Below are 115,343 nucleotides of genomic sequence, written 5' to 3'. Positions count from 1 at the left end.
GGCCCGGCCGGACGGGCAGGTCGTACCGGACCGGCAGTCCAGCACTGAACAGAACGGCGTCGCCCTGATGCGCGTCGTCGTGCCCGGTCAGGCCGAACTCGACCGGCTCAACGACCTGGGCGTCGACCTCGCCGAATATAAGAAGCCGGTGGAGGACGGGCTGGAGGTGCACGCCGTACTCAGCCCGGAGGAGACCCAGCAGCTTCGGGACCTGGGCTTCGACGTACGCGACACCATCTCCGACCAGACCGACTACGCGGAGAACAAGGCCGAGCGGCAGGCGGCGATCTCCTCCGCCACGCTCGACGCCGCCGAGGTCGACAAGCTCACCCTGCTGCGCTCGGAGTGGTTCACCAGCCTCGACGACCAGCGGTTCATCTCGGTCGAGGTGAAGTCGAGCGCGACCGACGCGCAGACGATCCTCACCGTCACCTGGGACAAGGGCAAGGGTACCGCGCCGGACTCCGGCGGCACCGCGACCATGTCCCGGTTCACCGACGCCGGTCAGTACATGTACCACCGGTTCAACACCCCGATTCCGATCACCGACACCCCGGCCACCGCGACCATCACCAGCAACCGCGGCGGTACCGTCACGGTGCCGGTGAAGAAGTGGCTCGGCGCGAAGGTCAAGGCCCCGAGCAAGCACTACATCTCGGACTTCGTCGACCACTACATGGACCCGACGGAGATCAACAACCGGATCACCACGCTGGGCCGGGAGTTCCCGAAGATCGCCGAAGTGATCAACCTGCCGAACCTGACCAACGGCTACCGCAGGGCGGCACAGGCGCAGTTCGGCACCGACCCGGCGAGCACGCTCTACGTCAGCTCGAAGGCGTACGGCTCCGAGGGCGGCAACGGGCTGACCGTCGCGCTGGTGAAGCCGGCGGCCGCCTCGGCACCGCTGGGCGTCACCGTCACCGGCCGCAACATCGTGGTCAACCTGGCCACCGACGCCTCGGGTGCGGTCGGCAGCACCGCCAAGCAGGTGGTCGACGCGCTGAACGCGGACACCGCCGTGGCCGCCGTGCTCACCGCCGCCACCTACCGGGGCAACGCCGGGGCCGGGCTGGTCGCGGCCGCGCCGGTCGCGACGCTCACCGACGGGCTCAAGGCGCCGGCGTACGTCTCGCGTGACCCGTTCCAGACGAAGGCGCTACGGATCGGCAAGAAGCGGGACGGCTCGAAGGTGGGTGTCTTCCTCTACTGCCAGGAGCACGCCCGCGAGTGGGTCACCCCGATCACCTGCGTGGAGACCGCCGAGCGGCTGCTGCGCAACTACGCCACCAACGAGCAGACCCGCAAGCTGGTCGACGGCCTGGACATCTTCATCATGCCGGTGGCCAACCCGGACGGCGCGCACTACAGCTTCTACGACTTCAACTCGCAGCGCCGGAACATGACCAACCACTGTACGGAGACCAACTCCGACCCGGGCCGACGCAACTCCTGGGGCGTGGACCTGAACCGGAACTTCTCCGTCGGTTCGGTGTTCGACGGCTACTCCGGCGCCTCGACCTCCTGCACCAGTGACACGTTCGCCGGACCGGCCGAGCTGTCCGAGCCGGAGGCCCGTAACGAGGTGTGGCTGACCAACCAGTTCCCGAACATCAAGTTCGCCATGAACACCCACTCGTACGGCGGGTACTTCATGTGGCCGCCGGGGGCGTACAAGACCGCCGGTCGGGAACTGCTGCCGTCGCCGGACTTCGGCACCGAGAACTACTTCTGGGACGCCTCGACGCACGTGCTCAAGGCGGTCCAGTCCTACCGGGGTACGGCCGTGTGGCCGGGCCGCACCGGTCCGGTGCCGGACGTGCTGTACTCGGCGGCCGGCAACAGCGCCGACGAGCACTGGTTCAACCGGGGCATCATCGGCTGGGACTTCGAGGTCGGCTCCGACATCTACGACCCGGCCACCGGTCGGTTCAACGCGGTCGGCTTCCAGCCGCCGTTCGCCGAGGGCCACGAGGAGGCGATGGAGTTCGCCGCCGGGCAGATCGCGATCCTTGAGGTGGCGCAGGCGTACGCGGCGGACAAGACCGACCCGGTCTCGACGCTGAGCGTACGGGACAAGGGTGTCGGCTCGAAGGTGTTCAGCTTCAAGATCGACGAGCCGGCGAACATCTACTACACCCTGGACGGCAGCCGGCCGACCCTGAACTCGACCCGGCTCACCTCGGCCGGGATGCGTGAGGGCGCCCAGGAGATCACCATCAACGCCAAGACGACGGTGAACTGGTTCGCGGTCGACATCGCGGGCAACATCGAGAACAACTACCAGCCCACCGGAACCCGCAACAACTACAAGACCCAGACGCTCTACGTACCCAAGCAGTAGCTTTTCGCACGACGTGGCCGCCGATCCCCCGGGTCGGCGGCCACGTCGCGTTCCGCCGTCCCCGGCCGGCTCAGGCGCTCGGCGCGGGTTGGTCGAGGATCGCGCTGAACCGCTCCTCGGCCAGGTCGAGCTGCTGGAAGATGTGCTGCTTGACCCGGCGGGACAGGGGGGTGTCGGCCCGCCCGATCAGCTCCCGGAACACCGGCACCAGCGGCCGGTACTTGGTCGCCGACGAGGTCACCTTCGGGCCGACGGTGTGGATGACGCCGACGCCGTTGTCGGTGAAGTCCGACATCTTGATCACCCGCGCCCAGGGCTCCCGGTCCAGACTCGCCGCGACATGCTCGCGGTACTGGACGTACCGGTCCCGGTCCGGGTCGTACGCCGGGTTGGTCACCGCCGCGACCAGGCACGCGACCCGGTCACCGAAGCGGCGGGCCAGTTCGGCGAGGGCGGCCGAGGTCGGGTCGCCGGTCGGACCGGTCGTGCCGCCGGCCAACTCCGCCGGATGGTCCTCCACCGAGTCGTGCAGCAGACCGGCGACGACCACGTCGACGTCCCGTACGTCGTAGTGGTGCAGCAGCCGGATGCTCACCCGCAGCAGGTGGTTCAGGTACGGCTCGCGGACCCGTCGATCGGCCCGGTGCAGCTCGCTGGCGAGATCGAGGGCGGCGGTCAACCGGTCCCGGTCGGCCTGGTCGAACCGTTGGATCTCCAGCCGGAACCGCTCCCGCAGTCCGGCCTCACCGTGGATCTCGGTGATCGCGTGCATCGGCATGGTCGCGAGGTACGCGGGAAACTCCATCCGCTACTTATATCGGACCCGTACCAGATCAGCCATGGCCGGCACGCGCCCGGACCGTGGCCAGGAAGTCCCGGATCAGGCCCGGATCCTTCACCCCGCGAGACACCTCGACCCCGCTGGAGACGTCCACGCCCCAGGGGCGCAGCGCGTCGATCGCGGCGCCGACGTTGCCAGCGTGCAGGCCGCCGGCGAGCAGCCAGTGCCCGGCCAGGGCGTCCCGGTCGAGCGTGTCCCAGTCCCAGGCGGCACCCGAACCGGGCTGCGGCGAGTCCACGATCAGCAGGTCCTCGCCGAGCGCGCCGCAGCGCACTCCGTCCGGGCCGTCGGGGGAGGTGGCCCGGATCAGCGGCAGGCCCAGGTCCCGCAGCGCCGCGTAGTGGCCGGCCGGCTCGTCGCCGTGCAGCTGGATGGCCCGTACCCCGGATCCGGCCACCGCGGCCCGGACGGTCTCGACCGGCTCGCCCCGGAACACCCCGACCGTCAGTACCCCCGCCGGGACCGGTTGTGCCAGTTCGCGGGCCTGCTCCGGGGTCACCCGCCGGGGGCTCGCGGTGAGCACGAAGCCGATGGCGTCCGCGCCGGCCCCGACCGCCGCCTCGACATCGCGGGCGGTGCTCAGCCCACACACCTTGACGAACATCCGGTCCCGCCCCTCCGCCTGCCGACAGCCGCAACGGCGCCATTGTCGCGGGCGCGGCCGGAGCGCGTCGCCCCGGGACCGGTCCGGCGCGTCGGGCCGTCCCACGCGGTGCCGCGTACGTCGCAGGGGTGAGGCGAAAGTCATCCATCTTCCGGTTCGTCCCGATGGTGGTCAACTGTGGGCGCGGGTTCCCGCGAATGTGACGACCGCGATATCCGGAACCGCCGTGCAACGCGTTTCCGCCTCGGTCACGTCATCGTCGTGCGCTGGCCGAAGGTCGGTGGTGCGATAGGGGAGATCGATGGACGCTGGAACACGCCGGCCACGGCGGGACGGCCTGTCGCGGCGACAGGCGATCACCTCGGTCGGGTTGGCCGCGGCGGGTCTGGGCGCGCTCGGCACCGGGCTCGTCCTGCGCCTCCCGCAGGCCGCCGGTGGGGCCGATCCGGCCGAAGGCGGCACGCCCAGCCCCACCCCGAGTCCCACCCCGGACCTGTTCGCCGCGGCGCAGACCCGGATCGAGGCGTACCTGGCCGACCTCGGCGACCGGATCACCCTGGCCGTACGCGACCAGGTGTCCGGGGTCGAGCTGACCGTCGGCACCCGCCCGTTCCAGACCGCCAGCATCGTCAAGGTCGACATCCTGGCCGCCCTCCTGCTGCGCGCCCAGCAGCAGGGCCAACAACTGACCGCCACGGACCGGCAGCGGGCCCGCCCGATGATCGTGAGCAGCGACAACGCCGCCGCGTCCGCGCTGTACCAGAGGATCGGCAGGGTGAACGGCCTCACCGCCGCCAACCGGACGCTCGGCCTGAGCGAGACCACCCCCAACGTGCACTGGGGCATGACCAAAACCACCGCCGCGGACCAGGTACGACTGCTCGCGGCGATCACCGCCGCCGACGGCCCGCTCGCCCCGGCCAGCCGCGAGCTGATCCTCGACCTGATGGGTCAGGTCGACAAGGCGCAGCGGTGGGGCGTGCCCGCCGCCGCGACGCCGCAGACGACCGACAGCTACGTGAAGAACGGCTGGGTACCGGACGACTCGAACGGCAGCCGCTGGGAGGTCAACACCATCGGCCGGCTGGTCGAGCCCGGACACGACTGGCTGGTCGCCATCCTCTCCGACAACCACGTCAAGCTCTCCGACGGGATCACCATGGTGGAGAAGCTGGCCAAGTACGCCCTCGGCGAGCTGCGCGAACTGCCCGCGGTCACGATTCCCTGACCCCCGACGCCGCCGCCCCGGCCGGCGCCGCTGGTTCGACTCCCGCCCCGGCTCCCGTCGCGCCGCCCCGCTCCGACTCCGGTTCAGAAGTCGTCGTGGAACGCGGCTCCGGCGCGGAGTTCGGGTCGGCGTGCGGCCTCGTCGGGTCCACCGTCGGTGGATCGGCGGCCCGTCGGCGGTACAGCAGGACGAACAGGCCGCCGGCCAGCAGGCCCCAGAACGCGGCGCCGAGGCCGAGCACGGTGATCCCGGACGCGGTCACCAGGAAGGTCACCACGGCGGCGGGGCGGCCGTCGGGTTCGGCGACCGCCGAGGCGATCGACGCACCCAGGGCGCCGAGCAGGGCCAGCCCGGCAACCGCCTCGACCAGCACCGGCGGCGAGAGCAGCACCAGAGCGGTGGCCAGACCGGACCCGAGACCGAGGACGAGATAGCCGGCTCCGGCGGTGACCGAGGCGATCCACCGCCGTCGCGGATCCGGGTGCGCGTCCGGCCCGGCGGCGAGGGCGGCGGTGATCGCCGCCAGGTTGACCGCGTGCCCGCCCAGCGGTGCGGCGAGGGTGCTGGCCAGTCCGGTGCCGACCAGTACGGCGCGCAGCGGTGGCCGGTAACCGAAACCGGCCAGCACCGCCATGCCGGGCACGTTCTGGCTGGCCATGGTGACCAGGAACAGCGGCAGGGCCAGGCTGACCGCGGCCGCCCAGGTCCACTCGGGCACGGTCAACGCGATGGTGGGGCGCAGGTCCGCACCGGCCAGCCCGCCGGCCGGTGCGGTCCACACGATCGCCACCACCGCCACCGCCAGGGCCGCCGGTACCGCCCACTGCCGGGCGAAGCGACTCAGCACGGCCCAGGTGACGACGATCGGTACGGCCATCAGCGGCACCTCCACCAGGGCGCGTACCGGGGCGACGCAGAGGTCGTAGAGCACCCCGGCCAGCATCGCGCTGGCCACCGGGGCGGGGATGGCCGCGATCGCCCGGCCCAGCACCGGAACCAGACCCGCCGCGACGATGAGCAGGCCGCAGAGGACGAACGCGCCGACCGCGGCCTCGAACCCGCCCGCCACGGCACCGGTCGAGATCAGCAGGGCGGCACCGGGTGTCGACCAGGCGACGCTGATCGGGGTGCGCTGGCGTACCCCGAGCCAGATCGCGGCCACGCCCATGGCCAGGCAGAGGGCGAGCAGGCCGGAGGCGGCCTGGCGCTGGTCGGCACCGACCGCTCGCAGGCCGGCGAGCACCACCGCGAAGGTGCTGGCGAAGCCCACCAGTGCGGTCAGGACACCGGCCAGGACCGGTTGCAGCAGGCGGTTCATCGGTGCCTCCCACCGTCGATCTCGATGCCGGTGGTGTCGCGCGTCACCCGCGGCGCCCACCGATCGTTCCGTAAACGGAACGCTTTCGGGATCTGGAGAATAGCGCCATGGACTCAACCGTGGTCGAGCCGGGCGGTACCGGCGTGGGGCGCCGGCTGCGCGAGCTGCGTGAGGCGCAGGGTCTCTCGCTGTCCGCCCTGGCCAAACGGGCCGGCATCGGCAAGGCGACGCTCTCCGGACTGGAGACGGGAACCCGCAACCCGACCCTGGAGACGCTCTACGCGGTGACCGCGCAGCTGCGCGTACCGCTGGCGGCGGTGCTCGCCGTCGGGACCGACGCCGAGGACGGGACACCACCTGTCGTACGCGGGCGGGCCGTGGTCGCCACCCTGCTACAGGTCTTCGAGGACGACTCGGTCACGTACGAGCTGTTCCGGCTGCGGGTCCTGCCCGGCCCGGTGCAGACCTCACCCGCGCACCAGGACGGGGTGACCGAGCACATCACCGTCTTCGCCGGCGTACTGCGTGCCGGGCCCCTGGACGCCCCGCTGGTCGCCGGCCCCGGTGAGCACATCTCGTGGCGGTCGGACGTGCCGCACGGCTACGCCGCCGCCGGTCCGGACGAGGTGCAGGCCAGCCTGCTGATCCGCTACCCGCGCCGACCCGGACCGTCCTGACGTCGTCCGGGCCCGCGTAGAGTTCCGGCATCATCGGCGAAAAATCCCAAAGTACGGAGCGGTAGCGCGGCATGACGGTAAGTGAGCAGATCGGGTCCGGCGCGGCACCGGCGGGCATCGACCCAGCGGGCATCGACCCAGCGGAGCTGGAGACCTGCCTGCGCGTACTCGCCGAGGTGGACACCCTGCCGGTGGACCACCCGGACGCGCTGCGGGTGCGGCTGGCCACCGCGAGGATCTTCAAGAGCGTGAAGGAACGCCGCCGCAAGGAGCGCCAGCTCGCGGTTACCGAGGCTGACCGGGCGGTCACCGCCGCGACCGCCACCGGTGCACCCGGACGCATCGACGACGAGACCAAGGGCCTGCCGCTGGTGTCGGCGACCACCGACGCGCCGCTGGCCGGCACCCTGCGCCGGCCCAGGGCCTGCTACATCTGCAAAGAGCGCTATGTAGAAGTCGACGCGTTCTACCACCAGCTCTGCCCGCCCTGCGCCGCGATCAACCGCAGCCGGCGCGACGCGCGGACCGACCTGACCGGTCGGCGGGCCCTGCTCACCGGCGGCCGGGCCAAGATCGGTATGTACATCGCGCTGCGGTTGCTCCGCGACGGCGCGCACACCACCATCACCACCCGTTTCCCGAACGACGCGGTCCGCCGGTTCGCCGCGATGCCGGACAGCGACCAGTGGCTGCACCGACTCCGGATCGTCGGGATCGACCTGCGGGACCCCGCGCAGGTGGTCGCGCTGGCCGACTCGGTGGCCGCCCAGGGCACCCTGGACATCCTGATCAACAACGCCGCGCAGACGGTCCGCCGCTCACCCGGCTCGTACGCCCACCTGGTCGCCGCCGAGTCGGCGCCGCTGCCCTCCGGACCCCTGCCGGAGCTGGTCACCTTCGGTCACCACGGCATCGGTGCGGCCGCGCTGACCGCCGCCCTGCCGCAGCAGCGTCACGCGCTCGCCCCGCACGAGTTGACCGCCCTCGCGCTGACCAGTGGTTCCGCCTCCCTGGACCGGGTTGCCGCCTCGACCGCCATCGACGCCGGTGGCCTCGCCCCCGACCTCGACGCGGAGAACAGCTGGTCGCGGCGGGTGCACGAGGTCGACGCGGTCGAGCTGCTCGAAGTGCAGCTCTGCAACGTCACGGCGCCGTTCGTGCTGGTCAGCCGGCTGCGCCCGGTGCTCGCCGCGGCACCCGCGCGGCGCAAGTACGTGGTGAACGTGTCGGCGATGGAGGGTCAGTTCGGCCGGGGCTACAAGGGTGCCGGTCACCCACACACCAACATGGCCAAGGCCGCACTGAACATGCTGACCCGCACCAGCGCCGCCGACATGCTGACCGAGGGCATCCTGATGACCAGCGTGGACACCGGCTGGATCACCGACGAACGCCCACACCCGGTCAAGGCCCGCCTGCACGACGAGGGCTTCCACGCCCCCCTCGACCTGGTCGACGGCGCCGCCCGGGTCTACGACCCGATCGTCCGCGGCGAACTCGGCGAAGACCTCCACGGCTGCTTCCTGAAGGACTACGCCCCCTCACCCTGGTAAACCCCACCCCACCCCATCGGCCCGCACTAATGTGGAAAAGAGTGGCTATCCGGCGTGGGATAGCCACTCTTTCAGTGAAAGTGTGGTCCTGGACTCGGGGTTTAGGGGAGGGGGCGTTTGAGGTGGTAGCGGTGTACCTCGAACGTGCTCTCCTGGTTGTTGATGTCCTCGGCTGCCGAGACCAGCTCCCAGCCCTGCGCGCCGACCCGGTTCAGGTGCGAGATCGCGGTGTCCCCGAACTGGGACACGTCCTGTCTGGAGCCGTCCGGGCCGTACCAGATATAGGTCAGATCCAACCTCCGGCCCTCGCCCACCCGACGCCGGACCAGCAACGCGTACTCCCATTTGACCATCCGTCCATTATGGCCGGTATCCGGTCGGTGATCGCCAGCCCCGTACCGCTGCTTGTGGACGCGGCGGGATCGCCGGTGGCGGCACATCACCAGAAGAGGCGTGTATTTGGACGAACCGGTCAGGAGAAGTGGGTCTTCGGTCGGGGTAGCCGTTGGCCGTCGACGACCACGTCCACCTTCTCGTTGTAGAAGGCGATCAGCCCGGCGATCGGGATCAGCTGTCGGGTCGGGAAATCGTACGTCCAGGCCAGGTCGGTGTGGACCCGGTCGCCCACCCGCACCGACCAGTAACCGCTGGTCCGGCCCTTGTAGGGACACTGGGTGACGGTGTCGCTCGGCTCCAGGTGATCGAAGTCCACCTCGGTCCGGTTGAGGTAGTAGCGGGTCGGCAGCCCGGTCTCGAAGACCAGCACCGGCGACGACGACTCGGCCAGCACCACACCGTCGAGTTCGATCCGTACGGTACGCGTCGACCGCAGCGCGTCGACCCTGGTGTACGGGTTGCGCGGGTGGACGAAAACCTCCTCGTCCTCCTCGAACCAGGAGTCGAGGGCGGCCCAGTCGAACCGGACCGTCCCGTCCAGCCCGGCGAGTACGTCACCGCTGTAGACCCAGGCCGAATCCGGACGGGAGATGTCGCCCGCGCGCAGCCCGTGCCGGTGCGCCGTGCCCTGGCGCAGCTGCTGGGAGCGCCGCTCGTCGACGAGCAGTCCCGGCTGTACGTCCGCCACCGGCAGGTAGAACTGCGGATAGTTCGGCCACTCCCAGACGTACCGGGCGTGGGTGGTGTCCAGGACGACCCGGCCGCCGATCATCGCCCGTACCCGTCGGGGCACCGGCTCGATGTGGTCGACCGGGACGATCATCTGCGGGTAGTCAGCCACGGGCACGGCCAGCCGTTCTGTGGGAGCCGGAAATGTCCTGCTCACGATACCGGCGTGGGTCGGCCGGGGGTGGCCACTTGGCGTACGGCCGATTGTTGCGCAGGCTCGGCGGGCGCCGGCGGCGGCGCCGACCACCGTGACCCCGGCGGACCGCACCGGTACGCCCGCCGACGGGCGTACCGGTGCGACCGGTCAGGGGGCGGTGATCCGGTACGTGGCGCCCGCCTGGGTGGCGAACGTGATCACGTTCCCGCTGACCGTGTGGCTCACGGTGCCGCCACCCACCTGGTTGACCACGATGGTCTGACCCGGCCACGGGTGTTGCAGCCGTACGGTCCGGCCGGCGTCGCTGGTGATGTCGACGTAGCCGACCCGGCCGGCCCGGAACTCGCTCGACACCACGAACGCGTCCTTCTCCCGCAGCCGCACGAAGCTGGCGTCCCGGTTCGTCGGCCAGACCGGGAACAGCCGGATGATCCCGTCGTCGCTCTGCAACAGCAGGTTGTTGATCGCCTCGGTGGCGCCGGCCTTCTCCAGGCCGTGTACCCCGTCGCGGATCCGCAGGTTCGCCGCCGACTTGGTGTTGATCTGGTTCTTGAGCTGGTCGATCAGGCTCTGCGCCGGGTAGCCGACCCGGGCGGCCTGGGTGAAGACCTTCGGGAAGCTGTTGTCCTGGCCCCAGGAGTTCATCGCGTTCAACGTGTTGACCGCGATCTGCCGGTCGGCGGCCGGCGAATTGATTCCCAGTACCTCGCCGGGGTGGATGAACTCCAGGTTCACCGTGTTGTCGCCCGGCCGGATGTTGCGGGTGTCCGGCCCGGTGATCGTGCCCGGATCGGCGAGCGCGAACACCGTCTGGCCGTTGTGCGTCGTCGTCGGTGTGGCCGGCAGGCGGTCCCGGATCTGGGTCCAGGTGGCCCGGTCACCGGCGTCCAGGCCGAGCGTCACGCTCGCGTCGACCAGGGCCGAGAAGAGGTATTTCAGCAGCCCGATGTCGGGACTCGGATTACGTGACCAGGTGCCCTCGTGCGGTCCGGCGTACAGGCGGTAGCGCTGGGTGGCCGCGTCGTACTCCAGGTAGTGGGTGAAGAAGGCGGCGACCTCCTTCAGGAACGGGTACGCCTTCCCGGACAGGAAGTTCCGGTCCCGGGTGTAGTCGTAGTAGGCGATGAACTGCGACGCGGCGAACAGCGAGTTCGCCACCTGCTGGTGGTAGTTGTCGTCGGCGGTGGCGCCGAACGGGGCGATGCCGACCGGGAAGAGCAGCCCGCTGGGCACGCCACCGCTGGGGAAGCGGCTGTTGACGTACGTCGGGTTGACCCGCCGCAGGTCCTGCTGGGCCCTTCGGCGGGCCTCCGGCACGTACGCCAGCAGCAGGTCGTGGTACGGCAGCGCGAGATCGGCCCGGTTGCTCGAATAGGTGCCGTAGAAGTTCGCCATGAAGTTGTAGTTGAGGTGCATGTCGCCGTTGAACATCGGATAGTCGGTGGTGGCCCAGATGCCGTACAGGCCGGGTGCGGTCTTGCCGGCCTGGCTGGACGAGCCGAGTAGGTACTGCGAGCCGTAGTAGAACCGCTCCAGTACGTCGTCGTCGAGGTCGACGTAGGACCGCAGCCAGTACTGCTTCCACCAGTCCAGGTGCTGGTTGTAGAGGGTGCCCAGGCTGGTGCTGGTCTGTCCGTCCACGATCGACCGGGCGGCCGGGGTCGGGTCGGCCGGGTTCTGGCCGCCGCCGGCCACCCCGGTCACGAGCTGGATCGTCTGGCCCGGTTGCAGGTTGAACACCTGGGTCGCGGTGGCACCGCCGGCCGTCGGCGGGGCGATCGGGGCGGTGCCGAGCAGGCGGGTGGCCAGCGCGGCCCGGGACACCCAGCGGGAGCCGGTCGGGGTGCTCCGGTTGGCCCAGGTGGTGTTGCCGGTGACCCCGGCGGTGTTGGTGAAGCCGGGCTTGGCGTCCTGCGATCCGGACCAGGTCTGCGCCCGGAGCTGGGTGGCGGTCGAGCCGAGCGACTGGATCTGGGTCACCACCATGTTGTCGTTCGCGGCGGTCCAGGTCCTCATCGCCACCGGCACCCCGCCGAGGGTCATCGACGTGGTGATCTCCCCGGTGAGGGTGTTCTGTTCCTCCAGGAACGGCCCGGACGGTCCGGGCGGCGCCGAGCCCGGCGCGTACAGCTCGAACTGGCCGATCCGGGCGCGTGGGTTGTTGAGCGAGTCGGGCGTCGTACCCTGGGTTGGTTCACTCAGGGTGACTCGGACGTAGCGGGCGCTGACCGCGGCGATGGTCCGGTCGGTGACGCTCGCCGTGTTGTTGGTGACGGTGTCCACCGTGGTCCAGGTCGAGCCGTTGCCGACCTGGACGACGAAGTTCTTCGCGTTGTTCGCGGTCTCGTTCGGCCGGGCCGCGCCGTCGTGCCGGAGCAGGTAGCGGCCGATGTTCCTGGCCGAGCCGAGATCGAGGGTGAGCGTCTGCGGCTTGCCGACCTCGGACACCCAGCCTTCGTAGCCGGCGGCCCACTGGCCGTTGACCGCCCGGCCCGGCGGGAAGCTCGGGTGGCTGGTGGTCGCGGTCGCGGTGGCGCCCAGGGCGAGGTTGCCCGACGGGGTGCTCGCCACCGGTGCGATGGTCACCCCGCCGAGCGCCACCAGCGACGGGTTCGGGTTGCCGGCCCAGAAGTTGCCCTTGGACAGGTAGAAGGTCTTGAACCCGTCGCCGCCACCGGAGGTGACGCCGATGTCGCCGTTGCCGAGCAGCGCGGTGTTCGGCAACGTCCGCGACACCGACTCGCTGTACGCCTGGTTTGTCCAACGTCCCTTGACGTCGGCGAGCAACTGCTGGACCTGTGCCCACTGCTGTTCGGGGGTGGGTGGTGCCGCCTGGGCCGGGGCGGGCGCCACCACGAGGGTGCCGACGACGGTGCCGAGCAGGGCCGTGGAGAGGGCCCTGCGGTACCGCTGTTGTCGTTTGCTGGTCACGGAATGTCCTTTCTGGGACGGGCGGGGTTCTTCCGTGTCCACCGGTGCCGCGTGCGGAACAGCGCCGGACTGGTGAGGTCTAGCGCGACGTGTCCGCGGGCGATCGGACCGGCGCGACGTTGAGGTGACACAGCACGCCGACACCGGGCCGGTGGATGGCGGCCGGTGCGGTGGCGGCGGTGTCGGGGTGGGTGGGGTCGAGGTCGGTGAAGGTGGGGTCGAAGTCGAACAGGGCGGCCAGGATCGCCTCGGCGGTGGCGGCGCCGGCGATCGAGTCGCGGTTGGACACCCCGCGTTCGGCCACCCGGACCCGGATGTCGGCCGGGTCGTCGTCGAGGATCTCCATCGCCTGCCCCCACAGCGCGCCGGAGGCGGACTCCGGGGTCAGCCGGAGCAGACCGACGGCGAGGTCGGGGCGGCCCAGCCGGGCGAGCCCGTGCGCGGTCACCCCCGGCCACGCCCCGAACGCCCCGCCGGCCCCGTGGTCGGGCCGGTCCGAACTCCCGGCGACCGGGTCGTCCTGCGCCAGCGCCCGCATCCAGGTGCCGGTGAGCAGGTGCCCGGTGACGAAGTCGACCATCTCCCGACGCTGGGTCGGGCTGAGGTCGTCGTGCAGCGCGGCGGCGACCAGACCGAAGTCGAGGACGTGACCGATGGTGTCGGTCCGGTCCGGGTGACGGATCGACCACCGGCCGCCGTCGACGTACAGCCGCAGTACGGCCGAGGCGAGGGTGTCCGCCTCGGCCCGTGCCCGTGCCGCCTCGTCGAGCCGACCCCGCAGCCGGAACAGGCCGGCGAGGGAACGCATCATCGCCACGTAACCGGCGTTGAGGGAGGCGACCACGTTCAGATAGTTCGGTACGCATTCGAGTACCCGCCACGCGTCGTCGCCGAAGTCGGCGAGTTCACCGCCGGTGGCCGGACGGCGCCGGTCCCGCCAGCCGTAGGCGAGCCGTTCCAGGTGCCCGGCGACCGTCGCGCAACCCGCCTGCTCGTCCAGGAACGCCAGGTCACCGGTGATACAGACATAGTGTTCGACCAGCCGGAACAGGGACAGGTGGGTGGAGGCGTACTCGTTGCCCAGCGGCCCGCCCCGTCGGGTGTCGAAGCCGAACGAGTCGTCGTACGGCCCGCTCAGCGCCCGGTGCAGCCAGGCCCGGAGCCCGACCGGTTCGAGGAGCGCGTACATCCGGCTCCACTCGCTGTGGTCCCAGTAGAACGTGGTGGTCGGGCCGAGCCGGGGCCCGCCGGTGAGGAAGATCGGCTCGGTCGGGCTGGCATTCAGGTTGCGCAGGTAGAGCACCAGCAGCGCGCCCATGTAGTAGGCGCGGCCGAGCCGTGGGTCGTCCGCCCGGAAGGTGGGCAGGTGGCCGCTGAAGTCGTCGTTGCCCGGGGTGAACATGGAACGCCAGTGCCGGCGCATCCCCGCCTCGGACTCGGACAGCGTCTCGTCGAAGGTGTCCGCCGTGCGGCGGGCCACCTCGGCCACCTCGTCCCGGTCGGTGCCGTAGGCGCAGACCACGCCGAGGGTGCGGGTCTCGCCGGGTGCGAGGGCCAGCGACCAGGTCGCCCGCGCCCCGGCCCCGGTCACGGCCAGGTCGGTGGGCGCGGTCGAGAAGGCGTACGCCGCCCGCGCGGCCGAGTCCCGGTCGGCGGTGACCGCCAGCCCGTCGGCGACGGTGGTGCGCCAGCGCCGCGACCGCGACCAGTGACCGGTTGCCGCCACCGGCTGGCCGTCGAGCAGCAGGGTCACCCGGTCGTCGGTGAGCAGCACCGCCACCCGGTGCCACGCGCCGGCGACCAGCGGCGTGTCGGCGTGTTCTACCTCGCCGGAGATGCCGAACCAGAGGCCGTCCGCGTCGACGCCGAGCTGGAGCGAGTCCGGGTGGTTGCCGTGGGTGAGGATGACACCGGGTTCGGTCGGCGTGTCCGGGCGGAACTCGAAGCTCAGCACCAGCCCGTCGCGCAGTTCGAAGGCGTCGAGGTCGACCCGACTGGTCGGGTCCAGCTCGATCGGGCCGGCGGACTCGAAGACCGTACCGCCGTCGACGGGGCCGCAGTGCAGGTTGCGGATGCCGCCGCGGGCGGCGGTCCGGTGCGGGTAGACGGTGTCCAGGCTGACGTGTCGGGGCAGCTCGTACCGCATCAGCATCGGCGACCGGTCCTCGTCGCGCTGGATGCCGGGCAGGCGGGGCCGGCCGAGGCGTACCCGCCGGGGGCCGGGGCCGAGCAGGAACGGTGCCCCGTCCCGGGCCGGGCGGGTGTTGTCCCGGATCCGTTCCAGGGTGATGAAGTCGTGGTGGTCGCCGTTGGTCCAGGGCACGTCGTAGAGCCAGCCCCAGCCCACCTCGGTCGCGGTGAGCAGGGCGAACAGGTCCTGGCTGACCTCGTACGTCGCGGGCACCGCCTGCTCGTTGGTGACCTCGACCCGCCACAGCAGCAGGTTGCGTGACAGCGCCATCCGGGTGTCGGTCCGTACGGACACGCCCGCGCCCCGGTGCTCCCGCTGCACGCCCCACGGCTTCCAGCGGAACCGCTGGGCGTCCGGCACGACGCCGTCCAGGCGCAGCACCCCGGTGTGGTAGCCGAACGAGTACGGCGGCGCGGCCAGCCAGGACAGCGAGGTCAGGTCGTGGTTGACGTGGCCCTGCCCGTGTTGGTTGCGCAGCGAGGGCAGGTGGGCGAGTTCGTGGGCGTCGACCCACTCACCGGCCACCTCGTTCAGGTCCGGTACGCCCGGCGGTCGGTCGTCGTCGTCCAGCGTGCGGCAGGTGGGGTCGGCGGTGGTGGTCACTTGGTCGACCCCGCGGTGAGTCCGGCGATGAACTGCCGCTGTACGGCCAGGTAACCCAGCACCGGCACGATCGCGGCGAGGAACATGATCCCGAACAGCTGGCCGTAGTCGACGGAGTACTGACCGATCGTCAGGTACAGGCCGGTGGTGATGGTCTGGCCCTGCAACGGGCCGAGGATGAACAGCGGGTTCAGGAAGTCGTTCCAGATCCAGAGCGACGAGAAGATCGCCACCGTGGCGGTCGCCGGCCGGACCAGTGGCATCACGATCCGCCACCAGATCCGTACCCCGCCGGCCCCGTCGAGGCGGGCCGCCTGGACCACCTCCTCCGGTACCGAGCGCATGAAGCCGACGTAGACGAAGACGGCGAAGGAGAGGTAGCCGCCGCCCAGGTTGGACAGGATCAGGCCGGGGTAGCTGTGGTCGAGGCCGACCCAGGTCAGGATCCTGATGGTGGGCAGCAGGATCACCTGCGGCGGGACCATCAGACCGGCGGCGAGCACGGCGAGTACGGCCGCCCGCGCCCTGGTCCGGCGGCGGGAGAGGTAGAAGCTGAAGGCGGCGCTGAGCGGGATCAGCAGCGCCACCGAGCAGGCGACCGTGATCAGCGAGTTGCGCAGGCCCAGTTGGATCAGGTTGTCCGGCCGGCCGAGCGCGGTGCCCAGGTTGTCCAGTGTCGGCGGGATCGGCAGCGACACCGGGCTGCGCAGGATCTCCGGCTGGGTCTTGAACGCGTTCACGATCATCAGGTAGATCGGTGCGACGAAGAGCAGGATGACGGCGGCGGCGAGCAGGACGCGTACCCGGGGTCGCAGCCGGCGGATGGCGGTCACAGGTTCACCTCTCGGCGGCGCAGCACGTTGGTCACCGACAGCGCGATCACCGCGGAGAGTCCGAGCAGGACCATCGCGACCGAGGAGGCGTAGCCGAACCGGTCGGAGGTGAAGGCGAGCTGCACTATGTAGAGCGCGGTGGACTGGGTGGAGTCGGCCGGACCGCCACCGGTCAGTACGGCGATCACGTCGTAGAGCTTCAGCACGGTGATCAGCGAGATGGTGACGCTGATGGTGGTTCCGGGGGCGAGCATCGGCCAGGTGACGCGGGTGAACCGCTGCCGGCGGTTGACCCCGTCCAGGGCGGCCATGTCGTTGAGCTCCAGCGGGATGTTCTGTAGTGCGGCGAGGTACACCACGGTGGTGAAGCCGGTGAGGATCCACGCCACCACGACGCCGATCGAGACCAGTGCCAGGTTCGGGCTGCCCAGCCAGGCGACCGGTTCGTCGGTCAGCCCGACCCGTTGCAGCACGCTGTTCAGCAGGCCGTCGCGGGTGAGGATGGTCTGCCACACGAAGCCGACGATCACGCCGGAGAGCACCTGGGGCAGGAAGGCGACCGTACGCATCACCCGGTAGCTCAGCGTGGTCCGGTTGAGCATCATGGCGAACAGCACGCCGACCACGTTCGCCGCCACGGTCACGCCGACGGCCAGGATGAGCGTGAAGACCAGGCTGGCCCGCAGTTGCTCGTCCCCGACCGCCTCGCGGTAGTTGTCCAGGCCGACGAAGCTGCTGGTGGCCCGCAGCGGGTTCTCGTTGGTGAAACTGCTGCGCAGGCTGAGCAGGAGGGGCAGTACGAGAAAGCACCCATACAGTCCGAACGCGACCGCCGCGAACCCGAACAGGCCGCGGTTCTCCCCGCCCGCCCGGTTCTTCCTGCCTGCTCGACTCGTCCGAGTCAAGATGTCACTTCCTTAACCCGGGTCGGGGTCCGCGTGGACCCCGACCCGGTTGGTTCGGTTGCCGGTGAGAGGTGGTGGGGTTGGTCGGGGGTGGGTTACCTGGTGACGGTGTCCCAGGCCTTGTCGAGCTTGCCGAGTTCGCCCCTGACGTCGGAGCTGGTGAACAGCGCCTGGCTGGCGGCGTAGAAGTCGTTGTTGACCCCGGGCGGCAGCGCGTCGTCGTTGGTGGCCCAGCTGATCGAGCTGACCTTGGTGTTCTGGTCGGTGACGTATTGGTACGAGTCCTTGAAGACCTGGGTCACGGTCACCCCGTAGTCGTCCAGCGTCTTGTCCTTGAGCATCGGGAAGGCGCCGTCACCCTCGATCAGGGCCTTGAGGTTCTTCGGATCCAGCGACCACGCCTGCGCGAACCTGGTCGCGCCGGGGATGTCCGCGCTCTTCGCGCTGATCGCCATCGACCCGCCGACGGTGAACGGGATGACCAGCGACCCGTCGTCGGTCGGCCAGGGGAAGACACCGAAGTTGTCCGCCGTCTCCTTCGGCACCGCGCCGAGGAACCAGCTTCCCATCGGGTACATGGCGGACTTGCCGCCGGTGAAGCGGGTGATCGAGTCGGCGTACTTGACGCCGAGCGCGCCCTTGTCGAAATAGCCGTTGCCGACCAGGGTGCGGTACTTCTCGACGGCGGTGACGACGTTGTCGTCGGTGAACCTGACCTTGCCCGCGTACCGGTCCCGGAGCCAGTTGGGGTTCTTGCCCAGCACGTCGGCGCTGATGATGCCGACCAGCGGCATGCCGGCGGCGAACGGGTCGGCACCGCCGAGTTCGATCGGGTTGATGCCGGCGGCCTTGAGTTTGTCGCAGACGGTCAGGAACTCGGCCCAGTTCTTCGGCGGCGCCACGTTCGCCTTGGCGAAAAGTTCCCTGTTGTAGAAGACCTGGGGGATGACCTGCGAGTTGGTCGGTGGGATGTAGACCTTGCCCTTGAGGGCGTTGCCCTCGGGCAGCAGGAAGTTGGCGTTCACCCAGGTCTGGTCGTACGGCTGGAGCAGGCCGGCGCCGACGAAGTTCGCCGGGGTGATCGACTGCAACAGGTCCGGGAACTGCCCGGCGGCCTGGAGTTGCTTGGCGTACGCGTCCCGGTCGGTGTTCGGTGAGGTGATCCTGTTGATCTTCACGCCGGGGGCCTGCTGCTGGGCGGAGGCGATCGAGTCGTTCCAGAAGGTGGACGTGAGGGCGGGCGTCTCGAACGTCAGGTATGTCAGGGTGCTCTCGCCACCACCGCTGCTGCCGCTGTCGGAGCAGGCGGTGGTGAGAGCGAGCGCGCTGGCGAGGCACGCCGCCAACAGGGGCTTGCGGATCAAGGGGGTCCTCCTGGCGATTCATGGTGGGGGTGCTGGAGTACCGGGCCGGTTCGCCGGGGAGAGACCCCGGGAGGGTTCCAGGGTGGGGGAGTGGGATAACGTTATCCCGAGGATAGGAAGTTTCCGGGGCGTGTCAAGACTGTTGCTCTGATCGAAACTGATCGGGCGCGGGCGCCACGGCCCGCAGGGTGAGAGGGAGAATCACGGCGATGACTGAGCGTATGGCGCAGGACACCGCCGGGCACCGCCGCCGCAAGCGACCGACCATGCGGGACGTGGCCCGGGAGGCCGGGGTGGCGCTGCGTACCGTCTCCCGGGTGGTCAACGGTGACCCGACCGTCGGTGAGCACCTGGTCAGCCGGGTCCGCGCGGCGATCGCGGCGCTGGACTACGAGCCCGACGAACGGGCCCAGCAGCTCCGCCGGGGGGTCAGCGGGACCATCGGCGCGGCGGTGCGCAACCTCGCCGACGCCCACCCGGTGCTCAGCGCGGTCGACCGGGCCGCCCGTGCCGCCGGGCTCACCGTGCTGGCGATGTCGACCGAGGACGAGGAGCAGCGGGAACGCGAGGCGGTGATGTCCATGTGCCGCCGGCGGGTGGACGGCATCATCCTTGAACCGATCAGCGTCAGTCACCAGTACCTGGCCGCCGAGGTGGCGGCCGGGATGCCGCTGGTGGCGGTGGACCGGCCGACCGGTGGCCTGGCCGCCGACACCGTACTGTCGGACAACGCGGGCGGCGTCGGCCTGGCCTTCCGCCACCTGGTCCAGCACGGCCACCAGCGGATCGCCTACCTCGGCGACGACGAACGGATCTTTACCGGCCGGGAACGGGCCGCCGCCTTCCGGGCCTGCGTCACCGCGCACGGCGGGCCGCTCGACGGCATGGTGCACCCCGGCGCGCTCAACCCGGCCCGGATCGCCGCCGCGCTGGAGACCGCCCTCGGTGGTCCGGCGCCGGCGACCGCGCTGATCACCGGCAACGCCTCCGCCACCGTGGAGGTGCTCCGGCGGCTCGGTGCCGACGCCGCCCGGCTGGCCCTGGTCGGCTTCGACGACTTCCTCCTGGCCGACCTGCTCCGCCCGGCCCTCACCGTGGTCGCCCAGGACAGCGCCGCGATCGGGCGGACGGCGATCGAGCTGCTCCTGGCCCGGTCCGCCGATCCCGCCCGGCCGGTGCAGAGCGTGACCGTGCCGGTGGAACTGGTGCCGCGCGGCTCGGGCGAACTGCGCCCGTAGCCCGCGCCGCGACCCGGCCGGGTCCACCGGCCCCGGTGACCTGCGCCGGTGTCCGGTCCGGGCCGCTGCCGGCGGGCGGAACGGGGTCGTAGGCTGGCCCACGTGCCCCGCCCCGGACGACGTAGCGCCGCCTTCGCGGAAACTGGTTCGAGTCGGTCCCGAGCAGGGTCGGGCGACCGGCCGAGCGGACGTTCCGAGGGCCATTCCAGATAACGTTATTCCCCCGGTTCGGACGCGCGGTTGCCGCCCGCTCCGGACCCGTACCCCCGCAAAGGACGGTTCCATGGAAGACGTGCGGATCGAGTTCGACGTACCCGCCGAGATGCGCGACGGCACCATCCTGCGCGCCGACGTCTTCCGGCCCGGACACGGTGGGCCCTGGCCGGTGCTGCTCGTCCGGTCGCCGTACAACAAGCAGGATCCGGGCATCCTCGCCACCCTCGACCCGCTTGCCGCCGTCCGTCGCGGTTACCTGGTCGTCATCCAGGACACCCGTGGCCGGTACCGGTCCGAGGGGGAGTGGGAGCCGCTGCGGCACGAGCAGGCCGACGGGTACGACTCCGTACGCTGGGCGGCGACCCTGCCCGGCGCCAACGGACGCGTCGGCATGTACGGACCCAGCTACCTGGGCAACGCCCAGTGGATGGCGGCGGCCGGCAAGCCCCCCGAGCTGGCCGCGATCGCCCCCGCTTTCACCTGGTCGGATCCCTTCGACGGGCTGTTCGCCCGGGGTGGGGCGATCGAGCTCGGTCTCGGCGGCAACTGGTCACTGCAACAGGGGGCGAACCAGCTCGGCCGGCGGTTCCACGACGTCCCCGAGGAACGGCACCGTCGGCTGGTCGCACTGGTCTCCGAACTCGACACGCTGGCCGACGGCGGCTACTGGGAACTGCCCGCCGACGCGTTCCCGGCCTTCGTCCGGCACGAGGTCCCCGACCTGGGCTACCAGCGGGCACTGGCCGACCCGGAGGTGGTCGCCGCCTGCCGGGTCTCCGACAAGCACGACCGGATCGACCTGCCCACCCTCAACATCGGCGGCTGGTACGACGTGTTCCTCCAGGGCACCCTGGACAACTACCGGGCGATGAGCGCCGCCGGTCGACCGGCCCGGTTGCTGGTCGGACCCTGGTCGCACCGCAGCCAGGGCGGCCACCAGCAGGGCGAGGTCAACTTCGGCCTGGCCGCCAACGAGCGCAGCCTCGACCTGCGAACCACCCGGACCGACCTCGAACTCGACTGGTTCGACGAGTGGCTGCGGCCGGAGCGCGCGGCCGAGAACGCCGATCCGACCCGACCGGTGCGGCTGTTCGTCACCGGGGTCAACCGGTGGCGGGATGAGCCCGACTGGCCGCTGGCCCGCGCCGTGGACACCGCGCTGTACCTCGGTCCGGACGGCACCCTCGTCTTCGACCCGCCCGGCCCCGACGCCGAGCCGGACACCTTCCGGTACGACCCGGCCGACCCGGTCCGCACCCACGGTGGCCAGATCCTGCTGGCCGGCGAGTATCCGCCCGGCCCGTTCGACCAGCACCGGGTCGAGCGGCGGTCGGACGTGCTGGTCTACACCGGGGCGCCGCTCGCCGACGACCTGGAGGTGACCGGGCGGATCCGGGTGGTGCTGGTCGCCGGATCGAGCGCACCGGGCACCGACTGGGTGGCCCGGCTCTGCGACGTCGACCCGGACGGTATCTCCCGCAACCTCACCGACGGGATCGTCCGGGTGAGCCTTGTGCCGGGGGAGCCGGTGGAGCACGAGATAGACCTGTGGTCGATCGGACACGTGTTCCGTCGCGGTCACCGGCTGCGGGTCCAGGTCACGTCGAGCAACTTCCCCCGCTGGGACCGCAACCTGAACAACGGCGGGACCGGTACGGCGATGGTGGTCGCCGAGCAGACGGTGTACCACGACGCGACCCGACCGTCCCGGATCATCCTGCCGGTCGTACCGGGCGGGGAGCCGGGCTGAGCCGCCCGTGCCCGAGTCGGATGCGGCCGACTCGGGCACGGTGAGCTGGCGGCGGCGCGATGGCCGACCTCCGCACGAGCCGGGTGCCGCTACACCGGGCGGGAGGTGACGACGAGGCCGAGGCACATCTCGTCGCTGGTGCCCTCGCCCCAGACGACGTAGCGCGGCGGCAGCGGTTGCAACTGGGGTAGCTGCCGCCGCAGGCCGGCGTCGTGGGTACAGGTGACCCGGTAGGTGTCGCCCGCCTTCACCGCGACCGGGGTGGTCAGCGGCCGGATGGCCTGCGAGTCGAAGTCGTACGCGGGAATGTCGAGCAACGTACGCGCCTGCGCGGTGTCCGGGTTGAGTTCCACCTTGATTGAGCGCCCCAGCAGGTGCATGTGCCCGGCGAGGGCGTACAGGGTGGCCGGCTCCTCGACCCGCTGGTCGCAGTGCTGGGTGGTCCCGGCGGCCGGAGCCCGACCGCCGTTGCAGTACTGGTTGAGCACGTCGATGTTCGTCCCGGCGGCGAGGCCGAACCGTGCCGTCACGTCGGCGATGGCGGCCTGCCGGTCGCAGAGCGGCCCGGACTCGCCATCGGCGCACGGCAGCTCGACCGGTGCCGTGACCAGGGTGGTGTCCAGCGGTACGAAGTCGGCCCCGGCGTCGGCGAGGCGCAGCCGAATCCCGGACCGGTCGGCGCCGACCGCCCCGGCCGGCGCGCCCAGCAGGTTGTAGTGCACCTGCATGACGAGTTGGCTGCCGGGCGCCATCGGGTAACCGAGGTTCGGGGCGAGCAGGGTCTCGTTCGCGCCGGGGGCCCAGTGCGCGACCCAGGCCGAGTCCTCGCCGATGCCGCTGTTGCCGAAACAGGTCCAGCCCTCGCCCGGCGTACGGGTGTCCAGGTCGCGGGCGGCCGTCGCGCCCGCCGGATCCAGCCGGAAGAAGATCGCGTGATGGACGAGGTCGGTGTTCTGCGGCAGGAACTGGCTGCCGGTCAGGAAGGCCGGTTTGGTCAGCGCCGGGTCGACCAGGAAGCAGCGGTACTCGTCGCTGCCGCCGCTCGGCGCCGACGGCGTGTACGGGTCCGACATGGACAGGTTCACGAACCGCTCCCCGTCGCGCAACGGCGCGGGTGCCGGTGGGTCGAAGCGGCTGTCGTGGCCCCCGTGTCCGGCGCCGCTGGGCGACGGGGCCGCGGGTCCGGACTCACCGGGGTCCGGACTCAGCGAACAGGACGCGAGCAGCAGGAGCACGGCACCGGACAGGGCGGCTGTGCCGAGGGAGCGCTGGACGGATCGCTGGATTTCCATGCTGCCTCCGGTCGGGCTGGGGAATCCGTTCGGGAGTCCCAAACGGATCGAGCACCACCCGCTGTGAGCGGGCGATATCGCTCTGTGACCGGGCGCCAGCGTACCGGGCGGACATCGGGGGAATCTCCGGCGACACTTCGATGTCGTACATCAGACAATATGCGGGATAAAAGCGAACTTTTCCCGCGTTCCGGCCGGGGCTATTGGTCCGCCGGGAACAGCCGCCGCGTCAGTTCGTTGTGGAACTTGCCCGAGGGGTCGTACCGGTCGCGCAGGCGGCGGAAGTCGTCCCACCGGTCGTAGCGCTCCCGCAGCACCTCGACCCCGGTGCCGAACAGCTTGCCCCAGTGCGGCCGTGCCGCGTACGGCGCCAACGCCCGCTCGATCGCGGCCAGCACCGGGGTCACCGCCTCGGTGTCCCGGACCCAGGTGAAGTGGAACGCCACGGCATCGCGCCGGTAACTCGGGCTCAGCCAGAGGTCGTCGGCGGCGATCGTACGGATCTCCGAGATCTGGAGCACCGGTGCGATCAGGTGCGCGATGGTGGCCAGGGCGTCCAGCGCGGCGCGGGCGTCGGACCGGGGCACCAGATACTCCGACTGGAGCTCCTCCCCGCTGCTCGGGGTGAACTCCAGCCGGAAGTGCGGCAACCGCGTATGCCACGGGCCCGGTACGCCCAGCTGCTCGGTGCAGTTCACCGGGGACATTCCCGGGACCGGGTGCAGGGGTTCGTCGGCCAGGGTCGCGCCGTACCAGTCCCGTGGCGCGGGCCGCGCGCCGTCGGGTCCGTCGACCCGGAGCTTGCGCCAGACCTGGTTGATCCGCTCACCGGTCCAGTCGGTGAACAGGCTGACGCTGTAGCCGCCGCCGAGGATCTCGTCGAGGTGCGCGCGGAGCCGATCGCCGGGCAGGTCCCGGTACACGTACTGGCGCAGGTCGTAGGTCGGCTCGACGGTCAGGGTCAGTGCGGTGACGATGCCGAGCGCGCCCAGCCCGACCACCATGCCGGGAAAGTCGGCGCCGTCGCCGATCCGGCTCACCGTGACGAGTTCACCGTCGGCGGTGACCAGTTCCACCGAGGTCACGGCGGTGGCCAGGCCGCCGTTGTGCTCACCGGAGCCGTGGGTCCCGGTGGCGCAGGCGCCGGCCACCGAGATGTGCGGTAGCGAACCGAGGTTGTGCAGCGCCCAGCCCGAGGCGTACAGGCGGGTGGCCAGCTCCCCGTAGCGCATCCCGGCGCCGACGGTGACGGTGCGACGCCCCGGATCGATCTCCAGCCGCTCCGGCAGACCGGCGACCGAGACGAGGTCGCCGGAGGTGTCCGCTATCCGGTTGAACGAGTGGGCGGTGCCGAGCGCCCGTACCCGGTCGCTGCCGGCGACGAGACGCCGAAGTTCGGTGACCGAGGAGGGGCGGTGGAACCGCCGGGCGCCGAACGAGACGTTGCCGGCCCAGTTGGTCCGGGGGCCGTCCGTGGCCGGTGTCGGTCCGGCGGTCGGTAGGGACGTCATCGGCGGTCCTGTCTACCCGAGGTGGACCGGCCCCGCCGAGGTGGAGCCGGCGCGTGCCCCACGGGACGCGGCGGCACACCGTACCAAGATTGCTCCCGGCGCAGGTGCGCGCCAGGGTTGTCGGTGACACGATCACCGGGCGGATCGGATGACCGGGTCCACACCGGGGCATCCGGGCCGGCCCGGATGACCGCCGATGCCGCCGACCGCGTACCAACCCTGATCGAAACCCCTGATCGAAACCCCTGGAAGAAGGCGACGATGACCACACCCTCGACCCCCGCAGCCGGCGACCTGCCACCGGGACCCGCCGGCAAGCCCGTACTGCCCGCGGCCGGCGGTGCCGTACCCGAACTGGCGCCGCCGACGGTGACCGTGGCCACCTACCCGGACTACCCGTCGGCCCAGCGCGCGGTCGACTACCTGTCCGACAGCGGCTTCCCGGTCCAGCACACCGCGATCGTCGGCACCGGACTGCGTCTGGTGGAGAACGTCATCGGACGGTTGACCACCGGGCGCGCGGCGTCGGCCGGGGCGGCGAGCGGGGCCTGGTTCGGACTCTTCATCGGGCTGCTGTTCGGCATCTTCAGCAGCTCGGGCTGGTTCGGTGTGCTGATTGCGTCGGTGGCGATCGGCGCGGTCTGGGGCGCGATCTTCGGGGCGAGCGCGCACGCGATGACGCGCGGCCGGCGTGACTTCACCTCGCGCAGCTCCTTGCAGGCCGAGCAGTACGGCATCGCGGTCGACGCGGAACACGCCGAGGAGGCCCGCCAGCTCATCGTCCGGCTGAACTGGCGGACCAGCGAGTCCGGTGCCGCCGGCTGAGCGCACGCCCGTACGCCCGAGCGCACCAGGGGCCGCACGACCGTTCCGGTCGTGCGGCCCCTTTCGCGTTCCGGCCGGGCCGCGACGGCGAATGCCCGGCCTGTGACCCACGGGGTTGCCGTGACACCTGGTAACCCCTGAAACAGATTTAGTCCATCCCTAATCGCCGTGTTGCGCGCTTTTATGCGTGTCGGGTGCTTCATAGTGATTCAGGAAATACCGAGCGTTTAGTACATGATTGTGCTTCAGATTCGTATTTCGGGTAATGAGGGGTTTGGGGTGTTGAGAAAGGTCTCGGTCCGGCCGGTCAGCTTCGAGACCGGAGCGGCGCAACTCAGCGACGCTGCGCACGGACTACTCGCCCCGCCCGCGGGTCAGCGGGACGATCTGGTGGCGGTCATCCGCAGCCTCGCGGAGACCGGTGAACCGCAGGTCACGACGCCCACCGACGCACCCGCCGGGCGCCCGTCCCGGGGCCTGGTACGGGCGGTCGTGGTCGAGTCCACCGCCGAGCCCATCCCGGCCGACCGGCTCGGCGACGAGTTCGACGTCATGGTGCGGTTGCCCCTGGCCCAGGCGGTGGACCTGCTGGACGCGGTACTCACCCGGTACCGCCCGAAGCTGCTGCTGCTGAAACACTCCCTCGACAGCGTCGACGAGCGGCTGATGGCCGCCTGCCTGGCACACGACGTCGAGATCTGGGTACTGGCCCGACCGGTCTACGGCCTGCTGCGTCCGGCCCGGCTGCGCCGGTTCGGCGGACTGCCGTGGCTCCGTCTGCAATGGAGCACCCGGTGGCCCGGCAAGGAGCCGGCCAAACGCTGCGTCGACCTCGCCCTGGCCCTGCTCACCGCCCCACTCTCGATCCCGCTGATGACGCTGATCATGGCGGCGGTGAGCTGTAGCGGGCCCCCGCTGTACTTCCAGACCCGGGTGGGCGCCGGTGGCCGACCTTTCCGGATGGTCAAGTTCCGGACCATGCGGGTCGACGCCGAGCGGGACACCGGCCCGGTACTGGTCGCCGTCGACGACAGCCGGATCACCCGGGTCGGTCGGCTGCTGCGCCGGTCCCGCCTGGACGAACTGCCGCAACTGTGGAACGTCCTGCGCGGCGAGATGAGCCTGGTCGGACCCCGACCGGAACGACCCGAGTTCGTCGCCGACTTCCGCCGCCTACCGCACTACGACCTGCGCCACCGGATCCGTCCCGGCATGACCGGCATCGCCCAACTGACCGGCGGGTACGCCGCCACGGTCGAGGAGAAGCTCCGCTGCGACCTGCTCTACCTCAACTGCCGCTCGGTCCGGCTCGACCTGACCCTGCTCACGCTGACCGTCATCGACCTTTTCCGCGGGTTCCCCCGTGGCTAGCGCGACAGCGGCCAGCCGCCGGGTCACCCGCAACACCCTCAGCCTGCTCGGCGCGCGGGCCATCACGGCAGTCGCCGGCCTGGTGTCGCTGCCGATCGTCTACGAGCGGCTCGGCGCCCGCGAGTTCGGTGTCTGGGTCCTGCTCAGCGGCCTGGTCGCGATGATCGCCCTGGTCGACCTCGGGCTAGGTTCCGCGCTCGTGCGCGAGGTCGCCGCGGTCGGGCCCGGTACCGACCAACGGCGCACCCGAGCCGTGCTCGGCCTCGGCCTCGGCTGGTCGGTCTGCCTCGGTGTCACCGCGCTCGCCGCGACGGTCGCCTGCTGGCCCTGGCTGGTCCGGCTGCTGCACTTCGGCGACCTGGCCGTCGAGGCCCGGCGGGCGGCGATGGCACTGCTGGTCGGGCTCCTGCTCGACGGGGTGGCACTGCCCTGGCGGGCGGTGCTCGAAGGCTCACAGCGGTACGCGCCCATCGCCTGGACCACCGGTGGATCCGCCCTGGTCGGCGCCGCGCTCGCCGTCGCCGTCGTACGCCTCGGCGGTGGGCTCGCCGCGCTGGCCGGCTCGGCGGCGGTCACCAGCGCGCTGCGTACGGTGCTGCTCGTGGCGGCGGCCCGGCGCTGCCAACCGGCGATGTCACCCCGCCCGTGGGAACTGCGCCGGGCCGACCTGCGGGTGGTCAGCGGCTACGGGCTGCGGGTGCAGGTCACCAGCGCCGCCGGTGCGATCAACACCGACCTGGACCGGTTCGTGCTCGGCGGCTTCTTCGGCCCGACCGTCGCCGGTGGCTTCGACATCGGCGGGCGGCTGCTCAACCTGCTCCGGCTGGTACCCGGATTCGTGCTGACCGCCCTCTTCCCGATGGCGGTCACCCGGGCCGCGCAGGAGGGACCGGGCTGGCTGGACCGCTTCAACCTGACCACCACCCGGTACCTGGCCCTCTTCGTCGTACCCGGCGCGGCGGCACTGATGGTCTGCGCCGATCCGCTGGTCCGGCTCTGGCTCGGGCAACCCGTCGCCTGGGCCGCCCTCAACATCGTCATCCTGGCACCCTGCTACGCGATCACCCTGGCGCTCGGCGCGACCGCGATCGTCACCCGGGTCGAGGGCCGCCCCGGACTGGAAACCGGGTACGCGGTCATCTCCGTCGTACTCAACCTCGCCCTCACCGTCCCGCTGCTGTACCTGCTCGGCCCGGCCGGGGTGCCGACCGCCACCGCGCTGGCGGTGCTGCTGGCCACCCCCTACTTCCTGGTGCACTTCCACCGCCGTACCGGCCGGGCGATCGCCCCGCTGCTGCGGATCATCTGGCCACCGGTCGCGGTGGCGGTCGCCGCCGGGCTGGTCGGCGCGCTCGCCTCCGGGCACCTGCCGGACGGTCCGGGACGGCTCGACGCGGCCCTGGCCGTACTCAGCCGGGGCGGGCTCACCCTGCTGGTCGCGGCCGTACTGCTCGCCGCCGTCGGGGCGGTGGGCACCGGTGACCGGGTCCGGCTGCGCGCACTGCTGCGCCGGGTCGATCCGCCGGTGGCGCCGGACCGGGTGGGTGCCCGATGAATGTTCCCGAACCGTCGTACCCGGTCGTGGCGTCGCCGCCGAGTAGTTCACCGGATCAGCCGACCTGTTTGTTGTGTGGGCGTGGTGGTGGGCATCGGAGTGTGCTCGGTGGGTTGTTGTGGCGGTGTGAGTCGTGTGCGTTTTCGTGGACGGCTGCTGGTTCGCCGCCGCCGGAGGAGTTGTACGACGAGTCGTATTTCCGGGGTGAGGGTTATGAGGACTATTTCCTGATGGGGCCGCGTCGGTTCGAGTCGGGTCGGCGGTTGCGGTGGTTGTTGTCGGTTGCTCGGCCGTCTTCGTTGGTGGAGGCGGGTTCGGCGGGTGGGTTTTTTGTGGAGGCGGCTCGGCGGGCGGGGATCGCGGCGCAGGGGGTGGAGGTTTCGGAGTCGGCGGCTCGGTTCGCGGTGGAGCGGTTGGGTGTGCCGGTGCGGGTGGGGTGTTTCGAGGAGGTGGCGCCGGTTCGGTCGGTGGAGGCGGTTTGTGCTTTTCATGTGTTGGAGCATGTGGAGGAGCCTCGGGAGTTTCTGCGGGCGGCGCGGGATGCGTTGGTGCCGGGGGGTTGGTTGGCGTTGGAGGTGCCGAACATCGGTTCGGCCGCCGCCCGCCGCCTCGGCGTCGAATGGTCCGGGTTGCAGCCCCGTTTCCACCGCTGGCACTTCACCCCGGAGTCGTTGACCCGGCTGGTCACCGACTCCGGCTTCGAGATCGTCCGGCGTGACACCACGGTCTTCCGCTATTACATGCCGCTGCGCTACCGGTGGCGGCACGTGCATCACCTGCTTCCCGCCGACCTGGCGGGCACCCGTTCCCCCCGACTCACCCACCCCCGTCTTGGCGACCTGTTGCGGATCGTCGCCCAGTTGCCCACCGGAACCCGGAGGAGAAAACGATGATCGGTCAGCTCGGGCAGGTCGAACTCGCCCGCTGTTTGTTGTGTGGGCGTGGTGGTGGGCATCGGAGTGTGCTCGGTGGGTTGTTGTGGCGGTGTGAGTCGTGTGCGTTTTCGTGGACGGCTGCTGGTTCGCCGCCGCCGGAGGAGTTGTACGACGAGTCGTATTTCCGGGGTGAGGGTTATGAGGACTATTTCCTGATGGGGCCGCGTCGGTTCGAGTCGGGTCGGCGGTTGCGGTGGTTGTTGTCGGTTGCTCGGCCGTCTTCGTTGGTGGAGGCGGGTTCGGCGGGTGGGTTTTTTGTGGAGGCGGCTCGGCGGGCGGGGATCGCGGCGCAGGGGGTGGAGGTTTCGGAGTCGGCGGCTCGGTTCGCGGTGGAGCGGTTGGGTGTGCCGGTGCGGGTGGGGTGTTTCGAGGAGGTGGCGCCGGTTCGGTCGGTGGAGGCGGTTTGTGCTTTTCATGTGTTGGAGCATGTGGAGGAGCCTCGGGAGTTTCTGCGGGCGGCGCGGGATGCGTTGGTGCCGGGGGGTTGGTTGGCGTTGGAGGTGCCGAACATCGGTTCGGCCGCCGCCCGCCGCCTCGGCGACGCCTGGCCACACCTGCAACCCCGCTACCATCGCTGGCACTTCACCCCGGAGTCGTTGACCCGGCTGGTCACCGACTCCGGCTTCGAGATCGTCCGCCAGGACACCGTGTTCTCCCGGTTCTACTGGCAACGCTGGGGCCGGCTGGCCAACGCGCGCGTCCTGCTGGTCGCCGACTGGGTGGCCAGCGGCTCACCCCGGGTCAGCCATCCCCGCCTCGGTGACGCGATCCGGCTCGTCGCCCGGTACGACGAAGCGGGGGCGGTCGCGTGAACCCGCCACTGGTCTCCGTACTGCTGGTCAGTTGGAACACCCGGGACGAGACCCGGCGCTGCCTGGATTCCCTGCGGGCGACAACCGGCGCCGGACTGCGCTACGAGGTGGTGGCGGTCGACAACGGCTCCCGTGACGGGTCGGCCGAGATGCTGGCCGCCGACCCCGACGTACGACTCACCCGCAACCGGCACAACGTGGGCTTCGCCGCCGCGGTCAACCAGGCGTACCGGCAGTCGTCCGGCGAGTTGGTCCTGCTGCTCAACAGCGACGTCGTCGCCCATCCGGGCGCGCTGGAGACGATGGTCGGATTCCTCCGCGAACGACCGGACGCGGCCGGGGTCAGCCCGCTCTACCTCAACCCGGACGGCACCTTCCAGCAGCACTACGTCCAGTTGCCGAGCTTCACCGCCACCATCGCCCTGGTCACCGCGCTGCGCCGGATCCCGGTGTTCCGCCGGGCCCTGCACACGTTCCAGATGCGCGGCCAGGACTTCTCCCGGCCCCGGCAACTGGCCTCGGGCAGCTGCATGCTGCTGCGCCGGGCGGTGCTGCCGGCCGACCGTGTCTTCGACGAACGGTTCCCGCTCTACTGGAACGACGCGATGCTCGCCCGTACGCTCCAGGCGGCCGGGCACCGGCTCTGGATGATCCCGGACGCGGTCGTCACCCACACCCGCGGCGCCTCCTGCCGACTGCTGGGACCGGCCGTCCGGTTCCGGCACCTGCTCGGCAGCCTGGTCTGCTACCTGCGGCTGACCGAACCGCGACACCGGCTGATCCTGTTCCGGGCCGTGCTGATCGTCGACCACGTCGTCAAGCGGATCTTCGGCCGGCACGTCACCCTCGGCTGGGGTGACCTGCGGGCCGCCCTGCGCGGCGACGTCGGACCGCTGCCGGACGGCGACATCCGCGACTGGCTGGTGCTCTCCAGCGCGGACGCGTGGGCGAACACCGGCCGGCACAGCACCGCGCTGGTCGGGGCACTGGCCGCCGACCGCCGGGTGCTGTTCGTCGATCCGCCGGCCCGCTTCTCCCGCTGGCGGTCGACCATCCGGCAGGTCGGCGACTCGGTGTGGCTGGCGAGCGTCCCGACCGTGCTGCCGTTGGGCCGGCTGCTGCCCCCGGTGGACTGGCTCAACCGCCGGGTCGCCGCGGCGGTGCTGCGCCGGTGGCTGGACCAGCGCCCCGGCGCCCGGGTGCTCCGGGTCGACGAGGGGGGACTGCGCCTCGGCGGTCGGCTCGGCGAGGACGCGACCGTAGCCGCGACGCCGGAGGCGCCGACGTTGGAGCCGTCCCGTGGCTGACCGTACCGAGCCGGACTGGGTGCTGATGTTCAGCGGGAGCCCGTGGCGGGTCGCCGCCCACCGGCAGCACGCGCTGGCCCGGCAACTCGCCGTCGACTTCCGGGTGATCTTCGTCGACCCGCCGGACAACCACCCGTGCCCGCGACCCACCGTACGGCGGGTCGGCGACTCCCTGTGGCACGCGGTCGGGCCGAGCCCGCTGCCGTACGGCCGGCAGTTTCCGCCGGTCAACCTGCTCACCCGCCGGCTCACCGCGGCCTGGCTGCGGTCCTGGCTCGACCGGCACCCCGGCGCCCGGCTGCTCTGGCTCGACGAGGACCTCGCCGCGCCGGTCGCCGGCCGGCTCGGCGAGAGCGCGGTCGTCTACGACGCGACCGACCTCGACTGGACCTTCACCCGCCGGTGGAACCGTTGGCACCTGCGCCGGGGCCTGCGGGCCGCCGTCGGTGCCGCCGACCTGGTCCTGGCCTCGTCCTCGGCGCTGCCCGAGCGGTTGCCGGCGGCCCGCCGGCCACCGGTGGTGCTGCCCAACGGCTGCGACCCGGACCGGTTCACCCCGGACGGGCCGAGCGCGTCCTGGCTGGACCCGCTGCCCCGACCCCGGCTCGGTTACCTCGGCGCGGTGGACACCCGGGCATTCGACGCCGACCTGGTCGCGGCGGTCGCCCGGTCCCGGCCGGAGTGGACGTTCGTCCTGGTCGGCCCGGCCACCCCGGCGGGCCGCGCGCCGTTGGCCGGGTTGCCCAACGTACGCCTGCACGACGCCGTCCCGTACGCCGAGGCGCCGGCCGTGCTGCGCGGTTGCGACGTCGGCGTGATCCCTTACCGGGTGGGTGGGCTGATCGACTACGTGCACCCGAAGAAGTGCTACGAATACCTGGCCCTCGGCCTGCCGGTGGTCGCCACCCCGCTGCCGGCGCTGCGTCCGCTCGCCGGTCCGGTCCGGCTGGCCGGGGACGCGCCCGCCTTCGTCGCCGAGGTCGAGGCGGCCCTGTCCGACGCGACCCACCCGGAGCAGGTGGCCCGGCGCCGCGCGACGGCGGTCGCCAACAGCTGGTCGGTACGCGGTGACCGGCTCCGCGAACTGCTCGCCGAACTGCCCGTCCGATCGCGCACCGCCCCGGCCGGGGTCGCCGGACCGGCCGGACGTACGGAACGGGTGCCGCGATGACGTTGCGCGCCCTGCCGACCACCGCCGTGCTGGCCGCCGCCCTGGTCGGCACCGTCATCGCCACGCTGCTCGTACGCCTGCCCGGCAGTCTCGGCCTCACCGTCGTACTCGGCATCCTGTGCTGGATCGGCTTCACGCTGTGGCCGTGGGCGGTGCTCCCGTTCGGCATCATCGGCGGCACGATCGCCGGTGTGCTGCTCGGCGACGGCGGCATCCGCTCGATCATCATCATGCACACGCTGATCCTGCTGACCGGTTGCGCGGCGGTGGTCACCCGCCGGCTGCTGCCCGAAACGGGCGAGCGGTCCCGCCGGACCAGCACCGACGCGGCGATGCTGGCCCTGGCCGGGCTGACCGCGCTGGCCGCGATCTACGGCCTGGTACGGGGAAACGTGCCGATGTACGTCATCGTCGCCGCGTACCAGATCTCGATCATCCCCGGTTACTTCTTCCTCGCCACGCACACCCTGGCCGACTCCCGGTCGCTGCGCGCCGCCGGGCTGCTCTACCTGGGCGCGGCGACGGTGCTGACCGCCGCCGAACTGGCCACGCCCGGCCGGCACGGGGGACTGCTGTCCTCGCTGGCGCTGCCGCCGCTGATGGTGCTGATCGGCCGGACCCGCGGCTGGCGCCGGATAGTGCTGGTGCTGGTGGCCGCCGGGTTCACCGCGGACGTCGTGCTCGCCTCGTACCGGGCGATCTGGCTCGCCGCCGGGCTGGCGATCCTGATCATGGTGGTCCGGGGCGGGCCGGTGATCCGGCGCGGCGTGGCGTGGACCGTCACCGGCGGCATCCTGCTGCTGGCCGGGCTCAGCCTCTCCGCCGGCGTACGGGAACGCTCGTCGGTGATGATGACGGCGTTCGGCCGGTCCGCCGGGCACCGGGCGCCCGAGGCCGCGGTCGGGGTGGACGTGTTCGCCACCCAGCCGATCGCCGGCGCCGGACTCGGCCAGTCCAGCCGGGACATCTACCTGCCCGGCATGGGCATGACCGACGTGGGACCGGTCTACCACGCGTTCTACGTACTGGTGCTGGCCAACTTCGGGTTGATCGGGCTCTGCGCGGTGCTCTGGCCGGTGCTGCGTACGCTCCGGGTCGGTTTCGCCGACCGGGACGGGATGCCGCTCGCGTTCACGGCACTGACCTGCGGATTCCTCGTCGGCGCGTTCTTCGCCGGACCGACCGAGGGGCACTGGGAACTCGGTCTGCTGCCGGCGCTGACCCTGTTGACCGCGCGGGCCGGCGGGCTCGTCCGTACCCCGGGTGTCGCCCCACCCCGCGCCCTCGCCGTCGTCGCGCCCGGCCGACCGGTCGGACCGGGCCGAGGCCGGTTGTTCAGGTCCGGGGCCGCCGGACCGGGCCGCTCCGGCCCCACCGGAGCAGCCACCGCCGGACCGGCGACACGAACCGGTACGCCGATCGGCCGAACCCCGGCGGTGCTGCGATGAACCAGCCACCGGCGACCGCCGTCATCGTCACCCACAACTCGGCCGGGGAGATCGCCCGCGCGGTGCGACCGCTGCATCGGGCCGGACTGGCCGTCCGGGTGGTCGACAACGCGTCCGACGACAACACGGTCGCCCTGCTGCGCCGGGACTTCCCGACGGTCGAGCTGATCGAGAACAAATCGAACGTCGGCTTCGCGCGGGCCGTCAACCAGGGACTGTCCGGTGTCACCTCGGACATCGTGCTGCTGGTCAACCCGGACTGCGTGGTGCCGGACGGCACCAGCCGGGAGCTGATCCACTACCTCCGGCAACGGCCCGAGGTGGGGATCGCCGGGCCACGACTGGTCGACGGCACCGGCCGGGTGGCGATCAGCGCCCACCCGTTCGAGTCCCTGACCAGCGTGTTGGCCTCCCGGTTCGGCGGCAGCCTGATACCGGTGCCGGTGCGCCGGATGCTCGGCGGACGCCGACGCCGACGCGCGTACGACGCCTGCCGGCGGCCGTCCGAGCCGGTCAGCGTCGACTGGCTCTCCGGCGCCTGCCTGGCCGTACGCACCAGTGTGCTGCGCGGCATCGGTGGCCTCGACGAGGGCTACTTCCTCTACTACGAGGACGAGGAACTGTGCCTCCAGGCGTGGCGCCGGGGCGCCCGGGTCGTCTACCTGCCCGGCGTGCAGGCCACCCACGTCGGCGGTGCGAGCAGCGCCGACCCGAGCTGGATCTGGCCCCACCTCTACCGCAGCATGCTGCTGTTCTTCGCCCGCCACCGCCGCTCCAGCTTCACCGCCGTACGGACCGCCGTCCTGCTTCGCGCCCTGCTCGGCATCGGACTCGGCGGGATCCGGCTCACCGTGGCGCCCCGCGCCGGAGCGGCCCGGATCCGGGCGTGGAGCGGCGTGACCCGGATCGCCCTGACCGCCACCCCCGAGCACCTTGAGAGGCAACCCAGATGCACGTCCTGATCACGGCGGCGGGCAAACGTACCGAGCACTGGACCGAACTGTTCGCCGCGCTCTGCGACCGGCCCGAGACGACCCTCACGGTGCTCGCCGCGGACGTCTCGGCGCCGACCCACCGGGGACTGGACCGGTTGGCCCGGCAACGACCGAACCTGCGCTACCACCTGGTCCCGCACCTGCTCGGCGAGGATCGCACCGGGCACATGGCGTCGGTGCTGTTCCGACCCGGCGCCGGCCGGCTGCTCGGCGGCCGGCAACCGGACGTCGTACACGTCATCGGCGAGGCCGCCTACCTGACCACCTGGCAGGCCATCCGGATGCGACAGCGGCACTGGCCCGGCACGCCGATCACGCTGTACGCGGCACAGAACATCGTGATGCGCTTCCCGGTCCCGTTCCCGCGCCTCGAACGGCAGGCGTACGACACCGTCGACCACGCCTTCCCGATCACCCCGGCGGCACTCGGGGTGCTGCGCGCCAAGGGGTACCGGGGGCCGGCGACGATCATCCCGCTCGGGGTGGACACCGCCCTGTTCCGACCCCGTCCGACGCCGCGACCGCAGGCCCGACGCTTCACCGTCGGCTTCGTCGGCCGGCTGGAACCGCACAAGGGCGTACGCGACCTGCTCCGGGCGGTGGAACTGCTCGACTGCGACCTGCTCGCGGTGGGCGGCGGCAGCCTGCATCCGGAGATCGAGCGGCTCGCCGCCCGCCGCCCGGGTCGGGTCACCCTCGCCGGCTGGACCGACCACGCCGACCTGCCCAGGCTGCTGTCCCGGATGGACGTGCTGGTCCTGCCCTCGATCGAGGTGATCCAGCGCAACCTGGTGCGGTGGATCGGCATCCCGTTGCGGGAGCAGTTCGGCCGGGTGCTGGTCGAGGCGATGGCGTGCGGCGTACCGGTCGTGGGCAGCGACGTGGGCGAGATCCCGTACGTCATCGGTGCGGCCGGGCTGACCTATCCGGCCGGCGACGTGGTGGCCCTGGCCGACCGGCTGGCGGGGCTGCGCGACAACCCCGACCTCGCCCGGCGGCTGGCCGCCGAGGGCGTCAGCCGGGCGACCAGTGAGTTCAGCTGGGCGGGTACGGCCGAACGGATGTGCCGCGTCTGGCAGGAGTTGACCGGAGCCGGGCGGCACCCCGCCGATGCTCGGGGACCCGACGGGCAGAAGGCGAGAACCTCATGATCCGACCAACATTTTCCTGGGCCTTCCTCCGGGCCGCCCGCCGGCGCGTCGGCCTACCACTGCTGGGACTCTGCGCCGGGCTCGCCGGTGCCTACGCGGTGACCACGTTCACCCCGCCGACGTACCGCGCGAGCGCGACGGTGATGGTCGTCGCCGGCACCCGGGACGACTCCGGCGGGGTGGCGCAGGCCGACATCGTGCTCGCCCAGAACCTCGCCCCGACGATCGCCCGACTGGCCGAGTCGGGCGAGGTCGCCCGGGCCACCGCCGCCGCCCTCGGGCTTCCCGAGCGGTCCGTCGACGGGCAGATCAGCAGCAGCTTCGAACTCGGCATGCAGATCGTCACGATCACCGCGAGCGCCCGTACCGGCAGCCGGGCCGCGTCGGTCGCGAACGCCGCGGTCGACGCGGTGACCGGCCAGATCGCCCGACTGCGCATCGCCGGGGAGTCGGCGGTGACCGCCCAGCCCCTCGACCTGGCCGGCGCGCCGTCGCAGCCGACCTCACCGAAGCCATCCCTCAACAGCGCCCTCGGCGCGCTGGCCGGGCTGCTCGTCGGGCTCGGGCTGGCGTCGCTGCGGGACCGGCTGGACGGGCGGCTGCGCGGGCTCACCCGGATCGAGGCCCAACTCGGACTGCCGATCCTCGGGGTCTTCCCGCGCCTGCCCCGCCGGTTCCTCCGGGGGCGCGCGCGGGTCGCGTACGCCCGACCGGGTGTCCGCGCCGCGACCGACGCCGCGGTGGCCGCGGTGACCGTGCTGACCACGCCGCTGCCCCGGCGGCGGCTGCTGGTCACCAGCGTGCACGACGACGACCGCACGGCGCTGGTCACCGGCATACTCGCGCTCGGCCTGGCCGGGCAGGCCGAGCGGGTGACGCTGGTCGAGGGCCAGCTGAACAAGCCGGTGATCGCCGGATACTTCCCGGACTCGCCCGGCCACACCCTCCAGGAGGCGGTCGCCGAGGGGGACCCGGCACAACCCGGCGAGAGCACCGGGCTGAGTGTGCTCCCGGCCGACCCGGTCGGCCTGCACCTCAACGCCGGGTCGGTCCGGATCGAACAGATCGGCGCCCTGATCGACATGTTCGCCGCCCGTGGCGACATCGTCATCTCCAACGCGCCACCGGTGCTGGCCGGCAGGGAACTGGCCGAACTCGCCCAGCACGCCGACGGGGTGCTCCTGGTGGTGTACCCGGACTCGACCGGTCACAGCGATGCCAGCCGGGCGTCCTTGCTGGTCCAGCGACTCGGCGTGCCGCTGGTCGGCGTACTGGTCGTCGGAGCGGCCGGCGAACGGGCGGACGCGCTGCCCTCGGCCTGGCCGGCGATCACCCCGCGCCGGGAGGCGGTCCGCGGCCAGGCCGCCCTCCCCACCGCGAACCGGCGCGACGACCTCACGGTCACCGCGACCTGGGGGGACGGGAACACCACCGTCCTGCCGGCGATCAGGGCCGGCGAGACCGGCGGCTACCGGTTCGGCGAGTTCGACCCGGACCCGCTCCGATCCGACCTCGGCCGCCCCTCGATCGGTGGCGGACACCACGCCCTACCCGACCGCCAGTACGGCGAATGACCACCGTCGAGCAGCACCGGCGGCGTGCCCAGCGTGGTGACGCCCCGGCACGACCAGCGCCCGGCGCGACCAGTGCAGAAGAAGACACCTCAACGAAGGAACGAACGAACATGACCGATTTCCTGTCCCCGGCGCAGGTTGCCGAGCCGACCACCGACGACCCCCGTCAGCTCTACACCGACCTGCTGAAGAAAACCCTGACCCGGTACGCCTTCGGGGAGACCTGGACCCCGTTCCAGCCCCGCCGCCGGTCATTGCGGGGTGCGGTGTACCGCCGGGGTCAGCGGCTGCTGCACCAGCGCGGCATGGAGTTGGTGCTCCGCTTCCCGTTCAGCGCGGAGGCACGCGAGGACGGCCGGGACTGGCCGCCGGAGGCGGAGACCATGATCGGCCTGCGTCGGTTGGACAACCTGGAACATTGCGTACGGGACGTGCTCGAACGCGGCGTACCCGGTGACCTGATCGAGACCGGGGTGTGGCGGGGCGGCGCCTGCATCTTCATGCGCGCCATGCTCAAGGCGTACGGCGACCACGACCGTACGGTCTGGGTGGCCGACTCGTTCCGTGGCCTGCCCAAGCCCGACCCGCGCCGGGTCGAGGACGTCGAGGACGCACTGTGGAGTGTGCCGTTCCTGGCCGTGTCGATGGACCAGGTCAAGGGCAACTTCCGCCGGTACGGCCTGCTCGACGACCAGGTCAGCTTCCTGCCCGGCTGGTTCCAGGACACCCTGCCGCAGGCACCGGTGGAGCAGATCGCGGTGATGCGCCTCGACGGCGACCTCTACGACTCCACCGACGTGGCGTTGCGGTCGCTCTACCCGAAGCTCTCCATCGGCGGCTACGTCATCATCGACGACTACCACGCCGTACGCGGCTGCCGCCAGGCCGTCGACAACTTCCGCACCGAATTCGGCATAACCGACCCCCTCCACCAGGTCGACTGGACCTGCCGCTACTGGCAACGCACCCACTAACCCCCCGCCCTGCCCTCTCCCTCCCCCCCCGTGCCCCCGCCCCTCTCCCCGTCGATCTAGGGCATATACGTGCTAGTTGATCTCTGATCACACGTATATGCCCTAGATCGACGAGCTTGGGGGTGGGGGGGAGGGGGGAGGGAGGGGAGGGGTTAGGGGGTTAGGGCGGTGGTTAGGTCTTCTAGGGTGTTGAGGGTTCGGCCGGTGGCGGAGAGGTTGAGTTCTACGTCGTACTCGGCCTCGATGGCGTCGATCAGGCGGAGCAGGCCCAGCGAGTCCAGCCCCAGGGCAACCAGGGAGGCGCCGCCGACCAGTACGTCCTCCGTGGCGACCGCGCCGTCCGTGACCTCGTTGATCAGCTCGGCCAGTCGCAGCCGCAGCGTGTCGTCCCCGCTCATCGTCCACCTTCCGAACGTCGTACGAACTCGGCGATCTCCCCGATTGTCGGGGTGTCGAAGAAGACGTCCAGCGGCACCTCCACGCCCAGGCGCTGGTGGATCCGGCCGCTGATCCGGGTGATGGTGAGCGAGTGACCGCCCAGGTCGAACAGATCCTCGTCCAGACCGATCTCGTCGATCTGGAGTACGTCCTGCCAGATCGCGCGGATCTGCGTGACCACCTCGTCGTCACCGACGCCGGTCGCCGCCTCCGATGGATCGGTCTGCGGGGCGGTGGCGCGGTCACGCGCCGGCTCGGGTAGGGCGGGCCGGTCCAGTTTCCCGTTCGGGGTGAGCGGCAACCGGTCCAGGAACACCCACGCGTTGGGCAGCATGGCGGCGGGCAGCGTCCGCGCCAGGTGCGTACGCAACGCGGCCGGTTCGGGCGGGGCGCCGCGCGGCACCACGTACCCGACCAGCGTCGCCTCGGCCTGCTCGGTCCCGCCGTCGCGCAGCAGTACGGCCGCCGCGACCACCTCCGGATGTGCCGACAGCCCCGCCTCGATCTCGCCCAGCTCGACCCGGTGACCCCGGATCTTCACCTGCTGGTCGGCCCGGCCGACGAAGTCGAGTCGCCCGTCCGGCAGCCGGATCACCAGGTCACCGGTCCGATAGAGCCGCCCCGACGCCGACGCCGACGCCGAGGCAGCGGCACCCGTGTCGGCGGGGAACGGACTGAGGAGGAAGCGCTCGTCGGTGAGGTCGGGCTGGCGCAGGTAGCCGTTGGCGACGCCGCGGCCGCCGAGGTACAGCTCACCCGGCACGCCCACCGGCACCGGCCGCAGGTGGTCGTCCAGGACGTACGCGCGGACGTTGGGCAGCGGGCGACCGATGGTCACCCGGTCCGGGTTCTCGGGCAGTTCGGCGGCGGTGGCGTAGATCGTCGCCTCGGTCGGCCCGTACCCGTTGACCAGGCGGGCCACCCGTTGCCGCAGGTCGCGGGCGAGCGACAGTGGCAGCGCCTCGCCCCCGGCGAGCGCGACGGCCGGCAGCCCCGGTTGTTCCCGGCCGAGCCCGGCTTCGAGCAGGATCCGCCAGCCCGACGGGGTCGCCTGTACGTGGCTGATCCGCTGGTCGCGGATCAGTCGGCAGACGGCCGCCCCGTCGGCGGCGTGGGTGTTCGAGGCGACCACCACACGGGCCCCGGTGACCAGGGGCAGGAACACCTCGACGGCGGAGATGTCGAACGACAGGGAGGTGAGCCCGAGCCAGCGGTCGGTCGGTTGGCTGCCCAGTAGGTCACCCATGCCGAGCAGCAGGTTGGTGAGCGCGTCGTGGCGTACCGCGACGCCCTTCGGTCGGCCGGTCGAGCCGGAGGTGTAGAGAACGTAGGCGAGGTCGTCCGGCGCCGGAACAGGGGTAGGAGCAGGGGCGGATCCGTCGAGGTCCAGGTCGTCGAGGGTGAGGACCGGGTGGCGCGGGTCGAGCGCGGCGGCGGTCGAGACGGTGGCGATGACCAGCGCGGGGTCGGCGTCGGCGAGGATCAGCTCCTGTCGGGGCAGCGGGTAGCCGGGGTCCACCGGCACGTAGCCGGCGCCGGCGCGCAGCACCGCGAGCAGTGCCGCGACCGCCTGCCAGGACCGGTCCAGGCAGACCGCGACGAGCGCGCCGGCGCCGATGCCCCGGCGGCGCAGGACCGCGGCGAGCCGGCCGCTGCGCGCGTCGAGTTCGGCGTACGTCAGCAGCCGGTCCCCGTCGACCACCGCGACCTCGTCCGGTCGTTGCCGAACCTGGGCGGCGAACAGAGCGGGGACGGAGGCGTCGGTCGGGTGCTCGCGGTCGGTGGCGTTCCACCCGTGTACCAGGTCGGACAGCTCACCCGGTGGCAGCAGCGGCAGCGTCGGCATCGGCCGATCGGGCTCGTCGACCACCGCCGCCAGTACGGTGCGCAGGTGCGCCCCGATCCGGTTGACCGACTCCCGGTCGATCGCGGTGGGGCTGTGCTGGAGGCTGACCGTGACCGCGTCCGGCCCGTCGACGATCTGTACGTGCAGCGCGTTGCGGGCCGTGCCGTTGAACATCGTCCATTCGACGGTGGTGTCGAGCCCGGCGAAGTCCGGGGCGGCGCCGCGTCGCCGGTAGCCGACCGATACCGGGGTGAGCGCGGGGGCCGGTCGCAGTCCGCCGACCGCCTGGGCGAGCGGGACGTGCCGGAACCGGTACAGCTCGCGTACCCCGGCCCGGACCGACCGGGCGTGGGCCCGGAAGGTGTCGGCCGGCGCGGGCGGGTGCACCGGCAGTTCGTTGACGAAGAGTCCGACCTGCCCGGCGGTCGCGGCGGTACGGGTGGACAGGGCGACGCCGACCGGCAGGTCCCGGTTGCCGTACCGGTCCAGCAGGGTGTGCACCGCGGCGAGCAGCAGTTCGAAGCGGGTCACCCCGATCTCCCGGGCGACCCGGTCGACGCCGGTGACCAGGTCCGGGTCGAGGGTGAACTCGACGCTCGCTCCGGGTTCGGCCGCCGTCGGCACCCGGTGCAGTCCGGGCAGCCGCACGTCGCCGGGAGCCGACCAGCGGGCGGCCCAGTGTTCCCGGGCCGACGGCAGGTCGGCGGCGACCCGGTCGTGTTCGGCTGTCGCGTGTCCCGCATACGGGTCGGGAGCCGGCCCGAGGTCGACCGGCCGACCGGCGACCGCCGCCCGGTACGCGGCCGCCAGCTCGTCGAGCAGTACGTCCTTGGACATGCCGTCGAAGACCAGGTGGTGGGCGGCGACCAGGAGCAGGTGCCGGTCGGCCGGGCCGGTCAGCAGGGTGAACCGGGCCAGCGGTCCCCGGCCGAGGTCGAACGGCCGGGTGAGTTCCGCGCGGACCCGCTCGTCGGTCAGGTCGCCGGTGGTGAGCGTCAGTTTCTCCGCGGCGGGGACCAGTCGTGGTGCCCCGTCGGGATCGGGTTCGATCGCCGTGCTCAGCACCTCGTGCCGGCTGATGACCGTGGCGCACGCCTCGGCCAGCGCCGGCCGGTCGAGGCCCGCGTCGAACCGGACGCCGAGCGCCAGGTGGTACGCCGTGCCGGCCACTCCGGCCTGCTCGGTGAACCAGACGGCGTGTTGGGCGTACGTCGTCGGTGCGGTGTTCACGGGCCCTCCGGGGAATGGTTGTGCGTGACCTGGGTCGGTGCGGACGGGGGTTGTTCGAACTGGCCGACGAGTTGGCGTTTGAGCACCTTGCCGCCCTCGTTGCGGGGCAGCCGGTCGACCACCAGCAACCGGGTCGGGAGTTGGTAGTCGGCGAGCCGGGCGGCGAGGAAGGCGCGCAGCGCGGGCAGGGTGAGCTCGTCACCCGGTGCCTGCGGGTGCGGTACGACCACGGCCGCCACGCTGCTGCCCAGCACCGGGTGCGGCACCCCGACGACGGCAGTCTCGGCGATGCCGGGGTGCTCGTACAGGGCCGCCTCGATCTCCAGGGTGGAGATCTTGAACGCGCCGGACTTGACCACGTCCTCGTGTCGGTCGGCCAGGTAGAGGTAGCCCTCGGCGTCCATCCGTCCGACGTCGCCCATCCGTACCCACTCGCCGTGGAAGGTCGCGCGGCTGGCCTGCTCGTCCCGGAAGTACGCGCGCGGGTGGCGGCAGCGCAGCCAGACCTGTCCGGTGGCGCCGTCGGGCAGCGCCCGCCCCTGCTCGTCGGCGATCATGAGCGCGCCCGCGCTGGCCCGGCCGACGGCGTCCGGGCGGGCCGGGTTGAAGATCATCGTGGTCTGCGCGGGCGCGGCCTCGGTCGAGGTGTAGTAGTTGACGATGACGGCGTTCGGGAACGCGGTGGCGAGCCGGGCGGCGACCGCCGGCGCCAACGGTGCCGCCGTCGAACCGATCAACTGCACCCCGGCGGTGTTCCGCCCGTCCAGCACGCCCGCGTTCAGCAGTTCGATCGCCATCGACGGGACGACAAAGGCCGTGCCGGTGCCGGCGGTCTCGATCAGCCGGGCGAACCGGGCCGGGGTGAACTGGGGCAGGGTCAGCGCGGTCGGTTTGGCGGTGAGCGCGTTGAACAGCATCGTCTGGGCGGCGTTGGTGCCGATCGCGAACGCGTGCAGGAACCGCTCGGAGTGGCCCAGCGCCAGCCGGCGGGGGTGGGTGGGTGCGGTGACGGTCAGGTTCGCGTGGGTCGCGCCGACACCCTTCGGGCGGCCGGTGGTGCCGGAGGTGTAAAGGATCTGGGCCAGGTCCTCGGGACGCACGGTGACCTCGGCCGACGGTAACGGCGCGGCGCTACCGGCCGCCACCAGTTCGGCCACGGTCGCGCCCGGCACCGCCGTGCGGATCGGGTCGGCATCCGTGCCGTGGATCAACATGGTGGCGGCGCAGTGTTCCAGGGCCTGCCGTACCTGGGTGGCGGCGAGCCGGTCGGACAGCGGCACGGCCACCCCGCCGGCCCGCTGCACCCCGCAGTACGCCACCGCGAAGTCGGTCCAGTCCGGTGCGCCGAAGCGCAGGCCGACCCGGTCACCGACGGCCAGCCCGCGCCGACGCAGGGCGGCGGCCACCGAGGTCGCACCCGTCTCCCACTCGGCGAAGGTGAGGGTGGCGACCCGGTGCACCTCGATCGCCACCCGGTCCGGGTGCACGGCCGCCCGCCAGCTCAACACCTCGGGTACGGTCCGGCCGGCGAGTGCGCGTTCGCTCACCGTACGGGTCATGTCAGCTCCCATTCGTCCGGGTCACCGGGTGGTCGATGGTGGCGGGATCGGCCGCGCCGGCCCTGGCCCGCCGGGCCTCGATGCCGAGCAGGTCGTCCGGCGGGGCGTCGGGCACCTCGTCGTCGAAGCGGGCCAACACCCGGGTACGCAGCGACACCACCGCGGTCAGCCCGATGCAGAGCCCGAGCACGACGTAGAGCAGGCCGATGCCCCGACCGGGTCCCACCCCGATCACCGCGCCCACGGTCGGGGCCAGCGCCCCACCGGGCTGCAACAGCGGCTCCACCCACCTGGTCGCCAGCGGGGCGATCACGCCCCAGCCCAGTGGCAGCGTGGACCAGGCCACCATCTGGTTGAGGGCGAACACCCGGCCGTGGAACTGTTGCGGCACCTTGGTCTGCACGATCGTGGCGTAGATGCCGTTGACGATGCCGAGCGCGAGGTACATCCCGAACGCCCCGGCGGCGACCACCGTCACGTCGGCCCGGATCCCGGTGACCGCACAGGCGACCGCCAGGACCGTGGTGCCGATCAGCACGGCCCGCATCCGGTGGTGCCGGGGCCCGCCCCAGATCAGCATCGTCAGCCCGCCGGCCGCCCCGCCGAGCCCGCCGACCAGGGCGATCCGGGCCACCTCGGGCAGTTCGGCGAAGCCCAGCACCAGCGGGGAGAGCAGGAACAGCGCCGGGAAGAGGAAGAGGTTGAGCAGGGCGAAGAAGACCAGCATCGCCCGGAACTCGCGCCGCTGCCACGAGTAGCGCAGCCCGTTGGCGATCTCGGCGCCGATGCCCTCCCGGCGGCGCAGGGCCATCGTGTCCGGGAACCGGATGGCGAGCACCACCACTATCGCGAAGGCGTACGCGACCACGTCGATGACCAGGATGCCGCGCAGCCCGACCGCCTCCAGCAGGGCCACCGCGATCAGCGGCACCATGAACTGGGTGAGCCCGGTGGCGGTCTGGGCCACCCCGTTGGCGTGCCCGAGGTAGCGCTTCGGCACCAGCTGCGGTACGGCGGAGACGAACGCCAGCCGTTGGAACGCCAGTGCCACCGAGAGCCAGCCGACCAGCGCGTAGAAGTGCCACCCCTGCGCCCGGTCGGTGAAGAGCAGGGCGGCGACCACCAGCTTGGCCCCACCGGCGGCGCAGCAGGCCAGCAGGATGATTCGGCGTCGGCTGGTGCGGTCGATGAGCGCTCCGGCGAGCGGGGCGACGAGCAGGCCCGGCACCAGGCCCAGCACCGCGAAGAGGGCGAACCGGACCAGCGACCCGGTGTCGAGGTAGATCCACAGTGGCAGCGCGAAGTTGGTCAGCGCGGTTCCGGTGATGGTCGCGATCTGGCCGACCGCGACCAGGGCGAACCGGCGGATGCTGGGCTCGGGGATCCGAGCCGGTCGACCGTCCCCGACCGCCGCCGACACCCCGTGTTCCGGTGTCGCCCCTGGTGGCGGGGTCGTGGCCGGGGCGGCGAACCGGCCGCGCCGGGAGACGGCGCCGAGCTGCCAGCCCGGATCCACCCCGGGCGGTACGGCACCGGTCGGCGGCGGCTCGTCCAGCCGTCGGTCGACCGTGGTGACGATCTCGGCCAGCTCGGCGGCCCGGTACTTCAGGAAGTAGTGGCCACCCTCGTCGATCACCGCGAGTGCGGTCCGGTCGCTGAGGAAGTGCCACTCCCGGAACCGTTCCTCGGCGTACTCGGTGCCCCGGTCGCGGTCGCCGACCACCGAGACGATCGGTGCCCGCAGTGGGGCGACGCGCCGGTGAACCAGGGCGGTGAAGTAGTCCTCGGAGACCCGCGCGTCGTGCCGCATCGCCCGGATCAGGAAGGCGGCCTGGTCCGGATCGAGCGCCCCGATGTCGGCGCCCTGGGCCTGTAGCCAGGTGCGGTAGATCCGGTCGCTGCGGATCCGTTCGGCCAGCCGCAGGCGCAGCAGGGGCCCGAGCACGCCGCCGACCGGCCGGGCGAACGGGAACACCCCGCCGAGGTAGAGCGCGTCGAGGTCACGCCCGGCGGCTTCCAGCAGCCGGGCGATCTCGACGGCCAGCGCGCCGCCCGGACCGCAGTGGCCGTACAGGGCCAGTGGTCCTTCCACGGTGGACATGATCTCGTCCGCGACCGCGCGGGCCACCTCCGGGATCGGCCTCGGGTCGTCGTCGAGACCGATGTCGTGCCCCGGCAGGGCGACCGCGTACAGGCGGTGCCCGGCCGGCAGCGCGTCGGCCAGCGGTTGGTAGACCACCGCGCTGCCGCCGCCGTACGGCACGCAGACCAGGGACCGGACCCGTGCACCGGCCGGCACCGGCGGGGTCAGCTCGTGCAGCAGCCCACCGGGGTCGCGGGTGCCGCCGGTGACCAGTTCGGCCAGCTCGCGTACGGTCCGGTGCTTGAACAGGTCCATCACGGTGATCGCCGGGACCGGGCCGGCGGCGGTGTGTTCCGGCAACTCGCGGCGCAGTCGGGCCACCACCCGGGTGGCGAGCAGCGAGTGTCCACCGAGGTCGAAGAAGTCGTCGGTGGCGCCGATCCGGTCGAGCCCGAGCACCTCCTGCCAGACCGCCGCGATGGTGGTCTCGACCGGGCCGTCCGGCGCGGTGTGCGTACCGGTTGATTGGTCTTGGCCGGGTGCGGGCAGGGCGTTGCGGTCCACCTTGCCGTGGTCCTGCAACGGCAGCCGGTCCAACCAGATGTAGCGGTTCGGGATCATGTACTCGGGCACCCGGTCGGCCAGCGCCCGCCGGATCGTCGCGGGGTCGCTGTCGTCGCCGCCCGGCCGCCGTTCCAGGTAGGCCACCAGCCGGTCGTCGCGGAGCAGCACGGCCGCCTGCACCGCGTCCGTCCGCTCCCGCAGGGCGGCCTCGACCTCGCCCAGCTCCACCCGGTAGCCGCGCAGTTTCACCTGGTGGTCGCCCCGCCCGAGGAAGACCAACTCGCCGTCGGCCCGCCACCGGCCGAGGTCACCGGTGCGGTACAACCGGCCGCCGGGCGGCCCGAACGGGTCGGCGACGAAGCGTTCGGCGGTGCGCGCCGGCTGGTTCAGGTAGCCCCGGGCGAGCCGGTCGCCGCCGAGGTAGATCTCCCCGGTGGTGCCGACCGGCACCGGACGCAACCGGTGGTCGAGCAGGTAGACCCCGGCGTACGGCAGCGGGCGCCCGATCGGCGCCGGCCCCGGTCCCGTGTCGGTCGACGTGATCCGGTACGTGGTCACCCCGACGGTCGCCTCGGTCGGACCGTAGTGGTTGACCACCGTGGCCGGGCCGGTGGCGAGCCCGGCCGCCCAGGCCAGTTCGGACGACTCCCCGCCGAGCAGCAGCGCGCGCCGGGGCAGCAGCGCGCCGGTGGGCACGTCGGCGGCGAGCGCGGCCAGGTGCGACGGGGTCATCTTCAGGTAGTCGATCCGGTGCTCGCGCAACTCGTCGGCGAGTTCGGCCCCGGTGCACCGACGCGGCACCAGGTGTACGCACCCACCGGTGGCCAGGGCCAGGTAGAACACGGTCACGCTGAAGTCGAACGACATCGACTGGAGCAGTGCGTACCGGGCGCCGGGCGCGACGTCCAGCCGGGCGGCGATGCCGTCGAGGTAGTGCCGTACCTGGCGGTGGGCGACCGCCACCCCCTTCGGGGTGCCGGTGGAGCCGGAGGTGTAGATGACGTAGGCGAGGTTGTCCGGACCCGGCCCGCCGGGCGGCGCGTCGTCGGGTTCGGCGGCGATCTCGGCCCGGAGCAGGTCCAGACAGGCCAGCGGGGCGTCGGTGACCGGGGTCAGCCGGGGCCGCAGGGCGGTGTCGGTGAGGATGATCGACGGGCGGGCGTCGGCGAGCATGGTGGCCAGCCGGGCCGCCGGTTGCTCGGGGTCGAGCGGCACGTACGCCCCACCGGCCCGGAGCACGGCGAGCAGTGCCACGGCCAGGTCGACCGACTGTTCGAGGCAGACGCCGACCAGGGACTCCGGACCGACGCCGTGTTGGCGCAGGAACCGGGCCAGCCGGTTGGCCCGCCGGTCCAGGTCCCGGTAGCTCACCGAGTCGGCGCCGCAGACCACCGCTGTCGCGTCCGGTGTGTCGGTCGCGTGCGGGGTGACCAGGTCGGCGAGGGTCGCCGGACCGGCCGGTGCCGAGCCGGGCGGCGGCGGTGCGGCGCCGAGGGCCAGCACCCGGTCGCGTCCGGCCGGGCCGAGCAGGTCGAGGTCGACCAGCGGTACGTCGGGCCGGGCGACCGCCGCGCGGAGCAGGTTGCGGTACTGGTCGGCGAACCGGGCGACGGTCTCCTGGTCGAACAGCGCGGTGCTGTAGAGGATGCTGCCGCGTATCCCGTCGGCGGCTTCGGACAGGTAGACCGCCAGGTCGAACCGGGCGGCGCTGATCCCGGTGCCGAAGCTCTCGCTGACCAGGCCGGTCGGCCAGCCCTGGCCGCCGCGGGCGTAGTTCTGCAACGCGAACAGCACCTGGAAGACCGGTGCCCGACTGACGTCACGCGGAACGTGCAGCTCCTGCACCAGCCGCTCGAACGGAATCTCCTGGCGGGTCAGGGCTCGGATGGCGGTGCCCCGGGTGCGTCCGAGCAGGGTGGCGAAGCTCGGTTCGTCGACCGCGTCGCCGTCGGTGCCGGGTTGCGGCGAGAGGTCGGCGCGCAGCGCGAGCGTGTTGACGAAGAGTCCGATCAGGCGTTCCAGCTCGGGGACCACCCGGCCGGCGACCGGTGAGCCGATCGCGAAGTCGCGCTGCCCGGACTGGCGGAACAACAGCGCCTGGAGCCCGGCGAGCAGCGTCATGTAGAGCGTCGCCCGCCCCGACCGGCCCAGCCGGCGCAGTCCGCCGGTCAGCTCGGCGTCGAGGGTGAACCGGTACGTCGCCCCGGCGTGGTCCTGTTCGGCCGGTCGGGGACGGTCGGTGGGCAGCTCCAGCGGTGGTACGCCGGCCAGCGCCTCGCGCCAGTGGTCGAGTTGGCCGCGTACGGTCGGGCCGTCGACGCGTTCGCGCTGCCAGGCCGCGTAGTCGCCGTACCGGACGGTGGGGGCGGGCGGCAGCGGTCGGCCGTCGACGTGGTGGGCGTAGTGCGCGGACAGTTCGCCGAGCAGCAGGTCGAACGACCAGCCGTCGGTGACGATGTGGTGGGTGGCGAGGTGCAGGACGTGGTCGTCGTCGTCCAGCCGGATCAGCAGCGCCCGGAACAGGGGCGCGGTGCCGAGGTCGAACGGCTGCCGGGCCGCCTCGGCCACCAGCGTACGGGCGTGCTCCTCGCTCACCGCGTCCGTGTTCAGCAGCGGCACGGTGACCGACACGGCCACTTCGACCGCCGGGCTGCCGTCGGCGGTCTGGGTGAACCGCATCCGCAGGCTGTCGTGTCGGGCCGCGACCGCGTCGAGACAGCGGCCGAGCAGACCGGGGTCGAGCGGCCCACGCAGACGCACCGTGCTCGGGATGACGTAGGCGGCGCTGCCGGGGCGCAGCTGCTCCATGAACCAGAGCCGTTCCTGCCCCAGGGAGAGCGGGGCGGTGCCGCCGGCCAGACGAGGGATCACCGGCGGCGGGGCCGCCACCGGCCGTACGGATAGGTCGACCTCGGTCACGCGGTGTGCCTCACTTCGCCGAAGACGCCAGAGGGCCTCCCCGTGTCGTGGCCGCATCCTCGGTCTGTTGTGGTCGGTCTGTGGTTCGCCGTGCCGTTGCTCAGTGTTAGGTCGGCGTTCCGATTCGCAGTGTGCCCGGTGTGGCCGGTGGCGGGGATCGGCCGAACGGAGCAGCGGATTGGGACCGAAACACCGATGCCCTCCACATAGGACGAACTCACCCAGGAATGCGCTTTCCTTGTGACCCGTGCCCGAGCAGGCGATCGACGACCGTCGGGCGGGCCCGGCCGCTGGCGCTACCATCTGGGACCGGATGATCTGGAGGAGCGCATGAGGCGGATGGCGGTGCCGGTCGGCTCCGAAACGGAGCACCGGGTGGACGCCGAGTTCCACGGCGGGGCGGCGCGGACCGCGCCGGTGACCTGGGGACAGCGCGCCATGTGGTGGACCATGGACGACTTCCGGTCGCGCAACAGCTTCCTCAACCTCTGCCGGGTGGTCACCGTACCGCGCCGGTCGCCGGGGGATGTGCCGGCCGTGGCCGCGGCGATCGGCACCCTGGTCGGGCGGCACGAGTCACTGCGGACCCGGGTACGGCTGCACGACGGCGACCTGTGCCAGGAGTCGTCCGGTTCGGGGCGGCTCCCGCTGCTCGTGGTCGACGCGGACGACGCCGCCGAGCGGGCCGGGGACCCCGCCGGGCGTACCGACGACGACGGTGCCGGCCTTGCCGCGCAACTGGGCAAGCGGCTGGGCGACGCCCCGTTCGACCACACGGGGGAGTGGCCGCTGCGGGTGGCCCTGGTCGTGGTCGACGGCCGGGTACGCCGGATCGTGCTGGTGTTCAGCCACTCCACGGTCGACTTCTACGCCACCGAGACCGTGCTGAAGGACCTGCGGCTGCTGCTCGTACGCGGAGGTGTCGACGCCGCACCGGGCTTGCAGTCGATCGACATCGCCCGGCGGGAGGCCCGGTCGCAGCAGACCCGATCCGACCGGGCGATCTCCTACTGGACGAAACAGTTCGCCCGGCTGCCGGCGGGCGGGTTCGCGTCGACCGGCCCGGCGCATACCCCCCGCTACCGGGTGCTGTCGATGGTCTCCGAGGCGGTCGACCTGGCCAGCCGGATGATCGCCGCCCGGCACCGGGTCAGCACCTCCACCGTCCTGCTGGCGGCCACCGCCGCGCTCACCGTCGGCGGGGACGACGATCCCCGGTGCGGACTGGTCAGCATGGCGAACAACCGCTACCAGGCCGGACACGGCGACGCGATAGCCAAACTCAACCAGCTCGCCCTCATCGCCGTCGACCTGGCCGACCGGCCGACCTTCGCCGAGCTGCTGCCCCGGGTCGGGCAGGCCGCGCTGGACGGCTACCGGCACGCGTACTACGACCCACCGGCCAACCGGCGGGCGTTTGCCGACCTGGGGCTGGACTACCTCACCATGCTCGGCCCGTACTGCCTGGTCAACGACGTCCGACTGCCCGGCGACCCCGGTGCGGCCGGGCCGGACCTGGACGAGCGGGCGCTGCGCTCGACCCTCGCCCGGACCGCGCTCACCTGGTCCGAACCGGCCCACAAGTTCGTCTGGCGATGCCGGTTGCAGCTGGTCGACGCGCCCCGCGCGGTGGGCCTCGTGCTGACCCTCGACACCTGTTACCTGCCGCCGGACCGGGCCGCAGCGCTGCTGCGCGGCATCGAGGAACTGCTGGTCCGGGCGGCGGTCGGGGAGGTGCCCTGGCCCTGGCGCCCCGATGGTCGAGCCGACCAACCCTGAACCGGCCCGCTCACTCCAGGAACCGGTCCGCCACCACCGCCGGATAGGTTGAACCGATGCATGATCGTTTCGGGACGGGCTCCGGTCGGTCGGGTGGGCCGGCGGTGGCGGGGCCCGAACCGGTGCCGACGACGCCCCGGCCGCCGGTGACGATCCGGTCCCTCGGACCGACCGTCTACCTGCCGACCGTCATCTACAGCGTCGGGCAGGGCGCGGTCGCCCCGGTGATCGTGCTCTCCGGCACCGCCCTCGGCGCCTCGGCCAGTGCCGCCAGCGTCCTGGTCGGCCTGATCGGCGTCGGGCAGATCGTCGGCGCCGTACCGGCGGGCGCGCTGATCGCCCGGATCGGTGAGCGGCCGGCGATGCTCTGGTCCACGGCGCTCGTCATCCCGGCCCTGCTGGCCTGCGTCTTCGCCACCTCGGTGTGGACGCTCGGGATCGCGGTGGCCGGAATCGGGCTGGTCGGCGCCGTCTGGGGGGTGGCCCGCCAGGCGTACGTCACCGAGGTGGTGCCGTACGAGTTGCGGGCCCGTGCCCTGTCTACCCTCGGCGGCGCGGCCCGGATCGGGGCGTTCGTCGGTCCGTTCGTCGGGGCGGCGGCGATGACGCTGGTCGGCACCGACGGCGCGTACTGGGTACACGTGGTCGCCGCGACCGTCGCGGTGATGGTGCTGCTGGTCCTGCCCGCCCTGTCGGTCGACCGGGCACCCGGAACCGCCCCGACCAGGGTCCGTACGCTCGCCGTGGTCCGCGACAACCTCGCGGTGCTGCGGACCCTGGGCCTCGGGGTCCTGCTGGTCGGCGCCATGCGCGCGTCGCGGCAGACGGTGATCCCGCTGTGGGGCGCGCACCTCGATCTGGACCCGGCCACGCTCAGCCTCGTCTTCGGCGTCTCCGGCGCCGTCGACATGCTGCTGTTCTATCCGGCGGGCCGGATCATGGACCGGTGGGGGCGGCGGGTGGTCGCCGTACCGTCGATGTTCCTGCTCGGGCTGGCGCACGGGCTGCTGCCGCTGGCGACGACCGTGGTCGGCCTCGCCGCGGTGGCGATGCTGATGGGGCTGGGCAACGGCCTGAGCAGCGGACTGATCATGACTCTCGGGGCGGACGTGTCACCGGTGACCGGCCGGGCGCAGTTCCTCGGCGCCTGGCGACTCTGCGCGGACCTCGGCAACGGCGGCGGACCGTTGCTGATCGCCGCGGTACTGACGATCGGGCCGCTGACCGCCGCGGTGCTCACCATGGCCGGGGTGGGCGCGGCGGCGGTCGCGGTGCTGCACCGATGGACACCGCGAGCGGCGGCGGTCGACTAGGTTGCCCCGTAGTCGTCGGTGAATCCGCCTCGCGTCGTAGCGGCCGGGACGGGCATGCCGAGCCGACGACCTACGGGGGAGGCGTGGCGTGAGACGTGACCGTGCGGTGTTCCGGGCCCGACCAGCGGTGGCCGGGATGGTGCGGGCCCGACGACTGGCGGTGGCCGTACTGGTGGCCGCCGCGCTGGGCGGGGCGGGCTGCGGTGACCGGGACGACCCGGGCCCGGACCGGCAGGAGCGGGTCGAGCAGGCATTCGAGCGGTACGCGGACGAGGCGGTCGGGAAGGAGCGGGTGTCGGCGGCGGCGCCGAACCGGCACCTGCTCGCCGGCAGCGACAGGCTCGCCGGCGGCACCGAGGTCACCCTCTGGGTCAGCGATCCCGCGACCGGTTCCCCGGTCGACGCCCGGTGCTACTACCTGGACCTGGAGGACCGGGGTGGCTGGGTCAGCGGGTTCGGCGGCTGTGGTGGCGCCGACGACCAGGTCACGCTCAACCGCAACAGTGAGATCGTGTTCGGCACCGTCGGCCGGTGGCCGGCGAGCACGGTACGGATCAGCCGGGGCGGACCGCCGACCGACGTCACCGTGACCGGCGGCTGGTTCCTGGTGCCGCAGTCGCTGACCGGTGAGGCCGACGGCAGCTACTCGATAGTGCTGGTCGGCGCCGACGGCGGGACGCTCTGCGTGGTGCGGAATTTGACCCCACCGGCGAGTGTCACGCCGGTGACCTGAGCCATCCCGCCCAGGTCACCGCCGAGGTCGGGGAACCCCCTGTGCGAGGATGCGCCGGTGCGCGCGGTGGTGTTCGACGAGTTCGGTGGCCGTCCCGAGGTCCGTACGGTGGCTGACCCGTCGCCGCCGGTCGACGGTGTAGTGGTCCGGGTCGAGGCGACCGGGCTGTGTCGCAGCGACTGGCACGGCTGGCAGGGCCACGATCCGGACATCCGGCTGCCGCACGTGCCGGGTCACGAGTTCGCCGGAGTGGTCGCCGAGGTCGGCGCCGGGGTGTCGGGCGTACGGGTGGGTGACCGGGTCACCGCCCCGTTCGTCTACGGCTGCGGCCGCTGCGCGGAGTGTCTGGCCGGACAGCAGCAGGTGTGCGCGTTCCAGACCCAGCCCGGCTTCACCCAGTGGGGCTCGTACGCCGAATACGTGGTCGTCGACAACGCGGCGGTCAACCTGGTCGCGCTGCCCGACGAGGTGGATTACCGGGTCGCCGCCGCGCTCGGCTGCCGGTTCGCCACCGCGTTCCGGGCGGTGGTCACCCAGGGGCGGGTGGCGGCCGGTGAGTGGGTGGCGGTGTTCGGCTGTGGCGGGGTGGGCCTGTCGGCCGTCATGGTCGCGGCGGCGAGCGGGGCCCGGGTGGTGGCCGTGGACCTGGCCGAACCGGCGCTGGCCCTGGCCCGCGAGTGCGGCGCCACGGCCACCGTGAACGTCGCCGGACTGGCCGGGCCGGTCGAGGTGGCCACGGCCGTACGCGACCTGACCGGCGGCGGCGCGCACCTGTCGGTCGACGCGCTCGGCAGTCACGACACCTGCGTGGCGGGCATCCGGAGCCTGCGGCGGCGGGGCCGGCACATCCAGGTCGGGCTGCTGCCGGCCGTACTCGGCGCACCGGCGCTGCCGATGGACCTGGTGATCGGCGCCGAACTGGAGGTACGCGGCAGTCACGGCATGGCGGCGCACGCGTACCCGGCGCTGCTCGGCCTGATCACCGGCGGGGTGCTGGACCCATCCCGGCTGGTCACCGGGGCGATCGGCCTGGACGCGGCCCCGGCGGCACTGACCACGATGGACCGTCCCGGCACCGCCGGGATCCGCCTGATCGAGCCAGGGGCGCGCGCATGACGACCGATTGGACGATCGAGGTGCGGCCGTGGGACGACCCGGCCGGCGTGGCCCTGCGGGCTCGGCAGGAGGTGGAACTCGACGCCCGCTACGGCATCGAAAACCCCGAACCCGGTACGCCACCGTCGGTCGCCGACGTCGCCCACTTCGTCGTCGCCGTCGACCCCCACGGCCGGGCCGTCGGCTGCGGTGCCCTGCGGCAACTCGACCACGGGTCGGCGGAGATCAAACGGATGTACGTGGACCCGGTCGCGCGCGGCTCGGGTGTCGCCACGGCGGTGCTGCGCGCACTGGAGGCGGCGGCGGTCGAACGGGGCTGGTCGACGCTGCGGCTGGAGACGGGCACCCTCCAACCGGACGCCCGGCGCTTCTACGAGCGCGAGGGCTACCGGCACATCGACGCCTTCGGCAGCTACGTGGGCTCGGAGCTGTCGGTCTGCTACGAACGCCGGCTCGTCACCCCGGACCGGCCCGCCGACCGGTGACAGGACCCGCGCGTTCCACGGTGAAGTGAGCGCGTCCGGGTACGGGCAGGCGAGATCGTTTACCGGATGGCAATCTGTGCGACGCGGGCCCACAACAGCCGGGCCGTGTCCTTCTTCGAGATCAACAACGTCTTGATCTCCATACCGCGCCCGGCCCACCAGCCGGGCGCGGCGACTACCGAAGGGTCGTACAGGTGCGTCAACCCCTTGCGCTACTCCGGCCGCGACGCTCGTCCCGGCTCGCCCTGCTCACCGGGGCCGTCGTCGTCGTCGCCGCGCTCGTCGCCACCTCGGTCAGCACTCCCACCGAGGCCACCAGCCGGCAACGGCCGTTCCCGATCGACCTGGAGCGCGCCACCATCCCGGAGCTGAACGAGGCGCTGAACGCCCAGCGCATCACCTCCGTGCAGCTCGTCGAGGCATACCTGGAACGGATCCGGGCGCTCAACTCCAACGGCCCCGGCCTGAACGCGGTCCGGGTGCTCGCCAAGGACGCCGTCGACCAGGCACGCGTCGCCGACCAGGACCGGCGCAAGGGACGCACGCGCGGCCCGATGCACGGCATCCCCGTCCTCGTGAAGGACAACATCGATGTGAAGGGCCTGCCGACCACGGCCGGCGCGCTGGCGCTCGCCGACTCGCGTCCTGGTAAGGACGCCTTCCTGGTGACCCGGCTGCGTACCGCCGGGGCGATCATCCTGGGCAAGACCAACCTGACGGAGTTCGCGAACTTCACCACCAACGGCATGCCGTCCGGCTACAGCGGGCTCGGCGGTCAGGTGCTCAACCCGTACGACGTGAGCCAGACTCCGAGCGGCTCAAGTTCGGGCTCCGGTGCCGCCGCCGCTGCGGCGCTCGCCGCCGTGACCATCGGCACCGAGACCTCCGGCTCGATCCTCAGCCCGTCGGCGGCGAACTCGCTGGTCGGGGTGAAGCCGACGGTCGGCCTGGTCAGCCGTACCGGAGTCGTCCCGATCGCGGCCAGCCAGGACACCGCCGGGCCGATGACCCGTTCGGTGTACGACGCCGCCGCGCTTCTCACCGCGCTGACCGGCATCGACCGGGAGGACCCGATCACCTCCACCAGCAGCGGCGTGGTCGGCACCGACTACACCCGCGCGCTGTCCACCACCGCCTTGCAGGGCAAGCGGATCGGGGTGGCGAGCGCGCCGACCGGCAACCAGGGCGTGCTGTTCAACGAGGCGCTGGATGTGATTCGGGCCCAGGGCGCCGAGGTGGTGCCGGTCACGGTCAGCACCGGTGGCCTGCCGCCGGGCATCCTCGACTACGAGTTCAAGCGGGACCTGAACGCCTACCTGGCCCGGCTGCCGCAGAATGCCCCGATGGACACCCTGGACGACGTGGTCCAGTACAACCTGGCGCACGCCGCCGAGGGCACCATCAAGTTCGGCCAGACCCAGCTCGTCACCTCGAACAGCATCGACCTGACCGACCCGGTCGCCAAGGCCGCGTACGAGACCAACCGTGACACCGGCATCGCCGGCGCGCGGGACCGGATCGACTCGGTGCTGCGGGCGCAGACCCTGGACGCGATCGTCTTCGTCGGTAGCGGTTCGGCCGGCATCGGCGCCCGTGCCCAGTACCCGTCGGTCGCCGTCCCGATCGGGTACGACCCGGCGAACGGTCGCCCGGTCGGGCTGTCCTTCCTGGGCACCGCCTACACCGAGGCGTCCCTGCTCGCCTTGGCCTACGACTACGAGCAGGCGTCGAAGAAGTGGCTGCCGCCGTCGCAGGTGAACCCGTCGCTGTTCCGGTGCAGCCCGCTGGAGGGCCACAGTCCGGGCTGCGCCCCGTGACCTGACCACGGTCGCCCCACCCCGGCCCCGTCGACACCCACCGGTGTCGGCGGGGCCGTACCCCATCCGCCCCGCCCCCACCCGCCAAGATCCGCGCACTTTCTCTGAATGAGTGGCCAACTCGCGTCGGATAGCCACTCATTCAGAGAATGTGTGGCTATCCGGACGGTGGGCAACACGTTCTTACACCTTTCGTAAGGGGCCACGGGGTGGACCGCGTCACCTGCCACAAGGGAGGATCCGATCGTGGACGACAGTCCGTATCGGTGTACTTACAGGCGGGGTGAGTGAATGAACGTCGAGATGTGGATCCGCGCGTTGAAGGCCGCTCGGGCGAGCGCGGGGGCTTCCCAGGAACATCTCGCGACGCTGATCAAATGGAGCCCGTCCACCATCGCCGCGATCGAAACCGGTCGGCGTCGCCCGACCGAGGAGTTCGCAGCCGCCGCCGACGAGGCGTTGCGCACCGGTGGACTGCTGAGCGAGCTGTTGGCGAACGCGAACCACCGCCGGTCACCAACCTGGTTCGAAGACTGGCGATGGATCGAGGACCAGGCCACCCGCCTGCGTGCATTCCATCCCTGCCTGGTCCCCGGACTGCTCCAGACCGAGGCGTACGCCCGCGCGCTCATCTCCGCCAATCCGCAGCACACGCCCGAGCAGGTCGAGGAACTGGTCGCCGCCCGACTCGACCGCCAGGCCCTGCTGACCGGCGAGCACCCGAGGACCTATGTCGCGGTGATCGACGAGTTCGCGTTGCACCGGATGATCGGTGGCAGGGAGGTCCGCAAGGCCCAACTCGAACACCTCATCCAGCTCGCCGGCCTGCCGAACATCAGCCTGCACGTCATCCCCGTCGACGCCGGCGCCTATCCCGGCCTGGCCGGCGGGTTCAGCCTGGCCACCCTGCCCGAGGGGGACGTGGTCGTCTACCTGGAGACCTCGGCGTCCGGTCAGGTGGCCGACCAGCCCGATACGGTCGATAGCATGCAGGGGAAGTGGGACGCTCTGCTCGGGGCGGCGATGCCCCAGCAGATCTCCCTGGCCATCCTCAAGAAGGCGGCAGGTGAGCTGTAGTGGACAACTTTCGGTGGCGGAAGAGCAGCCGCAGTGGTGACAGCGGCGGGGACTGTGTCGAGGTCGCGGACAACGTCGCCGGAGTGGTCGGCGTACGGGACAGCAAGGACCAGCGCGGCCCAGTCCTGACCTTCGGCCCGGCTGCCTGGCGAGCGTTCGTCGCCATCGTCAAGGACTGAACGAAGCAGCACGAGCCCGGTTCCTCACCACCATCGAGGCTCCGGGCTCGTGAGCGCTGGCTCCGGGTTGAGGCTCAGCCGAACGCTTTCACGCCTCTCCAGTCGTCCCCGAGCACGATCTTCACCGGTCCGTTGGTGTTGGTGGTCGACGGGTGGTAGATCCGCATCTGCCCGTCCGCCCCGAATCGGGCCCAGAGATCGGGCACCCGGTCCCCGTTCACGTCCGGGATGCCGACGAGCGCGCTGATGTTCGTCTCCGTCCAGGTCGTCCCGTAGGCGACGTCTCCGTCCCGGGAGTTGGCGGCGGTCTTGAGGGAGTCCAGGGTCACGCTGCCCGCGACCTGGCCGGGTTTGCCGTGCCGGACGTACATGGCGCCGTTGTCCAGGTTGCGCCAGAGCAGGTCCGGGGTTGCGTCCAGGTCCACGTCCGCCACGTTGACGATCTCCCGACGGGCCCACGCGGAGCCCTCCATCAGGGTCGCCTCCTGGAAACTGCCGCCGGTGTACCCGGTCAGCGCCCAGAAGGCGGTTCCGGCCCGCAGGACGAGGTCGGGGACCTTGTCGCCGGTGATGTCGCCGATCGCCTTGATCTGGGTCCAGGTCGAGGGGGCCGGTGCGTTGGCGGGCAGCAGGACCCGCAGCCGACGGTCGACGTCGAAGCTGCCGTAGCCGTCACCGGGGTAGAGCCAGAAGGCGCCGTCCGGGGTGCGGGCGAACAGGTCGGTGGTGCCGTCCCCCGGATAGGTGTCGGAGTGTTTGGTGATCAGGGCGGCGCGACCGGTGGCCGGGTCGTACCAGTGACCCGGCGGGTTGAGCGTGCCGTCTGCGGCGTACGAACCGGTCAGCCATCCGTACAGCTCGCCGCCCTCGTCACCGGCGTAGGTGCGCAGGTTGCCGGAGGAGTCCACGAGCAGCAGGTCGGCGATTCCGTCGCCGCCGGTGTCGCCGGGTCCGTCGGCCACGTCCCGGGGTGGCACGTAGAAGGAGTAGTCGGTCCGGGCGCTCCGGTTGTCGACCGCGTCGTAGGCGTACACGTGCAGGGTGGTCGGACCGGCGTGTCGCGGCTTCAGGGCGGGCACGGTGGCGCTGCCCGCGGTGGCCGTCACGTACGTGGTGCCGATGCTCTCGAAGGAGTAGCTGAACCTGACCGCACCGGCGGCGGTGAAGGTGACGGCACCGGTGCCGCCGAACTTCACCGTTGCCCAGGTGGCGCCGTCGGGGGTGGCCTCCGTGAACACCTCGCTGCTCACGCTCGGGGCCGGGGGTGCCGAGGCGTCGATCGTGATCCGGCAGGGATCGGTGCCGGGCGGGAAGTACGAGGAGACGGCGTTAGCCGTGTCCTCGGCGCGCACGTCCCATGAATAGGTCGCCCTGTCCTCCAGCGTGGTGGAGGCGATCGTCAGGCTGCCCTTGCCGCTGCTCAGGCTGGTGACCAGGGTGCCCGCGGGAACCGCCGTGCCGTTCTTCCAGAAGCGGAAGCGCAGACCCTTGAGGTTGCCGTCGGGGTCGGTGGCGGTGGCCGAGAGGACGATGTTGGTCTTGGCGACCGTGGTGCCCGCACCGGTCCCGGCCACGCAGGCGCCGCCGGGCGCCGTGGTGCCCTTCGTCGGCTCGGTGGGGTTCCGGTTGTAGACGACGTTCAGTTCGGCGGAGGTGGCCTTGAATTTGCGCCAGGTGAGCTTGTCGGACTCGGTGGTGGCCCGCATGCCGAGCGTGATGCTCGACCAGCCCTTGTCGGCGCCATCCTGGGCCGCGTCCTTGACGTCGAAGCTCACGTAGTCGTCGGTGCAGTTGCTGCCGTAGCCGTACGCGAAGGACTTTTTCTGCTGGAGTCTCGTCCAACTCGGCTGCTTGTTCCAGGTGGTGCCGGAGGAGATGGCCCCGGTGAGCCAGAGCTGCATCTCGCGGGCGGTGCAGGACCAGGAGTGGTTGTTCAGGACCTTGAAGCTGGCCGAGGTGACCGTCGCGCCCTTGATGCCGCTGTTGTAGCCCATCCGCCAGAACGAGCGGGCCGTGCCGCCGGTTTCGTCCTCGTAGCCGACCCGGGCGTCGGGGGTCCCACCGTTGAAGTTGGTGCCGTTGTAGAAGCTGCTGTTGGGGTGCGGCTTGTAGGCGAACGTCCAGGCCTGCGTACCGCTGATCAGGGTCGGGTCGAGGAAGACCGGGAACTGTACGTCCGCGCCGGTGAGCAGGCCGGTGGCGGCCGGGTCCAGGTGCAGGCGGGCGTTCCCGGTGCCCTCACCGTCGAGCCGGGTGGGTATCGGGGCCTGCCGTGCGCCCGGCTCGCTGCCGCCGAGGCCGGTGAGCCTCAGCACGTCGGACGGAGTGTCCACCGAGAGGCGGGCAGCGGTTTCGGGGGCCTCGGGGTCCCGCCCGGCGGAGTCCCAGGCGAACGGGGTGGGGATCGAGCCGATCTCCTGCCCGCTGAGCGGGTCGAGGGCCCGGACGCCGCCGGTGGTCGCGTCGTGGCGGAAGACCAGCGTCTCGGACCGCAGCCCGTAGGCCACGGCCCGGACGGCGTCGATCGTGGCGGTCGCCCGGTTCTTGACGATCAGTAGCTGGCCGAAGCCGCCGTCCTCGCGGGCGACGACGAGCAGGTCCACTCCGGGCAGAACCTCGGGGTAGAGCGCACGCGAGCCGTCGAGCACCGGCTTCGGCAGCGGGCCGGGCCAGGTGTAGGCGATGGTGTGGCCGTCGACGTCCACCTCGGTCAGGACGGTGCCGGTGGTGTCCGTACCGGTGCCGCCGCCGGCCAGACGTAGCGGGGTGGGGGCGTTGACCGGACGGATGTCGAGCCCGCCGGGGGTGTCACCGGTACGGGTCAGCGTGTTGTCGACCGGCGTCCACCGCCCCGTGGCGTTCCTCACCCGCTGGGGCGTGGCGTGGAACGCGGAACGCAGCTGTCCGTTCGGGAGCGCCCAGGTGAGCGACGTGGCGCTGGTGGCGGTCTCCACGAGCACCTCGTTGCCCGTCCGCTGGGCCTCGACCATGGCGGCCGTCTCGTCGCGGGGGACGGCGGCGGGTGCGGCGCCGGTGACCGCCTTCCGGGGCTCGTCGGTTCCGGGCCACCAGGGCGGCAGCACGGCGACGAGTGCGGCCAGCAGGAGGCCCAGGGTGAGGGGCAGCCGGACGCGGAAACGCACGAAGGGGTTGAGCGGGCGAGGCGCGGTCACGGCGGGTCTACTCCCGTGGGCCAGGCGGACAGGGGAAAACACAGAGGTGCAGCCCCAACCGGCGGGCGGCGGGGCAGAACGCGGGCACACGATCGCACGACACCGGGGGCCCTCGTCTATCCCTTGAACGTTATGGATCTGTTACCTCTTGTTCGAGGTCCGTCCACAGTGTCGTTGGAATCCGACCTTGTGTCTGGTTTTGCCGCCATTGAGTAACGGACATAGCGCGATTTGGCCTGGAAGGGCCGATCATTGGTGTTCGTGGATCATCGTCACAATCGTGTCGTGGCGGAGATCACTTGAACCGGTTACGGGCAGTTTTTACTGCCTTGAGTGTGCGGCCGCCATGACGCAGAGTGCTCACGCACGTGCCGCATGCGGCGGGTGCCTTCGCGGTCTTTCCGCGCCTTCTTTCGTTTTCGCGCTGGTGGGAGTCGACACGTATGCGTGGTATCGGTTTGCTGTCACGGCGGAGTGAGCGGCGGCCCGGCCGACGGACCCCGACGGAGCCGGATCACCGCCGGTGGCGTCGTGCCCGTACGGCGATCGTGTTGGCCCTGTCCACGACGCTGGTCGCGACGATGCTGCCCGCGGAGGCGTTCGCGGTGCCCGGCGCCGGGATGAACCGCGAGGAGACCCAGCTCGACCTGCCGGACCTCCCGCGCACCGAGCGGCTCGGCCAGGACGAGAACGCCGAGACGAACCTGACCACCGCCGACCCGGTTCCGGTGGTCCCGTACGAACCGCAGGCCGTCACACCCTGGCAACAGGACAGCGGTGCCGTCGACCTGACCGGCGTCGAGGCCGGCGCCACCAAACCGGTCGACGACCTGCCGGTCGCCCTCGGCGTGCCGGCCGGCGACGACCCGGCCGCCGTCGCCGGCACCTGGACCGTCGACCTCGCCGCCCCCGAGGCGTCCCAGGACGCCGGCCTGTCCGGCCTGATCATGAAGATCACGCCGCCGGCCACCGCCGACCCGGCCGCCGAGGTCGTCCTCAGCGTGGACTACACCCCCTTCGCCGACCTGTACGGCCCGCAGGCCGCCGACCGGTTCGGCGTCATGCTGCTGCCCGACTGCGTCTACGACGCCCCGGACACCGGCGACTGTGCCACCGACGGCGGTGCGGGGACGATGTCGGCCGCCGGTACCGCCCGTGCCGTACCCAGCCGGGTGGAGCTGGTACCGACCAAGAACCTGCCCGCCCGGATAGCGTCGGACGAGGAGGCGCCGACCAGGCGGGTCATCACCGGCACCCTCCCCGTCGGCCCGTTGCTCGGAGCCCAGGCCGCTGCCGCGTCGGCCATCAGGTCCTCGATCATCACCACCCGGGCGGCGACGGACCCGAGCGTCGTCGGTGTGCTGGACACCGGCGCCTCGGCGGCCGGCGACTACACCGCCACCCCGTTGCTCTCCGCGGGTTCCTGGGCGGCGGGTGCCTCCTCCGGCGCGTTCACCTACTCGTACCAGGTGCAGTTGCCCGAGACGGCGGGCGGCCTCATGCCGAAGGTGGCCCTGTCGTACTCCTCGCAGTCGGTCGACGGCCGAACCTCCGCCACCAACAACCAGGCGTCCTGGATCGGTGACGGCTGGGACTACAACGCCGGGGCGATCACCCGCAGCTACGCCAACTGCCGGCAGGACTCGAAGAAGTCGGGGTCGAACAACGCCAGCCACCGGACCGCGGACCTGTGCTGGGGCTCCGACAACGCCACCCTGTCCCTCGGCGGCATGACCACCGAACTGGTCTGGGACAGGGTCAAGCAGGAGTGGTTCACCGGCACCGGCGACGGCTCCAGGGTCGAGCTGGTGAAGGACACCGGCCTGGCGAACGGTGACGCGGACGGCGAGTACTGGATCGTCACCACCCGCGACGGCACCCGCTACCACTTCGGCCGCCACCGCCTGCCCGGCTGGTCCGACCACGGCACCGCCGAGGACGACCCGGTCACCAACTCGGTCCTCACCGTCCCGGTGTACGGCAACCACCCGGACGAGCCCTGCTACCGGGCCGGCGACTGGGCCGGTTCCCACTGCACCCAGGCGTGGCGCTGGTCGCTGGACTACGTCGAGGACATCCACGGCAACGCCATGTCCCTGTGGTGGGCCCGGGAGAAGAACCACTACGCGCGCAACTTCAACTTCAAGGCCCCGGTCGAGTACGACCGCGGTGGTTACCTCACCCGCATCGACTACGGGCAGCGCAAGGAGAGCCTGTTCACGGCCACCGCCCCGGCCCGGGTCAACTTCGCCGTGGCGGAGCGCTGCTTCGACGAGGGCACCCTCACCTGTAGCGAGGCCAACTTCGCCGACAAGAACCCCGGTAAATACCGGATCTGGTACGACACACCGGCCGACCTGCGCTGCGCCTCCGCGCAGAAGTGCTGGAACGCCGGCCCGTCGTTCTTCAGCCGCAAGCGCCTCGACAAGATCACCACTTCGGCACAGCGGCGTACCGACACGACCGCCCGGCAGGTGGTGGACGAGTACCAGCTCAAGCAGTCCTTCCCGGTCCTGCGCACCGGCCCGAACACCGCGCTCTGGCTGGAGTCGGTCAGCCGTACCGGCTTCGCCCGCAACGGCACGACGGACGCGAAGGTCACCCTCAACGCGGTCCGCTTCGAGGCCAACGCTGAGGACATGCCCAACCGCGTCCGGCGGGACAACCGTCCCGGCTTCTCCCGACTGCGCATCGCCCGGGTGATCAACGAGTACGGCGGCGAAACCGTCGTCACCTACAAGCCCCCGGTCGGCGAGTGCGCCACCGGCACCGGCCTGCCGGGCAAGGACAACGCCGCCGCGTTGAAGGCCAACGACCGGCTCTGCTACCCGTCCTTCTGGCACCCCGACCCGGAGGCCGAGGAGATCGACTGGTTCCACAAGTACGTGGTGGACAGCGTCGAGGAACTCCCGAACGTGGACGGCGCGTTCAGCAGCTTCACCCGGTACGCGTACGACAATCCGGGCTGGCGGCTCGCCGAGCAGGAGTTCACCAAGAAGGCCACCCGCACCTACTCCCTCTTCGCCGGCTTCGCGCAGACCACCGTCATCACCGGCACGGACGATCCGGCCATCGGCAGCAAGCGAAGCAAGTCCGTCACCCGCTACTTCCGTGGCATGGGCGACACCGTGTCGGTACGTGACATCGCCGGCGTCGAGATCGCCAAGGACGAGGAGCCGTTCGCCGGCCGAGTCGCCGAGGAACTCACCTACACCGGCGCCGGGGACGCCGACGCGGACTGGCTCACCCGCAGCGTCACGTACCCCGACGCCCAGCAACTCGCCAGCCGTACCCGCGACGACGGCCTCAGCCCGCTGCGCTCGTGGCGGGTCACCGAACCCCGGCAGGTCTCGTACACCAGGTCCTCGGGCACCGGCGACGACACCCGTCCGCTGCGGACTGTCGAGACGAAGACCACCTACGAGACGACGCACGGCCTGCCCACGCACGTCGAGTCACTCGGCGACACGGGCAAGACCGGTGACGAGTCCTGCGTCTTCGTCGAGTACCTGCACCAGACCGCCAAGAACGTCGTCGGCCTGACCAGACAGGTCCGGACCAGCCCGACGACCTGCGCCGCCGCCACCTTCGACAACCTGGGTACGCTCAGCGCCGCGAGCCGGGTCGGCTACGACGCCCAGGCGTACGGCGTCGCCCTCGCCGCCACCACCCGCGGCCTGGCCACCCAGACCTGGTCCCTGACGGGCGACGGCACCGGCTTCCAGTCCGACGGCACCACCGCCTTCGACAGCATCGGCCGGGTCGTCTCGAACACCGATCCGGACGGCAAGACCTCCACGATCACCTACACCCCGGACACCGGTCAGGCGTTCACCGTCACCGAGCAGAACTCGCTGGGGCACAGGCAGATCCAGGAGCTGGAACCGGGCCGGGCCGTCACGCTCAAGACCACCGACCCCAACAACCACGTCAGCGAGGCGAAGTACGACCCGCTGGGCCGCCTGGTGGAGGCATGGGGACCCGGCCGTACCCCGTCGACCTCGGCCGTGCCGGACTTCCGGGCCGAGTACGCCACCCCGGAAGGTAAGCCGCCGTACATCACCACCTTCAGCCGTGGGCCCGAGAACCGGGCACAGACCTCCGTCACGCTCTACGACGGTCTGGGTCGGGAGCGGCAGACCCAGGAGGAGGCCACCGGTGGCGGCCGGCTGATCACCGACACGCTGTACAACAGCTCCGGCGAGGTGTGGCAGACCAACAACGCCTACCTCGCCGACAGTTCGCCGATCGGCGAACTGTTCACGCCGCTCGCCGACACGGCGGTGCCCAACGCCACCCGCTACACCTACGACGGTCTCGGCCGGGTGGTCACCGAGATGCCCGTCCTGCGCGGCGTCGACCAGCCCGCGCGGGCCACCGGCTACAGCTACGGCGCCGACCACTCCAGCGTGCTCAACCCGGCCGGCGCGGCCTCGTACCGGCTCTACACCGACGCCCTGGGCCGGACCGACCGGGTGGACACCTTCACCGACGCCGGCCGCAGCCAGTTCACCTCGATGCGGTACCAGTACGACACCCGTGGGCAGTTGGTGAAGGCCACCCACTCCGCCGACGCCACCCACCCGTGGACCTGGACCTACGACCGGCGCGGCCGGCCGGCGACGGCCACCGACCCGGACAGCGGCACCACCCGGCTGACCTACGACCACCGGGACCGGCAGGTCAGCGCCACCAACGCGCGCAACGTCACCACCTGGACCGGCTACGACGAGCTGTCCCGCCCGGCGCAGCAGCGCCTCGGTGGCAGCACCGGCACGGTCCTGGGCGAATTCACCTACGACACGGCTCCCGGTGGCAAGGGCCTGCCCGCCTCCGTCACCCGGTACACCGACGGCCTGCCGTACAGCCAGACGATCGGCGGCTACACCAACGACTACCAGCCGAAGTCGACCACCCTCACGCTGCCGCAGTCGATCGCCGACACCTGGGGCCTGCGCAGTTCCTACACCTACGACTACACGTACACCGACACCGGCCAGACCGAGTCGGCCAGCCTGCCCGCCGTCGGTAGCCTCCCCGCCGAGAAGCTCCTGATCCGCTACACCAAGGACGGCCTGCCGCTGTCGGTGTCCGGCAAGGACTGGTACGGGTCGGAGACCGTCTACTCACCGTACGGGCAGGTGCTGCGGTCCACCCTCGGCGCGCAGCCGTACCGGGTGTGGACGATGGCCAGCTACGACGACGCCAGCGGCGCCCTCACCGACCAGCAGGTCTACCGCGAGCAGACCGGCGGCCTGTCGCCCGTCGGCGCCAACCTCGTCTCGCACCGCTCCTACTGGTACGACCCTGCCGGCAACGTGACCGCCATCCGCGAGCGCTCCCTCGGCATCGAGGAACGGCAGTGCTTCACCTACCAGGCGCTCGGCCAGCTGAAGAACGCGTGGACCGCCAGGGACCAGGACTCCTGCGCGGCCGGGCCGGTCGGCACGGACGGCACCGTCAACGCGGGCGCCGGAACCGACGGCTCCGGCTACTGGCAGGAGTACGAGTACGACATCCTCGGCAACCGTACGAAGCTGGTCGAGAAGGCCCTCGGCGGCGGCACCAGCCAGAACGCCACCACCGAGTACGACTACGGGCAAACCGACGGCAGCCAGCCGCGCACCCTCACCAAGGTGACCAAGAACTCCGTCACCCCGGCCGGCGCCGAGATCACCGCGACGGCGAACCGGCTGTACGAGCTGACCGGCGAGACGAAGTCCGTCACGTCGGTGGAGAACGGCGACCAGCAGACGCTGTCCTGGACCCACGACGGCCAGATCGAACGGATCGTCGGCCAGGGTGACAAGGGCAAGACCGCGTACGTCGGTCTCGCGAACAAGTGCATCGACCTCAGCACCGGTGTCCCGGCGGCCGGCCAACCGGTCCAGCTCTACCCGTGCAACGACACGCTCGCCCAGAAGTGGACCTTCACCCCGGCCCCGAACCAGGCCAACGTCAACCTGGGCACCCTGTCCGTGTACGACGGCTGGTGCCTCCAGCCGGCGGCCAACACCGCCGGGTCGGTCTTCGGGGTGCAGAAGTGCGACGCCTCGACCGGACAGCGCCTGGAACGCACCTCGTCCGGGCAGCTCAGGCACACCGCCTCCGGCCTTTGTTTCGCCGTCAAGGACGCGGCCACGGCCAACGGCACCCAGCTTGTGCTGGCGACCTGTGACAGCGCCGCCGCCGCGCAGCAGTGGGAGGCGCAGAACGAGACCCGGTACGTCTACGGACCCGGCGGCTCCCGGCTGTTGGCGATACAGGGCAAGCAGCTCACCCTGAACCTGGGCGAGTCCCAGGTGACCGTCCAGCGGGGCGGGGTGGCGGTCAACACCCAGCGCTCGTACAGCGCGCCGGGCGGCACGATGATGCGCTACTCCTACGGCACCTCCGCGCCGAACCTCGTCGCCCTCGCCGCGGACCACCAGGGCAGCCCGTACGCGGAGATCGCCCTCTACAGCGGAATGCCGGTCCGGATCCGGAAGCAGGACCCGTTCGGCAACCAGCGCGGGCCGACGCCGATCGGCGTCAACATGCAGACCAAGACCGGGTTCCTCGGCGCGCTCCGCGACGATGCCTCCGGCTACACGCCGCTCGGCGCACGGCTGTACGACCCGACGGTGGGGCGGTTCATGTCCGCCGACCCGGTGCTGGACCTGGCCGACCCGATGCAGTCCAACGGGTACGCGTACGCGCACAACAACCCGGTGACGCTCTCCGACCCGAGCGGCCTGTCGGTGTCGCTGACCGCCTCGGAGACGGCGGCGGCGCTGGCGGGTGCGGGTCTGTCGGCCGCGCAGGTCGCCCAGGCGCAGTTCACGATGGGGCGCTCACTGCTCTCGGTGATTCTCGACTCGGCCTGGTACATCCTGAAGGAGTTCATCGGCATCAACGACGCCATGAGCTGTTTCGGCGGTGACATGTGGGCGTGCGGCAGCCTCATCATCGGGGCGATCCCCTGGACCAAGCTCGGCAAGATCCCGTCCGTACTGAAGGCCGTCAACCGTACGATCGACGCGATTCAGGCGTGGCGCGCGGCGAAGAAGGCAGCCGAGGCGGTCCTGGCGGCCGCCCGGGCGGCGGAGCGGGCTGCGCTGAACGCCAAGAAGGCGGCCATCGAGCGGGCCAAGAAGGCCGCGCAGGCGGCGAAGAAGAAGGCGGCCGACAAGGTCAACACGACCAGTAACCGGGCCGTCAACGCCTCGAAGAAGACGGGTAACCCGACTCACAAACAGGCCCAGGCCAAGTCCAATCCGAAGGGATCCTCGGCCGGTTCCGCCGGTGGCGGGAAGTCCGGCGGCGGCAAGGGAGGCTCGAAGCCGGGCGGTTCCTCGGGCGGCTCGAAACGCAGTAACGGCGGATCGAGTGGGGGCGGTGGCGCCGGAAAGGCGGACGAGGGCGGGTCGTGCCAGACGGCCAGCAACAGCTTCGTCCCCGGTACCAAGGTCCTGATGGAGGACGGCTCCACCAAACCGATCGAGGACGTGAAGCCGGGGGACAGGGTCAGGGCCACCGATCCGGAGACGGGTCGGACCGAGATCGAGACGGTCAGCGCAACGATCAAGGGCGACGGGGTCAAGCACCTGGTCCGGGTCACCATCGACACCGACGGTGAGCGTGGCTCCGACACCGCCGAGGTCACCGCGACCGACGGTCATCCGTTCTGGGTGCCGGAGTTGGGCGAGTGGATCGACGCCACCGACCTGCGGTCCGGCCAGTGGTTGCGGACCGGCGCGGGCACCCTGGTACAGATCGCGGCGGTCGAGCGTTGGACCACCCCGCGGGCCACCGTGCACAACCTCACGGTCGCCAACCTCCACACGTACTACGTGGCGGCCGGGGCCACACCCGTCCTTGTGCACAACTGCGGGGATGAGGGCTACGCCGATGTCTACCTGGACATGGAACAGGGGCACGCGTCGATCGCGGTTACGCACAACGGTAGGACGATTCACACCGAGGCGGGTTCCCGGGTCGGAGAGGATTCTGTCGTTGGCCTGCGCGATGCCGCCCATTCTCCCGGCACCGATGTAATTCGGGTGCCTCTGCCGAATGCGAGGCGAGCCCAGCAGGCGCAGGATTACTTCTTGGACGACAGCAACCTGGGACCGCACGACAGGGACACGAACAATTGTGTGACGTTCTGTGCGAGGATCCTCAGGGCCGGAGGATACGAGATGCCGGTCTCGACATCGATGGAAATCGCAAGCTGGCTGCTGGAGACGAACTTCGAACGGAGGAGGTTGTGATGGCAGACGCACGGGAGTGGCTGAGGGATCAGCCTCCGGTCAGTGACGTGCCCGAGGGTCTGCGGGGCCCGACGGCATCGGCCGCCCTCAACCTCGGTGTGCGGGTGATCGGTAGCAACATAGTCGGTAACGACGTGGTCGAACTCGCCGCGCTATACATGGTCGAACATGCCCGACTCGAACTCTGGATTGGGAGTCATGAGCCCCCGCTGGGCTTTCGGCAACAGTTCGAGCGAAGCCGGGCCTCGTCCGAGGAACGGATTGCGACCTACGAGGCGTGGGTGGCGTTCGAAGCCGCCTATCAGGCGTCCGGCAGGAAAATTCACCAGGTGCGCGACGAGAGGGAGAAGTTGAAGGCGGCCCTGCGTCGGGCCATCGACGCTCTTGTACGTGCCCGGATCGAATAGCTGGACAGGATGGACCGGACGAGGTTGATCTCGTCAGTTCATCCTCGGCGACCACGAAGGGCCTCACCGGAATCGATTACGGTGAGGCCCTGAGTGCTTTTTCCGTTCCTGTGAATGGCGGCTACGCCCGGACGTCGCCGTACGAGCGCAGGAACGTGTTGACCGCCGCCACCGCGACCGCGCGCAGTTCACCCTCCGGAACGGGCCGGGTGCCGAGCCGGGCTCGGCTGTCCATCGGGCCGGTGAGCAGGGCGAGGAGCTGTTCGGCCGCCTCGACCGGGTCGGCGGCGGACAGGCGCCCGGCGAGTGTGAGCCGCGCCAGCCGGTCGGCCAGCGCCTCGGCGACCCGGTTCGCCCCGGTGCCGTGGACGATGTCGATCAGGTCCGGGAACCGGTTGACCTCGGCGTTGAGCAGGCGCCGCAGCGCCCAGGACCGGTCGTCGCAGTGGCACCGCAGCAGCTGGTAACCGAACTCGTCCAGGCTGGCCCGTAGGTCCGTGCCCTGATCGGCGAGCCGTTCGACGATCGCCAGGTTCTCGGCCATGGCGCGGTTGGCGGCGGCTTCCATCGCGTGCCGGAACAGGGTCTCCTTGTCGTGCAGGTGGTTGTAGACGGTCGGCTTGGCGACCCCGGCCTCGGCCGCGATCTCCTGTACGCAGGACTGGGCGTAGCCCTGCCGGGCGAACACCGCGATCGCCGCGTCCAGGATCGCCTGACGTTTGTCGATGCGTCCCCGTGGGGCGTCCTGCCCCGCTGCGATCGAGACCCTTGCTGTGCTCACCCCGGCACTCTATCCCGTCACCCAACAGACTGAACCAGTGAGTTCAATCTTGTTTCCTGCCTGGTTCTGCACTACCGTCCGGATCGTTGGATTGAACCAGCGAGTTCAGAACGTGGGAGGCGACATCCGTGCGCACCATCGTGATCTCCGGCGGCACCGACGGCATGGGGCGGGCGCTCGCCTCGACCTACCTCGGGCGCGGCGACAACGTTGTCATCGTGGGCCGCGACCCGGCGAAGGGTGCGGCGTTCCTGGCCGGCGCCGACCGGGACGGTGCCGGGTCGCGGGCACAGTTCATCCGGGCCGACCTGAGCCTGGTGGCGGAGAACCGGCGGGTCGTCGCAGAGATCGCGGCGAGCCGGCCGGTGGTCGACGTACTCGTCTTCTGCGCTCGGCACTACCGGTCGAACCGGACGGAGACGGCCGAGGGGCTGGAGGGAACGTTCGCGTTGGACTACCTGAGCCGGTACCTGCTCGGTCACGGCCTGGTGGAGCAGTTGGAACGGGCGGTGAGGCCGGTCGTGGTGAACGTCTCCGGGCCGGGGATCGCGAAGCCGGAGATCCGCTGGGATGATCCGGGGCTGGCCGGCGACTACGACGGGTTCACCGCACAGTTCCAGGCCGGCCGGGCGAACGACCTGCTCGGCATCGCCTTCGCGGCGGTGTACCCGGCGAGCCGTACGCGATATGTGTTGCTCCATCCCGGCGGCGTCGCGACCAGCCTTTCCGGCGACTACGACGAGGTCACGGCCGCCCAGGTCGAGGCGATGCGGCGCTCGGCCAGGCCGGTGGGCGAGGGCATCGTGCCGATCGTCGCCGTCATCGACGCACCGCCGGCCGAACCGGTGTCCGCGTTCATGCGGGAACGCCGGATCGACCTGTCGCCGGGATCGGCCGACGCCGACGCCGAGGCGGCGACGCGACTGCACCGGCTCACCGGCCGACTGCTGTCCGCCCTGCCGGGCGACGCGACGGGCTAGCGTCCCCCGGCGCCGAGGTAGGTCAGCTCGACCAGCCGGAAGGTGTGCGGGTTCGTCGGGTCGGTGGCGAACCCGTGCCGCTCGCCCGGCCCGAGGTAGTGGACGCCGTCGGAGTCCGGGTGGGAGAGGCCGATCACGACCGTGGGGATGTCGCCGGCCCGCCAGTCATGGCGGGCGCCCGGCTCCACCTCGACACCCAGCACGCGTACCTGTTCGTCGGCGAAGACCTCGGTCGGGGTGAGACCGCCGGTCACCGGCCGCGCGGGGGACAGGGCCCGATCCGGTACGCCGGACGCCTCCTCGCCGAGGTCGAGCAGCTCGACTATCCGGTTGCGGTAGTTCGAGTCGCCGTGGTTGGTGAGCATGTGCACCGGCGAGACCGGCCGGTGCACGACCCCGCCGACCCGTTCGGACAGGAACCGGGCCGGGCTGCCGTCGAGCCAGTCCATCCGGCAGGGCGACGTCTCCAGGTTCAGCACCAGGTACGGGTTGTGGTGCAGGTGCCAGGGCTGCGACCCACCGGGGGCGAGCCGGACCTCCCACACCCGTACCCGGGGGTTGACCAGCAGCACCCGCTGGCCGATCTCGCCCAGCACGACCTGCCGGCCGTCCGGGGCCTGCACGATGCTTCCTGCGCTCACGTCGACGTCCTCATCTGCGGGGGTACGGGCGCGCCCATCATCGCCCACGCCCGGCCCGAAGATCCAAACAGGTGCGGCGGCACCGGCTCGGATTGACTGGCATCGCTTCGGATGTAACGATTCCTGATACCGGCCGGAAATGGCCGCGTAATTCGAGTTACTCGAATTACGGAAGTGGAAAACGGATGGCGATCGGCGCGTCGTCCACAATCACCGGACCATACGGGGGGTGTGTTTACCGCGTGGGCGCGGTCGGTTCGGAAGACGGCAGTGAAAAGCACCTTTACCCGTCGAGTGAAGGGTCGTACGCAATCATGCACAGCAACATCGGCGGTCTGCGCCGCCGGACGGCCGTCGCCGCGTTGACCGCGGGCGTCGTGGCGCTGACCTCGTTCGTACCCGGTGTGGCCGTCGCCGCCCCGGCCGGCGGTCCGGCTCCGGCCGGCGACGTCGGCGCCCAGGTCGCCTGGAACCTGCTCTACTCCGAGGACTTCTCCACCCCGGTCAACCCCGGCAACGCGCCCTGGGTACGGGAGACCTACGCCAACCCGTTCGACACCATCATGGACGACTCCGGGCAGTGGTACCGCAACGACTACGGGGCGGACTGGACCACCGCGTTCAACTCCTTCAACACCTACCGCAAGGAGTTCCCGGTCGGGCAGAACGGCTGGTTGACCGCCTCCCTGTCGGCCCGCGACTGGGACAAGAACGGGGTCATCGAGGCGCCGCCGTCGATCACCACCCAGGCACAGGGCGGCGGCAACGTGGCGGTGCTGAACGTGCCCGACCACACCGGCGGGGCGATCTTCCGGCCGACCAACAAGCTGCCGTCGCAGTACCGGGTCGAGTACAAGCTGAAGACCATCGACTTCGGCGGCAAGCGCAACGGCTCGATCGAGTACGGCGGCCGGGTCAACGGGTACAGCACCACGGGCTGCAAGACCCAGCACCCGTGGGGCGAGGGCTCGAACAGCCCCGGCTGGTCCGGTGACGCCTCCGCGCCCTACTGCGAGTGGCAGGACGTCCGCTCCGGCCCGTACGGCTACAACGGCTTCCACTTCCTGTCGATCGTCGACTTCGCCAACCCGGCGCCCCGGAACAACCACTTCTGGCACTACCGCCGCAAGGTGCTGATGGACTCGTTCTCCCAGCACCCAGACCGGGTCGGCAGCGGCACCGGCGGCCGGGTCTGCAACTCCAACACCAACCAGTACTACAACTACCGGGACGGCAACTTCAACACGGTCAACATGTGGATCAGCGGCCTGCCGAACTGGAACCCCGGACCGGGCGGACTCGCCGGCAACTCGCAGTGGTTCATGACCAACTGCTCCGGCGGCGTCGCCGAACAGCAGCTCTCCTCGGCCGCCGAAATCCAGCCCGAGCTGATGCCGAACGAGTTCTACACCTTCGCCATCGAGCGCGACGCCACCGGCTACGTCCTGGAGGCCAGCGGCAACTTCGCCCGGGTCGGGCAGAAGACGATCCGCCTCCACCGCCCGTTCATCGTCAACAACGCCCCGATCTGGCACTACAACACCGAACCCGGCGAGTACGACGGGCGCTACAACAACAACCTGGTGCAGAACGACAACAACGGCAGCACCACCTGGGCGAACCAGTGGCCGTCCGGGTCGGCGTACCCGGACTACTTCGTCATCGGCGACCTCTACACCAACGTGTACGAGGGCAGCGCCAGCCTGACCGACATCCGCCTCTACACCCCGGCGCCGCCGACCGGCACCAACCTGGCGCTGAACAAGCCGGCCACCGCCGACAGCCAGTGCGCGGCGGCCGAGGCACCGGCCAAGGCGGTCAACGGGACCTGGACCGCCGGCAACGCCGACAAGTGGTGCTCGCTCGGCATCTCCAAGTGGCTCCGGGTGGACCTTGCGTCCAACCAGCAGGTGGGCCGGCTCGTGGTCCGGCACTCCGGTGCCGGGGGCGAGAAACCGGCCTGGAACACCCGTGACTTCGACCTCCAGACCAGCACCAACGGCACCACCTGGAGCACGGTCGCGACCGTACGCGGCAACACCGCCAACGTCACCACGCACACCTTCACCCCGGTCACCGCCCGGTACGTTCGGGTGAACGTCCTGACGCCGACCAGCGACAGTGACCGGGCGGCTCGGATCTTCGAGCTGGAGGCGTACGCGAGCTGACCGGCGCGCCGCCGCCGGGACCGACCGTCCCCGGGTGCGGTCCACCCGACCGCACCCGGGCCCCGGTGTCACGCCGCAGGCGCCCCGGCACCGAGCAGGTCACGCAGCCAGCGAAGCTGCTCCCGCTGCTGGAAGGCGGCGCCGCCCTCGTGACCGTTGTACGGCCACACGCCGATCTCCTTCGACGCCCCGGCATAGTGGTTGTACGCGGCGAAGACCGTCGACGGCGGGCAGATGGCGTCCATCAGCGCGACCGAGAACAGCGCCGGGGCGCTGGCCCGCGCGGCGAGGTTCACCCCGTCGAAGTAGCTCAGCGTGGTGAACACCCGCTCGACACTGTGCCGGTGCGTCTTCAGGTAGGTGACCAGTTCGCCGTACGGCTGGGCGTCGGTGATCTCGGTGGCCCGGCGGTGGTGGCAGAGGAACGGCACGTCCGGCATCACCCCGGCCAACCCGTCGACCAGGCCGCCGGCCGCGATGGCGATGCCGCCGCCCTGGCTGATCCCGGCGACCACCACCCGCTCCGGGTCGACCAGCGGATGCGACCGGGCGGCGTCGACCGCCCGGACCGCGTCGGTGAAGACCCGCCGGTAGTAGTAGTGCACGGGGTCGGCGATGCCCCGGGTCATGAAACCGGGGGTCTGCGGCCCGCCGGCCGGGTCCGGGTCGGCGGTGTCGCCCGCCAGGGAGCCGTTGCTGCCCTGCCCCCGGGTGTCCATCACCAGGTGCGCGTAACCGGCCGCGCTCCAGGTCAGCCACTCGTGCGGCAGCCCGCGACCACGGCCGTAGCCGAGGTACTCGACCACGCACGGCAGTGGGCCGGTCGCGTCCCGGGGGACCAGGAACCAACCGCGTACGGGTTGCCCGGCGAAGCCGGCGAACGTCACGTCGTACACCCGTACGGTGGCCAGTCCGGCGTCGTACGGGTCGAACCGGGGCGGGGTCCCGATCGCCCGCGCCTGCGCCAGGGTCTCGGTCCAGAAGTCGTCGAAGTCCGCCGGCTCGGTACGGGCGGGCAGGTAGTCACGCAGGCGGTCCAGGGGCCAGTCGACCAGCATGGGGGTGGTCCTTTCGCGTACGCGCCGCCGCCGGTGAGCACCCCGCCGTCGGCCGAGGAGGAACGGAGGGTAACGTTGCCGTCCTCAGTTCGCTGCTGCCCCGAGGAGGTGGGACCGATTCTCGTCACGAACGGCGGCTGCTCCCACCGGGCGGCACCATGGCTTCCTTGATCTAGGTCGAGCCATGGTAACCGCGGGAGCGCCCACAGGCGTCCCGAAGGGTTCACCGATGTCGACTTCCCATTCCACCCCGGCGCCGTACCGGGCCACCATCATCCGTACGCTGCGCGCCGCCGGCTGTGTGTTCGCCGAGGACGAGGCGCAACTACTCATCGACGCCGCTCCCGACCGGGCCACCCTGCGGTCGATGGTGCGACGGCGGGTCGTCGGCCTGCCGCTGGAACACATCGTCGGCTGGGCCGACTTCTGCGGACTGCGCATCGAGGTCGACCCGGGGGTGTTCGTCCCGCGCCGACGCACCGAACTGCTCGCGTACCGGGCGGTGGCCCTCACCCCACCGGCGGCGACCATCGTGGACCTCGCCTGCGGCTCGGGTGCGCTGGGCCGGGTGATCGCGGACCGGGTCGACGGCGTCTCGCTGCACGCGGCGGACATCGAGCCGGCCGCCGTACGCTGCGCCCGGCGCAACCTGGAGCCGGTCGGCGGCCGGGTCTACACCGGTGACCTGTACGAGCCGTTGCCGGACGCGCTGCGCGGCCGGGTCGACGTGCTGGTCGCGAACGTCCCGTACGTGCCCAGCGCGGCGGTCGACCTGCTGCCGCCGGAGGCGCGCATCCACGAGCCACTGGTCGCGCTCGACGGTGGGCTCGACGGCCTCGACGTGCTGCGCCGGGTCGCCGTCGGCGCCCAGGACTGGCTCGCCCCGGGCGGGCACCTGCTGCTGGAGACCGGTGTGGACCAGGTCGACGCCGCGCTCGCCGCGCTCGCCGGAGCCGGGCTCACCCCCGCCGTGACCGGCGACGAGGAACTGCACGCCACGGTGGTCATCGGCCGCCGCTGACCGGCACGCCAGCGGCCCTGCTCCGGGCGGGGCTTACCCAGCCATCCCGGTCACGCGGAACAGCGGTGGCGCCGGACTCCGGTCCGGCGCCACCGCTCCTGCTGGCTCGGGTCAGTGGTCGAGGTACCGCCACAGGTCGGCCATGTTTGTCGGGTCCGGTCGGTCGATCGTGGCCGTGATGTTGCCGGTCAGGCTGACCAGGTAGAGCTTGTTCGAGGTCTGGACGACCAGGCTGTTGTCCGCCCGGAAGAAGATCTCCGTGACCCCGTTGATGGTGCGGGGCAGGGCGATCCGCCTGCCGGTGGTCGTGTCGAACACGACGCGGGCACCGGTGACCCGGGTCGGGTCCGTGCCGCCTCGCGCGGTGGCCACGTACCGGCCATCGTTCGAGATGGCCTGCACCGCGATCGGGCACTCGTGGTCGCACTCCGGCTGGTCCGCCACGCTGAACCGCCGTACGGTGCTGCCGTTCGCCCCGGCGACCACGATCGTGTTGCGGTCGGCGTGGGCGCGGTGGCTGCCGTTGGCCGACCAGCTCAGGTACTTCGGGAACGAGTCGAGGCCGAGCTGGTCGTACTTGCCCGAGGCGGCGTCGACGTAGCCGTACGACTCGCCGGTCACGGCGTTGTCCTTGATGGGGGTGACGGCGATCAGCAGGCGGCGGGAGTCGGGCATCCAGACCGGCTCGTTGCCCCCGCCCCAGGAGACGTCCCGCTTGACCACCGTACGGGCGCCGCCGGGCTTGACGATGACCAGGTCACCGGGGTACGTGCTGAGATCCTTGGTCGGATGCACCAGCGCCACCCTGCTGCCGTCGGGGGAGACGGTGGCGACCTGGTCGCCGAGCTTGCGCGCACCGAAGCTCGTGGTACGCACCTGGCCGTCGGTGACCGTGACGACCTCGATCTCGGCGCCGACCCGCAGGTAGACCAGCCGACCCGGAACGTGCTCGGGCTGGCCCGCCGGCGGAGCCACTGCCGTCCCTTCGGAGGCCGACGGGCTCGCCCCGGCCGAGGGCGAGGACGAGGGGGAGGACGACGGGGTGGGCGAGGCGACCCCGGTCGAGGCGCCGGGTAGCGGTGTGTTGTGTGCCTGCGGCACCAGTTGGAGTCCACTGATCGCGACCGCGCCGACAAACGCCAGGGCCGCGACGGAGGTGACGGCGGCGCGACGGTGGCCGAGCCGGCGGGCGGTGCTGGTCACCCGGCCCCGCAGTGCGGTGTAGTCGGTGTCGGTCATCTCGTCCGCCAGGGTGGCGAGTCGCTGGTTCAGGTCGTTCATCGGGTCACCCCTTCGGACAGGTTGATCTCGGGCATCAGTTCACGGAGTTTGCGCAGGGCACGGGCGGTGTGGCTCTTCACGGTGCCGATTCGGCAGGCGAGCATGTGGGCGGTCTCCGCCTCGCTGTAGTCCTCGAAGTAACGCAGGATGATGACGGCCCGCTGGCGTACCGGCAACTGCTGGAGCGCCCGGCGCAGTGCCAGCCGTTCGACCGCGTGGTGGGCGTGGTCGGAGCTGTCGCGCCGCTCCGGTAGCTCGCCCGGCATCGTCTCGACCACCCTGCGCCGGCGCCACATGCTCACCTGAAGGTGGTACATGACGCGGCGGGCGTACGCCTCCGGATTGCCACCGTCGGCCAGCCGGCGCCAGGCCCGGAACGTGCGGGCCAACGCGTCCTGCACCAGGTCCTCGGCCAGGTGCCGGTCACCGGTCAGCAGGTACGCCGTGCGCAGCAGCGCGGGCGTACGGCCCCGAAAGAAGGAATCGAAGTCGCTGGTGACTTGCTTCACCACGGGCGATCGGGCGGTGACGCCCACAGGGTCCCCCGTCATGGCTTGCATCATGGATCAACTCCGGTCGAAAGAGAACTACGGCGGCCCGCGCGGCGATGGACACACCTATAAACGTCGTCTCGATCCATCCGGGGTTACCGACGATCAAACTCTTTCGGGTCGCGAACCCGACCGCCGGGCACGACAACCTCGCACCGCCCGGTTGCGTTCAGGCCACCGTCCATCCCACCCGGTGCGTTCGGGCCACCGTCCATCCCGACCGGACGCACGCAGGTACCGACCAACGAGACCCATGATCAGCGAGGCGGAACCTAGCCGCCGCTGACCGCCGTCAGCTCGGCCCGCGTGCCGGCGGTGATCGTCTCGACGGTGCCGTCCACCGCGACCAGGCGGGCCGGGGTATCGAGCCCGGCCAGCCACGCCCCGGCGTCCGGGCCGCGTACCAGCGCGGCGAGGCTCAGCGCCTTCGCGGTGACCGGGTCGGCCGCCGCCACCGTGACCTCCCGCCAGACGGGAGCCGGTGGCAGGCCGGTGCGCGGGTCGACGATGGGCCGGGCCGGGCCACGGCCGGTGGTCCGGGTGCGGGCCACCGCGCCACCGGCGAGCACCAGGGTCGCGCCGCCGAACGGCACCCGCCAGCCGTCCGGCGGCGGTGGGCCGGCGGTCGCCACGCAGCCGCCGAGCGCGACCAGTACGCCGCCGCCGGTGCGCGCCGCGAGCAGGTCCGCGCAGCGGCGCGCGGTGACCGCCCGCGCCGTCGCGGTCAGGTCGAGCAGCACCGTCACCGGTACGGTCAGCAGACCGTCGCGCAGCATCACCCGGCGCCAGCCGTCCGATTGCGGGGTCGGGCGCAGCGACGATCCGCACACCGGAAGCCAGGCGTCCCGTCCCGTGCGGGACAACCGCAGCAGGGCGGCGCCGACCGTCGGGTCCACGTCGCCGTCGGTCAGCTCGGCGGCGGTCAGGGCGGCGGCGACCAGTTCGGCGAGCCGCGCGCTGATCGGCACCGGCGTCCCGGCCGCCCGGTGCACCCGGGACAACTCGCTGCCGGCCCAGCGGAACCCGCAGGCCCGGTTGCGGGCGGCGAGTTCCGCCGTGACCAGTCGACGGGCGACCCGGCACGCCTGCGACCCGGTCACCACCACCCGTACCTCGGTGCCCCGATCCGACCAGCACGCCTGCGCCATGGTGCCCTCCCGGTTGTCGCCCGAACCACCCCGCCACCGTCGCCCGGCGCGCTGAACCGCCCGTATGCCGCACCTGTGCGTCCGCTGTGCGAACCGCCCGTATGCCGCACCTGTGCGTCCGCTGTGCGAACCGCCCGTCGTCGGGTCCCCGTCCGGTCGCCCGTGCGCCGCCGGCCGCCGACCCCGATCGGTTCGAGGCGCGGCCCGCCGTCGACCTACACAGCCGGCACACAGGTTCCGTCGAGGTGGGGCACAGCGGCCGGCGGCAGCATGGACGGATGACGACGGACGCGCGACCCTCCGGCCGGCACGTCGAGCTGCGCCGCCCGGACGGCGAACCGGTCCGGGTGCTGGTCGTGGACGACGAGACCGTGCTCACCGACCTGCTCTGCATGGCCCTGCGCTACGAGGGCTGGGACGTGCGCAGCGCGGAGACCGGGCTGGCGGCGGTCCGGCAGGCGAAGCGGTTCCAACCGGACGCGGTAGTGCTCGACGTCATGCTGCCCGACCTGGACGGGCTGGAGGTGCTCCGGCGGCTGCGCGGGCACGCCCCGGACATGCCGGTGCTCTTCCTCACCGCGCGGGACTCGGTCGAGGACCGGATCGCCGGTCTCACCGCCGGTGGCGACGACTACGTGACGAAGCCGTTCAGCCTGGAGGAAGTGGTGGCCCGGTTGCGCGGGCTGATGCGCCGGGCGGGCGTCGGCATCGCCGCGCAGCCGGACGCGGTGCTGGTGGTCGGCGACCTGACCCTGGACGAGGAGAGCCACGAGGTGCACCGCGCCGGCCAGTTCATCCCGCTCACCACCACCGAGTACGACCTGCTGCGTTACCTGATGCGCAACCCGCGCCGGGTGTTGAGCAAGGCGCAGATCCTGGACCGGGTCTGGAACTACGACTTCGGCGGCCAGGCCAACATCGTCGAGCTGTACATCTCGTACCTGCGCAAGAAGATCGACGTCGGCCGGGAGCCGATGATCCACACCCTGCGGGGAGCGGGTTATGTCCTCAAGCCCGCCGGTTGAGTCGTCCGCGCTGCGCCGCTGGCTGACCGGTTGGTCGCTACGGGCCCGGCTGGTCGCCGCCGTGGTCGCGTTGCTCGCCGTGGTCTGTGTGCTGATCGGCGCCGCCACCACCATCGCGTTGCGCCACTCGCTGATCAAGCAGCTCGACCAGCAGCTCAACACGGTCGCCGGGCGCGCGGGCGGCTTGTTGAACGGCCCGCCGAACGGTCGTCCGCCCGGCGTGCCGTCCGGCTCGGGGAAACCGTTCGGCCCGGCAGAACCGTTCCCGCGCGGGCAACCGATCGGCACCCTGACCGGGGTGGTGGAAAACGGGGAGGTCGAGTGGGCCGTCACGCTGCCCGCGGACACCAGCACCGAACGGGAGCCGGTTCCGGCCGCGCAGGAGCCGACGCTCGCCGGCCTGCCGGCCGACGGCGAGCCGCGTACCCGCGCCCTCGGTGACCTGGGCGACTACCGTCTGGTCGCCCGGGAAATGCCGGACGGCGAGGTGATCGTCACCGGTCTGCCGCTGACCGATCTGGAGCAGACCATCTGGCAGATGATCGGCATGGAGGCGGGGATCGCGGCCGGCGGACTGCTGCTCGCCGGCACCGCCGGGGCGTTGATCGTCCGGGCGTCGCTGCGTCCGCTGCGCCGGGTCGCGGCCACCGCCGGGCGGGTCGCCGAACTGCCGCTGGACCGGGGCGAGGTGGCGCTTGGCGTACGGGTGCCGGCGGCCGACACCGATCAGCGTACGGAGGTGGGGCAGGTCGGAGCGGCGCTCAACCGGATGCTCGGGCACGTCGCCGCCGCGCTCGCCGCCCGGCAGGCCAGCGAGACCCGGGTACGCCAGTTCGTCGCCGACGCCAGCCACGAGCTGCGTACGCCGCTCGCCGCGATCCGCGGTTACGCCGAGCTGACCCGGCGCGGCCGGGACCCGGTCCCGCCCGACATCGCGCACGCGCTGCGCCGGATCGAGTCGGAGGGGACCCGGATGACCGCGCTCGTCGACGACCTGCTGCTGCTCGCCCGGCTGGACGCCGGCCGCCCGCTCGCCGTCGAGCCGGTCGACCTGAGCGCGCTGGCGGTCGACGCGGTCAGCGACGCGCACGTCGCCGGACCGGACCACAACTGGCGGCTCGACCTGCCCGACCGGGCGGTCTGCGTCGACGGCGACCCGGCCCGGCTGCACCAGATCCTGGCGAACCTGCTGACCAACGCCCGTACCCACACCCCGTCCGGCACCACCGTCACCACCAGCCTGGCCGAGGTCGGGCCGGAGGCGGTGGCGCTGACCGTACTCGACGACGGGCCGGGAATCCCGCCCGCGTTGCAGGCGGACGTGTTCGAACGGTTCGCCCGGGGCGACACCTCCCGGTCCCGTACGGTCGGCGGCACCGGGCTGGGGTTGGCGATCGTGGCCGCGGTGGTGGAGGCGCACCGGGGCACGGTCACCCTCACCAGTCGACCCGGACGGACCGCGTTGACGGTCCGGCTGCCGCGACTCACAGCGGACACATAGGCCACTCACCGGATCGGCCTAGCGGGCGCACCGAGTCTTGCCGGCATGAACGGATCAGAGACTCTGCCGACGACCGCGGTGCCCGCCGTACCCGAAGCCGCGCCGACCCCCGACGGGCAGCCCACCCCCGCGACCGCGCCGACCGGCTCCCCGGCCTGGGTCCGGCCGGCGCTGGGCGCGCTGCTGCTCGCGACGGCGCTGCTCTACCTGTACGGCCTCGGCGACTCCGGCTGGGCCAACTCGTTCTACTCGGCCGCCGCCCAGGCCGGCTCGGCGAGTTGGAAGGCGCTGTTCTACGGCTCCTCCGACGCGGCGAACTCGATCACCGTCGACAAACCACCGGCGGCACTGTGGCTGATGGCCCTGTCGGTACGCGTCTTCGGCCTGAACCCGTGGGCGATCCTCGTCCCGCAGGCGCTGGCCGGGGTCGCCTCGGTCGGCGTGCTCTTCGCGACCGTCCGCCGCTGGTACGGTCCGGCCGCCGGCCTGCTCGCCGGCACGGTCCTCGCGGTCACCCCGGTCGCCACCCTGATGTTCCGGTTCAACAACCCCGACGCCCTGCTGGTCCTGCTCCTGGTCCTCGGCGCGTACGCGACCGTCCGGGCGGTGGAGACGGCCGGCACCCGGTGGATCGTGCTGGCCGGGGTGCTGGTCGGCTTCGGCTTCCTGACCAAGATGTTGCAGGCGTTCCTGGTCGTGCCGGTGTTCGCCGTCGTGTACCTGGTCGCCGCGCCGACCGGGGTGCCGCGCCGGATCCGGCAACTCCTGCTGGCCGGGCTCGGCCTGGTGGTGGCCGCCGGATGGTGGGTGGCGATCGTCCAACTCGTGCCGGCGAGCGCCCGCCCGTACGTCGGCGGATCGCAGGGCAACAGCATCCTGGAGCTGACCCTCGGCTACAACGGGCTGGGTCGGATCACCGGTGAACAGCCCGGCAGCGTCGGCGGCGGTGGTGGTGGGCCGGGTGGCAACGGCGGTGGTTGGGGCGACAGCGGATGGCTGCGGCTGTTCGGCGCCGACCTGGCTGGACAGATCGGCTGGCTACTGCCGGCCGCGCTGATCCTGCTCGTGGTCGGGCTGGTGGTCGCCGGCCGGGCGCCGCGTACCGACCGGGGACGGGCCGGGTTCCTGCTCTGGGGCGGCTGGCTGCTGGTCACCGGGGTCACCTTCAGCCTGATGCAGGGCATCTTCCACGCCTACTACTCGGTCGCGCTGGCGCCGGCGGTGGCCGCCCTGGTGGGCATGGGCGCCACCGTACTGTGGCGGCTGCGCCGGCACCGGGCCGCGCTGCCGGTGCTCGCCGGGGTGCTGGCGGTCACCGCCGGCTGGTCCTGGGTGCTGCTCGGTCGCAGCGCACAGTGGCAGTCGTGGCTGCGACCCACCGTGCTGATCGCCGGGCTCGTCGCGGCGGTGCTGCTGGCCCTGCTCGGCTGGCTGACCGCGCGGGTGGCCGGTTCGCCGGGTTCGCGCTGGGCGGCCGGTGCGGTACTGGCGCTCGGCGTGCTCGCCGCGCTCGCCGGCCCGGTCGGCTACTCGATCGACACCGCGGCCACCGCCCACGCCGGGGCGATCCCGTCGGCCGGTCCCGCCGCCGGCGGTGCCGGGTTCGGCGGGCGCGGTGGTCCGGGTGGCGGCCGGATGCCCGGCGGCGCCGGTGGCCCGTTCGCGGGTGGCGGGAACCAGGGCGCTTTCCCCGGTGCCGGCGGCCCGGCCGGCGGGAACCAGGGTGCTTTCCCCGGTGGCGGGAACCGGGGCGGTGCCGTTCCCGGCGGTGGCACCCGAGGCGGCGCTCCGGGCGCGACCGTGCCACGGGGCGCGGCCGGTGGTCCCGGTGGCGGCATGGGCGGACTGCTCGATGCCCGTACGCCCAGTGCCGAGATGGTCGCGCTGCTCAAGCAGGACCGGGACCGGTACACCTGGGTCGCGGCGACGATCGGCTCGAACAACGCCGCCGGATACCAGCTCGCCACCGGTGACCCGGTGATGGCGATCGGCGGCTTCAACGGCAGCGACCCGTCGCCCACGCTCGCCCGATTCCAGGAGTACGTCCGAGCCGGGAAGATCCACTACTACCTCGGTGGCCAGGGCTTCCGGGCCAACGGCGGCAGCCAGGCGGCGCAGGAGATCGCCACCTGGGTCACCGGGAACTTCACCGCGAGCACCGTCGACGGAACCACCGTCTACGACCTGAGCACCGGCCGGGAGGGCTGAGCCGTGTCGACCTCCACCGTACCGACAGCGCTGCGTCAACAGCGGGCACCGGGACCGTCGACCGCCCTACTGGACGTGGTCATCCCGGTCCACAACGAGGAGATCGACCTCGCCCCGTGCGTACGGCGGCTGCACGCGTACCTGGACGAGTCGTTTCCGTACCCGTTCCGGATCACCATCGCGGACAACGCCAGTGTGGACGGCACCCTCGCGGTGGCCCGGGAGCTGGTGGAGACGTTGCCGGGCGTCGGCGTACTGCATCTCGACCGCAAGGGGCGCGGCCTGGCCCTGCGGACGGCCTGGTCCGGGTCGGACGCGCCGGTGCTGGCCTACATGGACGTCGACCTCTCCACCGACCTCGCCGCGCTGCTGCCGCTGGTCGCACCGCTGATCTCGGGCCACTCGGACCTGGCCGTGGGGACCCGGCTGGGGCGCGGGTCGCGGGTGGTCCGGGGCGCCAAGCGGGAGATCATCTCGCGGAGCTACAACCTGCTGTTACGGGGCACGCTCGCGGCCCGGTTCTCCGACGCCCAGTGCGGCTTCAAGGCCATTCGCCGGGATGTCGCCGAGCGACTGCTGCCGCTGGTCCGCGACACCGGCTGGTTCTTCGACACCGAGCTGCTGGTGCTGGCCCAGCGGGCCGGGCTGCGCATCCACGAGGTTCCGGTCGACTGGATCGACGACCCGGACAGCCGGGTCGACATCATCGCCACCGCCCTGGCCGACCTGCGCGGAATCTGGCGGCTGGCGACCGGCGCACTCTCACTGACCGAGGTACGCGCACAGCTCGGCCGTGCACCTCTCGCCGCCCCGGCCGGTCCGGTGCCGGCCGGCCTGCCCCGGCAACTGCTCCGGTTCGCCGCCGTCGGGCTCGCCAGCACCCTCGCCTACGTCACGCTGTACGCGTTGCTGCGTACCGGCATCGGCGCGCAGCCGGCGAACCTGCTGGCGCTGCTCGTCACGGCCGTGGCGAACACCGCCGCGAACCGGCGGCTCACCTTCGGCATCAGCGGCCGGCGTCACGTCGCCCGGCACCACCTGCAAGGGTTGGTGGTGTTCGCCGTCGGTGTCGGCCTGACCAGCAGCGCGCTCGCGCTGCTGCCCCACCTGGTCGCCCATCCGCCGCGCTCGGTGGAGCTGTTCGTGCTGGTCGGGGCGAACCTGGTCGCGACGGTGGTCCGGTTCCTCCTGCTCCGAATCTGGCTGTTCCACCGCCGAGCAACGGGCGAGGGCGGCTGACGATAGAGCCTCCCCCGCGAGGCGCCCGTCGGGAGGACCGTCACCGGTCTGGGCCAGCAGCCGTGACCAGGCTGTGGCTCGGATGCTAGGAGCTGGGCGCTCCGAGTGGTGTGGTCGCGAGTGTGACTCGCACCGGCTGTCGACCGTTGTACCGGAAACGCAGCAACTCGGCCTCTCGAATCACGCTCTCGCCGAGATCGAGATCTCTACGCGCCGCGACCCAATCCACGAGGCCGGTCGGGTCAGACACCGGCCCGGCGAAGTGGACTACGGTCGCGTACCAGATATCCCGTGCGAAACCTGCCTCGAACCAGCCGTCGTCACCCAGCTCGTCGCCCAGTCGTGCCGCAAAGTCGTCCGCCGCCGAATCAACCGGGTACGCACACGCCATCACCCCGGAAGGAGTCAGCGTCACTCCCCGCATTCTCAGCCGCACGGGCCGCGATACCGTCCCCGCCCGCTCCAGCGCCGTCGCGCACCGCACCGCCAGCGGGTCCCCCGGAGGCATCACCGACCGATGCGCCTGGATCGCCCGTACGGTGAGATGCACCGCCTCTGGCCCACCTGTCGGCCAATGATCCACCCCAGCCACCGACAGTGCCTCAGTGGTCACCTCTGCCAATCGGAGCGCACACTCCACGCCAGGTCGCAGGACCACCGACATGCCCCAACGGCCCCCATCGACCGGCGGAGAGTCGGAGTAGTGCGTACCGGTTTGAACGGCAACACGTCCTCGATCGAACAGCCGGTCAAACGCCGCACGGTAGCCGGTGCCTGACCGAGCGGCTCCCCTCGCTGCCTCGGTGCCCATCTCCATCCGATGCACCCTATGCCCTCAGCAGACCCGGAGATGGCCGATCGATCGATCCCCGGCGCGTCACCCAGGTGCGTTCGGGCTTGTCGACCTCGACCTACATCTCTGGGGAAACTACGAGATGGCACAGACGCGATGGTGCACCGCCGGCCGGCCGCTGAGGAGGACCGGCCGACCGGCGGTGGTGTGGGGCGGTCGACGCAGGAGGATCAGCCGACCGGGGTCGCGGACGCCCCCGTGGCCTGGGCTTCCTCGGCGAAGTGGCAGGCCACCGTCCGGTCCGAGGCGTCCTCCAGCCGGCGCGCGACCGGCTGTTCGGCGGCGCAGCGGTCCTGGGCGAAGCGACAGCGGGTGTGGAACCGGCAGCCGCTCGGCGGGTTGGCCGGGCTCGGCGGGTCGCCGATGAGCATGATCCGGTCACCGAGTTTCCGCCGGTCGCGGTCGACCACCGGGGCCGCCGACAGCAGCGCCCGGGTGTACGGGTGGGCCGGGTCGTCGTACACGGTGGTGGTGTCGCCGATTTCGGCGAGCCGACCGAGGTACATGACCGCGGTCCGGTCGGCCACGTGCCGGACCACCGAGAGGTCGTGCGCGATGAACAGCAGCGCGATGTTCATCCGTCGTTGCAGGTCGCGCAGCAGGTTGACCACCTGCGCCTGGACCGACATGTCGAGTGCGGAGACCGGCTCGTCGCAGACCAGCACCTCGGGCTCCAGGGCGAGCGCGCGGGCGATGCCGATGCGCTGGCGCTGTCCGCCGGAGAACTGGTGCGGGTAGCGGTGCATCAGCTCGGGGGCGAGGTTGACCAGGCCGAGCAGTTCGGCGACCCGGTCGCGCCGGGCCGCGGCGCTGGACACCTGCTTGTGTACGACCAGCGGCTCGCCGATCAGTTCGAGCACGCTCATCCTCGGGTCCAGCGAGGTGTACGGGTCCTGGAAGACCATCTGCACCTGCCGGCGCAGCAGCCGCCGGTCCTGTCCCCGGACCCGGGTGACGTCCCGCCCGTGGATCTCGATGCTGCCGGAGTCGGGCCGTTCCAGTCCGACCAGCATTCGGGCCAGCGTCGACTTGCCGCAGCCCGATTCGCCGACGATGCCGAGCGACTCGCCGGCGTGCAGCCGCAGGCTCACCCCGTCGACGGCGCTGACCCGCGAGCGGCGTAGGCCGGACCGGCCGGTGGCGAACGTCTTGTGCAGGTCCCGGGCGTCGAGCACCAGGTCACCCGAGGACGGCGGCATGGCGTACCTCCTCGCTGCGGTGGCAGGCCGCGGTACGGCCGGCGGAGACGACGGTGAGCACGGGGCGCTCGGTCCGGCAGCGGTCGATCACGCGATCGCACCGGGGGTGGAACGGGCAGCCGCCCGGCTGGTGGGCCGGGCTGGGTGGGCTGCCGGGAATGGCGTACAGGTCCCGGCCCCGGTGTTCGGCCTGCGGGACCGAGCGCAACAGCGCCTCGGTGTACGGGTGCGACGGGCGGCTGAGCAGGTCGTCGGCGCTACCGGCCTCGACCACCCGGCCGGCGTACATGACCATCACCCGGTCGGCGACCTCGGAGACCACCCCCAGGTCGTGGGTGATCAGCAGGACGGCCATGTTCAGGTCGCGGCGCAGTCCGTCGAGGAGTTCGAGGATCTGCGCCTGCACGGTCACGTCCAGCGCGGTCGTCGGCTCGTCGGCGATGACCAGTTCGGGGCGGAGCGCGATCGCCATCGCGATCAGGATGCGTTGCCGCATGCCGCCGGAGAACTGGTGCGGGTAGTCGTCGACCCGGCTGGACGGTGCCGGGATGCCGACCTGGCCGAGCAGTTCGATCGCGGCCGCGCGGGCCTGCTTGCGGGACGCCTGCCGGTGGGTGCGGAACAGCTCGCCGAGCTGGTCGCCGATGGACAGTACCGGGTTCAGCGCGGACAGCGCGTCCTGGAAAACCATGCTCATCCGGTTGCCCAGGACCTCGCGGCGTTGCCGGTCCGGCAGCGCGAGCAGGTCCGTGTCGCCGAGCCGGAGCCGGTCGGCGGTGACGGTGGCGTTGGGGGCGGACAGCCCCATCATGGCGCGGGCGGCGGCCGATTTGCCGGAGCCGGATTCACCGAGCAGGGCCACCAGTTCGCCGGGGGCGACGTCGAGGTCGACGTCGACGACGGCGGGTACGGGCCCACGGCGGGTGCCGAAAGTTACCGAGAGGCCGCGTACGTGCAACGCGGCGTCGGGCGGGTGACGCATGTGTTTCCTCCCGGTAAATCAAGTGGACGCTGCTGCCCGTAGATAGCTGAATGACTAGCTCTGCTGCCCGTTCTTCTTTTGCATCTTGACTTCTGTGCCGGATTATTGCAAGCCTTGCATGGGTCGCCCCGGCCGCCGGTTTTCCGGCCGGAGCGGCGACCACATCGCGCCATCACCAATCGGCACGGCAACGACACGGAGTGTCACTGAATCACGGCATTCCGGGGTCACGGAGAAAGGGGCTTTGATGCTTGACAGCGCAAAGCGATACACCGGTTACACCGCGTATGACTACCTGGAGCCGGGCAAGGACTACCGGGTCTTCAAGTACGCCGAACAGATCAGCCGTGTCCCCGCCTACCAGGGCCTGGAGCTGTCGGACAGCCAGCGGGAACGAACCGTTCGGCTACTCACCGACGAAATCGTGATCTCGCTGCACGACCACGTCCAGGTTTTCCCCCAGGACATGGGCCAGCTCCGCGAGCACATCCGGCAGGGCCGCGAACCCACCGGCTACCAGGGCCTGGCCCGCTCCGGCATGACCGCGGTCTTCGACAACGGCATGGACGGCACCTGCTGCATCTCCAGCGACGCCGGCTGGAAGTACCAGGACGTACTCTTCGACCTCGGTGTCCGGATGGCCGACCTGGCCCACCAGGACTACGTCATCAAGGCCGAGTCGCTGCGGGACATCCACCGGGCGCACGAGACCGGCCGGCTGGCCCACGTCTTCGCGCTGGAGGCGGCCACCCCGATCGAAAACGAGGTCGACCGGCTCGACGTGCTGTACGGCTTCGGCGTACGGCAGATCGGGATCGCCTACTCCGAGGCGAACTACCTCGGCAGCGGGCTCAAGGAGCGGGGCGACGGCGGCCTGACGTACTTCGGCGAGCGGGCCGTGGAACGGATGAACAAGCTCGGCTTCGCCATCGACATCTCGCACTCCGGTGACCGCACCGCGCTGGATGTCATCAACTACTCCACGAAGCCGGTCCTGATCACCCACTGCGGCTCCCGCGAGGTGTGGCCGACCAACCGGATGAAGCCGGACGCCCTCATCAAGGCGTGTGCCGAGCGTGGTGGCGTGATCGGCATCGAGGCCGCCCCGCACACCACCCTGTCCGAGGCGCACCCGTTCCACTCGCTCGAATCGGTGATGGACCACTTCACCCACCTGGTCGACAAGATCGGCATCGACCACGTGACGTTCGGCCCGGACACCCTGTTCGGCGACCACGTCGGGCTGCACACCGCCTTCTCGGGCAACCTGTCCATCTCTCAGGCGCACGGCCATGTCGAGCACCCGAAGGTGGAGTACGTAGACGGCCTGGAGAACCCGGCCGAGTGCTTTTACAACATCATCGGATGGCTGGTCAGCCACGACTACTCGGACGACGAGATCCGCAAGGTCGTGGGCGGCAACACCATCCGTGTCCTTGAGGAGGTCTGGGTCTAGATGCGTGTTCGTAAACCCCTCATCGCGGTCGCCGCCCTCGCGCTGGCGTCCACGGTCGCCGCCTGCGGGCCGTCCGAACCGTCGAAGACGGCCGACGGCGGCAGCGATGCGACACTGACGATCGCCACCACCACCGACGTGGTCAACTTCAACCCGCTGGTCGGCAACAGCCGTACCGACAACTGGATCACCAGCCTGATGTACCCGCGGCTGCTGACCATCGACGCCAACGGCGCCAAGCAGCCCTACCTGGCCAAGACGTTCGGCTACACCAACCCGACCACCGGCTACTACGAGCTGCGCGACGACATGAAATGGAGCGACGGCAAGCCCGTCACCGCCAGTGACGTCGCGTACACGATCAATGCGATCCTCAAGGACAAGCCGGCCGGCAACACCACCTACGGCCAGTTGGTCAACGTCGACTCCGCCTCGGCGCCGTCGCCGACCCGGGTCGAACTGAAGCTCAAGAACCCGGACTCGACAGTGGTCAGCGAGGCCGGATTCTGGATGAACGTGGTCCCGCAGCACGTCTTCGAGCCGGCCGGCAGCGTGGCCAAGTTCCCCAACAACAGCAACTGGGTCAGCGCCGGACCGTACAAGCTGACCAGCTTCGCCAAGGGGCAGAACTACACCCTGGAGCGGGTCACCCCGTACCCGTTCGCGCCCAACGGCACGCCGACCGTGGCGAAGATCGTCTACCGGGTCTACCCGGACGTCAACACCGAGATACTCGCGCTGAAGAACGGCGACGTGGACCTGATCGCCAACGCCCTGCCGCCGGCCCAGGTGAAGAACCTCCAGGCCGCCAGCGGGATCAAGGTCGAGGAGGTTCCGGGCCTCGGCTACGCGCACATGACGTACAACATGAAGCGCAAGCCGCTGGACAACGTCAAGGTCCGCCAGGCGCTCGCCCACGCGGTCGACTACAACGCGATCCGTACGGTCGTGCTCCAGGGCCAGGCGGTCACCACCGGTTCCAGCCCGATCCCGCCGGTGCTCAAGGAGTTCGTCGACCCGTCGCTCCAGGAGTACAACTTCGACCCCAACCTGTCGAAGCAACTGCTCGCCGAGGCCGGTTACGGACCCGGCAAGACGCTCTCGCTGTCGATGATCTACTCCCTACAGGACGCGGTCACCTCGCAGTGGGCGACCATCGTCAAGGACGACGCGGCCAAGGCCGGCATCACGATCAACCTCCAGGGCATGGACCGCAACACGTACCTGGCCAAGACGGCCGCCGGAGAGTACGACATCTACGCCGGCAACTTCGCCATCATGGACGACCCGACCACCAACATGGCCCTGACCTACCTGCCCGGCGGTGCGATCAACTACTCGCTGGTCGACGACCCGGCGTTGAACGAACTGATCACCAAGGCGCAGGCGAGCACGGACAAGGCCGAGCAGCGCTCGCTTGCCCAGCAGGCGGCCAAGATCGTCCACGCCAACGTGTACGACAACGTGATGTACATGCAGAACCTCTACTTCGCCCACAGCGACAAGTGGAGTGGTTTCGTGATCAAGCCCAGTGAGCTGCTCTCCGTGGTGGATCCGCAGTCCCTGGCCAACGTGACGAAGAGCTGACGCCGATGCCGCAGGTTGTCCGATTCGCGGTGCGCAGACTGGGTAGGGGAGTGCTGACCCTGTGGTTCGCTGCCACGGTCACCTTCCTCCTGCTCCGGCTGCTGCCGGGTGACCCCGCGCTGGCGGTGGCCAGCCCGAACATGACTCCGGAAGCGCGCCAGATCCTGCTGTCGCAGTACGGTCTGGACCAGCCGCTGCTCACCCAGTACGGCAAGTTCCTGTGGCAGCTGCTGCACGGCAACCTGGGGATCTCGTTCACCCAGCAGATCTCGGTCACGGACGTGCTCCTGGAGCGCCTGCCGTGGACCCTGCTGCTGACCATCTCGTCACTGGTGGTGACGGTCGCCGTCGGCATCCCCCTGGGGGTGCTGGCGGCGACCCGCCCACGCGGTTTCCTGGACCGACTGGTCCAGGTGGGCGGCGTGACCGGGCAGTCGCTGTTCGTCCCGAGCGTGGGCATCTTCCTGCTCTTCGTCTTCGGGCTGCAACTGCACTGGCTGCCCATCGGCGGCGCGTACAGCCCCGGGATCTACGGCGCCGCCTGGTACGGCGACGTCGCCCTGCACCTGATCCTGCCCTGCTTCAGCCTGGTCCTGGTGCAACTCGGCTCGTACGTGCTGACCCTGCGCTCCACCCTGATCGAGTCCCTCGGCGAGGACTACTGCGTACTCGCCCGCGCCAAGGGACTGCCCAACCGAAAGGTGGTCTGGAAACACGGGCTGCGCAACGCTTTGCTGCCCACCACCACCCTGGTCGGGCTGCAACTCGGCTTCCTCGTCGGCGGGGCGGTGCTGACCGAGACCGTCTTCGCCTACCCCGGCATCGGCCGGGGCATCTACGAGGCGGTGACCCAGCTCGACTTCCCGGTCCTACAGGGCGCGTTCGTGCTGCTGGCCGCCACCGTGGTGGTCGCCAACGTGCTGACCGACCTCGCCTACGGACTGCTCGACCCGAGAGTGAGGACGTCTTGACCACCGCGGCCACCGCACCCGTCGGGCCACTGGAGACCGTCGCCACCGACCAGGTCACCGCGGCCCGAGCCACCTGGTCGGCGTTCCGGCGCAACCCGCTCGGCCTGGCCTCCGTCGCCATCCTGGCCGTACTCGTGATCGTCGGCGTCTGCGCGCCGCTGATCACCGCCTCCCCGTCCGGGTACGGCGACCAGGTGCTCCAGGCCCCGTCCGGGGCACACTGGTTCGGCACCGACAACCTCGGCCGGGACATCTTCGCCGAGGTGGTCTGGGGAGCCCGGCTCAGCATCGTGGTCGCCGCGCTCTCCTCCGCGCTCGCGATAGTGCTCGGCGTACTGGTCGCGGTGCTCGGTGCCTACTTTCCCCGGGCGGACACGCTCATCGGCACCATCGTCGACCTCTGCCTGTCCCTGCCGGTGCTGCCGCTGATGATCCTGGTCGCCGCGCTGGCCGGGCCGAGCCTGGTCACCCTGGTCCTGGTCATCGCGTTCTTCTCCTGGCCAGAGGTGACCCGGGTGGTCCGGTCCCAGGCACTGTCGGTGGTCCGGTTGCCGTACATGGACGCGGCGAGGCTCACCGGCGGATCACACGTCTGGATCATCCGCAAGCACCTGCTGCCCGCGGTCGCCCCGGTGATCGTGGTGTCGGTGGTGCTGACCGCGTCGCGGGCCGTACTGTCCGCGGCCGGCCTGGCGTTCCTCGGGCTCGGCGACCCGAACAGCTGGTCCTGGGGTCGGATCCTGTACGAGGCCCAGCAGTCCGGCGCCATGTCCAGCGCCTGGTGGACCACACTCTTCCCATCGCTGGCCATGCTCGCCCTGGTCGTCTCGGCCACCCTCATCTCCATCGCGTACAACGACGCGCGCAACCCCCGTACCCGGGAGGACTAGCAACGATGCTGGAAACCCAACGGCTGTCACCCACCTTCTACACCGCACTCCAGGACGACGTACGCGTCGAACTGGCCCGCCAGGGTCTCGACGCGATGCTCGCCGACGACCCGGAGGACGTCGCCTACCTGACCGGCTTCTTCCACCACCCCGGCGAACGGCCGGTCGCGGTGCTGCTCCCGACCGACGGAACCACCCGACTGCTCCTGCCCGAACTGGAACGCGAGCACGCGCAGGCGCAGCGCAGCGCAGCCGAACTGGTCGCCTATCCGGAGTTTCCCGGACTGCGTCCCCAGTTCAGCTACCTCGCCCCGGTCACCGGCCGGATCGGGTACGCCGGCAGCATGAGCGTCGATCGGCTGGCCCAGGTCACCGCCGCGTTCCCGGGCGCCACGATGGTCCGTACCGATCTGGTCACCCGGGCGCGCTACCGCAAGCGGCCGGAGGAGATCGCCCTGCACGCCGAGGCCGCCCGGATCACCGACCTGATGCTGGCCGCCGGCCGTACGCTGATCGAAGACGCCGTCGCGGGCGGCGGTGAGCTGCCCAGCGAGGCCGAGTTGGCCGACCACATCACCACCGTCGGCACCCGCACCATGTACGCCGAACACGCCGACGTGGTGGTGGTCTCGCCGCTGGCCGGCGGCCTGGTCTACGCCGGCCCGAACAGCGCCCGCCCGCACGCCCTGCCCTCGGGTTACCGGCTGCGTCCCGGCGACACCTTCATGCTCTCCCTCGGTTGCGCGGTCGGCGGCCGGTTCGTCGAGGGGGAGCGGACGTTCATCCTCGGCGAACCCACCGCCGACCAGCGCCGCTACTACGAGGCGGTCCGGCAGGCGCAGCAGACCGGCGGCGAGGCACTGCGTCCCGGCGTGCCCTGCTCGCGGGCGAACACCGTGTGCCTGGACGTGATCCGCGCCGCCGGACTGGCCGAGTACCTGCGACACCGGCAGGGCCACGGCATCGGGCTGGGCATGCACGAGCCGCCGTGGCTCGCCGACGGCGACGACACCCCGCTTGAGGTCGGCATGGTGGTCTCCAACGAGCCGGGCATCTACATCCCCGGTCACGCCGGCTACCGCATCTCCGACTCGATGCTGATCACCGCCGACGGTGCCCGGCCGTTCACCTCGTACCCCCGTTCCCTCGACGAGGTCGTCGTCGCGCTCTGAGCCCGACGCCCCGGCGAATGCTCCAGTAGGAAAGGAAAGACCGTGCGGCTCACCATCAACGGCAACGAACTAGAGGTCGAGGTCTTCGGCGCGGACGACGCGCCGGTCCTGATCGCCCATCACGGCGCGCCCGGTCTCGGCTCGCGAACCGAGCCGAGAGCCACCTTCAGCCCGTTCGCCGACACCTTCCGCGTCATCGTCTTCGACGCCCGCGGCTCCGGGATCAGCGAGGGCAACGGCCCGTTCAGCCACGAGCAGTGGGTGGCCGATGTGGACGGCCTGCGCGAGTGGGCCGGCGTCGACCGGTTCGTGATGGCCGGCGGCTCGTACGGCGGCTTCATCTCGATGGAGTACGCCATCCGCCACCCCGAGCGGGTGCGCGCGTTGGTGCTGCGGGACACCTCGGCCGACCACGAGAACGACAAGGCCGCCCGGCACAACGCCGAGACCTCCACCCGGGTCAGCATCGACCTGGACAAGCTCGACCGGATCAACACCGGGCAGACCCGCGACGACGCGGACCTGCGCGACTGCTGGCGGGAGATCCTGCCGCTCTACGACCACGTGTACGACCCGGCCAAGGTCACCGAGCGGGTGGAGGCGACGCCGTACCGCTACGAGACGCACAACTACGCGTTCTCCGTCAACATGCCGAACTACGACATCAAGTCGCAGCTGCACCGGATCACCTGCCCGACCCTGGTCACCGTCGGCCGGGACGACTGGATCACGCCGGTGGCGAGCAGTGAGGTAATTGCATCCCTGATTCCGGACGCTAGGCTCGTCGTGTTCGAAAAGTCCGGCCACTCGCCGCAGATCGAAGAGGCGCAGCGGTGGCGACAGGTGGTACGGGACTTCCTCCACGAGATTGGCGCCGATGAGCAGTAGCACCGACCACCTCGACGACCTCGACCGGCGGATCATCGCCGCGTTGCAGAGCGACGGTCGGGCCAGCTGGACGGAGATCGCTGAACTCTCCGGCAGCTCGGTCGCGACCGTCGCCCGGCGCGGTCAGCAACTGCTGCGCGAGGGCGTCGTCCGGGTCGCGGCGATCCCCGGCAACAACCACGCCGGGGCGGCGGACCTGTTCGTGCTGCGCATCACCTGCGAACCCGGTACGCAGATGGACGTGCTCGCCGAACTGGTCCGCCATGCCGACCTGCGCTTCCTCAGCCTGGTCACCGGCCCGTACGACATTCTGGCCGAGCTGAACCTGCGCCGGGAGGAGTCGTTGCAGGCCCGGATCGTCGAGCGGATCCTCGCCATCGACGGGGTGCAGCGCTGCGACACCGACCTCACCCTGCACGTGTACAAGGTGTCGCACGACTGGAGCCGGCAGTTGCTCAGCGACGCCCCGCCGGAGGAGGTGGCCGAGGCGCACCAGTGCGACCCGAGCCACTTCGACGCCGTCGACCGCCAGATCATCGACCTGATGCGCGAGGACGGCCGGTCCAGCTTCCGGACCGTCGCCGCCGAGGTCGGGTTGAACGAGAGCACCGTACGCCGACGCTTCGAGACGCTGCTCAGCCGTGGCTGCATCCTGGTCACGACCCTGGTTCCGGCACCGGCCCTGGGTTTCGAGTCGGAGATCGTGCTCAACATCACCGTCGCCCCGCCGTTCCTCGACTCGGTCGCGCGGACCCTCTCCCGCTACCGCGGCGTCCGGTACGTGGCCGCGATGCTCAGCAACAACGCGCTGATGTGCGAGCTGATCCTGCCCACCACCCAGGACCTGTTCCAGTTCACCACCAACACCCTCGGCCGGATGGAGGGCGTACAGGGGTGGACGGCGAGCGTGGTGCTGCTGGTGTTGCGTCGCGGCTTCGTCGAGACGCCGTGGTGGCGGGGCAGCATCGAGACCGCCCAGCGGTGAGCCCGGCCCGGTCGAGGTAGTGGCTCGGTCGCGCTCCGCGGTCACCCTGATGTTCCGGCTGGTCACGCCGGTGGTGTCGCGGACCCCGATCCGGCGGTGTTCACCACCCGCCTTACCCGGTCGATCGAGGCAGGGGACGGGGTCTATGTTGTGGGGGCGTTTCGGGTGGTTCGGCGCGGTTGCGGCCCCCGATGTCGCGCCCACCGGACCGGGAGTTCGGCGTGCCTGTCGAAGGCTTGGGCGGTGCCGGTAGGACCCGACCATTGCCGTCCGGCAGCGGTCGGGTCCCGAGGAGAGGGAGCGCAACCCGATGTCTGGAGTCCAGGGCCGGTACTGGCAGGACGAGCCGGCGAACGGGTCACCCACCGGGCGGGGCCGTACAGCCGGTCCGGGGGCGGTCGACGGCCCGCCGCCGACGGAGGACGCCGACCTGGCCGCCGCGGTGCGTGCCACCACCCGGATGCGTACCGCCTTCTACGTGGTGGTGCTGCTCATCGCGCTCGGTGGTCAGGTGTCCGGCGCGATGGAGGCGCTGGGCATGCCCTGGTACGTGGCGCTTCCAGCGGTCGGCGCCCTGGAACTCGGCGGCATGGTGGTGCTCGCCAACGCGGATGTGCGCCGCCGGTTGGGCGAGCACGCCACCCTCTCGCGGGTGCTCTCCGCCGCCATCGCCGGCGGAGCGGTGGCGTTCAACTGGCTGGCCCACGACAACCACCTCGAAGGCGGCTTCTACGGCGGCATGTCACTGCTGGGCTACCTGGTGTGGTTGATGAACACGGAAAACAAGCGCCGGGACCGGCTGCGGGCCAAGCGCCAGCTACCGCCCACGCCGCCCGCGTACGAGGTGGTCGGGCACTGGCTGCGGCACCCGATGCTGACCCGGCGGGCCCGTTCGCTGGCGAAGGCCGCGCCCGGACTGGGCCTGTACGGCTCGCTCGACGCGGCCCGCGCGCAGGTACGGACCGAGCGCCGGCAGACCGCCCTGGCCAAGGTGCTGCGTCGCAAGATCAGGCGAGCGCTGGACGGGACCACGGCGGACATCGCGGTGGCCGTCTACGACCTCGACGAGATTGCCCGCCGGCTGGCCGAGCGCGCCGACTACGACGGGCTGACCGCGCTCATCGCGGCGGACCTCGCACCCGCCCGCGTGCTCGCCGGCAACCTGCCCGCCGGTCGCCGGCGACGGTGGCGACGGCGCGGCGCACCGCTCGACGCCGCGGTGCTCGCCTCGGCCGGACAACTGCTCACCGATGCCCTCGCGACCCCCACCCCGTCCCTGACCGGCCCGGACACCCGCTCCTTCCCGGCCACGTCGCACGGCGCCACCGACGTCCGGTCGATCGCGGGCGGGCCCCGCGACGATGCCGACACCCGGTCGATCGCGGGTACCCCGGCCGATGCCGACGACGTTCGGTCGGCTCCGGGCGCCTCCTCCGACGACGCCGAGCACGCGCCGGTCGAGTCGGTGTCGATCGCGCTGGTCGACCGGGGTGCCCCGACGGGTGAGCGGGTCGCGCCGAGCGCCGGGGTCGACCCGGACCCGACGTTGGTCGACCCGGCACCCGCGCCGACGCAACCGGTGGCCGGACCGGACGATCCGGCCGACCAGGCGCCGACACCGGCGGTCGACCGTCCCACCCCGGCCGTCACCGCCGGGGCAGAGGAGGGCACGCCGCGCTCGGACCCCGAGCGGAACGGGACCGTCGATCCGGGGGACCGGTCGGAGTCGGGCCGCCCCCGATGGGACGCGCTGACGGCCGAGGTGAGCGCGATCTTCTCCACCGCCCAGCAGCGCCGACCCGCGCGTACCGCACCCGAGCGGGAGACCGCGTCGGGCCGTACCGCACCCGAGCGGGAGAGTGCATCCGTCCGTACCGCGCCGGAGCGGGAGGCGGTGTCGGGGCGGAGCGTGGCGGCGCGGGAGTCGTCCGGTCGTGTCGGGGCCGAACGGCGGTCGGTGTCGGCGCGGATCGGGGCCGAACGGGCGCCGGAGTCCGCGCGGGTCACGGACGAGCGGGAGCCGGTATCGGAGCGGGGGCTGCCGGTCGAGCCGGAGGACGGCATGTCGGCCGTACCGCTGCTGGACCGACCGTTGCCCGACCTGGTGGCCGCGGCGGCAACCCGTACCCAGCCTCCGTCGCAGGTCGGCTCCGTGGCGGCGGCGGAGCCGGTGCGGCCGGCCCGAGGCGTGGCGTCCGTGCCGTCCAATACGGAAGGCTCGCTCCGGGCCCGGGTCTACGGCCTGCTGGACGAGGAGGTGCCGGCCGGGGACGAACGGGAGAACTCCGCCCTGACCGACCTGGCGGTGGACCGACTGCGGCTCAGTGCGGCCGAGCGCACCACCGCGGCGAAGTACGTCAGCCGCTGGCGCAGCGACGTGGTCGCCGGACGTCGTACGCCGGCCGCCGAACGGCGTCTGCGGGCGGTCCCCGGCCAGTAGCGGCGCTGCCTCGGCCCGGTCACCCGCCGGCCCGCGCCACCGCGAGGAACGTCCTCCCGAGACGAGGGGCCTAGGAGGTACGCGGAGCGAGCGCGGCGCCGATCCGGACGGTGGTACCCGCCGGCCCGCTGTCGATCGAGAGGGTGTCGGTCGTCTGTTGGACGATCCACAGACCCATCCCGCCGTCGGGGGAGGGTGTCGGCCGCTGGCTGCGGTTGAGGTACCCGGCCGCCGGGAAACCCGGCCCGCGGTCGCGGACCTCGCACACCAGTTGGGCGCTTTCCCACAGGCGCAACTCGCCGCTGCCGCCGCCGTGGCGGACGGCATTGATCATGACTTCGTTGACGGCCGTGACGAAGTCCGCGGCCTTCTCGGCGCTCAGCCGGCAACGGCGGATCACGGCGTCGACCGCGTGGCGGACCTCGGTGAACCGGCCCGCGTCGAAGATGGATACGAGAAGTAGTTGGTTGGTGCCGAATGGTGGTGTGTCGGGTGGGGGATGCCCGGTCACGGCAGTCCCTTTCTGACCTGGTTCGACCTTCCGCACGGGCGATCCGGGGCCGTCGAAGCGGGCCGAGTTGCCCGAAAGGCCGGGCGGAATGCGGCGGCGGCGTGCTTGTCGTGTTCGGCAACCGTCGGGGTTTCGGAACGCCGCCGACCCCGACCTCACCGGAACTGCTGCGGATCCCTCCGATCGTGATCGGCAAAAGTTGGCTAGATGCTACCGCCGCCGGCCGGTCGCGTCCGGGGGTGGCCACGCCCGGTCGGGCTGAGGCTAGGCTCGTCCCGTGATCGAGGCAGGTGACACCGGGAGTGTCGAGCGTTTGCGCCGGATCGAGGCGGTGACCGACGCGGCCCTGTCCCGGCTCGACGTGGACGAGCTACTCGACGAACTGCTGGGCCGGGTACGGGACCTGCTGCGGGTCGACACCGCAGCGATCCTGTTGGTCGACCCGCACGCCGGGCAGCTCGTGGCCACCGCGTCGAGGGGTCTTGAGGAGGAGCTTCGCCAGGGCTTCCGGCTTCCCGTCGGCCACGGCTTCACCGGGCGGGTCGCGCGCGACAAGCAGCCGGTCGTGATCGAGCGGCTGGAGCGGGCCGACGCGGTCAGCCCGGTGCTGTGGCACAAGGGCATCCGCTCGCTGGTCGGCGTACCGATGCTCGCCGGCAAGGACCTCGTCGGGGTCCTGCACGTCGGCACCCGTGCCGTACGGCGGTTCACTCCGGACGACGTCCACCTGCTGCAACTCGTGGCCGATCGCGCCGCGCTGGCGTGTCAGGCGCGACTGAGTAGCATCGACCGCGCCGCCGCGCTCGCCCTCCAGCGGAGCCTGCTGCCCGCGCGCCTGCCGAACGTGCCCGGCGTCGACACGGCCGCCCGGTACGTCCCCGGTCACCAGGCCGGCATCGGCGGCGACTGGTACGACGTCTTCGCCCTCCCGTCGGGATGGCTCGGCCTGGTCGTGGGCGACGTGTCCGGGCACGGGCTGGCCGCGGCCGTGGTGATGGGGCGGCTGCGCAGCGCGCTGCGCGCGTACACGCTGGAGTGTGACGATCCGGCGGACGCGTTGACCCGCCTCGATCGCAAGGTCCACCACTTCGAGGCCGGCAACCTGGCCACCGTCCTGTACGTCATGGTCAGCCCGGAACGGGATCGACTGCACGTGTCCCTGGCCGGTCACCTGCCGCCCATGCTGGTGCGCCCCGGATGTCCGGCCGACCTCCTGACGCTCCCCGTCGATCCGCCACTGGGCGTCGGCCGGGTGCGCCGCCGCCGGACCACGGTGGTCGACTTCCCGCCGGAGGCGGTCCTCGTCTGCTACACGGACGGGTTGGTCGAGCGCCGGGACGAGCTCATCGACATCGGACTTGAGCGCCTGCGTGCGATCATCCGGCCGGCCTCCGCCGAAGAGGTCTGCGTGTCCGTCATGTCGACGCTCGGTGTCGAGCAACCGGAGGACGACATCGCCCTGCTGAGCCTCCGCCGCCACTCGTCCGCCGGCTAGTCCGGGCACACCTCACGGTCGGCCCACCCGCGCAGACGCGCGAGTGGGCCGGGTGCTGTCCCGAACCATGCCTTGACTGACCTCCATACTGCATACAGAATCCTAGAGGGCGGTGTCTCCCGCCGGGTGGACGGGCGGCGGCCCGACCGACCACCCCGCCGCGCCGGCAGTGCGACCTGGAGCAACGTGAGGAGATCGCTGATATGACACGCGTGGGTTTCATCGGACTCGGCATCATGGGCGGCCCGATGGCCACCAACCTGGTCAAGGCCGGCTTCGACGTGATCGGCTACGACTACAGTCCGGCGCGCACCGAGGCGCTCGCGGCCAGCGGCGGCCGGGCGGCCGGTGGGCTCGTCGAGGTGGTCCGGGAGTCCGACGTGGTCGTCACGATGGTGCCCGACTCACCCGACGTCGAGGCGCTCGCCCTCGGCGACAACGGCATCCTCGCCACCGCCCGCCCGGGGCAGCTCTGGATCGACACGAGCAGCATCTCGCCCAAGACCGCGCAGGTCGTGGCCGAGGCGGCGAAGCCCTACCGCGTACGGGTGCTCGACGCGCCGGTCAGCGGTGGCGAACGGGGCGCGATCGAGGGCACATTGTCGATCATGGTCGGCGGCGACGCGGCCGACTTCGAGACCGCCCGTCCGGTGCTGGAGGTGGTCGGTGCCACCATCGTCCACGTCGGGCCGCACGGCTCCGGCCAGACCGTCAAGGCGGCCAACCAGCTGATCGTCGCCGGGACGATCGAACTCGTCGCCGAGGCGATCGTCTTCCTTGAGGCGTACGGGGTGGACACCGAGGCGGCGATCCGGGTGCTCGCCGGCGGTCTGGCCGGTAACCGGATCCTCGACCTGAAGGCGCCCGGCATGCTGGCCCGGCAGTTCGAGCCCGGCTTCCGGATCGACCTGCACCACAAGGACATGGGGATCGTCACCTCGGCGGCGCGGGAGGCCGGAGTGGTGATCCCGCTCGGTGCGGCGGTCGCCCAGCTCATCGCCGCGCTGAAGGTGCAGGGGCACGGTGGACTCGACCACTCGGCGCTGCTGAAGGTGGTCGAGCAGCTCTCCGGTCGTACCTCGGGCTGAGGTCGCCCCCGATGCCCCGCCGCGCGAAGATCGTCTGCACCCTGGGCCCCGCGAGCGCGACCCCGGATCGGTTGCGGGAGCTGGTCGGGGCCGGGATGGACGTGGCCCGGATCGACCTCGGCCACGGCACCCCGGCCCAGCACGCCTCGACCCACCGGCTGCTGCGCGAGGTCGCGGCGCGGGCCGGCCGCACCGTCGGCGTGCTCGCTGACCTGCGCGGGCCCCGGATCCGGTTCGGGCATCCGGCCACCGGTGCCGCGTTCACCGAGCAGCTCACCGCGGATCTGCGGTTCGTCCTCGGGCTCGGGGTGGACCTGGTGGCGCTCTCCGCCGTCGGCTCGCCCGAGGACGTCAAAATCGTCCGCGACGTGATGGACGGGTACGGGGTGCGGCGGCCGGTGCTGGCGAAGCTGGACACCCCGGCGGCGGCCCGCCACCTGGACGACATCGTCGCGGCCTTCGACGGGTTGGTGGTGGCCCGCGACGACCTCGGGATCGAGTTGCCGCTGGACGAGATACCCCTGATCCAGAAGCGGGCCATCCGTCGTTGCCGCGAGTTGGCGAAGCCGGTGCTGGTGGCCGCCCAGTTGCTCGACTCGATGGTCGAGCAGCCCCGGCCCACCCGGGCCGAGGCGTCGGATGTGGCCAACGCCGTCCTGGACGGCGCGGACGCGCTGCTGCTCGGGCCCGAGACCAGCGTCGGGGCGTTCCCGGTGCAGGCGGTACGGATGATGGCGCAGATCGTCGGCTCGGCCGAGGCGACCGCTTCGGCCCGGCGTACCGGATTCCGGATCGCGGCGGTCACCAACGTCGACGCGATCGCCGAGGCCGCCGCCGAGGTGGCCGAGTCGCTGGGGGTACGGGCGATCTGCTGTTTCACCCGCAGCGGCGCCACCGCCCGGCAGTTGGCCCGGCACCAGCCCGCCGTACCGCTGCTCGCGTTCAGCCCGGAGCCCGGCGTACCGGCGCAACTCGCGTTGACCTGGGGGGTGGAGACGTTCGGCGTGCCGGTGGTGTCGCACACCGACGAGATGGTGCACCACGTGCAGGACGTACTGCTGTCGCTGCCCCGGTTCCAGGTGGGCGACCTGGTGCTGATCGTGGCGGGCAGCCCGCCCGGCCGGCCCGGTTCGACGAACACCCTGCGCCTGCTCCACCTCGGTGACCGGGTTCTGGCCCGACCGCCCGGACAACCGTCGGGACCGGCCCGCCGCCCCGCGCCCCGCCCCGAACCCGTGTCCTGACCGTCCAATCGCCGCCCCATCCAGCCGCCGTACCGCCGCGTCCAGCCGACGTACCATCGCGCCCCGCGCTGCCGTAGGCCACGACACCGTAGGCCACGGCACCGTCGGCCGTCAGACCTCCGCGCCGGCGGTGGCGGGCAGGCGTACCCCGGTCCGGGTCGTTCCCCCGGCCGGTGCGGCGGTGCCGGGTCGGGACGGGTCGGCGACGGCCGGCACCGGTACGGGGTTTGCCGCCTCCGCGCCGGGCAGCGCGAGCAGTTCGACCTCGCCACCCGGCCAACCCGGCGGTACGACCGCCAGCGCGTGTGCCTCGGCCGCCCCCCAGAGCAGGCCGGGGCGGTCGTGGCCGACCGGGACCACTCCCGAACCGACCCGCGTCACCGGCACCAGCCGGGTGTCCCGGTCGAGCACCTTCACCGGTCCGGTCAGCCGGGCCGTCACCGGTGCCCGCTCCACGCGTCCGGCGAGCTGCCCGAGCAGCGGCGTGAGCAGGGTGAGCCCGGCGACGAGGGCCGCGTACGGGTTGCCGGGTAGGCCGATCACCGCGCGACCGTCCGCCATCGTGGCGAGCAGTTGCGGGTGGCCGGGCCGGCAGGCCACCCCGTGCACCCGGATCAGTGCCGTCAACGCCTCCAGGGCGGCGCGCAGGTGGTCGGCGGCGCCGACCGAGGTGGCCCCGCAGACCACCGTCAGGTCCGCGCCCGGCCGCCGGAGTGCCTCGACCAGCGCCGCCTTGTCGTCGGTCACCCGGACGGTCCAGGCGATCTCGCCGCCGGCGGCGTGCACCAGTCCGGGCAGCAGTGGGCCGATCGCGTCCCGGACCCGTCCCGGCGACGGCAGCCCGGCGGAGAGCAGTTCGGCGCCGGTGACCACCACCCCGACCCGGGGGCGGCGGAAGACGGTCAGCCGGTCGTGGCCGAGGCTCGCGGCCAGGCCGAGCAGTGCGGGCGTGACCAGGCTGCCGGCCGGTAGCACCTGCTCGCCGAGCGGGCAGTCGTCGCCGCGCCGCCGGATGTGCCGGCCGGTTTCGATCTCGCCGTGCACCCGGTCGGACCGGCACCGGGCCCGCTCGTACGGCAGGACAGCGTCCGCGCCGACGGGCACCAGGGCGCCGGTGGCGATCTCCACCGCGGTGCCGGGGCGCAGCGGGTCGACCGGGGTCGGGTCGCCGGCGAGCACCCGGCCGGTGACCCGCCACGGTCCGGTGCCGGCCACGGCGTACCCGTCCATCGCGGCGGCGTCGTAGGCCGGTAGTGGGGAGAGGGCCACCAGCGGTGTGGCCAGGGTGGCGCCGAGCGCGTCGGGCAGGGCGAGGTCGACCCGGCCGAGCGGGTCGCCGGCCGCCCGCGCGATCCGTCGGGCCTCGGGCCAGCCGGTGGTGTTCACGATCGGGTTTCCCGGCCGGGCCAGCTCTCGGCGAGGGTGACCAGCCGCGCGGCGGCCTCGGCGGGGTCGGCGCCCCGGCCCACCGCCACCCCGAGCAGGTAGGTGCTCAGTGGTGCCGCCGGTCGGGCCACCCCGTGTGCCACGTCGCGGGCCAGGTCCAGCACGAGGGCCTGGTCGAGGGTGCCGGGGTCGAGGCCGAGTTCGTCGAGCGCCCGGCGGTTCCAATCCTGCAACTGGCTCATCAGCGTCCCTCGTTGTCTTCCGGTCGGTTGCCGGCCGGCGGTTCCATCGTGCCCGACCCGGCGGGCCGAATCGATTGATCCTGGACAGTCGTACGTCGCTGGTAGACACTAGTGCACGTAACATACAGTATACAATGGCCGTCGTCCGGGGGTTCCCGACGCCCGGCCGCACCGTGACAGGTGGAGGTGCCAGGGATGCCGGACGCCAGGAATGCCGTTCCCGCACGGGAGGTACGTGACGTCTACGGGCGTCGCTACCGCGTCGGGGAGACCGACTTCGACCTGATGGGACGCTCACGCACCTGGATGCTCCGGCTGTGCTGGGCCTCGATGCTGGCGATCAGCCTGTTCCAGTACGGCTTCGGCGCCGCGATCCCGGCCCTGGTCCGGGCCAACGGCTGGACCCTCTGGGAGGCGTTCGCCGTACTGGCGGTCTGGATCGTCTGCCAGGCCGGCACGTCGCTGCCGGCGGTCTGGCTCTACCGGCGGGTCCGGGTCCGGCTCGCCGTACCGATGCTGGCCGGTGCCACGCTGAGCCTGGTCGCCCTGGTCACCCTCGGGCACAGCCGGGACCTGACCGGGGTGCTGCTCGGCTACTCGGTGCTCGGCGGGATCGGTGCCGGGCTGGTCTACCTGACCTGCATCGCCACCGTGACCGAGTGGTTCCCGGAGCGGACCGCGACCATGGTCGGCGTGGTCAGCGGCGCCTTCGGCTACGGCGCGATCCCGTTCGTCGTGGTCGCCGCGTACGCGCTGGGGCCGGAGAACCTGCCGGGGGTGCTGGACGGCACCGCGGTCGCCGTGTTCGTCGTGATCGCGGTCAGCGGGCTGCTGCTGCGCAAGCCGCCCCGGCACTGGTGGCCGGCGGACCTCGATCCGCAGCGGTGGGCGGTCGACCGCCGGCTCAACCGCAGCATCCCGAACAACATGCCCGCGATGCGGCCGTACTCGCCTCGCGCCGCCGTTCGCAGCGGGATGCTGCCGGTGATGTTCTTCCTGGTCGTGGTGACCGCCGCGATGGCCCTGTTCGACATCGCGTACCTGGTCGGCTTCGCCCACCACCGGGCCGGGCAGCCGGGGCTGATCGTCGCCTCGATCGGCGTACTGGCCGTCGCGACCGGGGTCGGCCGGGCGGTCACCAGTTCGCTCTCCGACCGGCTGGGCCGCCGCCGTACGCTCGGGCTGGCCCTGGCCGTCGGGGGAGTGGCCCAGTTCGGCCTGCTCGCCGCCGTGCAGGGCGAGCGGGTGGCGGCGGTGGTGGCGTTCGCCGGACTGGCCGGCGCGGGCACCGGCGCCGGATACTCTCTGCTGGTCAGCCTGGTACGCGACTGGTTCGGTGGCGAGGCGACCCTGCTGAACTACGGCATCGTCTACACCGGCAAGGTGGTCGGCGGGCTGGTGGGCATCGGGTTCGCCGGACTGGTGATCGGCACCCCCGGCGCGATCGCGGCGTTTGTCGCGGCTGGCTGTCTGGGGCTGTTCGGCGCACTGTTGACCAGCGGGATGCGGCAACCGGGACGGCCGACGCTGTCGGTCCTGCCCCGGCTGCGTCCCGACGAGCTGTGACCGGTCGGGCCCGGCGCACCGGGTCCGACCGGGTTTCCGGACCGACGATGGGTGGTGGCAGATGGGACGCGTGACAAGCCGACGTCGCGTGGTGCGGGTGGTCGACGGGACCGTCTCCGAGCCGATGGACACGCTGGTGGCCGAGGAACCGCTGGAGATCAGGGTCAACGGGCGGGCGCTCACCATCACCATGCGTACGCCGGGCGACGACTTCGACCTGGCCGCCGGGTTCCTGGTGAGCGAGGGCGTGGTGCAGCGGGGCGAGCACGTCGCCGGGATCCGCTACTGCGCCGGGGCGACCGACGACGGCGTGAACACGTACAACGTGGTCGACGTGGTGCTCGGCGCCGGGGTGCCGGCACCGGATCCGTCGCTGGAGCGCAACTTCTACACCACGTCCTCCTGCGGGCTCTGCGGCAAGGCCAGCCTGGACGCGGTGCGTACCACGGCGGCCTGGTCGGTCGCCGAGGATCCGTTCCGGGTCACCCCGGACCTGGTGGCGAGCCTGCCCGACCGGCTGCGCGCGGCGCAGCGGGTGTTCGACCGTACCGGTGGGCTACACGCCGCCGGGCTGTTCGACGCCGCCGGGCAGTTGCTCTGCCTGCGTGAGGACGTCGGCCGGCACAACGCCGTCGACAAGGTGGTCGGCTGGGCGCTGCGGTCCGGGCGGGTGCCGCTGCGCGGCACGTTGCTGCTGGTCAGCGGCCGGGCCTCGTTCGAACTGGTGCAGAAGGCGGTGATGGCCGGGGTGCCGGCGCTGGCGGCGGTGTCGGCGCCGTCCTCGCTCGCGGTCGACCTCGCGGCGGATTCGGGACTCACCCTGGTCGGGTTCCTGCGCGGCGCGTCGATGAACGTCTACACCGGCGCGCACCGGCTGGGGCTCGCCGACCGCGCGCCGACCGCCGACGCACTGTCCTGACCACCGGTACGCCCGACAAGCGTCGGTACGACCGCCTCCCGGCCTCCCCTCGGACGAGTGGGGAGGCCGGGAGTTCCCGTCGCTATCGGCTGGCCAGCCGGGACAGCAGCGTCTCGCGCATCAGCCGGGCGGTCTCGGACGGTGTCCTGCCCACCCGCACCCCGACCGCCTCCAGCGCCTCTTTTTTCGCTGCGGCGGTGCCGGACGAGCCGGAGACGATGGCGCCGGCGTGCCCCATGGTCTTGCCCTCGGGGGCGGTGAAGCCGGCCACGTAGCCCACCACCGGCTTGGTGATGTGGGCGGAGATGTACTCCGCGGCCCGCTCCTCCGCGTCGCCGCCGATCTCGCCGATCATCACTATCGCGTCGGTCTCCGGGTCGTCCTCGAACGCCTGGAGGCAGTCGATGTGGGTGGTTCCGACGATCGGGTCGCCGCCGATGCCGACGCAGGTGGAGAAGCCGAAGTCGCGTAGCTCGTGCATGAGCTGGTAGGTCAGGGTTCCGCTCTTGCTGACCAGGCCGATCCGCCCCCGTCCGGTGATGTCGGGCGGGATGATGCCGGCGTTGGACTGTCCGGGACTGATCAGGCCGGGACAGTTCGGGCCGATGATCCGGGTCCGGTTGCCGGTCGCGCACGCGTACGCCCAGAACGCGGCGGTGTCGTGCACCGGGATGCCCTCGGTCAGGACGACGACCAGGGCCAGTTGTGCGTCGATCGCCTCGACCACCGCGGCCCTGGCGAACCGGGGCGGCACGAAGACGACCGAGGTGTCGGCACCGGTGGCGGCGACCGCCTCGGCGGTGGTGTTGAACACCGGGATGCCGTCGACCCGCTGACCGCCCTTGCCGGGGGTGACCCCGGCGACGATGTTCGTGCCGGCGGCGACCATCCGCCGGGTGTGCTTCGTGCCCTCGGTCCCGGTGATGCCCTGGACCAGCACCCGGCTGGCGTCGGTGAGGAAGATTGCCATCGCTGTCATGCCCCCTTGGCGGCGAGTTCGGCGGCGAGGCGGGCCGCGCCGTCCATCGTGTCCACGGTCCGTACGCAGTCCAGGGCGGCGCTGGTGAGGATCTGCCGGCCCTCCTCGGCGTTGTTGCCGTCCAGTCGCACCACCAGCGGCTTGGTGATCTTCGCGCCGTCCCGGGTGAGCAGTTCGATCGCCTGCACGATGCCGTTGGCGACCGCGTCGCAGGCGGTGATGCCGCCGAACACGTTGACGAAGACGCTGCGTACGGCGGGGTCGCCGAGGATGATCTCCAGCCCGTTCGCCATCACCTCGGCCGAGGCGCCGCCGCCGATGTCGAGGAAGTTGGCCGGTTTCACCCCGCCGAACTCCTCCCCGGCGTACGCGACCACGTCGAGCGTGCTCATCACCAGGCCGGCACCGTTGCCGATGACGCCGACCTCGCCGTCGAGCTTGACGTAGTTCAGGTCCTTGTCGGCGGCGAGGGCCTCCAGCGGGTCGGCCGCGGCGGTGTCGACGAACCCGGCGTGCGCGGGGTGCCGGAACCGGGCGTTGTCGTCCACGGTGACCTTGCCGTCGAGGGCGCGTACGGAGCCGTCGGCCAGCCGCGCCAGCGGATTGATCTCCACCAGCGTCGCGTCCTCCTCGGTGAACACCGTCCAGAGCCGGACCAGCACGTCCCGTACGCCGTCGTGCACCTCGGGCGGGAGGTTGGCGTCGACGCAGAGGCGGGTGGCGATCTCGGTGGTCACGCCCTCGGCGGGGTCGATCGGCAGCCGGATCAACGCATCCGGTTTCTCCACCGCCACCTGTTCGATCTCCATTCCGCCCTCGCGGGACACCATGGCGAGGAACGAGCGGTTGGACCGGTCGAGCAGGAGCGAGACGTAGTACTCGTCGGCGATGTCGCTGGCCTCGGTGACCAGCACCTTGGCGACGGTGTGTCCCTTGATGTCCATGCCGAGGATGGCACCCGCCGTCTCGTACGCCGAATCCGGGCCGTCGGCCAGCTTGACGCCGCCGGCCTTGCCCCGGCCCCCGGTCTTCACCTGGGCCTTCACCACGACCCGGCCGCCGATCTCGGCGGCGGCCGCGCGGGCCTGTTGCGCGGTGGTGGCAACGCGGTACCTACCCACAGGTACGCCGTGTTTGGCGAAAAGGTCCTGTGCCTGGTGCTCCAACAGATCCACTGAGGGCCTCCCTCTTTTGACCTTCACCGGTGGTGGCGCCCGGTCGAGTGCGGGACGGTCGCGGACTCCGAGCGGGCATGGTCCATCCGCGAACCGCGAGTCGAGGCGGTTTCCGAAGGTTCACCGAATTCGGTCTGCTACCCCCTAGACACCCCGCTGTTACATGGGCCACGATATTGCCTACCCCATACGGTATGCAATCCCCGAGACGTGGAGGGTGCTGATGGCTCGACGATCAGCCCCGGACCTGCGAAACGCAGACCTCGGGTCTGAATCCCTGATCAGCAACACGTGGCGGGTCACGTACAGGAGGTCGGCTCATGGGTAAGGCACTGGAGGGCATTCGCGTCCTCGACATGACACACGTGCAGTCCGGTCCCTCGTCCACACAGATCCTGGCGTGGATGGGCGCCGATGTCATCAAGTTGGAGGCACCCGGCACCGGGGACATCACCCGTGCCCAGCTCCGCGACCTGCCGGGCGTGGACAGTCTCTACTTCACGATGCTCAACTCCAACAAGCGCAGCATCACGCTCAACATGAAGAGCGAACAGGGCAAGGAGATCTTCACCTCACTGGTGTCCGGGGTGGACATCCTGGTGGAGAACTTCGGGCCCGGTGTGGTGGAACGCTTCGGCTTCCCCTGGGAGCGGCTACAGGAGATCAACCCCGGCCTGGTCTACGCCTCGATCAAGGGCTTCGGACCCGGCCGCTACGCCAACTTCAAGGCGTACGAGGTGATCGCCCAGGCGATGGCCGGCTCGATGAGCACCACCGGCTTCGAGGGCGGCCCGCCGACCGCCACCGGCGCCCAGATCGGCGACTCCGGCACCGGCATCCACCTGGTCGCCGGCATCCTCGCCGCGCTGTACCAGCGCACCAACACCGGCCGTGGCCAGCGGGTCCAGGTCGCCATGCAGGACGCGGTGCTCAACCTGTGCCGGGTCAAGCTGCGCGACCAGCAGAGGCTGGTGCACGGGCCGCTGGGGGAGTACCCCAACGAGCAGTTCGGCGACGAGGTGCCGCGCTCCGGCAACGCCTCCGGCGGCGGACAGCCCGGCTGGGCCGTGCGCTGTGCACCGGGCGGACCGAACGACTACATCTACGTGATCATCCAGCCAGTGGGCTGGAAACCGATCACCGAGCTGATCGGCAAGCCCGAACTCGCCGACGACCCGGCCTGGAACACCCCGGCGGTACGCCTCGCGAAACTCGACAAGGCCTTCGCGCTGATCGAGGAGTGGACCGAGAAGCACACCAAGTGGGAGGTCATGGAGAAGCTCAACGCCCACAACATCCCCTGCGGACCGATCCTGTCGACCAAGGAACTGATCGAGGACACCACCCTTGCCGAACTGGGCTCGGTGGTCGAGGTCGAGCACCCCGAGCGGGGTGTCTACAAGACCGTTGGCAACCCGATCAAGCTGTCCGACTCGACCGTCGAGATCGAGCGTTCGCCCCTGCTCGGTGAGCACACCGCGCAGGTCCTCGGTGAACTCGGCTACGACGAGCGGCAGGTCGCCGACCTGCGTACCGCCGGTGTGATCTGACCATCCCGCCGCTGTCCACCGTCCGCCGCGACCGGCGGAGCAATCGGTCCGAAGGAGAGACGAGGAAATGCCAGACAACGCAACCAGCTACGACCGCGAGGCGGTACGCCGGGTCCTGGACCAGGTCCGTGCCGAGGGCCGTGACTCGCTGACCGCGCCCGAGGGTCGGCTGGTGGTCGAGGCGTACGGGATCGCCACCCCCGGCGAGGGGCTGGCCACCAGCGCCGACGAGGCGGTGACCCTGGCCGGGCAGATCGGTCTGCCGGTGGTTCTGAAGATCGTCTCACCGGACATCCTGCACAAGACCGAGGCCGGCGGCGTGCTGGTCGGGCTGAAGACGCCGGCCGAGGTGGCGGACGGCTTCCAGACCATCCTCGACAACGCGAAGGCGTACCGGGCCGACGCCCGGATCGTCGGGGTCCAGGTGCAGCAGCTGCTCACCACCGGCCACGAGGTGATCGTCGGCACCGTCACCGACGAGACCTTCGGCAAGGTGGTCGCGTTCGGGCTCGGCGGTGTGCTGGTCGAGGTGCTCAAGGACGTGACCTTCCGGCTCGCCCCGGCCGACCACGAGACCGCGCTGTCGATGATCGACGGCATCGCCGCGGCCGAGATCCTGCGCGGCGTACGCGGTGCCGAGCCGGCCAACCGGGAGGTGCTCGCCGGATTGATCCAGCGGCTGTCCGACCTGGTCACCGACTTCCCGGAGCTGGCCGAGGTCGACCTCAACCCGGTGCTGGCCACCTCGACCGGTGCGACCGCGGTGGACGTCCGGATCCTGATCGACGACAACGCGGCCAGGACGCCGGAGCGGTTCTCCGAGGAGGAGATCCTGGCCAGCATGAACCGGATCATGCGGCCGGCCGCGGTCGCCGTGATCGGTGCCTCCGCCGAGGCCGGCAAGATCGGCAACTCGGTGATGAAGAACCTGGTCAACGGCGGCTACCAGGGCGAGATCTACCCGATCAACCCGAAGGCCGACGAGATCCTGGACCGCAAGGCGTTCCGCAGCATCAGCGACGTACCCGGACCGGTGGACGTCGCGGTCTTCGCCATTCCGGCGAGGTTCGTGCCGCAGGCACTGGAGGAGGTCGGCGCCAAGGGCGTGGCCGGGGCGATCCTGATCCCGTCCGGCTTCGGCGAGACCGGCAACCACGAACTCCAGGACGAGGTCGTGGCGATCGCCCGCCGGCACGGCGTACGCATCCTCGGGCCGAACATCTACGGCTACTACTACACGCCGGAGAACCTCTCGGCGACCTTCTGCACCCCGTACGACGTCAAGGGTGGGGTGGCCCTCTCCTCGCAGAGCGGCGGCATCGGCATGGCGATCCTCGGCTTCAGCCGGTCCGCCAAGATGGGTGTCTCCTCGATCGTCGGCGTCGGCAACAAGGCCGACATCGACGAGGACGACCTGCTGACCTTCTTCGAGACCGACCCCAACACCCAGCTCATCGCCATGCACCTGGAGGACCTCAAGGACGGGCGGGCCTTCGCCGAGACCGCCAAGCGGGTGTCGAAGACCAAGCCGGTGCTGGTGCTCAAGGCCGGTCGGACCGCCCAGGGCGCCAAGGCCGCCAGCTCGCACACCGGCGCGCTCGCCGGCAACGACAAGGTGTACGACGACATCCTGCGCCAGAGCGGCGTGATCCGCGCCCCCGGCCTCAACGACCTGCTCGAATACGCCCGCGGCATTCCGCTGCTGCCCACCCCGCAGGGCGAGAACGTCGTCATCATCACCGGTGCCGGCGGCTCGGGCGTGCTGCTCTCCGACGCCTGCGTCGACAACGGTCTGCGCCTGATGGAGATTCCGTCGGATCTCGACGAGGCGTTCCGCGCGTTCATCCCGCCCTTCGGCGCGGCCGGCAACCCGGTGGACATCACCGGCGGCGAACCGCCGTCGACCTACCGGAACACCATCGCGCTCGGCCTGTCCGATCCCCGGATCCACGCGCTGATCCTCGGCTACTGGCACACCATCGTCACCCCGCCGATGGTCTTCGCTGAGCTGGTGGTCGACGTGGTCGAGGAGTTCCGGGCCAAGGGCATCCACAAGCCCGTCGTCGCCTCGCTCGCCGGCGACGTGGAGGTCGAGCAGGCAAGCGAGCACCTGTACCGGCACGGCATCGTGGCCTACCCGTACACCACGGAGAAGCCGGTCGCCGTGCTCGGCGCGAAGTACCGCTGGGCCCGGGCCGCAGGGCTCGTCGGCGTCGACCCGAGCACCGGCGGCTGATCCGAGAAGACCCGCGGCACACCGGTCTTGCCGAGGGGAAACCTGCGACAGCGACCGCTCCCGCGGCCAGGAGGCGAACAGGACATGACGTCGGGGTCTGGGTCCGTCCCCCAGACCCCCCAGCCACTAGGTCCCGAGGAGGTCCAACGTGGACGCTTCAAACATTCCCGGCCCCCACCCCCAGGGGGGCGGCGCCACCGCTCCACCCGGCACCACCGCATCCATCCCGGCAGCCAATCCCGGCGAGCAACGCGTCTGGCGGGCCGGCGGCCTCGAACCAATGCCGATCCGGGAGTTGCCGGACGCACCCCCCTCCATCCACCTGCTCGGCCCCACCGTGTTCCTCGTCGCGCTCGGCGTCGGCATGGGCGAGTCGTACATGTGGCCCCGACTGGTCCTGGTCTTCGGGCCGGAGATCCGTTGGCTGTTCCTGATCGGCGTCACCCTCCAGGCGTTCGTCATGCTGGAGATGGCCCGGTACGCGATGGCCACCGGCGAGAGCATCTTCTTCGGCGCCGCCCGGGTGTTCAAACCACTGATGTGGTTCTTCTTCGGGGTGGCGATCCTGGTCTACATCTGGCCGGGTCACCTCTCCACCGGTGCCGCCGCCTTCGAGGAGGTGACCGGCATACCCTGGGTGGTCACCTCCTGTATCGGCCTGATCGTGGTCGGCATCCTGTTCAGCCTGGCGTCGGTGATCTACCCCCTGCTGGAGAGCCTGCTGGGCATCCTGATCGGCGTACTCGTGGTCGGCACCGCCGTGGCGGCCTCGATGGTCGGCCGGTTCAGCGACGTCACCTCGACGCTCAGCGGCATGTTCCACTTCGGTTACCTGCCCGACGAGGCGATGTCGGCGGCCTGGTTCCCGGTGCTGGTCGGCGCGGTCGCGTTCGCCGGACCGTCCGGCATGCAGCAGATGTGGTACACGCTGCACCTGCGGGACTCCGGCGCCGGCATGGGCGCGCACATTCCGAGGATCCGCGGGCTGCGGTCGGCGGGCGAGGAAGAGGTCATGCCCTCGCGCGGGTTCATGTTCGACACCGACAACCCGGCCGAGATGCGCAAGTGGCGGGGTTGGCGCAAGTGGGTGACCTTCGACGCGATCCTGCTCTTCTGGGGCATCACGATGCTGGTCACCATCTCGTTCACCGTGCTGGCCCAGACCGCGGCGCGGGAGAGTCCCAACGTCGCCGGGCTGATCCGCGACGGTGACCGGGAGGTCGCCCTGACCGCGATGGCGGACGCCTTCGCCTCGGCCGGTGCGCCGGTGCTGCGCGGTATCTTCCTCGGTTTCATCGCGCTGATCGGTCTCAACGCCACGCTCGGCCTGTTCGACTCGTTCTCACGCGGCCAGGCCGACATGAGCTACCACTTCATCCGCGGGGCGAAGCGCTTCGGCATGTCGAAGCTCTACGCCGGCTTCCTCTGGGGCGTCATCACGTTCGGAATCCTGATCCTGCTGTTCGGCCCCGCCGACGGTCCGGGCGCGATCCTCGACGTGCTGGCCTTCCTGTCCACCTTCGCCATGGGTACGTACTGCGTGGTGCTGCTCCTGGTGAACAACCGGATGCTGCCCAAACCAATCCGACCCGGCGTGCTACAGAATCTGATCATCGGGTTCGGTGCGGTGTTCTACCTGGGCATGCTGGTCTACAGCCTCATCCGGTTCGGCGTGGTAGTGGGCTGAGATGACTGCCAAGCGGATGAGAGACCTCGGTCGGATAGCGGTTCCCGGCGCCGGCATCGGCGCGAGCGCCGGACTGGCGGCCCTGGGACTCGCCCTGATCGTGGGCCAGCCGTTCGGCTGGGCGGTGGCCACCGGGGTGGCTCTCGGCCTGCCGATGGCGCTGGTCGGTGGCGGGTTCGGCGCGCTGCTCGGGGCGGGGATCATCACGCCCGGGGTGTTCGCGCCGGCCGGGCTCTACTGGTTCGTCGGGTTCCCGCTGGCCAGGCTCGTCCACGAGGTGCTGGCCGGTCTGCTGATCGCCGGTCGGCCGGCACTACCGCCGGACGTGCTCGGCTTCCTCGCGTACCAGGCGATGATCAGTCTCGGGTTCGCCATCGGGTTCAGTTGGCTGCACGAGCGGTTCGCGCCGGGCTGGTTGCGCCGGATCCGGCGGGACAACGAGCCGGCCGATCGGCTGTACGCCTTCTACCT

At 71.3% G+C, this 115,343-nt stretch carries 83 protein-coding genes (2 of these 83 only partly in view); 52 read left to right on the top strand and 31 right to left on the bottom strand.

Annotated features, from left to right (window positions below; genetic code table 11):
- A protein-coding gene (locus tag OG792_RS17745; RefSeq protein ID WP_329110944.1) for a M14 family zinc carboxypeptidase crosses the window boundary here: on the top strand, window positions 1-2,344 show its 3' portion. The gene continues 98 nt to the left of window position 1, outside the view; only the last 2,344 of its 2,442 coding nucleotides appear in the window; its start codon lies beyond the left edge, outside the window; the stop codon is at window positions 2,342-2,344.
- Window positions 2,345-2,414: 70 nt separating this feature from the next.
- Here OG792_RS17745 and OG792_RS17740 read toward each other — a convergent pair whose 3' ends face one another.
- Together OG792_RS17740 and OG792_RS17735 are read right to left on the bottom strand one after the other, a co-directional pair.
- Window positions 2,415-3,149 (bottom strand): HD domain-containing protein, encoded by a 735-nt coding sequence (locus OG792_RS17740; protein WP_329110943.1) that lies wholly within the window; start codon window positions 3,147-3,149, stop codon window positions 2,415-2,417.
- A gap of 28 nt (window positions 3,150-3,177) precedes the next feature.
- Window positions 3,178-3,789: a phosphoribosylanthranilate isomerase gene (locus OG792_RS17735; RefSeq protein ID WP_329110941.1), complete on the bottom strand. Its 612-nt coding sequence runs from the start codon at window positions 3,787-3,789 to the stop codon at window positions 3,178-3,180.
- A gap of 301 nt (window positions 3,790-4,090) precedes the next feature.
- Between OG792_RS17735 and OG792_RS17730 the strand changes: the two genes are divergently transcribed.
- Window positions 4,091-5,017 carry a serine hydrolase gene (locus OG792_RS17730; RefSeq protein WP_329110940.1) on the top strand — a complete coding sequence of 309 codons (927 nt, stop codon included), beginning with the start codon at window positions 4,091-4,093 and terminating at the stop codon, window positions 5,015-5,017.
- On the opposite strand, the gene OG792_RS17725 is transcribed toward OG792_RS17730, so the two are convergent.
- Window positions 5,004-6,335 (bottom strand): benzoate/H(+) symporter BenE family transporter, encoded by a 1,332-nt coding sequence (locus OG792_RS17725; protein WP_329110938.1) that lies wholly within the window; start codon window positions 6,333-6,335, stop codon window positions 5,004-5,006. The two genes, OG792_RS17730 and OG792_RS17725, sit on opposite strands and share 14 nt — an antisense overlap.
- 107 nt (window positions 6,336-6,442) lie before the next feature.
- Between OG792_RS17725 and OG792_RS17720 the strand changes: the two genes are divergently transcribed.
- Both OG792_RS17720 and OG792_RS17715 read left to right on the top strand, forming a co-directional pair.
- Window positions 6,443-7,012 carry an XRE family transcriptional regulator gene (locus tag OG792_RS17720; protein ID WP_329110937.1) on the top strand — a complete coding sequence of 190 codons (570 nt, stop codon included), beginning with the start codon at window positions 6,443-6,445 and terminating at the stop codon, window positions 7,010-7,012.
- 71 nt (window positions 7,013-7,083) lie between these two features.
- The gene (locus tag OG792_RS17715) at window positions 7,084-8,565 is read left to right on the top strand and encodes an SDR family NAD(P)-dependent oxidoreductase (protein ID WP_329110936.1); all 1,482 of its coding nucleotides are present in this window, start codon (window positions 7,084-7,086) and stop codon (window positions 8,563-8,565) included.
- A 101-nt stretch (window positions 8,566-8,666) separates the two neighbouring features.
- Here OG792_RS17715 and OG792_RS17710 read toward each other — a convergent pair whose 3' ends face one another.
- From OG792_RS17710 to OG792_RS17680, 7 genes are all read right to left on the bottom strand, one after another.
- Window positions 8,667-8,918, bottom strand: coding sequence for a hypothetical protein (locus OG792_RS17710; protein WP_329110935.1), 252 nt, complete (start codon window positions 8,916-8,918; stop codon window positions 8,667-8,669).
- Window positions 8,919-9,037: 119 nt separating this feature from the next.
- Window positions 9,038-9,808, bottom strand: a complete 771-nt coding sequence (locus tag OG792_RS17705; RefSeq protein ID WP_329110933.1) for a DUF427 domain-containing protein — start codon at window positions 9,806-9,808, stop codon at window positions 9,038-9,040.
- A 186-nt stretch (window positions 9,809-9,994) separates the two neighbouring features.
- Window positions 9,995-12,778, bottom strand: coding sequence for a discoidin domain-containing protein (locus OG792_RS17700; RefSeq protein WP_329110931.1), 2,784 nt, complete (start codon window positions 12,776-12,778; stop codon window positions 9,995-9,997).
- Between the two features lie 79 nt (window positions 12,779-12,857).
- On the bottom strand, window positions 12,858-15,572 hold the full coding sequence (locus OG792_RS17695; protein WP_329110930.1) for a hypothetical protein: 2,715 nt from the start codon (window positions 15,570-15,572) through the stop codon (window positions 12,858-12,860).
- The gene (locus OG792_RS17690) at window positions 15,569-16,405 is read right to left on the bottom strand and encodes a carbohydrate ABC transporter permease (protein ID WP_329110929.1); all 837 of its coding nucleotides are present in this window, start codon (window positions 16,403-16,405) and stop codon (window positions 15,569-15,571) included. Before OG792_RS17690 ends, OG792_RS17695 begins: the two co-directional genes overlap by 4 nt.
- Window positions 16,402-17,310: a carbohydrate ABC transporter permease gene (locus OG792_RS17685; protein ID WP_329110928.1), complete on the bottom strand. Its 909-nt coding sequence runs from the start codon at window positions 17,308-17,310 to the stop codon at window positions 16,402-16,404. The genes OG792_RS17690 and OG792_RS17685 overlap by 4 nt, the downstream gene beginning before the upstream one ends.
- 95 nt (window positions 17,311-17,405) lie before the next feature.
- Window positions 17,406-18,674, bottom strand: coding sequence for an ABC transporter substrate-binding protein (locus OG792_RS17680; RefSeq protein WP_329110926.1), 1,269 nt, complete (start codon window positions 18,672-18,674; stop codon window positions 17,406-17,408).
- A 209-nt stretch (window positions 18,675-18,883) separates the two neighbouring features.
- Here OG792_RS17680 and OG792_RS17675 point away from each other — a divergent pair, with 209 nt between their 5' ends.
- Window positions 18,884-19,912 carry a LacI family DNA-binding transcriptional regulator gene (locus OG792_RS17675; protein WP_329110925.1) on the top strand — a complete coding sequence of 343 codons (1,029 nt, stop codon included), beginning with the start codon at window positions 18,884-18,886 and terminating at the stop codon, window positions 19,910-19,912.
- Between the two features lie 283 nt (window positions 19,913-20,195).
- Window positions 20,196-21,878, top strand: a complete 1,683-nt coding sequence (locus OG792_RS17670) for a CocE/NonD family hydrolase (protein WP_329110923.1) — start codon at window positions 20,196-20,198, stop codon at window positions 21,876-21,878.
- 89 nt (window positions 21,879-21,967) lie between these two features.
- Here OG792_RS17670 and OG792_RS17665 read toward each other — a convergent pair whose 3' ends face one another.
- Both OG792_RS17665 and OG792_RS17660 read right to left on the bottom strand, forming a co-directional pair.
- A complete protein-coding gene (locus tag OG792_RS17665; protein ID WP_329110922.1) occupies window positions 21,968-23,170 on the bottom strand; it encodes a monooxygenase in 1,203 nt (400 codons plus the stop codon).
- Between the two features lie 200 nt (window positions 23,171-23,370).
- Window positions 23,371-24,681, bottom strand: coding sequence for a D-arabinono-1,4-lactone oxidase (locus tag OG792_RS17660; protein WP_329110919.1), 1,311 nt, complete (start codon window positions 24,679-24,681; stop codon window positions 23,371-23,373).
- Between the two features lie 261 nt (window positions 24,682-24,942).
- Here OG792_RS17660 and OG792_RS17655 point away from each other — a divergent pair, with 261 nt between their 5' ends.
- The 12 genes from OG792_RS17655 to OG792_RS17600 all read left to right on the top strand — a co-directional run bounded on the left by OG792_RS17655 (window position 24,943) and on the right by OG792_RS17600 (window position 38,799).
- Window positions 24,943-25,506, top strand: coding sequence for a general stress protein (locus OG792_RS17655; RefSeq protein ID WP_329110918.1), 564 nt, complete (start codon window positions 24,943-24,945; stop codon window positions 25,504-25,506).
- A gap of 279 nt (window positions 25,507-25,785) precedes the next feature.
- Window positions 25,786-26,877 carry a sugar transferase gene (locus OG792_RS17650; RefSeq protein WP_329110917.1) on the top strand — a complete coding sequence of 364 codons (1,092 nt, stop codon included), beginning with the start codon at window positions 25,786-25,788 and terminating at the stop codon, window positions 26,875-26,877.
- Window positions 26,870-28,432 (top strand): lipopolysaccharide biosynthesis protein, encoded by a 1,563-nt coding sequence (locus tag OG792_RS17645; RefSeq protein WP_329110915.1) that lies wholly within the window; start codon window positions 26,870-26,872, stop codon window positions 28,430-28,432. The genes OG792_RS17650 and OG792_RS17645 overlap by 8 nt, the downstream gene beginning before the upstream one ends.
- Window positions 28,429-29,325 carry a class I SAM-dependent methyltransferase gene (locus OG792_RS17640; RefSeq protein WP_329110913.1) on the top strand — a complete coding sequence of 299 codons (897 nt, stop codon included), beginning with the start codon at window positions 28,429-28,431 and terminating at the stop codon, window positions 29,323-29,325. Before OG792_RS17645 ends, OG792_RS17640 begins: the two co-directional genes overlap by 4 nt.
- A complete protein-coding gene (locus OG792_RS17635) occupies window positions 29,322-30,179 on the top strand; it encodes a class I SAM-dependent methyltransferase (protein WP_329110911.1) in 858 nt (285 codons plus the stop codon). Before OG792_RS17640 ends, OG792_RS17635 begins: the two co-directional genes overlap by 4 nt.
- A complete protein-coding gene (locus OG792_RS17630; RefSeq protein ID WP_329110910.1) occupies window positions 30,176-31,486 on the top strand; it encodes a glycosyltransferase family 2 protein in 1,311 nt (436 codons plus the stop codon). The genes OG792_RS17635 and OG792_RS17630 overlap by 4 nt, the downstream gene beginning before the upstream one ends.
- On the top strand, window positions 31,479-32,657 hold the full coding sequence (locus tag OG792_RS17625) for a glycosyltransferase (protein ID WP_329110908.1): 1,179 nt from the start codon (window positions 31,479-31,481) through the stop codon (window positions 32,655-32,657). Before OG792_RS17630 ends, OG792_RS17625 begins: the two co-directional genes overlap by 8 nt.
- Window positions 32,654-34,105: an O-antigen ligase family protein gene (locus OG792_RS17620; RefSeq protein ID WP_329110907.1), complete on the top strand. Its 1,452-nt coding sequence runs from the start codon at window positions 32,654-32,656 to the stop codon at window positions 34,103-34,105. The genes OG792_RS17625 and OG792_RS17620 overlap by 4 nt, the downstream gene beginning before the upstream one ends.
- The gene (locus tag OG792_RS17615) at window positions 34,102-35,067 is read left to right on the top strand and encodes a glycosyltransferase family 2 protein (RefSeq protein WP_329110906.1); all 966 of its coding nucleotides are present in this window, start codon (window positions 34,102-34,104) and stop codon (window positions 35,065-35,067) included. The genes OG792_RS17620 and OG792_RS17615 overlap by 4 nt, the downstream gene beginning before the upstream one ends.
- Window positions 35,055-36,251 (top strand): glycosyltransferase family 4 protein, encoded by a 1,197-nt coding sequence (locus OG792_RS17610; RefSeq protein ID WP_329110904.1) that lies wholly within the window; start codon window positions 35,055-35,057, stop codon window positions 36,249-36,251. The genes OG792_RS17615 and OG792_RS17610 overlap by 13 nt, the downstream gene beginning before the upstream one ends.
- Window positions 36,248-37,825 carry a hypothetical protein gene (locus OG792_RS17605; protein WP_329110902.1) on the top strand — a complete coding sequence of 526 codons (1,578 nt, stop codon included), beginning with the start codon at window positions 36,248-36,250 and terminating at the stop codon, window positions 37,823-37,825. Before OG792_RS17610 ends, OG792_RS17605 begins: the two co-directional genes overlap by 4 nt.
- A 110-nt stretch (window positions 37,826-37,935) precedes the next feature.
- Complete coding sequence (locus OG792_RS17600) at window positions 37,936-38,799, top strand: TylF/MycF family methyltransferase (protein ID WP_329110901.1); 864 nt, start codon at window positions 37,936-37,938, stop codon at window positions 38,797-38,799.
- A gap of 152 nt (window positions 38,800-38,951) precedes the next feature.
- Here the strand turns inward: OG792_RS17600 and OG792_RS17595 are convergent, their stop codons facing one another.
- The 4 genes from OG792_RS17595 to OG792_RS17580 are packed head-to-tail and all read right to left on the bottom strand — an operon-like array spanning window position 38,952 to window position 49,438.
- The gene (locus OG792_RS17595; RefSeq protein ID WP_329110900.1) at window positions 38,952-39,197 is read right to left on the bottom strand and encodes an acyl carrier protein; all 246 of its coding nucleotides are present in this window, start codon (window positions 39,195-39,197) and stop codon (window positions 38,952-38,954) included.
- Window positions 39,194-42,313: a non-ribosomal peptide synthetase gene (locus tag OG792_RS17590; protein WP_329110899.1), complete on the bottom strand. Its 3,120-nt coding sequence runs from the start codon at window positions 42,311-42,313 to the stop codon at window positions 39,194-39,196. The genes OG792_RS17595 and OG792_RS17590 overlap by 4 nt, the downstream gene beginning before the upstream one ends.
- Entirely contained in the window at window positions 42,310-43,872 is a 1,563-nt protein-coding gene (locus OG792_RS17585; RefSeq protein WP_329110898.1) for a class I adenylate-forming enzyme family protein, read from the bottom strand. Before OG792_RS17585 ends, OG792_RS17590 begins: the two co-directional genes overlap by 4 nt.
- A gap of 1 nt (window position 43,873) precedes the next feature.
- On the bottom strand, window positions 43,874-49,438 hold the full coding sequence (locus tag OG792_RS17580) for a non-ribosomal peptide synthetase/MFS transporter (protein ID WP_329110896.1): 5,565 nt from the start codon (window positions 49,436-49,438) through the stop codon (window positions 43,874-43,876).
- Between the two features lie 330 nt (window positions 49,439-49,768).
- Between OG792_RS17580 and OG792_RS17575 the strand changes: the two genes are divergently transcribed.
- The 8 genes from OG792_RS17575 to OG792_RS17540 all read left to right on the top strand — a co-directional run bounded on the left by OG792_RS17575 (window position 49,769) and on the right by OG792_RS17540 (window position 57,937).
- Window positions 49,769-51,217 carry a condensation domain-containing protein gene (locus OG792_RS17575; RefSeq protein ID WP_329110894.1) on the top strand — a complete coding sequence of 483 codons (1,449 nt, stop codon included), beginning with the start codon at window positions 49,769-49,771 and terminating at the stop codon, window positions 51,215-51,217.
- A gap of 56 nt (window positions 51,218-51,273) precedes the next feature.
- The gene (locus OG792_RS17570) at window positions 51,274-52,530 is read left to right on the top strand and encodes an MFS transporter (protein WP_329110893.1); all 1,257 of its coding nucleotides are present in this window, start codon (window positions 51,274-51,276) and stop codon (window positions 52,528-52,530) included.
- 88 nt (window positions 52,531-52,618) lie between these two features.
- Window positions 52,619-53,263, top strand: coding sequence for a hypothetical protein (locus OG792_RS17565; RefSeq protein ID WP_329110891.1), 645 nt, complete (start codon window positions 52,619-52,621; stop codon window positions 53,261-53,263).
- Between the two features lie 57 nt (window positions 53,264-53,320).
- Window positions 53,321-54,379 carry a zinc-dependent alcohol dehydrogenase family protein gene (locus OG792_RS17560; RefSeq protein ID WP_329110890.1) on the top strand — a complete coding sequence of 353 codons (1,059 nt, stop codon included), beginning with the start codon at window positions 53,321-53,323 and terminating at the stop codon, window positions 54,377-54,379.
- Entirely contained in the window at window positions 54,376-54,864 is a 489-nt protein-coding gene (locus tag OG792_RS17555; protein WP_329110889.1) for a GNAT family N-acetyltransferase, read from the top strand. Before OG792_RS17560 ends, OG792_RS17555 begins: the two co-directional genes overlap by 4 nt.
- Window positions 54,865-55,058: 194 nt before the next feature.
- Window positions 55,059-56,681, top strand: coding sequence for an amidase family protein (locus OG792_RS17550; protein WP_329110888.1), 1,623 nt, complete (start codon window positions 55,059-55,061; stop codon window positions 56,679-56,681).
- A 291-nt stretch (window positions 56,682-56,972) separates the two neighbouring features.
- Window positions 56,973-57,758 carry a helix-turn-helix domain-containing protein gene (locus OG792_RS17545; RefSeq protein ID WP_329110887.1) on the top strand — a complete coding sequence of 262 codons (786 nt, stop codon included), beginning with the start codon at window positions 56,973-56,975 and terminating at the stop codon, window positions 57,756-57,758.
- Window positions 57,758-57,937, top strand: coding sequence for a DUF397 domain-containing protein (locus OG792_RS17540; RefSeq protein WP_329110885.1), 180 nt, complete (start codon window positions 57,758-57,760; stop codon window positions 57,935-57,937). Before OG792_RS17545 ends, OG792_RS17540 begins: the two co-directional genes overlap by 1 nt.
- A gap of 74 nt (window positions 57,938-58,011) precedes the next feature.
- Here OG792_RS17540 and OG792_RS17535 read toward each other — a convergent pair whose 3' ends face one another.
- The gene (locus tag OG792_RS17535; RefSeq protein ID WP_329110883.1) at window positions 58,012-61,110 is read right to left on the bottom strand and encodes a DNRLRE domain-containing protein; all 3,099 of its coding nucleotides are present in this window, start codon (window positions 61,108-61,110) and stop codon (window positions 58,012-58,014) included.
- Window positions 61,111-61,553: 443 nt separating this feature from the next.
- On the opposite strand from OG792_RS17535, the gene OG792_RS17530 reads away from it, so the two are divergent.
- Together OG792_RS17530 and OG792_RS17525 are read left to right on the top strand one after the other, a co-directional pair.
- The gene (locus tag OG792_RS17530) at window positions 61,554-69,362 is read left to right on the top strand and encodes a ricin-type beta-trefoil lectin domain protein (RefSeq protein WP_329110882.1); all 7,809 of its coding nucleotides are present in this window, start codon (window positions 61,554-61,556) and stop codon (window positions 69,360-69,362) included.
- Window positions 69,362-69,769: a hypothetical protein gene (locus OG792_RS17525; RefSeq protein WP_329110880.1), complete on the top strand. Its 408-nt coding sequence runs from the start codon at window positions 69,362-69,364 to the stop codon at window positions 69,767-69,769. Before OG792_RS17530 ends, OG792_RS17525 begins: the two co-directional genes overlap by 1 nt.
- Before the next feature lie 121 nt (window positions 69,770-69,890).
- Here OG792_RS17525 and OG792_RS17520 read toward each other — a convergent pair whose 3' ends face one another.
- Window positions 69,891-70,550, bottom strand: coding sequence for a TetR/AcrR family transcriptional regulator (locus OG792_RS17520; protein WP_329110877.1), 660 nt, complete (start codon window positions 70,548-70,550; stop codon window positions 69,891-69,893).
- Window positions 70,551-70,678: 128 nt separating this feature from the next.
- Between OG792_RS17520 and OG792_RS17515 the strand changes: the two genes are divergently transcribed.
- Window positions 70,679-71,530: an SDR family NAD(P)-dependent oxidoreductase gene (locus OG792_RS17515; protein ID WP_329110876.1), complete on the top strand. Its 852-nt coding sequence runs from the start codon at window positions 70,679-70,681 to the stop codon at window positions 71,528-71,530.
- On the opposite strand, the gene OG792_RS17510 is transcribed toward OG792_RS17515, so the two are convergent.
- Window positions 71,527-72,171 carry a hypothetical protein gene (locus OG792_RS17510; RefSeq protein WP_329110875.1) on the bottom strand — a complete coding sequence of 215 codons (645 nt, stop codon included), beginning with the start codon at window positions 72,169-72,171 and terminating at the stop codon, window positions 71,527-71,529. The genes OG792_RS17515 and OG792_RS17510 overlap by 4 nt on opposite strands.
- A 314-nt stretch (window positions 72,172-72,485) precedes the next feature.
- Here OG792_RS17510 and OG792_RS17505 point away from each other — a divergent pair, with 314 nt between their 5' ends.
- Complete coding sequence (locus OG792_RS17505; RefSeq protein WP_329110874.1) at window positions 72,486-74,339, top strand: discoidin domain-containing protein; 1,854 nt, start codon at window positions 72,486-72,488, stop codon at window positions 74,337-74,339.
- 68 nt (window positions 74,340-74,407) lie between these two features.
- On the opposite strand, the gene OG792_RS17500 is transcribed toward OG792_RS17505, so the two are convergent.
- Complete coding sequence (locus tag OG792_RS17500; protein WP_329110873.1) at window positions 74,408-75,397, bottom strand: acetylxylan esterase; 990 nt, start codon at window positions 75,395-75,397, stop codon at window positions 74,408-74,410.
- Between the two features lie 229 nt (window positions 75,398-75,626).
- On the opposite strand from OG792_RS17500, the gene OG792_RS17495 reads away from it, so the two are divergent.
- Window positions 75,627-76,418, top strand: a complete 792-nt coding sequence (locus tag OG792_RS17495) for a putative protein N(5)-glutamine methyltransferase (protein ID WP_329110872.1) — start codon at window positions 75,627-75,629, stop codon at window positions 76,416-76,418.
- Window positions 76,419-76,529: 111 nt separating this feature from the next.
- On the opposite strand, the gene OG792_RS17490 is transcribed toward OG792_RS17495, so the two are convergent.
- The 3 genes from OG792_RS17490 to OG792_RS17480 all read right to left on the bottom strand — a co-directional run bounded on the left by OG792_RS17490 (window position 76,530) and on the right by OG792_RS17480 (window position 79,398).
- The gene (locus OG792_RS17490) at window positions 76,530-77,699 is read right to left on the bottom strand and encodes a hypothetical protein (RefSeq protein WP_329110870.1); all 1,170 of its coding nucleotides are present in this window, start codon (window positions 77,697-77,699) and stop codon (window positions 76,530-76,532) included.
- Window positions 77,696-78,250: a SigE family RNA polymerase sigma factor gene (locus OG792_RS17485; protein ID WP_329110869.1), complete on the bottom strand. Its 555-nt coding sequence runs from the start codon at window positions 78,248-78,250 to the stop codon at window positions 77,696-77,698. The genes OG792_RS17490 and OG792_RS17485 overlap by 4 nt, the downstream gene beginning before the upstream one ends.
- Window positions 78,251-78,522: 272 nt before the next feature.
- Entirely contained in the window at window positions 78,523-79,398 is an 876-nt protein-coding gene (locus OG792_RS17480; protein ID WP_329110867.1) for an FAD:protein FMN transferase, read from the bottom strand.
- A gap of 278 nt (window positions 79,399-79,676) precedes the next feature.
- Between OG792_RS17480 and OG792_RS17475 the strand changes: the two genes are divergently transcribed.
- The 4 genes from OG792_RS17475 to OG792_RS17460 are packed head-to-tail and all read left to right on the top strand — an operon-like array spanning window position 79,677 to window position 85,371.
- Entirely contained in the window at window positions 79,677-80,423 is a 747-nt protein-coding gene (locus tag OG792_RS17475) for a response regulator transcription factor (RefSeq protein ID WP_329110865.1), read from the top strand.
- Window positions 80,401-81,924 (top strand): HAMP domain-containing sensor histidine kinase, encoded by a 1,524-nt coding sequence (locus OG792_RS17470; RefSeq protein WP_329110863.1) that lies wholly within the window; start codon window positions 80,401-80,403, stop codon window positions 81,922-81,924. The genes OG792_RS17475 and OG792_RS17470 overlap by 23 nt, the downstream gene beginning before the upstream one ends.
- A 45-nt stretch (window positions 81,925-81,969) precedes the next feature.
- Complete coding sequence (locus OG792_RS17465) at window positions 81,970-84,132, top strand: glycosyltransferase family 39 protein (RefSeq protein WP_329110862.1); 2,163 nt, start codon at window positions 81,970-81,972, stop codon at window positions 84,130-84,132.
- Window positions 84,133-84,162: 30 nt separating this feature from the next.
- Window positions 84,163-85,371, top strand: a complete 1,209-nt coding sequence (locus tag OG792_RS17460) for a bifunctional glycosyltransferase family 2/GtrA family protein (protein ID WP_329111309.1) — start codon at window positions 84,163-84,165, stop codon at window positions 85,369-85,371.
- Between the two features lie 85 nt (window positions 85,372-85,456).
- On the opposite strand, the gene OG792_RS17455 is transcribed toward OG792_RS17460, so the two are convergent.
- The 3 genes from OG792_RS17455 to OG792_RS17445 all read right to left on the bottom strand — a co-directional run bounded on the left by OG792_RS17455 (window position 85,457) and on the right by OG792_RS17445 (window position 88,405).
- A complete protein-coding gene (locus OG792_RS17455; RefSeq protein ID WP_329110860.1) occupies window positions 85,457-85,984 on the bottom strand; it encodes a hypothetical protein in 528 nt (175 codons plus the stop codon).
- Between the two features lie 410 nt (window positions 85,985-86,394).
- Entirely contained in the window at window positions 86,395-87,423 is a 1,029-nt protein-coding gene (locus OG792_RS17450; protein WP_329110858.1) for an ABC transporter ATP-binding protein, read from the bottom strand.
- Window positions 87,404-88,405 carry an ABC transporter ATP-binding protein gene (locus OG792_RS17445; RefSeq protein WP_329110856.1) on the bottom strand — a complete coding sequence of 334 codons (1,002 nt, stop codon included), beginning with the start codon at window positions 88,403-88,405 and terminating at the stop codon, window positions 87,404-87,406. The genes OG792_RS17450 and OG792_RS17445 overlap by 20 nt, the downstream gene beginning before the upstream one ends.
- A 247-nt stretch (window positions 88,406-88,652) precedes the next feature.
- Here OG792_RS17445 and OG792_RS17440 point away from each other — a divergent pair, with 247 nt between their 5' ends.
- The 8 genes from OG792_RS17440 to OG792_RS17405 all read left to right on the top strand — a co-directional run bounded on the left by OG792_RS17440 (window position 88,653) and on the right by OG792_RS17405 (window position 98,794).
- Window positions 88,653-89,861, top strand: coding sequence for a dipeptidase (locus tag OG792_RS17440; RefSeq protein ID WP_329110855.1), 1,209 nt, complete (start codon window positions 88,653-88,655; stop codon window positions 89,859-89,861).
- On the top strand, window positions 89,862-91,448 hold the full coding sequence (locus OG792_RS17435; protein ID WP_329110854.1) for an ABC transporter substrate-binding protein: 1,587 nt from the start codon (window positions 89,862-89,864) through the stop codon (window positions 91,446-91,448).
- Window positions 91,449-91,453: 5 nt separating this feature from the next.
- Window positions 91,454-92,419 carry an ABC transporter permease gene (locus OG792_RS17430; RefSeq protein ID WP_329110852.1) on the top strand — a complete coding sequence of 322 codons (966 nt, stop codon included), beginning with the start codon at window positions 91,454-91,456 and terminating at the stop codon, window positions 92,417-92,419.
- Window positions 92,416-93,309, top strand: a complete 894-nt coding sequence (locus OG792_RS17425; RefSeq protein ID WP_329110850.1) for an ABC transporter permease — start codon at window positions 92,416-92,418, stop codon at window positions 93,307-93,309. The genes OG792_RS17430 and OG792_RS17425 overlap by 4 nt, the downstream gene beginning before the upstream one ends.
- 5 nt (window positions 93,310-93,314) lie before the next feature.
- Window positions 93,315-94,481, top strand: a complete 1,167-nt coding sequence (locus OG792_RS17420) for a M24 family metallopeptidase (protein WP_329110847.1) — start codon at window positions 93,315-93,317, stop codon at window positions 94,479-94,481.
- Window positions 94,482-94,523: 42 nt separating this feature from the next.
- On the top strand, window positions 94,524-95,369 hold the full coding sequence (locus tag OG792_RS17415; protein ID WP_329110845.1) for an alpha/beta fold hydrolase: 846 nt from the start codon (window positions 94,524-94,526) through the stop codon (window positions 95,367-95,369).
- The gene (locus tag OG792_RS17410; RefSeq protein WP_329110844.1) at window positions 95,359-96,354 is read left to right on the top strand and encodes an Lrp/AsnC family transcriptional regulator; all 996 of its coding nucleotides are present in this window, start codon (window positions 95,359-95,361) and stop codon (window positions 96,352-96,354) included. Before OG792_RS17415 ends, OG792_RS17410 begins: the two co-directional genes overlap by 11 nt.
- Before the next feature lie 310 nt (window positions 96,355-96,664).
- The gene (locus OG792_RS17405) at window positions 96,665-98,794 is read left to right on the top strand and encodes a hypothetical protein (protein WP_329110843.1); all 2,130 of its coding nucleotides are present in this window, start codon (window positions 96,665-96,667) and stop codon (window positions 98,792-98,794) included.
- 70 nt (window positions 98,795-98,864) lie between these two features.
- Here OG792_RS17405 and OG792_RS17400 read toward each other — a convergent pair whose 3' ends face one another.
- Window positions 98,865-99,305 carry an ATP-binding protein gene (locus tag OG792_RS17400; RefSeq protein ID WP_329110841.1) on the bottom strand — a complete coding sequence of 147 codons (441 nt, stop codon included), beginning with the start codon at window positions 99,303-99,305 and terminating at the stop codon, window positions 98,865-98,867.
- 277 nt (window positions 99,306-99,582) lie between these two features.
- Here OG792_RS17400 and OG792_RS17395 point away from each other — a divergent pair, with 277 nt between their 5' ends.
- From OG792_RS17395 to OG792_RS17385, 3 genes are all read left to right on the top strand, one after another.
- Window positions 99,583-100,800 (top strand): PP2C family protein-serine/threonine phosphatase, encoded by a 1,218-nt coding sequence (locus OG792_RS17395; protein WP_329110840.1) that lies wholly within the window; start codon window positions 99,583-99,585, stop codon window positions 100,798-100,800.
- A 203-nt stretch (window positions 100,801-101,003) separates the two neighbouring features.
- Complete coding sequence (locus OG792_RS17390; RefSeq protein ID WP_329110838.1) at window positions 101,004-101,888, top strand: 2-hydroxy-3-oxopropionate reductase; 885 nt, start codon at window positions 101,004-101,006, stop codon at window positions 101,886-101,888.
- Between the two features lie 11 nt (window positions 101,889-101,899).
- On the top strand, window positions 101,900-103,132 hold the full coding sequence (locus tag OG792_RS17385) for a pyruvate kinase (protein ID WP_329110836.1): 1,233 nt from the start codon (window positions 101,900-101,902) through the stop codon (window positions 103,130-103,132).
- Between the two features lie 111 nt (window positions 103,133-103,243).
- Here OG792_RS17385 and OG792_RS17380 read toward each other — a convergent pair whose 3' ends face one another.
- Both OG792_RS17380 and OG792_RS17375 read right to left on the bottom strand, forming a co-directional pair.
- On the bottom strand, window positions 103,244-104,518 hold the full coding sequence (locus OG792_RS17380) for a molybdopterin molybdotransferase MoeA (RefSeq protein WP_329110835.1): 1,275 nt from the start codon (window positions 104,516-104,518) through the stop codon (window positions 103,244-103,246).
- Entirely contained in the window at window positions 104,515-104,763 is a 249-nt protein-coding gene (locus tag OG792_RS17375) for a DUF6457 domain-containing protein (protein ID WP_442932481.1), read from the bottom strand. Before OG792_RS17375 ends, OG792_RS17380 begins: the two co-directional genes overlap by 4 nt.
- Window positions 104,764-104,955: 192 nt before the next feature.
- Between OG792_RS17375 and OG792_RS17370 the strand changes: the two genes are divergently transcribed.
- Window positions 104,956-106,326 carry an MFS transporter gene (locus tag OG792_RS17370; protein ID WP_329110833.1) on the top strand — a complete coding sequence of 457 codons (1,371 nt, stop codon included), beginning with the start codon at window positions 104,956-104,958 and terminating at the stop codon, window positions 106,324-106,326.
- A gap of 61 nt (window positions 106,327-106,387) precedes the next feature.
- On the top strand, window positions 106,388-107,245 hold the full coding sequence (gene fdhD, locus OG792_RS17365; RefSeq protein ID WP_329110831.1) for a formate dehydrogenase accessory sulfurtransferase FdhD: 858 nt from the start codon (window positions 106,388-106,390) through the stop codon (window positions 107,243-107,245).
- 82 nt (window positions 107,246-107,327) lie between these two features.
- On the opposite strand, the gene sucD is transcribed toward fdhD, so the two are convergent.
- Entirely contained in the window at window positions 107,328-108,215 is an 888-nt protein-coding gene (gene sucD / locus OG792_RS17360) for a succinate--CoA ligase subunit alpha (protein ID WP_329111307.1), read from the bottom strand.
- Window positions 108,216-108,220: 5 nt separating this feature from the next.
- Window positions 108,221-109,399 carry an ADP-forming succinate--CoA ligase subunit beta gene (gene sucC / locus OG792_RS17355; protein WP_329110830.1) on the bottom strand — a complete coding sequence of 393 codons (1,179 nt, stop codon included), beginning with the start codon at window positions 109,397-109,399 and terminating at the stop codon, window positions 108,221-108,223.
- A 320-nt stretch (window positions 109,400-109,719) separates the two neighbouring features.
- On the opposite strand from sucC, the gene frc reads away from it, so the two are divergent.
- The 4 genes from frc to OG792_RS17335 all read left to right on the top strand — a co-directional run.
- Window positions 109,720-110,949 (top strand): formyl-CoA transferase, encoded by a 1,230-nt coding sequence (gene frc, locus OG792_RS17350; protein ID WP_329110828.1) that lies wholly within the window; start codon window positions 109,720-109,722, stop codon window positions 110,947-110,949.
- A 67-nt stretch (window positions 110,950-111,016) separates the two neighbouring features.
- On the top strand, window positions 111,017-113,185 hold the full coding sequence (locus OG792_RS17345; RefSeq protein ID WP_329110827.1) for an acetate--CoA ligase family protein: 2,169 nt from the start codon (window positions 111,017-111,019) through the stop codon (window positions 113,183-113,185).
- Window positions 113,186-113,333: 148 nt separating this feature from the next.
- Entirely contained in the window at window positions 113,334-114,872 is a 1,539-nt protein-coding gene (locus OG792_RS17340; RefSeq protein WP_329110825.1) for an Nramp family divalent metal transporter, read from the top strand.
- A gap of 16 nt (window positions 114,873-114,888) precedes the next feature.
- Window positions 114,889-115,343, top strand: partial view of a hypothetical protein gene (locus OG792_RS17335; protein ID WP_329110824.1) — the 5' portion only. It continues 109 nt past the right edge of the window; the window shows 455 of its 564 coding nt (coding positions 1-455); it begins with the start codon at window positions 114,889-114,891; its stop codon lies beyond the right edge, outside the window.

Origin of the sequence: Micromonospora sp. NBC_01699, from assembly GCF_036250065.1 — a bacterium.
In the GTDB taxonomy this organism is placed as follows: domain Bacteria; phylum Actinomycetota; class Actinomycetes; order Mycobacteriales; family Micromonosporaceae; genus Micromonospora_G.
The sequence above is the reverse complement of the archived record's forward strand: the minus strand, read 5'-3'. Positions and strand labels throughout refer to the sequence as shown.

Excerpts from the sequence above, each read along its gene's own strand:
- OG792_RS17605 (WP_329110902.1), top strand. The coding sequence starts at position 36,248 with ATGATCCGACCAACATTTTCCTGGGCCTTCCTCCGGGCCGCCCGCCGG.
- OG792_RS17655 (WP_329110918.1), top strand. The coding sequence starts at position 24,943 with ATGACCACACCCTCGACCCCCGCAGCCGGCGACCTGCCACCGGGACCC.
- OG792_RS17660 (WP_329110919.1), bottom strand. The coding sequence starts at position 24,681 with ATGACGTCCCTACCGACCGCCGGACCGACACCGGCCACGGACGGCCCC.
- OG792_RS17480 (WP_329110867.1), bottom strand. The coding sequence starts at position 79,398 with ATGGCGCAGGCGTGCTGGTCGGATCGGGGCACCGAGGTACGGGTGGTG.
- OG792_RS17555 (WP_329110889.1), top strand. The coding sequence starts at position 54,376 with ATGACGACCGATTGGACGATCGAGGTGCGGCCGTGGGACGACCCGGCC.
- OG792_RS17495 (WP_329110872.1), top strand. The coding sequence starts at position 75,627 with ATGTCGACTTCCCATTCCACCCCGGCGCCGTACCGGGCCACCATCATC.
- OG792_RS17445 (WP_329110856.1), bottom strand. The coding sequence starts at position 88,405 with ATGCGTCACCCGCCCGACGCCGCGTTGCACGTACGCGGCCTCTCGGTA.
- OG792_RS17715 (WP_329110936.1), top strand. The coding sequence starts at position 7,084 with ATGACGGTAAGTGAGCAGATCGGGTCCGGCGCGGCACCGGCGGGCATC.
- frc (WP_329110828.1), top strand. The coding sequence starts at position 109,720 with ATGGGTAAGGCACTGGAGGGCATTCGCGTCCTCGACATGACACACGTG.
- OG792_RS17475 (WP_329110865.1), top strand. The coding sequence starts at position 79,677 with ATGACGACGGACGCGCGACCCTCCGGCCGGCACGTCGAGCTGCGCCGC.
- OG792_RS17485 (WP_329110869.1), bottom strand. The coding sequence starts at position 78,250 with ATGACGGGGGACCCTGTGGGCGTCACCGCCCGATCGCCCGTGGTGAAG.
- OG792_RS17470 (WP_329110863.1), top strand. The coding sequence starts at position 80,401 with ATGTCCTCAAGCCCGCCGGTTGAGTCGTCCGCGCTGCGCCGCTGGCTG.
- OG792_RS17505 (WP_329110874.1), top strand. The coding sequence starts at position 72,486 with ATGCACAGCAACATCGGCGGTCTGCGCCGCCGGACGGCCGTCGCCGCG.
- OG792_RS17585 (WP_329110898.1), bottom strand. The coding sequence starts at position 43,872 with ATGACCCGTACGGTGAGCGAACGCGCACTCGCCGGCCGGACCGTACCC.
- OG792_RS17390 (WP_329110838.1), top strand. The coding sequence starts at position 101,004 with ATGACACGCGTGGGTTTCATCGGACTCGGCATCATGGGCGGCCCGATG.
- OG792_RS17735 (WP_329110941.1), bottom strand. The coding sequence starts at position 3,789 with ATGTTCGTCAAGGTGTGTGGGCTGAGCACCGCCCGCGATGTCGAGGCG.
- OG792_RS17670 (WP_329110923.1), top strand. The coding sequence starts at position 20,196 with ATGGAAGACGTGCGGATCGAGTTCGACGTACCCGCCGAGATGCGCGAC.
- OG792_RS17665 (WP_329110922.1), bottom strand. The coding sequence starts at position 23,170 with ATGGAAATCCAGCGATCCGTCCAGCGCTCCCTCGGCACAGCCGCCCTG.
- OG792_RS17720 (WP_329110937.1), top strand. The coding sequence starts at position 6,443 with ATGGACTCAACCGTGGTCGAGCCGGGCGGTACCGGCGTGGGGCGCCGG.
- OG792_RS17490 (WP_329110870.1), bottom strand. The coding sequence starts at position 77,699 with ATGAACGACCTGAACCAGCGACTCGCCACCCTGGCGGACGAGATGACC.
- OG792_RS17620 (WP_329110907.1), top strand. The coding sequence starts at position 32,654 with ATGACGTTGCGCGCCCTGCCGACCACCGCCGTGCTGGCCGCCGCCCTG.
- OG792_RS17710 (WP_329110935.1), bottom strand. The coding sequence starts at position 8,918 with ATGGTCAAATGGGAGTACGCGTTGCTGGTCCGGCGTCGGGTGGGCGAG.
- OG792_RS17545 (WP_329110887.1), top strand. The coding sequence starts at position 56,973 with ATGAACGTCGAGATGTGGATCCGCGCGTTGAAGGCCGCTCGGGCGAGC.
- OG792_RS17450 (WP_329110858.1), bottom strand. The coding sequence starts at position 87,423 with ATGCCGCCGTCCTCGGGTGACCTGGTGCTCGACGCCCGGGACCTGCAC.
- OG792_RS17440 (WP_329110855.1), top strand. The coding sequence starts at position 88,653 with ATGCTTGACAGCGCAAAGCGATACACCGGTTACACCGCGTATGACTAC.
- OG792_RS17740 (WP_329110943.1), bottom strand. The coding sequence starts at position 3,149 with ATGGAGTTTCCCGCGTACCTCGCGACCATGCCGATGCACGCGATCACC.
- OG792_RS17635 (WP_329110911.1), top strand. The coding sequence starts at position 29,322 with ATGATCGGTCAGCTCGGGCAGGTCGAACTCGCCCGCTGTTTGTTGTGT.
- OG792_RS17345 (WP_329110827.1), top strand. The coding sequence starts at position 111,017 with ATGCCAGACAACGCAACCAGCTACGACCGCGAGGCGGTACGCCGGGTC.
- OG792_RS17675 (WP_329110925.1), top strand. The coding sequence starts at position 18,884 with ATGACTGAGCGTATGGCGCAGGACACCGCCGGGCACCGCCGCCGCAAG.
- OG792_RS17465 (WP_329110862.1), top strand. The coding sequence starts at position 81,970 with ATGAACGGATCAGAGACTCTGCCGACGACCGCGGTGCCCGCCGTACCC.
- OG792_RS17405 (WP_329110843.1), top strand. The coding sequence starts at position 96,665 with ATGTCTGGAGTCCAGGGCCGGTACTGGCAGGACGAGCCGGCGAACGGG.
- OG792_RS17595 (WP_329110900.1), bottom strand. The coding sequence starts at position 39,197 with ATGAGCGGGGACGACACGCTGCGGCTGCGACTGGCCGAGCTGATCAAC.
- sucD (WP_329111307.1), bottom strand. The coding sequence starts at position 108,215 with ATGGCAATCTTCCTCACCGACGCCAGCCGGGTGCTGGTCCAGGGCATC.
- OG792_RS17410 (WP_329110844.1), top strand. The coding sequence starts at position 95,359 with ATGAGCAGTAGCACCGACCACCTCGACGACCTCGACCGGCGGATCATC.
- OG792_RS17385 (WP_329110836.1), top strand. The coding sequence starts at position 101,900 with ATGCCCCGCCGCGCGAAGATCGTCTGCACCCTGGGCCCCGCGAGCGCG.
- OG792_RS17640 (WP_329110913.1), top strand. The coding sequence starts at position 28,429 with ATGAATGTTCCCGAACCGTCGTACCCGGTCGTGGCGTCGCCGCCGAGT.
- OG792_RS17615 (WP_329110906.1), top strand. The coding sequence starts at position 34,102 with ATGAACCAGCCACCGGCGACCGCCGTCATCGTCACCCACAACTCGGCC.
- fdhD (WP_329110831.1), top strand. The coding sequence starts at position 106,388 with ATGGGACGCGTGACAAGCCGACGTCGCGTGGTGCGGGTGGTCGACGGG.
- OG792_RS17610 (WP_329110904.1), top strand. The coding sequence starts at position 35,055 with ATGCACGTCCTGATCACGGCGGCGGGCAAACGTACCGAGCACTGGACC.
- OG792_RS17525 (WP_329110880.1), top strand. The coding sequence starts at position 69,362 with ATGGCAGACGCACGGGAGTGGCTGAGGGATCAGCCTCCGGTCAGTGAC.
- OG792_RS17500 (WP_329110873.1), bottom strand. The coding sequence starts at position 75,397 with ATGCTGGTCGACTGGCCCCTGGACCGCCTGCGTGACTACCTGCCCGCC.
- OG792_RS17575 (WP_329110894.1), top strand. The coding sequence starts at position 49,769 with ATGAGGCGGATGGCGGTGCCGGTCGGCTCCGAAACGGAGCACCGGGTG.
- OG792_RS17570 (WP_329110893.1), top strand. The coding sequence starts at position 51,274 with ATGCATGATCGTTTCGGGACGGGCTCCGGTCGGTCGGGTGGGCCGGCG.
- OG792_RS17370 (WP_329110833.1), top strand. The coding sequence starts at position 104,956 with ATGCCGGACGCCAGGAATGCCGTTCCCGCACGGGAGGTACGTGACGTC.
- OG792_RS17725 (WP_329110938.1), bottom strand. The coding sequence starts at position 6,335 with ATGAACCGCCTGCTGCAACCGGTCCTGGCCGGTGTCCTGACCGCACTG.
- OG792_RS17430 (WP_329110852.1), top strand. The coding sequence starts at position 91,454 with ATGCCGCAGGTTGTCCGATTCGCGGTGCGCAGACTGGGTAGGGGAGTG.
- OG792_RS17435 (WP_329110854.1), top strand. The coding sequence starts at position 89,862 with ATGCGTGTTCGTAAACCCCTCATCGCGGTCGCCGCCCTCGCGCTGGCG.
- OG792_RS17600 (WP_329110901.1), top strand. The coding sequence starts at position 37,936 with ATGACCGATTTCCTGTCCCCGGCGCAGGTTGCCGAGCCGACCACCGAC.
- OG792_RS17420 (WP_329110847.1), top strand. The coding sequence starts at position 93,315 with ATGCTGGAAACCCAACGGCTGTCACCCACCTTCTACACCGCACTCCAG.
- OG792_RS17730 (WP_329110940.1), top strand. The coding sequence starts at position 4,091 with ATGGACGCTGGAACACGCCGGCCACGGCGGGACGGCCTGTCGCGGCGA.
- OG792_RS17530 (WP_329110882.1), top strand. The coding sequence starts at position 61,554 with ATGCGTGGTATCGGTTTGCTGTCACGGCGGAGTGAGCGGCGGCCCGGC.